The 110,670-nt window shown below is 72.8% G+C and carries 102 protein-coding genes, 1 tRNA gene and 4 pseudogenes (2 of these 107 cut by a window edge); 56 read left to right on the top strand and 51 right to left on the bottom strand.

The features are described 5' to 3' along the window. Positions 1 to 1,323 carry the 3' portion of an aminomethyl-transferring glycine dehydrogenase gene (gcvP, locus tag ACLJT4_RS30315; RefSeq protein WP_411127124.1) on the top strand. Its footprint begins 1,563 nt before the window's first position, so only the last 1,323 of its 2,886 coding nucleotides appear in the window; the start codon falls outside the window, past its left edge; the stop codon is at positions 1,321 to 1,323. A 90-nt stretch (positions 1,324 to 1,413) separates the two neighbouring features. On the opposite strand, the gene ACLJT4_RS30310 is transcribed toward gcvP, so the two are convergent. Beyond that, positions 1,414 to 1,602, bottom strand: a complete 189-nt coding sequence (locus tag ACLJT4_RS30310; RefSeq protein WP_016571414.1) for a DUF5999 family protein — start codon at positions 1,600 to 1,602, stop codon at positions 1,414 to 1,416. A 305-nt stretch (positions 1,603 to 1,907) separates the two neighbouring features. Next, the gene (locus ACLJT4_RS30305; protein WP_411127123.1) at positions 1,908 to 2,492 is read right to left on the bottom strand and encodes a hypothetical protein; all 585 of its coding nucleotides are present in this window, start codon (positions 2,490 to 2,492) and stop codon (positions 1,908 to 1,910) included. A gap of 560 nt (positions 2,493 to 3,052) precedes the next feature. Between ACLJT4_RS30305 and ACLJT4_RS30300 the strand changes: the two genes are divergently transcribed. After that, entirely contained in the window at positions 3,053 to 4,600 is a 1,548-nt protein-coding gene (locus tag ACLJT4_RS30300) for a glutamate-cysteine ligase family protein (RefSeq protein ID WP_411127121.1), read from the top strand. Between the two features lie 133 nt (positions 4,601 to 4,733). On the opposite strand, the gene ACLJT4_RS30295 is transcribed toward ACLJT4_RS30300, so the two are convergent. After that, a complete protein-coding gene (locus ACLJT4_RS30295; protein ID WP_411127119.1) occupies positions 4,734 to 6,524 on the bottom strand; it encodes a substrate-binding and VWA domain-containing protein in 1,791 nt (596 codons plus the stop codon). A gap of 254 nt (positions 6,525 to 6,778) precedes the next feature. Here ACLJT4_RS30295 and ACLJT4_RS30290 point away from each other — a divergent pair, with 254 nt between their 5' ends. After that, positions 6,779 to 7,555 (top strand): CPBP family intramembrane glutamic endopeptidase, encoded by a 777-nt coding sequence (locus tag ACLJT4_RS30290; RefSeq protein ID WP_411127145.1) that lies wholly within the window; start codon positions 6,779 to 6,781, stop codon positions 7,553 to 7,555. Positions 7,556 to 7,624: 69 nt separating this feature from the next. Here ACLJT4_RS30290 and ACLJT4_RS30285 read toward each other — a convergent pair whose 3' ends face one another. Continuing rightward, positions 7,625 to 8,446 carry a PhzF family phenazine biosynthesis protein gene (locus ACLJT4_RS30285; protein WP_411127117.1) on the bottom strand — a complete coding sequence of 274 codons (822 nt, stop codon included), beginning with the start codon at positions 8,444 to 8,446 and terminating at the stop codon, positions 7,625 to 7,627. Positions 8,447 to 8,636: 190 nt separating this feature from the next. Between ACLJT4_RS30285 and ACLJT4_RS30280 the strand changes: the two genes are divergently transcribed. Next, a complete protein-coding gene (locus ACLJT4_RS30280) occupies positions 8,637 to 9,263 on the top strand; it encodes a PadR family transcriptional regulator (protein ID WP_020929644.1) in 627 nt (208 codons plus the stop codon). Positions 9,264 to 9,312: 49 nt separating this feature from the next. On the opposite strand, the gene ACLJT4_RS30275 is transcribed toward ACLJT4_RS30280, so the two are convergent. Both ACLJT4_RS30275 and ACLJT4_RS30270 read right to left on the bottom strand, forming a co-directional pair. Then, entirely contained in the window at positions 9,313 to 9,741 is a 429-nt protein-coding gene (locus tag ACLJT4_RS30275) for an SRPBCC family protein (RefSeq protein WP_016576422.1), read from the bottom strand. Positions 9,742 to 9,840: 99 nt separating this feature from the next. Further along, on the bottom strand, positions 9,841 to 10,347 hold the full coding sequence (locus ACLJT4_RS30270; RefSeq protein WP_411127114.1) for an HAD domain-containing protein: 507 nt from the start codon (positions 10,345 to 10,347) through the stop codon (positions 9,841 to 9,843). A 371-nt stretch (positions 10,348 to 10,718) separates the two neighbouring features. Between ACLJT4_RS30270 and ACLJT4_RS30265 the strand changes: the two genes are divergently transcribed. The 3 genes from ACLJT4_RS30265 to ACLJT4_RS30255 all read left to right on the top strand — a co-directional run bounded on the left by ACLJT4_RS30265 (position 10,719) and on the right by ACLJT4_RS30255 (position 13,650). Next, the gene (locus ACLJT4_RS30265; RefSeq protein ID WP_411127112.1) at positions 10,719 to 11,252 is read left to right on the top strand and encodes a Clp protease N-terminal domain-containing protein; all 534 of its coding nucleotides are present in this window, start codon (positions 10,719 to 10,721) and stop codon (positions 11,250 to 11,252) included. Between the two features lie 99 nt (positions 11,253 to 11,351). Continuing rightward, on the top strand, positions 11,352 to 12,512 hold the full coding sequence (locus tag ACLJT4_RS30260; RefSeq protein ID WP_411127110.1) for an EamA family transporter: 1,161 nt from the start codon (positions 11,352 to 11,354) through the stop codon (positions 12,510 to 12,512). Between the two features lie 178 nt (positions 12,513 to 12,690). Then, positions 12,691 to 13,650 carry a DMT family transporter gene (locus ACLJT4_RS30255; RefSeq protein WP_411127108.1) on the top strand — a complete coding sequence of 320 codons (960 nt, stop codon included), beginning with the start codon at positions 12,691 to 12,693 and terminating at the stop codon, positions 13,648 to 13,650. Here ACLJT4_RS30255 and ACLJT4_RS30250 read toward each other — a convergent pair. After that, on the bottom strand, positions 13,647 to 14,444 hold the full coding sequence (locus ACLJT4_RS30250; RefSeq protein WP_411127106.1) for a hypothetical protein: 798 nt from the start codon (positions 14,442 to 14,444) through the stop codon (positions 13,647 to 13,649). The genes ACLJT4_RS30255 and ACLJT4_RS30250 overlap by 4 nt on opposite strands. A 165-nt stretch (positions 14,445 to 14,609) precedes the next feature. Here ACLJT4_RS30250 and ACLJT4_RS30245 point away from each other — a divergent pair, with 165 nt between their 5' ends. Beyond that, positions 14,610 to 15,245 carry a TetR/AcrR family transcriptional regulator gene (locus tag ACLJT4_RS30245; RefSeq protein ID WP_411127104.1) on the top strand — a complete coding sequence of 212 codons (636 nt, stop codon included), beginning with the start codon at positions 14,610 to 14,612 and terminating at the stop codon, positions 15,243 to 15,245. A 36-nt stretch (positions 15,246 to 15,281) separates the two neighbouring features. Here the strand turns inward: ACLJT4_RS30245 and ACLJT4_RS30240 are convergent, their stop codons facing one another. Beyond that, positions 15,282 to 15,896, bottom strand: coding sequence for a helix-turn-helix domain-containing protein (locus ACLJT4_RS30240; protein WP_411127102.1), 615 nt, complete (start codon positions 15,894 to 15,896; stop codon positions 15,282 to 15,284). Positions 15,897 to 15,979: 83 nt separating this feature from the next. Here ACLJT4_RS30240 and ACLJT4_RS30235 point away from each other — a divergent pair, with 83 nt between their 5' ends. Further along, entirely contained in the window at positions 15,980 to 16,996 is a 1,017-nt protein-coding gene (locus ACLJT4_RS30235; RefSeq protein WP_411127100.1) for an NAD(P)/FAD-dependent oxidoreductase, read from the top strand. A 201-nt stretch (positions 16,997 to 17,197) separates the two neighbouring features. On the opposite strand, the gene ACLJT4_RS30230 is transcribed toward ACLJT4_RS30235, so the two are convergent. Next, positions 17,198 to 17,878, bottom strand: coding sequence for an FMN-binding negative transcriptional regulator (locus tag ACLJT4_RS30230; protein WP_411127098.1), 681 nt, complete (start codon positions 17,876 to 17,878; stop codon positions 17,198 to 17,200). 9 nt (positions 17,879 to 17,887) lie between these two features. Continuing rightward, positions 17,888 to 18,556 carry a pyridoxamine 5'-phosphate oxidase family protein gene (locus tag ACLJT4_RS30225; protein WP_411127096.1) on the bottom strand — a complete coding sequence of 223 codons (669 nt, stop codon included), beginning with the start codon at positions 18,554 to 18,556 and terminating at the stop codon, positions 17,888 to 17,890. A 35-nt stretch (positions 18,557 to 18,591) separates the two neighbouring features. Between ACLJT4_RS30225 and ACLJT4_RS30220 the strand changes: the two genes are divergently transcribed. After that, on the top strand, positions 18,592 to 19,923 hold the full coding sequence (locus ACLJT4_RS30220; RefSeq protein WP_411127094.1) for an aminotransferase class I/II-fold pyridoxal phosphate-dependent enzyme: 1,332 nt from the start codon (positions 18,592 to 18,594) through the stop codon (positions 19,921 to 19,923). A gap of 104 nt (positions 19,924 to 20,027) precedes the next feature. On the opposite strand, the gene ACLJT4_RS30215 is transcribed toward ACLJT4_RS30220, so the two are convergent. After that, complete coding sequence (locus tag ACLJT4_RS30215) at positions 20,028 to 21,077, bottom strand: DMT family transporter (protein WP_411127092.1); 1,050 nt, start codon at positions 21,075 to 21,077, stop codon at positions 20,028 to 20,030. Positions 21,078 to 21,152: 75 nt separating this feature from the next. Here ACLJT4_RS30215 and ACLJT4_RS30210 point away from each other — a divergent pair, with 75 nt between their 5' ends. Then, positions 21,153 to 22,118, top strand: coding sequence for a LysR family transcriptional regulator (locus tag ACLJT4_RS30210; RefSeq protein ID WP_411127090.1), 966 nt, complete (start codon positions 21,153 to 21,155; stop codon positions 22,116 to 22,118). Positions 22,119 to 22,309: 191 nt separating this feature from the next. On the opposite strand, the gene ACLJT4_RS30205 is transcribed toward ACLJT4_RS30210, so the two are convergent. The 3 genes from ACLJT4_RS30205 to ACLJT4_RS30195 form a co-directional block, all read right to left on the bottom strand. Further along, entirely contained in the window at positions 22,310 to 23,728 is a 1,419-nt protein-coding gene (locus ACLJT4_RS30205; RefSeq protein WP_411127088.1) for a carboxyl transferase domain-containing protein, read from the bottom strand. Beyond that, positions 23,721 to 25,226 carry an acyl-CoA synthetase gene (locus ACLJT4_RS30200; RefSeq protein ID WP_411127086.1) on the bottom strand — a complete coding sequence of 502 codons (1,506 nt, stop codon included), beginning with the start codon at positions 25,224 to 25,226 and terminating at the stop codon, positions 23,721 to 23,723. Before ACLJT4_RS30200 ends, ACLJT4_RS30205 begins: the two co-directional genes overlap by 8 nt. A gap of 214 nt (positions 25,227 to 25,440) precedes the next feature. Continuing rightward, a complete protein-coding gene (locus tag ACLJT4_RS30195; RefSeq protein ID WP_411127084.1) occupies positions 25,441 to 25,959 on the bottom strand; it encodes a pyridoxamine 5'-phosphate oxidase family protein in 519 nt (172 codons plus the stop codon). A gap of 185 nt (positions 25,960 to 26,144) precedes the next feature. Here ACLJT4_RS30195 and ACLJT4_RS30190 point away from each other — a divergent pair, with 185 nt between their 5' ends. Beyond that, positions 26,145 to 26,789: a cysteine hydrolase gene (locus ACLJT4_RS30190; protein WP_411127082.1), complete on the top strand. Its 645-nt coding sequence runs from the start codon at positions 26,145 to 26,147 to the stop codon at positions 26,787 to 26,789. Between the two features lie 30 nt (positions 26,790 to 26,819). Here ACLJT4_RS30190 and ACLJT4_RS30185 read toward each other — a convergent pair whose 3' ends face one another. Next, positions 26,820 to 29,000 (bottom strand): alpha/beta fold hydrolase, encoded by a 2,181-nt coding sequence (locus tag ACLJT4_RS30185; protein ID WP_411127080.1) that lies wholly within the window; start codon positions 28,998 to 29,000, stop codon positions 26,820 to 26,822. Between the two features lie 424 nt (positions 29,001 to 29,424). Next, positions 29,425 to 29,898: a hypothetical protein gene (locus ACLJT4_RS30180; protein WP_411127143.1), complete on the bottom strand. Its 474-nt coding sequence runs from the start codon at positions 29,896 to 29,898 to the stop codon at positions 29,425 to 29,427. Positions 29,899 to 30,075: 177 nt separating this feature from the next. On the opposite strand from ACLJT4_RS30180, the gene ACLJT4_RS30175 reads away from it, so the two are divergent. From ACLJT4_RS30175 to ACLJT4_RS30165, 3 genes are all read left to right on the top strand, one after another. Then, complete coding sequence (locus ACLJT4_RS30175) at positions 30,076 to 31,320, top strand: histidine kinase (RefSeq protein WP_411127078.1); 1,245 nt, start codon at positions 30,076 to 30,078, stop codon at positions 31,318 to 31,320. Next, positions 31,317 to 31,955, top strand: coding sequence for a response regulator transcription factor (locus tag ACLJT4_RS30170; RefSeq protein ID WP_038517901.1), 639 nt, complete (start codon positions 31,317 to 31,319; stop codon positions 31,953 to 31,955). The genes ACLJT4_RS30175 and ACLJT4_RS30170 overlap by 4 nt, the downstream gene beginning before the upstream one ends. A gap of 122 nt (positions 31,956 to 32,077) precedes the next feature. Further along, positions 32,078 to 32,695, top strand: a complete 618-nt coding sequence (locus tag ACLJT4_RS30165; protein ID WP_411127076.1) for a DUF3887 domain-containing protein — start codon at positions 32,078 to 32,080, stop codon at positions 32,693 to 32,695. A 211-nt stretch (positions 32,696 to 32,906) separates the two neighbouring features. Here the strand turns inward: ACLJT4_RS30165 and ACLJT4_RS30160 are convergent, their stop codons facing one another. Both ACLJT4_RS30160 and ACLJT4_RS30155 read right to left on the bottom strand, forming a co-directional pair. Then, positions 32,907 to 33,563: a class I SAM-dependent methyltransferase gene (locus ACLJT4_RS30160; RefSeq protein WP_411127074.1), complete on the bottom strand. Its 657-nt coding sequence runs from the start codon at positions 33,561 to 33,563 to the stop codon at positions 32,907 to 32,909. Positions 33,564 to 33,675: 112 nt separating this feature from the next. Then, positions 33,676 to 34,290 (bottom strand): TetR/AcrR family transcriptional regulator, encoded by a 615-nt coding sequence (locus tag ACLJT4_RS30155; RefSeq protein ID WP_411127072.1) that lies wholly within the window; start codon positions 34,288 to 34,290, stop codon positions 33,676 to 33,678. A 107-nt stretch (positions 34,291 to 34,397) separates the two neighbouring features. On the opposite strand from ACLJT4_RS30155, the gene ACLJT4_RS30150 reads away from it, so the two are divergent. Further along, the gene (locus ACLJT4_RS30150) at positions 34,398 to 35,108 is read left to right on the top strand and encodes a nitroreductase (RefSeq protein WP_411127070.1); all 711 of its coding nucleotides are present in this window, start codon (positions 34,398 to 34,400) and stop codon (positions 35,106 to 35,108) included. Between the two features lie 350 nt (positions 35,109 to 35,458). Further along, positions 35,459 to 36,043, top strand: a complete 585-nt coding sequence (locus ACLJT4_RS30145; protein ID WP_016575088.1) for a TMEM165/GDT1 family protein — start codon at positions 35,459 to 35,461, stop codon at positions 36,041 to 36,043. Positions 36,044 to 36,148: 105 nt separating this feature from the next. Here the strand turns inward: ACLJT4_RS30145 and ACLJT4_RS30140 are convergent, their stop codons facing one another. Both ACLJT4_RS30140 and ACLJT4_RS30135 read right to left on the bottom strand, forming a co-directional pair. Continuing rightward, positions 36,149 to 36,805: a hypothetical protein gene (locus ACLJT4_RS30140; protein ID WP_411127067.1), complete on the bottom strand. Its 657-nt coding sequence runs from the start codon at positions 36,803 to 36,805 to the stop codon at positions 36,149 to 36,151. 234 nt (positions 36,806 to 37,039) lie between these two features. Continuing rightward, entirely contained in the window at positions 37,040 to 37,828 is a 789-nt protein-coding gene (locus tag ACLJT4_RS30135) for a GntR family transcriptional regulator (protein WP_411127065.1), read from the bottom strand. 343 nt (positions 37,829 to 38,171) lie between these two features. Between ACLJT4_RS30135 and ACLJT4_RS30130 the strand changes: the two genes are divergently transcribed. Both ACLJT4_RS30130 and ACLJT4_RS30125 read left to right on the top strand, forming a co-directional pair. Further along, a complete protein-coding gene (locus ACLJT4_RS30130; RefSeq protein ID WP_411127063.1) occupies positions 38,172 to 39,155 on the top strand; it encodes a nucleoside hydrolase in 984 nt (327 codons plus the stop codon). Continuing rightward, positions 39,152 to 40,588 (top strand): MFS transporter, encoded by a 1,437-nt coding sequence (locus ACLJT4_RS30125; RefSeq protein ID WP_411127061.1) that lies wholly within the window; start codon positions 39,152 to 39,154, stop codon positions 40,586 to 40,588. The genes ACLJT4_RS30130 and ACLJT4_RS30125 overlap by 4 nt, the downstream gene beginning before the upstream one ends. 69 nt (positions 40,589 to 40,657) lie before the next feature. Here ACLJT4_RS30125 and ACLJT4_RS30120 read toward each other — a convergent pair whose 3' ends face one another. Next, entirely contained in the window at positions 40,658 to 41,221 is a 564-nt protein-coding gene (locus tag ACLJT4_RS30120) for a hypothetical protein (protein ID WP_411127059.1), read from the bottom strand. A 392-nt stretch (positions 41,222 to 41,613) separates the two neighbouring features. Continuing rightward, positions 41,614 to 42,054 carry a nitroreductase family deazaflavin-dependent oxidoreductase gene (locus ACLJT4_RS30115; protein ID WP_411127057.1) on the bottom strand — a complete coding sequence of 147 codons (441 nt, stop codon included), beginning with the start codon at positions 42,052 to 42,054 and terminating at the stop codon, positions 41,614 to 41,616. Between the two features lie 226 nt (positions 42,055 to 42,280). Here ACLJT4_RS30115 and ACLJT4_RS30110 point away from each other — a divergent pair, with 226 nt between their 5' ends. After that, positions 42,281 to 43,099, top strand: coding sequence for a TetR/AcrR family transcriptional regulator (locus tag ACLJT4_RS30110; protein WP_411127055.1), 819 nt, complete (start codon positions 42,281 to 42,283; stop codon positions 43,097 to 43,099). Between the two features lie 357 nt (positions 43,100 to 43,456). On the opposite strand, the gene ACLJT4_RS30105 is transcribed toward ACLJT4_RS30110, so the two are convergent. After that, entirely contained in the window at positions 43,457 to 44,254 is a 798-nt protein-coding gene (locus ACLJT4_RS30105) for a TSUP family transporter (RefSeq protein WP_411127053.1), read from the bottom strand. A 93-nt stretch (positions 44,255 to 44,347) separates the two neighbouring features. Here ACLJT4_RS30105 and ACLJT4_RS30100 point away from each other — a divergent pair, with 93 nt between their 5' ends. Continuing rightward, positions 44,348 to 45,112, top strand: coding sequence for an AraC family transcriptional regulator (locus tag ACLJT4_RS30100; RefSeq protein WP_411127051.1), 765 nt, complete (start codon positions 44,348 to 44,350; stop codon positions 45,110 to 45,112). 21 nt (positions 45,113 to 45,133) lie between these two features. Here the strand turns inward: ACLJT4_RS30100 and ACLJT4_RS30095 are convergent, their stop codons facing one another. From ACLJT4_RS30095 to ACLJT4_RS30075, 5 genes and pseudogenes are all read right to left on the bottom strand, one after another. Continuing rightward, positions 45,134 to 45,520, bottom strand: a complete 387-nt coding sequence (locus tag ACLJT4_RS30095; RefSeq protein ID WP_411127049.1) for a hypothetical protein — start codon at positions 45,518 to 45,520, stop codon at positions 45,134 to 45,136. A 138-nt stretch (positions 45,521 to 45,658) separates the two neighbouring features. Further along, positions 45,659 to 45,898, bottom strand: coding sequence for a hypothetical protein (locus ACLJT4_RS30090; RefSeq protein ID WP_411127047.1), 240 nt, complete (start codon positions 45,896 to 45,898; stop codon positions 45,659 to 45,661). Positions 45,899 to 46,080: 182 nt separating this feature from the next. Then, a pseudogene (locus ACLJT4_RS30085) lies at positions 46,081 to 46,416 on the bottom strand (PH domain-containing protein); the annotation flags it as partial. Positions 46,417 to 46,553: 137 nt separating this feature from the next. Beyond that, positions 46,554 to 46,627: transfer RNA gene (locus tag ACLJT4_RS30080), tRNA-Met, on the bottom strand. Between the two features lie 187 nt (positions 46,628 to 46,814). Continuing rightward, positions 46,815 to 48,200, bottom strand: a complete 1,386-nt coding sequence (locus tag ACLJT4_RS30075) for an MFS transporter (RefSeq protein WP_411127045.1) — start codon at positions 48,198 to 48,200, stop codon at positions 46,815 to 46,817. A gap of 197 nt (positions 48,201 to 48,397) precedes the next feature. Here ACLJT4_RS30075 and ACLJT4_RS30070 point away from each other — a divergent pair, with 197 nt between their 5' ends. The 11 genes from ACLJT4_RS30070 to ACLJT4_RS30020 all read left to right on the top strand — a co-directional run bounded on the left by ACLJT4_RS30070 (position 48,398) and on the right by ACLJT4_RS30020 (position 58,450). Further along, positions 48,398 to 49,882, top strand: coding sequence for an aldehyde dehydrogenase family protein (locus tag ACLJT4_RS30070; protein ID WP_411127043.1), 1,485 nt, complete (start codon positions 48,398 to 48,400; stop codon positions 49,880 to 49,882). A 64-nt stretch (positions 49,883 to 49,946) separates the two neighbouring features. Next, a complete protein-coding gene (locus ACLJT4_RS30065) occupies positions 49,947 to 50,879 on the top strand; it encodes a VOC family protein (protein WP_411127041.1) in 933 nt (310 codons plus the stop codon). Beyond that, positions 50,876 to 51,685 (top strand): aspartate dehydrogenase domain-containing protein, encoded by an 810-nt coding sequence (locus ACLJT4_RS30060; RefSeq protein WP_411127039.1) that lies wholly within the window; start codon positions 50,876 to 50,878, stop codon positions 51,683 to 51,685. The genes ACLJT4_RS30065 and ACLJT4_RS30060 overlap by 4 nt, the downstream gene beginning before the upstream one ends. Next, positions 51,682 to 52,464 (top strand): alpha/beta fold hydrolase, encoded by a 783-nt coding sequence (locus ACLJT4_RS30055; RefSeq protein ID WP_411127037.1) that lies wholly within the window; start codon positions 51,682 to 51,684, stop codon positions 52,462 to 52,464. Before ACLJT4_RS30060 ends, ACLJT4_RS30055 begins: the two co-directional genes overlap by 4 nt. Before the next feature lie 9 nt (positions 52,465 to 52,473). Further along, complete coding sequence (locus ACLJT4_RS30050; protein ID WP_411127035.1) at positions 52,474 to 52,995, top strand: cupin domain-containing protein; 522 nt, start codon at positions 52,474 to 52,476, stop codon at positions 52,993 to 52,995. Further along, positions 52,988 to 53,752, top strand: a complete 765-nt coding sequence (locus tag ACLJT4_RS30045) for an SDR family oxidoreductase (protein WP_411127033.1) — start codon at positions 52,988 to 52,990, stop codon at positions 53,750 to 53,752. Before ACLJT4_RS30050 ends, ACLJT4_RS30045 begins: the two co-directional genes overlap by 8 nt. A 34-nt stretch (positions 53,753 to 53,786) precedes the next feature. Further along, positions 53,787 to 54,569 (top strand): SDR family oxidoreductase, encoded by a 783-nt coding sequence (locus ACLJT4_RS30040; protein WP_411127031.1) that lies wholly within the window; start codon positions 53,787 to 53,789, stop codon positions 54,567 to 54,569. Positions 54,570 to 54,579: 10 nt separating this feature from the next. Then, positions 54,580 to 56,214, top strand: a complete 1,635-nt coding sequence (locus ACLJT4_RS30035) for a thiamine pyrophosphate-binding protein (RefSeq protein WP_411127029.1) — start codon at positions 54,580 to 54,582, stop codon at positions 56,212 to 56,214. A 13-nt stretch (positions 56,215 to 56,227) separates the two neighbouring features. Next, a complete protein-coding gene (locus ACLJT4_RS30030) occupies positions 56,228 to 57,163 on the top strand; it encodes a PDR/VanB family oxidoreductase (RefSeq protein WP_411127027.1) in 936 nt (311 codons plus the stop codon). 34 nt (positions 57,164 to 57,197) lie between these two features. Further along, positions 57,198 to 57,425, top strand: coding sequence for a recombinase-like helix-turn-helix domain-containing protein (locus tag ACLJT4_RS30025; RefSeq protein WP_331246815.1), 228 nt, complete (start codon positions 57,198 to 57,200; stop codon positions 57,423 to 57,425). Positions 57,426 to 57,427: 2 nt separating this feature from the next. Next, positions 57,428 to 58,450, top strand: coding sequence for a Rieske 2Fe-2S domain-containing protein (locus ACLJT4_RS30020; RefSeq protein ID WP_411127025.1), 1,023 nt, complete (start codon positions 57,428 to 57,430; stop codon positions 58,448 to 58,450). Positions 58,451 to 58,465: 15 nt separating this feature from the next. Here ACLJT4_RS30020 and ACLJT4_RS30015 read toward each other — a convergent pair whose 3' ends face one another. Next, positions 58,466 to 58,996, bottom strand: a complete 531-nt coding sequence (locus tag ACLJT4_RS30015) for a MarR family winged helix-turn-helix transcriptional regulator (RefSeq protein ID WP_411127023.1) — start codon at positions 58,994 to 58,996, stop codon at positions 58,466 to 58,468. A 147-nt stretch (positions 58,997 to 59,143) separates the two neighbouring features. Here ACLJT4_RS30015 and ACLJT4_RS30010 point away from each other — a divergent pair, with 147 nt between their 5' ends. The 4 genes from ACLJT4_RS30010 (at position 59,144) to ACLJT4_RS29995 (ending at position 63,228) form a co-directional block, all read left to right on the top strand. Further along, complete coding sequence (locus ACLJT4_RS30010; protein WP_411127021.1) at positions 59,144 to 59,587, top strand: helix-turn-helix transcriptional regulator; 444 nt, start codon at positions 59,144 to 59,146, stop codon at positions 59,585 to 59,587. 10 nt (positions 59,588 to 59,597) lie between these two features. Continuing rightward, complete coding sequence (locus ACLJT4_RS30005) at positions 59,598 to 60,008, top strand: VOC family protein (RefSeq protein WP_411127019.1); 411 nt, start codon at positions 59,598 to 59,600, stop codon at positions 60,006 to 60,008. 148 nt (positions 60,009 to 60,156) lie between these two features. After that, a complete protein-coding gene (locus tag ACLJT4_RS30000) occupies positions 60,157 to 62,538 on the top strand; it encodes an ATP-binding cassette domain-containing protein (RefSeq protein WP_411127017.1) in 2,382 nt (793 codons plus the stop codon). 285 nt (positions 62,539 to 62,823) lie between these two features. Beyond that, complete coding sequence (locus tag ACLJT4_RS29995; RefSeq protein ID WP_411127015.1) at positions 62,824 to 63,228, top strand: VOC family protein; 405 nt, start codon at positions 62,824 to 62,826, stop codon at positions 63,226 to 63,228. A 230-nt stretch (positions 63,229 to 63,458) separates the two neighbouring features. On the opposite strand, the gene ACLJT4_RS29990 is transcribed toward ACLJT4_RS29995, so the two are convergent. From ACLJT4_RS29990 to ACLJT4_RS29980, 3 genes are all read right to left on the bottom strand, one after another. Next, entirely contained in the window at positions 63,459 to 64,130 is a 672-nt protein-coding gene (locus tag ACLJT4_RS29990; RefSeq protein WP_411127013.1) for a hypothetical protein, read from the bottom strand. Between the two features lie 356 nt (positions 64,131 to 64,486). Beyond that, positions 64,487 to 64,885 (bottom strand): DUF6114 domain-containing protein, encoded by a 399-nt coding sequence (locus ACLJT4_RS29985; protein WP_233659524.1) that lies wholly within the window; start codon positions 64,883 to 64,885, stop codon positions 64,487 to 64,489. A gap of 1 nt (position 64,886) precedes the next feature. Then, positions 64,887 to 65,504, bottom strand: coding sequence for a DUF6230 family protein (locus tag ACLJT4_RS29980; protein WP_411127011.1), 618 nt, complete (start codon positions 65,502 to 65,504; stop codon positions 64,887 to 64,889). 522 nt (positions 65,505 to 66,026) lie between these two features. Between ACLJT4_RS29980 and ACLJT4_RS29975 the strand changes: the two genes are divergently transcribed. Genes ACLJT4_RS29975 through ACLJT4_RS29965 form a run of 3 tightly spaced genes read left to right on the top strand, consistent with a single transcriptional unit; the run spans position 66,027 to position 68,479 of the window. Continuing rightward, complete coding sequence (locus ACLJT4_RS29975) at positions 66,027 to 66,977, top strand: hypothetical protein (protein ID WP_411127009.1); 951 nt, start codon at positions 66,027 to 66,029, stop codon at positions 66,975 to 66,977. Between the two features lie 19 nt (positions 66,978 to 66,996). Continuing rightward, positions 66,997 to 67,656 (top strand): hypothetical protein, encoded by a 660-nt coding sequence (locus ACLJT4_RS29970; RefSeq protein ID WP_411127007.1) that lies wholly within the window; start codon positions 66,997 to 66,999, stop codon positions 67,654 to 67,656. Continuing rightward, a complete protein-coding gene (locus ACLJT4_RS29965; protein ID WP_051661620.1) occupies positions 67,637 to 68,479 on the top strand; it encodes an inositol monophosphatase family protein in 843 nt (280 codons plus the stop codon). Before ACLJT4_RS29970 ends, ACLJT4_RS29965 begins: the two co-directional genes overlap by 20 nt. A gap of 21 nt (positions 68,480 to 68,500) precedes the next feature. Here ACLJT4_RS29965 and ACLJT4_RS29960 read toward each other — a convergent pair whose 3' ends face one another. Continuing rightward, positions 68,501 to 69,688, bottom strand: a complete 1,188-nt coding sequence (locus ACLJT4_RS29960; RefSeq protein ID WP_411127004.1) for an SLC13 family permease — start codon at positions 69,686 to 69,688, stop codon at positions 68,501 to 68,503. 131 nt (positions 69,689 to 69,819) lie between these two features. Here ACLJT4_RS29960 and ACLJT4_RS29955 point away from each other — a divergent pair, with 131 nt between their 5' ends. Next, positions 69,820 to 75,642: a TIR domain-containing protein gene (locus tag ACLJT4_RS29955; protein WP_411127002.1), complete on the top strand. Its 5,823-nt coding sequence runs from the start codon at positions 69,820 to 69,822 to the stop codon at positions 75,640 to 75,642. A 42-nt stretch (positions 75,643 to 75,684) separates the two neighbouring features. Here the strand turns inward: ACLJT4_RS29955 and ACLJT4_RS29950 are convergent, their stop codons facing one another. The 4 genes from ACLJT4_RS29950 to ACLJT4_RS29935 form a co-directional block, all read right to left on the bottom strand. Then, positions 75,685 to 77,121 (bottom strand): FAD-dependent monooxygenase, encoded by a 1,437-nt coding sequence (locus tag ACLJT4_RS29950; protein ID WP_411127000.1) that lies wholly within the window; start codon positions 77,119 to 77,121, stop codon positions 75,685 to 75,687. 627 nt (positions 77,122 to 77,748) lie between these two features. Then, complete coding sequence (locus ACLJT4_RS29945; protein ID WP_411126998.1) at positions 77,749 to 78,222, bottom strand: nuclear transport factor 2 family protein; 474 nt, start codon at positions 78,220 to 78,222, stop codon at positions 77,749 to 77,751. Between the two features lie 148 nt (positions 78,223 to 78,370). After that, on the bottom strand, positions 78,371 to 79,174 hold the full coding sequence (locus ACLJT4_RS29940) for a GNAT family N-acetyltransferase (protein WP_411126996.1): 804 nt from the start codon (positions 79,172 to 79,174) through the stop codon (positions 78,371 to 78,373). A 114-nt stretch (positions 79,175 to 79,288) separates the two neighbouring features. After that, positions 79,289 to 79,888 carry a tyrosine-protein phosphatase gene (locus ACLJT4_RS29935; RefSeq protein WP_411126994.1) on the bottom strand — a complete coding sequence of 200 codons (600 nt, stop codon included), beginning with the start codon at positions 79,886 to 79,888 and terminating at the stop codon, positions 79,289 to 79,291. Positions 79,889 to 79,914: 26 nt separating this feature from the next. On the opposite strand from ACLJT4_RS29935, the gene ACLJT4_RS29930 reads away from it, so the two are divergent. Together ACLJT4_RS29930 and ilvA are read left to right on the top strand one after the other, a co-directional pair. Further along, positions 79,915 to 80,391 carry a winged helix-turn-helix domain-containing protein gene (locus ACLJT4_RS29930; RefSeq protein ID WP_411126992.1) on the top strand — a complete coding sequence of 159 codons (477 nt, stop codon included), beginning with the start codon at positions 79,915 to 79,917 and terminating at the stop codon, positions 80,389 to 80,391. After that, positions 80,376 to 81,626, top strand: coding sequence for a threonine ammonia-lyase IlvA (ilvA, locus tag ACLJT4_RS29925; protein ID WP_037635910.1), 1,251 nt, complete (start codon positions 80,376 to 80,378; stop codon positions 81,624 to 81,626). Before ACLJT4_RS29930 ends, ilvA begins: the two co-directional genes overlap by 16 nt. A gap of 46 nt (positions 81,627 to 81,672) precedes the next feature. Here ilvA and ACLJT4_RS29920 read toward each other — a convergent pair whose 3' ends face one another. Beyond that, entirely contained in the window at positions 81,673 to 82,362 is a 690-nt protein-coding gene (locus ACLJT4_RS29920) for a FadR/GntR family transcriptional regulator (RefSeq protein WP_411126990.1), read from the bottom strand. 544 nt (positions 82,363 to 82,906) lie between these two features. On the opposite strand from ACLJT4_RS29920, the gene ACLJT4_RS29915 reads away from it, so the two are divergent. Beyond that, the gene (locus ACLJT4_RS29915) at positions 82,907 to 84,139 is read left to right on the top strand and encodes an MFS transporter (protein WP_411126988.1); all 1,233 of its coding nucleotides are present in this window, start codon (positions 82,907 to 82,909) and stop codon (positions 84,137 to 84,139) included. Between the two features lie 432 nt (positions 84,140 to 84,571). Here the strand turns inward: ACLJT4_RS29915 and ACLJT4_RS29910 are convergent, their stop codons facing one another. After that, positions 84,572 to 85,270, bottom strand: a complete 699-nt coding sequence (locus ACLJT4_RS29910; protein WP_411126986.1) for a hypothetical protein — start codon at positions 85,268 to 85,270, stop codon at positions 84,572 to 84,574. A gap of 729 nt (positions 85,271 to 85,999) precedes the next feature. Here ACLJT4_RS29910 and ACLJT4_RS29905 point away from each other — a divergent pair. Continuing rightward, the gene (locus ACLJT4_RS29905) at positions 86,000 to 86,431 is read left to right on the top strand and encodes a helix-turn-helix domain-containing protein (protein WP_411126984.1); all 432 of its coding nucleotides are present in this window, start codon (positions 86,000 to 86,002) and stop codon (positions 86,429 to 86,431) included. Positions 86,432 to 86,510: 79 nt separating this feature from the next. Here the strand turns inward: ACLJT4_RS29905 and ACLJT4_RS29900 are convergent, their stop codons facing one another. Together ACLJT4_RS29900 and ACLJT4_RS29895 are read right to left on the bottom strand one after the other, a co-directional pair. Beyond that, positions 86,511 to 87,113 (bottom strand): ClpP family protease, encoded by a 603-nt coding sequence (locus ACLJT4_RS29900; RefSeq protein ID WP_016570248.1) that lies wholly within the window; start codon positions 87,111 to 87,113, stop codon positions 86,511 to 86,513. Position 87,114: 1 nt separating this feature from the next. Further along, a complete protein-coding gene (locus ACLJT4_RS29895) occupies positions 87,115 to 87,753 on the bottom strand; it encodes an ATP-dependent Clp protease proteolytic subunit (RefSeq protein WP_411126982.1) in 639 nt (212 codons plus the stop codon). Between the two features lie 454 nt (positions 87,754 to 88,207). Between ACLJT4_RS29895 and ACLJT4_RS29890 the strand changes: the two genes are divergently transcribed. After that, complete coding sequence (locus ACLJT4_RS29890; protein WP_411126980.1) at positions 88,208 to 88,939, top strand: hypothetical protein; 732 nt, start codon at positions 88,208 to 88,210, stop codon at positions 88,937 to 88,939. Positions 88,940 to 89,026: 87 nt separating this feature from the next. Here the strand turns inward: ACLJT4_RS29890 and ACLJT4_RS29885 are convergent, their stop codons facing one another. From ACLJT4_RS29885 to ACLJT4_RS29865, 5 genes and pseudogenes are all read right to left on the bottom strand, one after another. After that, on the bottom strand, positions 89,027 to 89,866 hold the full coding sequence (locus tag ACLJT4_RS29885; RefSeq protein WP_411126978.1) for a carbohydrate-binding protein: 840 nt from the start codon (positions 89,864 to 89,866) through the stop codon (positions 89,027 to 89,029). A gap of 475 nt (positions 89,867 to 90,341) precedes the next feature. Next, a complete protein-coding gene (locus tag ACLJT4_RS29880) occupies positions 90,342 to 91,337 on the bottom strand; it encodes a LysR substrate-binding domain-containing protein (RefSeq protein WP_411126976.1) in 996 nt (331 codons plus the stop codon). 271 nt (positions 91,338 to 91,608) lie between these two features. Beyond that, a pseudogene (locus tag ACLJT4_RS29875) lies at positions 91,609 to 92,385 on the bottom strand (S1 family peptidase). 537 nt (positions 92,386 to 92,922) lie between these two features. Beyond that, complete coding sequence (locus tag ACLJT4_RS29870; RefSeq protein WP_411126974.1) at positions 92,923 to 93,456, bottom strand: GNAT family N-acetyltransferase; 534 nt, start codon at positions 93,454 to 93,456, stop codon at positions 92,923 to 92,925. 268 nt (positions 93,457 to 93,724) lie between these two features. Continuing rightward, positions 93,725 to 94,123 (bottom strand): winged helix-turn-helix transcriptional regulator, encoded by a 399-nt coding sequence (locus ACLJT4_RS29865; protein WP_411126972.1) that lies wholly within the window; start codon positions 94,121 to 94,123, stop codon positions 93,725 to 93,727. A gap of 181 nt (positions 94,124 to 94,304) precedes the next feature. Between ACLJT4_RS29865 and ACLJT4_RS29860 the strand changes: the two genes are divergently transcribed. Beyond that, complete coding sequence (locus ACLJT4_RS29860; protein ID WP_411126970.1) at positions 94,305 to 95,030, top strand: alpha/beta fold hydrolase; 726 nt, start codon at positions 94,305 to 94,307, stop codon at positions 95,028 to 95,030. 42 nt (positions 95,031 to 95,072) lie between these two features. Here the strand turns inward: ACLJT4_RS29860 and ACLJT4_RS29855 are convergent. Next, positions 95,073 to 96,210 (bottom strand): annotated as a pseudogene (locus tag ACLJT4_RS29855) (epoxide hydrolase). 82 nt (positions 96,211 to 96,292) lie between these two features. Here ACLJT4_RS29855 and ACLJT4_RS29850 point away from each other — a divergent pair. Next, positions 96,293 to 96,868 (top strand): CGNR zinc finger domain-containing protein, encoded by a 576-nt coding sequence (locus tag ACLJT4_RS29850; RefSeq protein WP_411126968.1) that lies wholly within the window; start codon positions 96,293 to 96,295, stop codon positions 96,866 to 96,868. Between the two features lie 157 nt (positions 96,869 to 97,025). Continuing rightward, the gene (locus ACLJT4_RS29845) at positions 97,026 to 97,793 is read left to right on the top strand and encodes a GNAT family N-acetyltransferase (RefSeq protein WP_411126966.1); all 768 of its coding nucleotides are present in this window, start codon (positions 97,026 to 97,028) and stop codon (positions 97,791 to 97,793) included. A gap of 112 nt (positions 97,794 to 97,905) precedes the next feature. Here ACLJT4_RS29845 and ACLJT4_RS29840 read toward each other — a convergent pair whose 3' ends face one another. Both ACLJT4_RS29840 and ACLJT4_RS29835 read right to left on the bottom strand, forming a co-directional pair. Next, positions 97,906 to 98,976, bottom strand: coding sequence for a serine hydrolase domain-containing protein (locus ACLJT4_RS29840; protein ID WP_411126964.1), 1,071 nt, complete (start codon positions 98,974 to 98,976; stop codon positions 97,906 to 97,908). A gap of 169 nt (positions 98,977 to 99,145) precedes the next feature. Beyond that, positions 99,146 to 99,433: a DUF4190 domain-containing protein gene (locus ACLJT4_RS29835; protein ID WP_411127141.1), complete on the bottom strand. Its 288-nt coding sequence runs from the start codon at positions 99,431 to 99,433 to the stop codon at positions 99,146 to 99,148. A 298-nt stretch (positions 99,434 to 99,731) separates the two neighbouring features. On the opposite strand from ACLJT4_RS29835, the gene ACLJT4_RS29830 reads away from it, so the two are divergent. Beyond that, positions 99,732 to 101,027 (top strand): histidine kinase, encoded by a 1,296-nt coding sequence (locus ACLJT4_RS29830; protein ID WP_411126962.1) that lies wholly within the window; start codon positions 99,732 to 99,734, stop codon positions 101,025 to 101,027. 11 nt (positions 101,028 to 101,038) lie between these two features. After that, on the top strand, positions 101,039 to 101,725 hold the full coding sequence (locus ACLJT4_RS29825; protein ID WP_411126960.1) for a response regulator: 687 nt from the start codon (positions 101,039 to 101,041) through the stop codon (positions 101,723 to 101,725). Positions 101,726 to 102,368: 643 nt separating this feature from the next. Here ACLJT4_RS29825 and ACLJT4_RS29820 read toward each other — a convergent pair. Next, positions 102,369 to 102,770 (bottom strand): annotated as a pseudogene (locus tag ACLJT4_RS29820) (SDR family NAD(P)-dependent oxidoreductase); the annotation flags it as partial. 691 nt (positions 102,771 to 103,461) lie between these two features. After that, the gene (locus ACLJT4_RS29815; protein WP_411126958.1) at positions 103,462 to 105,429 is read right to left on the bottom strand and encodes an ABC transporter ATP-binding protein; all 1,968 of its coding nucleotides are present in this window, start codon (positions 105,427 to 105,429) and stop codon (positions 103,462 to 103,464) included. A 727-nt stretch (positions 105,430 to 106,156) separates the two neighbouring features. Between ACLJT4_RS29815 and ACLJT4_RS29810 the strand changes: the two genes are divergently transcribed. From ACLJT4_RS29810 to ACLJT4_RS29785, 6 genes are all read left to right on the top strand, one after another. Next, positions 106,157 to 106,978, top strand: coding sequence for a HipA family kinase (locus tag ACLJT4_RS29810; RefSeq protein WP_411126956.1), 822 nt, complete (start codon positions 106,157 to 106,159; stop codon positions 106,976 to 106,978). After that, entirely contained in the window at positions 106,975 to 107,370 is a 396-nt protein-coding gene (locus ACLJT4_RS29805; RefSeq protein ID WP_344574570.1) for a DUF3037 domain-containing protein, read from the top strand. Before ACLJT4_RS29810 ends, ACLJT4_RS29805 begins: the two co-directional genes overlap by 4 nt. 225 nt (positions 107,371 to 107,595) lie before the next feature. Further along, positions 107,596 to 108,357 (top strand): 3-oxoacyl-ACP reductase FabG, encoded by a 762-nt coding sequence (gene fabG, locus ACLJT4_RS29800; RefSeq protein ID WP_411126954.1) that lies wholly within the window; start codon positions 107,596 to 107,598, stop codon positions 108,355 to 108,357. A 43-nt stretch (positions 108,358 to 108,400) separates the two neighbouring features. Beyond that, on the top strand, positions 108,401 to 109,171 hold the full coding sequence (locus ACLJT4_RS29795) for an SDR family oxidoreductase (protein WP_411126952.1): 771 nt from the start codon (positions 108,401 to 108,403) through the stop codon (positions 109,169 to 109,171). Between the two features lie 137 nt (positions 109,172 to 109,308). Continuing rightward, on the top strand, positions 109,309 to 110,271 hold the full coding sequence (locus ACLJT4_RS29790) for an aldo/keto reductase (protein WP_411126950.1): 963 nt from the start codon (positions 109,309 to 109,311) through the stop codon (positions 110,269 to 110,271). Positions 110,272 to 110,349: 78 nt separating this feature from the next. Next, a protein-coding gene (locus ACLJT4_RS29785) for a uracil-DNA glycosylase (protein WP_037682991.1) crosses the window boundary here: on the top strand, positions 110,350 to 110,670 show its start. It continues 393 nt past the right edge of the window; 321 of the gene's 714 nt are visible here — the first part of the coding sequence; its start codon is at positions 110,350 to 110,352; the stop codon falls past the right edge of the window.

Raw genomic sequence — 110,670 nt, 5'->3', positions numbered from 1 at the left:
GAGATGGAGCCGGTCACCTGGCCCGAGTTCGGTCAGCTGCACCCCTTCGCGCCGGCCGAGCAGGCCGCGGGCTACCGCACGCTCATCAGCGAGTTGGAGGAGCGGCTCGCCGCGGTCACCGGCTACGACAAGGTCTCCCTCCAGCCCAACGCCGGTTCCCAGGGCGAGCTGGCGGGTCTGCTGGCGGTCCGTGCGTACCACCGGGCCAACGGGGACGCACAGCGCACCGTCTGCCTGATCCCGTCCTCGGCGCACGGCACCAACGCCGCGAGCGCCGTGATGGCCGGCATGAAGGTCGTCGTCGTCAAGACCGGTGCGGACGGCGAGGTCGACACCGACGACCTGCACGCCAAGATCGAGAAGCACCGGGACGAACTGGCCGTCCTGATGGTCACCTACCCGTCCACGCACGGTGTGTTCGAGGAGCACATCACCCAGATCTGCGCGGCGGTGCACGAGGCCGGCGGTCAGGTCTACGTCGACGGCGCCAACCTCAACGCCCTGGTGGGCCTCGCCGAGCCGGGGAAGTTCGGCGGCGACGTCTCGCACCTGAACCTGCACAAGACGTTCTGCATCCCGCACGGTGGCGGTGGCCCCGGCGTCGGCCCGGTCGCCGTCCGCGCCCACCTGGCGCCCTACCTGCCCAACCACCCGCTGCAGCCCACCGCGGGCCCGGAGACCGGCGTCGGCCCGATCTCCGCCGCTCCCTGGGGCTCGGCCGGCATCCTGCCGATCTCGTGGGCCTACGTCCGCCTGATGGGCGGCGAGGGCCTCAAGCGCGCCACCCAGGTCGCGGTGCTCAGCGCCAACTACGTGGCCAAGCGACTGGAGCCGCACTACCCGGTGCTCTACACCGGCCCCGGCGGCCTGGTGGCCCACGAGTGCATCATCGACGTGCGGCCGCTGACCAAGGCGACCGGCGTGAGCATCGACGACGTCGCCAAGCGGCTCATCGACTACGGCTTCCACGCGCCGACGATGTCCTTCCCCGTGGCCGGCACGCTGATGATCGAGCCGACCGAGAGCGAGGACCTCGCCGAGCTGGACCGGTTCTGCGACGCGATGATCGCCATCCGCGCCGAGATCGACAAGGTCGGTTCGGGGGAGTGGGACAAGGACGACAACCCGCTGCGCAACGCCCCGCACACCGCGGCCGCGCTCGGTGGCGCGTGGTCCCACCCGTACGAGCGTGCGGAGGCCGTCTTCCCGGCCGGGGTCGTCGCCGCAGAGAAGTACTGGCCGCCGGTGCGTCGGATCGACGGCGCCTTCGGTGACCGCAACCTGGTCTGCTCGTGCCCGCCGCTGGACGAGTACGACGCCTGAGCACACCGGCCACCGGTGAGCGGTGGCAACATCAAGGGCCCTCGGCGGATGCGCCGGGGGCCCTGGTGTACGTGCCGGGTGGCTGCCGGATCAGGCGGCGGCGGTGACCCGGGTCGGAGCGATGACCTGCCCGTCCGGCAGCAGCTCACCGGTGTCCTCGAAGAGCAGGACGCCGTTGCACAGCAGGCTCCAGCCCTGCTCCGGGTGGTGCGCCACCAGGTGCGCGGCCTCCCGGTCGGTGGATTCGGCTGACGGGCATGGCGGTTGATGCTGGCACATGGAAGTCGTCTTTCGCTGCGGAGTGGTGAACGTCGTGCGGCTCGATGAGGTGGTCATGGCCGCTCCCCCGTTTCTGTCGGTCCCAGTCTTGCCCCACGGATGGGATTCCGCAGGGATTTCGCAGCAGCGGTACACACTCGATAGTGACGCGTCACCCGTGCGGGCGGTTGCTCCCAAGTGAGCCCGTGACCCCGGGGGTTGACGCGCCACCGGCGCACGGGGGCGGACGACGCGGCGCGCCCCGCGGCCGAGGAGGCCACGGGGCGCATCGGTGCAGCGCGGGTGCGCGGGCGGTCGCCCGCCCCTCAGGCGGGTTCCCGCAGCAGCGGCGCCGGGCCCAGGCGGAGGGTGAGGCGGGGCAGTAGGTCGGCGATCCGCTGCGGGAGGTGCGAGGCGATCCCGGGCGGGGCGGGGGCCAACGGCACCAGCAGGTCACCGGTGGCCGGGACCCCGTCGGCGCCGTCCGCGGCCAGGTCGTGGTGGAGCCACAGCGTCAGCATGTACAGCTCGGGCACGGACAGCAGGCGCGGCTGGTACGGGGCGGCGAGCGACTCGGCCTGCTGCAGGGCCCGTTCCGTGGCGGCCACGTAGGGGCCGTCGCAGAAGTGCGAGAACGCCCAGCCGTCCGCGGTCAGCCGGGCCTCCGCGGCGGCCACGGCCCGCTCTCCGCCGCGGACCAGGAAGCGCCAGCCGGCGAGGCGGGTGCGCGGCGGACCAGCCTGGCTGACGTCGTCCCAGACGTGCACCGGCAGCGGGTGATCGGGGCTCAGCGGCCCCTGGTGGGTGCGGAGCGCGGCCGCCGGTGACTCGCGGACCGCGGTGGGCGAGCCGAGGGCGGTGAGGACGCTGCGCAGGGCGGGCGCAGGGGCGGGAGGAACGTGCAGCGGCATGGCGGGTCGCCTCTCACTTAGGAGACACGGTGGAGCGTGGCAGTGCGGACGGCGCTGTCTGCGGGCGGGTCAGAGCCTGGCTGACCGAAGCCGCGGACCGGCGGGCCGGCCGCGGTGCCGGAACACCGTGGGGAGCACCGCCATGCCGGGCGCCAAATCTCTGCCTCGTCTGCGAAGTTTATACGACACGTGTTCTGGAAGTGTTTCGGCTACTCGCCTTGCGGATTTCCGACAAGGCGGAATCCGGACCGCTGTCCCGGGTGATTTTCGCCGCTTTGTGTGGGAACCGGGAAGGGCCACCTCGTATTTCTTCGACGGAGTGGTAGGCCGGAACCCGTCGGTGTTTTTTACGAGCGAATTGCGCACGGCGCTGGCCACCGAGATATGCCGATGGAAAATGCCCCGTGCCGCTCTCCACGAGAGTAACGGTACCGGCATGCCCCTGAGGCGTTATCGATCAGATTGCCGGGGCATCATCGACCGTAGCCCGTGCCCGGGGTGCCGGGGCGGCGCCGCACAGCCCGTGGTCGCGAGCCGTTCACTCTAGGAGGGACCCGCCGATGGGGGAGAAGGTCGCCGCGGACGGGATCGAGTTGGCGGACCGGGAGCATTACCGAAGAAAGCTGCACGACTGTCTGGACGGATTGCAGCGACTCCTGGCGGAGAAGCGCTTCGACCGACCCAAGAATCTCATGGGTCTGGAGATCGAACTCAATCTCGCGGGTGCCGACGGGCTTCCCCGCATGCTGAACTCGCAGGTCCTGGAAAGGATCGCCAGCGGTGATTTCCAGACCGAGCTGGCCCAGTGCAATCTTGAGGTCAACATCACCCCGCACCGGCTGTCCGGCCGTGTTCTGGACCAGCTCGCCGAAGAACTCCGCACCGGACTCGGCTACGCGGAGCGGAAAGCCCGCGAAGTCGCCGCCCGCATCGTCATGATCGGCATCCTGCCGACCCTGCACGCCGACGACCTCACCGTCGCCAGCCTCTCCGCCAACGACCGCTACGTCCTGCTCAACGACCAGATGCGGGCGGCCCGCGGTGAGGACTTCGCGATCGACATCCAGGGCGTCGAGCGGCTGGTCACCCGTTCCCCCTCGATCGCCCCCGAAGCCGCCTGCACCTCGGTCCAACTGCACCTCCAGGTGACGCCCGGGCGGTTCGCCGCGGTCTGGAACGCCGCCCAGGCGATCGCCGCCGTCCAGATAGCCGTCGGCGCCAACTCGCCGTTCCTGTTCGGGCGGGAGCTGTGGCGCGAGTCGAGGCCGCCGGTCTTCCAGCAGGCGACCGACACCCGCGCACCCGAGCTCCAGGCCCAGGGTGTGCGCCCGCGCACGTGGTTCGGCGAGCGGTGGGTGGACTCCGCCTACGACCTGTTCGAGGAGAACCTGCGGTTCTTCCCGCCGCTGCTCCTGCTCTGCGGGCCGCAGGAACCGCTGCGCGTCCTCGACGAGGGCGGGGTGCCCGACCTCGCCGAACTGGTGTTGCACAACGGCACGATCTACCGCTGGAACCGTCCCGTCTACGCGGTCGTCGACGGCGTCCCGCACCTGCGCGTCGAGAACCGGGTGCTCCCGGCCGGCCCCACCGTCGCCGACGTCATGGCCAACACCGCCTTCTACTACGGCCTGGTGCGCGCCCTGGCCGAGCAGTCGCGGCCCGTGTGGACCCGGCTCCCGTTCAGCGCCGCGGCCGCCAACTTCGACACCGCCTGCCGCCACGGCATCGACGCCACGCTGCGCTGGCCCCGGTCCGGTCGCGCCGGCGGCCTCGCCGAGGTCCCGGCCGTGCGCCTGGTCCAACAGGAACTGCTGCCGCTGGCGGCCGCTGGGCTGGACGCCTGGGGCGTCGAGCCCGCTGATCGAGACCACTACCTGGGCATCATCGAGGCCCGCTGCGCGCGGCGGACCAACGGGGCGTCCTGGCAGGCCGCGGCGTTCCGCCACGCCGTGCGGCAGGGGCTGCCGCGGGAGGCCGCGCTGGCGGCGATGACCCGGCGCTACGGCGAGTTGATGCACACCGGGGAGCCGGTGCACACCTGGCCGGTGGCCTGGCCGGTCGGCGGGACCGTGGTTCCGGCGCAGCGGCGGACGGGCAGCGTGTCGTAGCCGCCGCGCGGCCGGTCGGGCGGTCCGTCAGCTGATGCCGGCGCCGCAGTCGGTGCGGATCGGGGGCTCGCCGCCGGCGAGTCGGTGACGGTGGTGCCGGCGACCCGGTGGGCGTGCTGTGGTGGCGCGGTGTCTAACGGGGGCCGTTGCTGCCGGCCGCCATGATGGCCTTGAGGATCACCTCGTGGATCTGCGACGGGTCGCTGACCTGGTGCGCGGAGCCGCCGGTGGGGGCCACGACGCGGTTCAGCGCCGCCAGGTCGGCCTGCGGGCCGATCGCGACGGCGACCAGCGGCACCGGCCGTTTGGGGTCGGCGAGGCGCTTGAGGTCGGAGACCAGGGAGTCCAGGCCGATGCTGCCGATGTCGTCGTTGGCCCCGTCGGTGACGAGCACCACCGTGTTGAACTTCCCGCTCGTGTAGGTCGCGCGCGCCCGCTGGTAGGCGGCCAGGGTGGTGTCGTAGAGGCCGGTGGCGCTCCGCGGTACGGGGGCCAGCGAGTTGAAGGCGGTGGCGAGTTCGTCGCGGTGGGTGCCGCCGTTCGCGCCGCGGTCCCCGAGCCGTTCGGTCGGTGACAGTTCCACGTAGTCCCGGTCGCCGTCCAGGTGGGTGGCGAACTTCCACAGTCCGATCTCGTCCTCGGGCGTGAACGTGGACAGCGCCTGGAGCAGGGAGCTCTTCGCCAGGTCCATGCGGGACCGGCCGCCCTGTCCGGGGACCGCCTCGGCCATCGAGGGCGAGGCGTCCACGACGGTGGTGATCCGGGCGCTCTGCACGGTGATGGTCCACATGCCCAGCAGCGCCTGGAGGTCCTTGGCCGTCGGCAGGTCGGCGGGGGCTGCGGAGTACGGCTGGGGTGCGCGGCCGCCGGCCGTGCCGGTCAGCTTCGGGTCGGCGGTGCCGTTGTCCGGCCGGAAGCCGTGGTCGTGCAGGGTCCGCTGCCCCGGGGTGTCGTCGAGCAGGGTCATGAAGCGGTTGGCGGCGCGGCTCTGGTCGGCGGTCAGCGCGTCCTCGTCGACGAGGGTGTAGGGGTAGGTGAGCCGGGCGGTGCCGTCCGTCGGGTAGAAGAGGTCGAGCGGTGGGCCGCCGTCCGGGCTGGTGTTGTGCGCGTACGCGGCTTGTTCGGAGAGGAGCACCGCCTGGTTGCGGCGCGGATTGCCGAGTTCGGTGCCGGAGTCGTTGCGCGGGAGCGTGGCCAGCACCTGGTCGTCGCCGTCGGCGACCCGCTCGTAGAGGACCTTGGCCGCGGCGGCGGTGCGGGTGGCGGCGTCGTCGGCGCTGTCGGCCTCCTTGCGGTTGGCGGCGTTGATGCGGGCCAGGGCGAGCAGTCCGGTGGCGCTGCGGGCCGGGTCGGCGACGCCCAGGCGCAGGGTGCCGCCGCTGGTCGCGGTGCGGGTCAACGTCGTCCAGGAGTAGGTCTTGCCCGGCCAGCCGAGGGTCTTGGCGGCGCTGTGGATCGTGCCCAGGGCTATGGGGGAGGAGGCGAGGGTGCTGACGGACGTCAGTGCCGAGCCCCGTTCGTCGGTGACCCGGTCCACCCACAGGTCGGAGTCCGGCACCCACACCTGGAACTCCGCCTTGGCGGGGCGTCCGGCGAGCGAGTCGGCGACCTCGGACGAGGGCTGTGCGTTGATCTTGACGTCCAGGCACTTGCCGTCGGTGCGGATCGCGTCCTTGCGTGCCTGGTCCGCGACCGCCTCCAGCGCCGGGGCGATGTCGGGCGAGGCGACCACGGCCAGTTGCACGGCGTCGCCGCCGCACGATGCGCCGAAGGGGAGCAGTCCGTTGCTCACCGCCACGACGGAGCCGGCGGCGGCCGCGACGACGACGGTGGTGGCGAGGGCGATCGTCCGGCGTCGGGCGCGCGGGCGGGGGGACCCCGTTCTCGGCGGTGCGGAGTCGTCGGGCAAGCTGTGACGTCCCATGCGGTAGCGCCTCTCCTGATGCTCGGAGTTCCGGAGCCCCGGATCTCCATCGGGATCGATGCGGACGGGAACACCCCGTGCGGAGGGCGCCCGTTCCCGGCCTGTCGCGAGCGATCTTCGTACCTGCTTTCGAGACCCTAGCGGTGCGACGGCGGTGAAGAGGCGGTATTGAGGAAGTGGAGGAACCTTTGCAGTCGGATACAAGTCCCTTGGCGGACGGGGACGTTCCGGGCGCGGGGAACGGCGCCGGACCGTTGCCGGCGGCGGTGGGGGAACCCGCCCGGAGGGTGCTGCGCAACGAGACGCTGATCGTCCTGGCGCTCTCCCTGGGGGCCAGCGCGGTCTCCGCGCTGATCAGCTTCGTGGGTTCGCTGACCCGACCCGGCGGCCTCAAGCATCAGGCGGCGACGCTCAACGCCTCGCACGCCCCCGGACGGCCCTGGCTGGACCTCGCCTGGCAGCTGTTCGGGATCGCGACCGCCCTGGTGCCGGTGGTGTTGGTGGCACACCTGTTGCTGCGCGAACGGGCCGGCGGGCTGCGCGCGATCGGCTTCGACCGGCGACGGCCGGCCTTCGACCTGGGGGTGGGCACGGCCCTGGCGGCGCTCATCGGGGGCAGCGGCCTGCTGCTCTATCTGGGCGCGCGGGCGGCCGGCTTCAACCTGACGGTGGTGCCCGAGGCGCTGCCCGAAGTGTGGTGGAAGATCCCGGTACTGATCGCGTCCGCGGTGCAGAACGCCGTGCTGGAGGAGGTCATCGTCGTCGGCTACCTGCTGCGCAGACTGGGGCAGCTGGGGTGGGCCCCGTGGGCCGCGGTGGCGGCCAGTTCGGTGCTGCGCGGTTCGTACCACCTCTACCAGGGCGTCGGCGGGTTCTTCGGCAACATGGTGATGGGCGTGGTCTTCGCCCTGGTGTACCGGCGCTGGGGGCGAGTGGGCCCGTTGGTCGCCGCGCATGCCCTCATCGACATCGTCGCGTTCCTGGGCTACGCGCTGCTCGCCGGGCGGGTGTCGTGGTTGCCCACCGGGTGAGGCGCGGCGGGCGGCGATGCGGGGCGGGTGGCCTGGTGGCCCCCGCCCCGCACCGTTTCGGGAGCGACGTCAGGGGGCGGCGAGCAGTTCGCCGTCGATGACGGTCACCGCCGAGCCGGTCAGCAGGGTGCGGTCGCCGCGCAGCACGGTCCGCACGTCTCCGGTCCGGGCTCCGCCCTGGCGGCCGACCAGGGCGTCGCGGCCCAGGCGCGCCGACCAGAAGGGGGCGAGCGCGGTGTGCGCGCTGCCGGTCACCGGGTCCTCGTCGATGCCGACGGCGGGGAAGAAGCCGCGGGAGACGAAGTCGTAGCCGCCGGCGGGGTCTTCGGCGCGGGCGGTGGCGATCACGCCGCGACCGCCGTGCCCGGCGAGCAGGGCGAAGTCCGGTGTGAGGCCGTGGACGGCCTTCTCGTCGGCCAGCTCGACCAGGAGATCGCCGACGTGGGGGCCGGTGTCGTGGGCGGAGCGGATCTCGACGCCGAGCGCCCGGGCGACGGCGTCCGGCACGTCCGTCGGGGTCAGCGGGGCGGTGGGGAAGTCCATGGTGATCGAACCGTCGTCGTCCGCAGTGGTGATCAGCACGCCGCTGCGGGTGTGGAAGCGCACCGTCCCGGTGGCCGTGCCCGTGGTGTGCAGGACGTGCGCGGTGGCCAGGGTGGCGTGCCCGCACATGTCGACCTCGGTGGCGGGGGTGAGCCAGCGCAGCGCCCAGTCGGCGTCGCCGCCCGGGGGCAGCGGGTGGGCGAAGGCGGTTTCGGAGAGATTGACCTCGGCGGCCACGTGCTGGAGCCAGGAGTCCTCGGGGAACGCGGCGGAGTCGAGCAGGACGACCCCCGCGGGATTGCCGGCGAACGGGCGCTCGGAGAAGGCGTCGACGATGCGGATCCTCATGGCCGGAGCGTAGGTGGGGCGCAAAGCCGCAGGCCACGGCCAATCTTCGGGAATTGGCCCCGGAAAGCGCGAGGGGGCCCTTGTTCACCGATAGCTTCCGATATATCGTTGACGCATCGCGATCGGTCAACGATTGTGGACGATAGTACGTGCGTGAAGCACCCTCGATGAGGAAAGGGAGGACGTCACCATGCGTTCCCAGGGATACGAGTACGGCCCCGAGCACCGTCACGAGCACGGCGGCCCCGGCCGTCACGGCGGCCGCGGCGACTTCGGCGGCGGCTTCGAGCGGCGGCGGGCGGCCTTCGGGGGATTCGGCCCGCCGTTCGGGGGGCCGCCCTTCGGAGGCGGCCGGGGGCGTGGCGGGCCGCGGGGCCGGGCCCGGCGCGGCGACGTGCGCGCCTCGATACTGGCGCTGCTCAAGGACCGCCCGATGCACGGGTACGAGATGATCCAGGAGATCGCCGAGCGCAGCGGCGGGGCGTGGAAGCCCAGCCCGGGTTCGGTCTACCCCACCCTCCAACTGCTGGAGGACGAGGGGCTGATCGTCAGCTCCAGTGAGGGCGGCAAGAAGCTGTTCTCGCTGACCGAGGCCGGTCGCGCCGAGGCCGACGGCGGTTCCGACGCCCCCTGGGAGGACGCCGGCCGCGGCGTCGACTGGGAGGCCATGAACGAGATACGGAAGGCGGGCGGCGGCCTGGTCGAGGCGTTCCGCCAGGTGTGGGCCACCGGCAGCCCCGAGCAGCGGGAGAAGGCCATGGCGGTGGTCAACAAGGCTCGCAAGGAGCTGTACCTGATCCTCGCCGAAGAGGACTGAGGCGGTCGGTCGGGGCGGCGGTGCCGAGGGGTGCCGCCGCCCCGGGGCCTCAGGTCACCAGGCCGGCGAGCTTGCGCAGGGACTCCTCCAGCGCGGTGCTGGCCGAGTCCTTCAGCTTGGCCGCCATCAGGGAGACCGCCGCGCCGGTGAAGGTCCCGTCGATCCGGACCGTGGTGGCCCCGCCGTCGGGGGTCAACTGGTAGCGCATGGCGAGGTGGACGCCCATCGGGCCCTTGCCCTTGACGGCGAGCAGCCGGCCCGGTTCCAGTTCCTGGACGGTCCAGCTCACCTCCGCGGGGAAGCCCATGAGCTTCATGTTCTCCTCGTAGGTCGCGCCCGCTCGGAGGGGGTGCGGGCCGCCGTGCGGGAAGTTGGTGTGGGTGGCGTTCCACTGTCCGTAGGAGTCGAAGTCGGTGAGGCGGTCCCAGACCTTCTCGGCCGGTGCCTCGATCCGGGCCTGGGCGGTGACATCGGCCATGCGAGCACCCTTCGGTGACGGTGTCCTGGCTGGTGCGCGGAACGTAGCCGCAGGGCGGCGAAGGTTCAAGAGCGACGGCCCGACTTCACTGATGGATCGTCAGCTCCGGGTGGCGGCCGGCCGCGGCGGGCAGGCCAGCAGTCGGTTCACGTGGTGCCGGCGCAGCCCCCGTGCCGGATCCACCGGAAGCAACAGCCGGTCCGGCCGTCGACGACTGCACCGCACCAATCCGTCCGGCATCACGTCGTCGACCCAGGCGAACGGTCGCCGACCCGCGTGGCGCAGCAGTGGCGCCCACTTCCGCGCCAGCAGGCTCTGGGGCCCCTCGAAGCGCGGGTCGTCCGGGCGGCTCCGGTAGCGGCTGAACTCCACGACCGGCAGTGCGGGCAGGTCCAGCAGCGGGGCGATGTGGGTGTTCGCGCCGTGCTCCCAGGTCGTGGCCCAGACCAACTCGTAGCGGGCGGACAGTTCCCGCAGCCAGGCGGCGTGGTCCGCGGAGAGCAGTACGAGGTGGTCCATCAGGTCGTGCGCGGCGAAGCCCGGCCCGAGCAGCACCGGATTGAGGACGCCGTCGACGTCGAGGTAGAGCAACGGACGGACGGTCATCGGATTCCTTCGCCGCGGAGGGGCGGGCAACGGACGTACCGGGTGCGGAGCGGGGGTGGGGGGAGTCTGGCCGGGGGCGGGATGGACGGGATGGGTGGGGCGGACGGGCGGTCGGGCGGCTGTGGCGGTGGGTGGGTTCTCTGGGGAAGGGACGAGCGGACGCCGGTCGTCGGTTGCCGTCGCGGGCCCGCCGATGTCGGGCCGGGTGAACGGGGGTGCGACCGTTTGTGGTGGGATGCCCGGTCTTCATAATCTCTCCGCATATCCTCCGTAAGGATGAGATCGTGTGTCGGCTTCCCCAACCACGGTGGGATGTGCAAATGCTTCCCGCCGGGGATGCTCCGGCCTTACAGGACTGGTGGGGTGGGGCTGTGCAAAACCGTACTGCGTACAGCGGCGGGGAACGCTCCGCCCAGGAAGCCCCCGACAGTCAGCTCACCGTGGAGCTGGCGTCGGTCGTTTCCGCTGCCCGCAGGCGGGCCACCCGCGACGGCGACCGCCACGTCGACACCGCGCACCTGCTGCACGGGCTGCTGGAGTGGGACCCCGCGGTCCGCGAGGTCTTCGACGGCGGCCACCAGATCGCCCGACTGCTCGGCTACCTCGTCCAACGCAGCATCGGCTACGGCCTCCAGTGGCACGGCACCGTCGAGGACTCCGGGGCGGTCCCCGTGGTCGCCGAGGGCGGCGTCCCCGGCTGGTCGCCCGCCGCGGCCGCCGCGATGGACGGCGCCCTCGACCGCGCGCACGCCCGCTACGCCACCCGCGCCGACTGCCTCGACCTGCTCGCCGCGCTGGTCGACGACCCCGAATCCCGGGCCGTCGAGGTCCTGCGCCGCGCCTCCGTCGACACCACCCGGCTTGCCGCCCGACTCGACGGCGAGCAGCGCCCGGGCCCGGACTGACCGGGGCGTCGCGCACCACCCCGCCCCGACCGCGTTTCGCCTGGTGAGACAGGAGATTTGGGGGGTGACGCTGCTGACGCCGGCTGTCATGATGACCCGATGCACGCCTCATCGGGGAGCCCGGCGGCTCACACGACCGGCCCGGGCCCGGGAACGTCCGGGCCCAGCGGGACCCAGCAGTCCGTCACTCCCGGCCCGGCCGGCGGCCGGCGCACCGGACGCGGCGCCGGGCTCGGCCTCGCCCTGCTCTCCGCGCTGGCCTTCGGCGGCTCCGGAGTCGCGGCCAAGCCCCTGATAACCGCCGGCCTCGAACCGCTGCACGTGACCTGGCTGCGCGTCACCGGCGCCGCGCTGGTCATGCTCCCGGTCGCCTGGCGCCACCGGGACCTGCCACGCCGCCGGCCCGCACTGCTCGCCGGCTTCGGACTGTTGGCCGTCGCCGGCGTCCAGGCCTGCTACTTCGCCGCGCTCTCCCGCATCCCCGTGGGCGTCGCCCTGCTCATCGAGTACCTCGCCCCCGCCCTGGTCCTCGGCTGGGTGCGCTTCGTGCAGAAGCGCCCCGTCACCCGCGCCGCCGCCGTCGGCGTCGTGCTGGCCGTCGGCGGTCTGGCCTGCGTCGTCGAGGTGTGGAGCGGTCTCACCTTCGACGCGGTCGGGCTCGCCCTCGCGCTGGCCGCGGCCTGCTGCCAGGTCGGCTACTTCGTCCTGTCGGACCACGGTGGCGACGACGCCGACGGCACGGCGCCGGACCCCCTGGGCGTCATCGCCTACGGACTGTTGATCGGCGCGGTCGTCCTCACCGTCATCGCCCGCCCCTGGGACATGCACTGGGCGGTGCTGGGCGGCACCGCGGACATGAACGGCAGCCACGTGCCGGCCCTGCTGCTCCTGGCCTGGATCGTGCTGGTCGCCACCGTCACCGCCTACCTCACCGGCGTGGTGTCGATCCGACGACTCTCCCCGCAGGTCGCCGGGGTCGTCGCCTGCCTGGAAGCGGTGATCGCCACGGTGCTCGCCTGGGTCCTGCTCGGCGAACACCTCTCCGCGCCGCAGATCGCCGGCGGCGCGGTCGTCCTGATCGGCGCGTTCATCGCCCAGTCGGCCAAACCGCACAGCGAGCCGGGGAAGACCGGCACCCGCACCGTGGCCAGCGGCGGAACGCCCTCCAAGGACGCCGAGGAGACCCGCAGCGGGCCGCGGAACGACGACGCCGCGGCACCCGCCGGCGACGGCTTGTCGACCGGTTCCCCCGCCACATAGGCTGACGATCGTGCATTCGACCGTGCTGCCCCCTCCCGCCGCGTAAGGCGGGCGGCGGCCACCCAGGAAATCCCGGCCCGGGCAACGTCCCGAGCCGGTCGACGCTGCCCGCACACGGGACCACGCGACCACACCGCGGCGCACCGCGCCGTCCTGGATTTCCCGGAGCACACCTCCCATGCACAGCACACCCCACTCCGCCCTGCCCGTGGGCCGCGGACTCGCCTACGTCTCGCTCGCCGCCACCGCCTGGGGCACCGCCGGCGCGGCCGCCGCCCTCCTCTACCGCGGCAGCGGACTCGGCCCCCTCGCCCTCACCTTCTGGCGCACCTTCGGCGGCCTGCTGCTCCTGCTCGCCGTACGCGCGGTGCGCCGGAACCGCACCCGCACCGCCGACGCCGGCCGACTTCCGGCGGAACCGTTGCGTCGCCGCGCGGTGCGGGTCGCGGTCACCGGCATCGCCCTCGCCGTCTTCCAGGCCGCCTACTTCGCCGCCGTCGAAACCACCGGCCTGGCCGTCGGCACCGTCATCACCATGGGCGCCGGCCCCGTCCTCATCGCCGTCGGGGCGCGCCTCACCATGGGCGAACGGCTCGGCGCCGGCGGGGTGCTGGCCGTCGGCGGGGCGCTCGGCGGTCTGCTGATCCTCGTCCTCGGCGGTGCCGGCGCCGCCACCGTCCGCCCGCTCGGCGTCGGCTACGCCCTGCTCTCCGCGGCCGCCTGCGCGGTGATGACCCTCGCCACCCGCCGCTTCGGCCGGGGCGGCGGCAGTGACCCGTACGCCTCGACCCTCAGCGCGTTCGCGGTCGGGGCGCTGTGCCTGCTGCCGCTCGCCGCGGTCGAGGGCCTGTGGCCGCACCTGCACGACCTGGGCCGCAGCCTGGTCCTGCTCGGCTACATCGCCGCCGTCCCGACGGCCCTCGCCTACGGCCTGTACTTCGCCGGACTGGCCGTCGTCCGGGCCGCGACCGCCTCCGTGATCTCCCTGATCGAACCGGTGTCCGCGGCGGCTCTCGCGGTGCTGTTCCTCGGTGAGCGGCTCACCACGGCGACGGCGGTAGGCACGGCCGTGCTGCTCACGGCCGTCGCGGCGCTCGCCGTGACCGAGGCGCGCGGCCGCGGCCGCCGAGTCGGCTAGGGCGTGTCCGACGGGCCAGGGTCGGACGCGCCCTGGTCGCGGGGCGGCTGGTCCTGCGGGATCAGCCGCCAGAACTGCCGCTTGTCCTTGTCCCGGACGACGACGCCCAGCCGGGCGAGTTCGGCCCGCAGTTCGCGGGCGTCGTCGGCCGTGTCCGACTTGCCGAGGGCCCGCTCGCGCGCGGTGAACAGGGCATTCGCGCCGACCGGCAGATTCGGGGTGTCGGGGACCCAGCGCCGGAACTCGTCCTCGTGCGGATCGCCGTCCGCCCAGGCGTAGCCGTGCGCGCGAAAGGCCCCGGCCAGCCGCTCGGCGTCCAGGGTGCAGCCCTCCCGCGCGAGTTCGGCGGAGTCCGCACCGAGCAGGACCAACTCCTTGCGGTCCCGGAACGCCAGGTGGACCGTCGCGCGTCGGAGGGCGACCGGCTTCGCCCGCCGGGTGAGGACCACCTCGTCGTCGGCGACCGTGACGGCGAGTTCGTCGTGCTGTCCGAACAGCGCCACCGCCAGGCCGACCGCCGCGCCCACCGTCAGCAGGCCGATCGTCAGCCAGGGCTCCGGGATCGCGGTCAACAGCCTGGCCGGGCCCTGCCAGGGCGCGTGCTCCAGCGTCACCAGCCACTTCGCCAGCAGTCGCACGAGCCACCCGAGGCCGGCGCCGGCCGCCGCGAACGCCACGCAGACGGTGACCACGAGCGCGGGCGAGTCGGCGAGGACCGTGGGCGGGGTCGGCTGCCCGGCCTTCGGGCCGGGGCCCTCGGGGCGCCCGGTGGGCTGCGGCTTCTCGATGTCCATGAGCGGATCCCCCTGTGCGGAACGTGGACCGTGCCCCGCAATAATAAACCGAGTACGCGGTCTATTATTGCGACCGCGGCCGGTCCGGGCGCCCCGCGTGACGGCAACGGGCCACCGGGCGCAGCGATCCGGACACGCACGTCACGGGAGAGAGGCGACAGCGGCATGAGGAAGGTCGACCCGGTCAAGCACCGGGCCCGGCGTCAGTACATCCTGCACGCCGCGGCCCAACTCTTCGCCGCCAAGGGCTTCGAGCGCACCACCACGGCGGAGATCTGCAAGGCGGCCGGCATGAGTTCCGGCAACCTCTTCCACTACTTCCCCAACAAGCGCGCCCTCTTCCACGCCCTCTTCGAGGACGACGGTGCGGACGACGGTGAGAGCAAGGCCGAGCGGCTCGCCCGGGCCCAGGCGAGCGACGACCCCTGGGCGGCCCTCCTGGACGTCGTGGAACTCCTCACCGCCGATGCCATGAACCCCGTCGCCCCGGCACTGGTCATGGAAGCCGTCGTGCAGGCCCACCGCGACCCCGAACTCGACGCCCTGCTCGGCCGGGACAACGCCCAGGAGCACACCGCCGTCGCGACCCTGCTCGCCAGGGCCGCCGCCGCCGGCCAGATCGACCCCGCACTCGATCCGCACGACGCCGCCGCCTGGGTGCTCGCCCTGATCGCCTCGCTCTACACCAGCGCGGCCACCGATCCGGCGTTCCGCCCCGCCGAACAGCTCCCCGTCCTCCGCCTGATCCTCCAGCGCTTCCTCCAGGCCCCACCGCTCGACGCACACCCGCCACGGGCGTGACAGCGCCACCGCGGGACGGGGCCGGCGCCCGGCGGATCAGTGGTCGTCCGCGTCCGCCCCGCGCGACCGGGGCTTGGCCCGCACGTGCATCCGCTCCCCCTGCCGACCGAAGAGGCTGAGCACCTCCACCGGCCCCTCGCCCGTACTCCCGAACCAGTGCGGCAACCGGGTGTCGAACTCCGCCGCCTCGCCCGCCCCCATGACCAGATCACGGTCGGCCAACACCAGCCGCAGCCGCCCGGCCAGCACGTACAGCCACTCGTACCCCTCGTGCGTACAGGGATCGGGCGTGCTCCGGTGCGGCGGAATGACCATCTTGAACGTCTGCAGCGGACCCGGGTGACGGGTCAGCGGCAGCACCGTGGCGCCGTGCAGGTGCCGCGGTTTGAGCCGGACCCGCGGATCCCCCACCTCCGGGGCCCCGACCAACTCGTCCAACGGCACCTGGTGCGCCTGCGCGATCGGCAGCAACAACTCCAGACTCGGACGGCGCTGCCCGGACTCCAGACGGGACAAGGTGCTCTTGGAAATCCCGGTGGCCTCCGCCAACGCGGACAACGTGACGCCCTGCTCCGTCCGCAACCGCTTCAGACGCGGACCGACCTCGGCGAGGGCCTGGGAAATGGCAGCTGAGTTCTCCACACCGCCCATTGCACCGCGTCGTTCCCGGTTTCGGCAACAAGGATTGCTGTTCGTGCGACGCATCACGCACTCTGCGGGCGGAGGTGATCGCGATGAGCGAGACGAACAACGGCCCCGACGACGGGGCGCAGGACCGTGGGTACGGCGCCCCCGCGCAGCACGCCGACCATGAGGGCCGCGAGGGGGAATGGGACGTCGTGGTCGTCGGAGCCGGCGCGGCCGGACTGAACGCGGCCCTGGTCCTGGCCCGCGCCCGGCGCCGGGTGGCGGTGATCGACGGCGGCGCGCCCCGCAACGCACCGGCCGACCGGATGCACGGCTTCCTCTCCCGCGACGGCATGCCACCGACCGCCCTCCTGGAGGTCGGCCGCGCCGAACTCGCCACCTACGGAGCCGCACTGCTCACCGGCCGGGTCGACGAGATCACCCCGGCCCTCGGCGTACGCCTCACCGGCGGGCCCGAGCTCCGCGCCCGCCGCGTCCTGGTGGCCACCGGCCTGCGCGACGAACTCCCCGACATCCCCGGCCTACGGGAACGCTGGGGCCGGGACCTGCTGCACTGCCCCTACTGCCACGGCTACGAGGTCCGTGACCAGCCGCTCGGCGTGCTCGGCACCGGCCCCGGCGCGGTCCACCACGCACTCCTGCTGCGGCAGTGGTCGCCCGACGTCGTGCTGTTCCCGCACCACGGCGAACCGACCGACGACGAACGCGAGCGGCTCACGGCACGCGGCGTGCGGATCGTCGGGGGCACCGTCGCCCGCCTGCTGACCGAGGGCGACCGGCTGCGCGGCGTCGAACTGGCTAACGGGCGCGTCGTGCCGCGCACCGCGGTCTTCGTGCAGCCCCGGATGGTGCCGCACGACGCCCTGCTCACCGCACTGGGCTGCGCGCGCGACGAAGCCGGCTGGGTGATCACCGACGCCGCGGGCCGGACCGACGTACCCGGGGTGTGGGCCGCGGGCAACGTGGTCGATCCGCGGGCGCAGGTGGTGACGGCCGCCGGAATGGGCGCGGCCGCCGCCTTCGCCCTCAACCTCGACCTGGTGACGGAGGAGGTCGAGCGGGCGGTGGCGGAGCAGCGGGCACGGGCGGGGGCCGGTCGCTGAACCGTCGGCGCCGGCCGTCGGACGGCGTCCCCGGCCGTGGCCGGACGCGGCCGGCACGAACGCGCCGTGCGCCGGATGACGGGCCGAGCCGGAACCGCGCTCCGTCACCCGGTGCGCGGCCGTGGGGCACCGGAAATCCGGCTCGCGGTTCGCGGTTCGTGGGCCGTCGGTCATGGGCCGTCGGACGCGAGGGAAGGACTCCTACCCCTGGCCCGTCGTCCCCTGCCCGGCGGCCGACGGGGCTCCGCCGTTCGCCGCCAGCCGGCGTCGCTGGTGCCGGCGCGCCGCGGCGTCACCCGGCCCGCCCCGCTCGGCGAGCCGCTCCGCGGTGCGGTGCTGCACCGACCGGGACCGCTTGCCGCCGTACTTGAACTTGGCGCGCACCTCCCGCACTTCGAGACGCAGCCCGCGGATGCCGGACAACTGCCGCCCGTACGGTGCCGCGCCCGCCACGACCGGGGCCGAGCCGCCGTCGGGCTGGAAGTGCGTCGTCTGGCGCTGGAGCAACGCGGCCTTGGCCTCCGGATCGTCCACCACGTGTGCCGTGCAGACGAGTTGGACCGCGGCGTAGAAGCTGGTGGGCACGCCGTGCTCGGGCGGCTGCCCCTCGGCCGCCTGCCACGGGCCGGGGATGAAGGTGTAGTCGTCGACCACGCTCAGCAGCACCGTCGGGCGGTCCTCCAACGCCGACCACAGGGGATTGGGGCGGGCGAGGTGGGTGGCCGCCTCGCGACGCACGGGATCGTAGGCGAAGTGCAGCGGTTGCACCCACGGGGGCTCACCGGCGGCGCCGTTGACCGCGAGCTGCCCGAAGTCGTGGGCGGCGAGCCACTCCTGCCACTCGGCGTCGTCGGTGGGCGCGTCCCAAGGGTGGATGAGCATCGGCGTTCCTCAGCGGGCGGAGAGGTAGTCCGGCGCGGCGATGGTGGGGGCGAGGTCGTCGGCCGGTATCGGCGCGCCGTACGCGGCGGCCACGGGCAGGACGCCGCTCCAGTGGGGGAGTGCGAGGTCCTCGGGCTCGTCGTCGGGGCCGCCGGTCCGGACCTTGGCGGAGACCTCGCGCAGATCGAGGCGGAGCACGGCGGTGGCGGCCAGCTCCTTGGCGTTGGCGGGCCGGGAGTCAGCGGCGCGACCGGGCAGGACGTGATCGACGAGGGCGTCCAGGGCGGACTTCTTCTCGTCCTCGTCGGTGACCTGGTGGGCGGTGCCGTGGACGACGACGCTGCGGTAGTTGATGGAGTGGTGGAACGCGGACCTGGCGAGGACCAGGCCGTCGACGTGGGTCACCGTGACGCAGACCGCGAGGCCGGGGTCCGCGCTCCGCCCACCGGCCATCCGCAGCGGGCGGGAGCCGGTCGAGCCGTGCACGTAGAGGCGGTCGCCGACCCGGCCGTAGAGCGTCGGCAGCACGACCGGCGCGCCGTCGCGCACGAAGCCGAGGTGGCAGACGTAGCCCTCGTCGAGGATCGCGTGCACCGTCGCCTCGTCATAGCTGGCGCGCTCCCGGGCCCGGGTGGGGACGGTGCGCTCCGTCGCGGCGAACGACTTTCCCTCAGCCATTGCGAACTCCATTGCACTAGTACATAATCAACTTTGTGCTAGGAGAGTATCGGATCGAGGGGCGGCGCGCATCGGAGATTGCCGCAAGCGTGGAGCGAGCCATCGGTGCCGGCGACCTCCAACCAGGCGAAGTGCTGCCCCCGCTCAGGGAGTTGGCGGTCCAGCTGGAGGTGAACCCCAACACCGTCGCAGCCGCGTACCGCACGCTGCGCGACCGCGGAGTGATCGAAACGGCAGGGCGACGCGGCAGCCGAGTCCGCCCCCGGCCCGCCACCACCCCGCGCGAGGCACTGCGAGCAGTCGCACCGGCCGGCGTACGCAACGTCGCCGACGGCAACCCCGACCCCGCCCTGCTGCCCCCGTTGGAGCAGGCCCTGGTCGAGGCCGCCGCCCGCAACGCCCGACGCCCCGCCCTCTACGGCATGCCCGCCATCGACGACGACCTCGAAGCGCTCGCCGTCGCGGCCTTCACCCGCGACGGCGTACCGGAAGGCCCCCTCGCCGTCGCCAGCGGATCGCTCGACGCCATCGAGCGCGTCCTCGCCGCACACCTACGGCCCGGAGACTCCGTGGCGGTCGAGGACCCCGGCTGGGGCAGCCTGCTCGACCTCATCCCCGCCCTCGGACTGCGCCCCGTACCCGTCGGCGTGGACGACGACGGACCGGTCCCCGAACGCCTGGCAGCTGCGCTCGACGGCGGAGTGCGCGCCGTCGTCGTCACCGACCGCGCACAGAACCCCACCGGCGCCGCGATCAGCGCCCCCCGCGCCGCCGAACTCCGCGCCCTGCTGGCCCGGCACCCCGCGGTGCTCCTCATCGAGGACGACCACGGTCACGGCATAGTCGATCTGCCACTGCACCCGCTCTCCGGCGTCACCGACCACTGGGTGCTCATCCGCTCCACGGCCAAGGCCTACGGGCCCGACCTGCGCCTCGCGGCCCTCACCGGCGACTGCGTCACCATCGACCGCGTCCGCGGCCGGCAACGCCTCGGACCGGGCTGGGTCAGCCACCTGATCCAACACGCGGTCGTCCACCTCTGGCGAACGTCCGCGATCGACCCCAAGGCCGTCGCGGACGCGTACGGCGAGCGACGCGACGCCCTGATGAACGCCCTCGCGGAACGCGGAGTGCCGGCGCGCGGCCGCAGCGGGATGAACGTCTGGGTACCGGTCCCGGACGAGACCACCGCGGTGGCCCTGCTCGTGCACGCCGGCTGGGCCGTCGCCCCCGGCGCCCGCTTCCGCATGCAGTCCCCACAAGGCATCCGCATCACCGTCTCCGGCCTCACCGCCGCCGACATCAACTCCCTGGCCGACGCGGTCGCCGAGGCTACGGGGGTGAGGGAGGCGCGGAGGTATGAGTGAGGGGGAGGGCGGGGGTGAGGGGCGGTGGGCGGCTGCCGCTTCGCCGTCGGCTGGGGCCCTGGCGTGGGCTCGCGGTGGGGTCGGGGTCGGGGCGGTCGCGGGAACTATGGGGTGCGGGGCTTGCTCTGGGTGAGGGCGGCGCCGGCCAGGACGATGAGGGCGCCCAGAGGGGTGTTCCAGGTGAGGTGCTCGTTGAGGAGCGCCACGCCGGACGCGGTGGCGATGACGGGGATGAAGTAGGTGACCATCTGCGCGGTGGTCGGCCCGACCTCCGCGACCAGCCCGTACTGCAGGAGGAAGGCGACGCCGGTGCCCAGGGCACCCAGGGCGAAGACGGCGAGCAGGGGGACGAGCGGGAACGACGTCGGCATAGGCGTGAACAGTGCCGTGACCACCGCGAGTTGGGCCGTGGCGAGCAGCAGTTGCGTGCTGGACATGGCGAGGTGCGAGTGCTGGTCCCGGGCGAGGGTGCGGCGGACGTAGATCCAGCCGATGGGGTAGCTGAGCGAGGCGCCCAGCGCCATGGCGGTGCCCGTGAGGTCGGTGCCGGAGAAGCCCTGCCAGGCGCCGAGGACGGTGAGCACGCCGAGGAAGCCGATGCCGAGCCCGGCGACGCGGCGGCGGGTGGGCCGGTCCTCCGAGAGGGCCACGACCGACAGCGCCATGCCCCATAGCGGCGAGGTGGCGTTGCAGATGCTGGCCAGGGTCGAGGGGATCGTCAGCTCGGAGTAGGCGAAGAGCGAGAACGGAAGCGCGTTGAGGAGGAACGCGGCGACCGCGAGATGGCCCCAGGTCCGGGCCGAGCGAGGGAGTCGTTCCCGCTTGATCGCGAGGAACACCAGCAGCACCAGCGCGCCGAACGCCACTCGGCCCAGCGTGACCTGTAGCGGGGCGAACCCCTCGGTGCCCACCTTGATGAACAGGAAGCTGAAGCCCCAGACCAGGCAGAGGACGGCGAAGCGGACCCGCCAGGCGACCGTGCGGCGTGCGGGCCGGTCCTGGGGGGTGGCGACGGCCGGCGTTCTGGCGGTTGAGGTGGGTGCGGGTGCGGGTGCGGGTGTGGGTGCTGGCGCTGGTGTGGTGCCGGGGGCGAGGCCGGGAGCCGGTGCATCGGGGGAGGTGGGGGGCGCGGCGGGCGCGTCGGTGGTGCTCATGGCATCTAAGATGCCGGGATTCAAATTCTTAGCACAAGCGAGAATTAATGGCAGATACCACTTAGCATTGCTTATATGTTGAACCTTGATCGACTGCGGACGCTGTCCGCGATCGCCCGGCACGGTTCGGTCAGTGCGGCCGCCGAAGGGCTGCACGTGACAACCTCGGCGGTCTCCCAGCAGATCGCCAAGCTGGAACGCGAGACGGGGCAGCAACTGCTGGCGAAGAACGGCCGGGGGATCCGGCTGACCGATGCCGGACGCCTGCTGGCCGATCATGCGGCTCGGATCCTGTCCCAGGTGGAGCTGGCGCAGGCCGACCTGGAGGCGCATCGCGGTCAGCCGGTGGGGGAGTTGAGGATGGGGGCGTTTCCGACCGCGGCGCGCGGACTGTTCCCGTCGGCGCTCGCCGCGCTGCGTGCCGAACATCCGCAGCTCCGCCCACGATTGCGGGAAATCGAGCCGGACGATTCGGTGCGTGGCGTGGTGCGCGGTGACCTCGACGTGGCCGTCGTACTGGACTGGTACAACCGCCCGCTGTCGCTGCCCGACGGGTTGGCGAAGGCGCCGTTGCTCGACGATCCGTCCGATGTGGCCATGCCGTCGGACCACCCCTTGGCCGGGCGGCGGTTCGTGGAGTTGGAGGAGTTCGCGGACGACGAGTGGATCTCCTGGCCGCAGGCGGAGTTCTGCCACGACTGGTTGGTGTTCACCCTGCGCGGCAAGGGCGTGGAACCCCGCATCGCGCACATGGCGGAGGAGCACCACACACAACTCGCGCTGATCGCGGCGGGGTTGGGCGTCGCGGTAGCGCCACGGCTGGGGCGTGGGCCCGTTCCGGACGGGGTGAGTGTGGTGCCTGTGCGGCATCCCATGCGGCGGCACGTCTATGCCATCTGGCGGGCGGACGCCGACCGTAGGCCGTCGATCCGGGCGGCCGTGGTGGCGCTGCAGAAGGCGGGGGAGGCCGTGGAGGCGATGGACGCGGAGACGGGGACGGGGGGCGAGGGCGGTCGGCCTCGGGGTGGGGCTGATGGGTGAGGGGTGATGGGGGAGGGGGTGGACGTGGGGTTAGGGGTGAGGGGGAGGGGCGGTGCTCTGGCTTTTCCCTCTCCCTCTCCCTGCCCCTCCCCTCCCCTCCCCCCTCCCCGCGCCTTTCGCTGCCCTTTTTCCGCCTGTCCCCGCCCCGCCCGATCCCGCCTTGCCCTGACCCACTCGCCCCGCGACGTGCCTCACCCCTCTCCGGCGGGCTCCGGTTCGGTGATGTTTCGGATGATTCCCAGTTCCAGCAAGTCCTGTGGGCGGATGTGGAGTTGGTCGGCGGTGTGGCGGATGTCGTCCGGGCCGCGTTTGAGGATGGCGGCGGCCATCTCCGGGGCGATGACGGAGAAGTAGCTGTCGGGGGTGGCCCACAGGTGGTTCGGGGCGGCCAGGGCCAGGGCGCCGCCCGAGCCGCCCTCGCCGATGAGGAGCGAGGTGACGGGGACGTGGGCGGCGGCGAGCGCGGCGAACGTGTCGGCGATGGCCGCGCCGGCGCCGGCGCGCTCGGCCTCCGCGTCGTTGGCGGCGCCCGGTGTGTCCACGAGGGTGAGGACCGGGATGCCGAGTCGGTCCGCGAGTCGTATCAGTCTGGTCGCGGTGCGGAATCCGGCCGGGCGGGTGGCCGTTCCGCACTGGGCCGCGAAGGCGATGGTGCGGCCGTCGCGGTGGCCGAATCCGCAGCGCATGCCGGGGTCGCGTCCGCCGCACCGGTCGCCGTTGATCTCCTCCCAGTCGTCGAAGTACGCCTGGAGGTACGCCTCGGCGCGGGGGCGCCCGGCGTCGCGGGCCCGGCCGACCGCGTTCCAACCGGTTTCCGGGAGGTGGGTGGTGCCCAGGGCGAAGGGCACGGGGGCCGGGCGGGGTGGTGCGGTCGGTGGTGGGTCGGCGGTGTTGAGGAGGCGGAGCCAGCGTCGGAGGGTGGTGCGGAGGGCGTCGGCGGGGACGACGGCGTCGACCTGGCCGGCCGCGAACTGTCCCTCGGCGGAGTAGGCGTGCGGATCGGCGTCCGGCGGGCGCACCCGTGAACCGGCGAAGCCGACCTGGGCCTTGGGGAGCGCGAGGATCACATCGGCCCCGGCGCCCAGGGTCGCCCATCCGCCGCCTGTGGTCGGGTCGCGGACCACCGCGATCTGCGGTAGTCCGGCGGCGCGGTTCAGCGCCGACTGTCGCGCCACCCGCTGGAGTTGGGACAGCGCCCGCATCCCTTCCTGCATCCGGCTGCCGCCGGTGGCGATGAGGGAGACGAGGGGGAGGCGCCGCTCACGGGCCTTCGCGTAGGCGGCCTCCAGCCGGTCGCCGGTGCGCTCGCCGAGGGAACCGCCGAGGAAGCCGAACTCGAAGGCGAGCACCACCGCTTCGGTGCCGCCGAGGGTGGCGAGCGCGGTGACCACCGACTCGTCCTCGCCGGTCCGGTCGCGGGCGCGCTGCCGGGCGGCGTCGTAGCCGTGCCAGCCGAGCGGGCCGTCGGGCGGAGGGAGCTGGGCGGGCGGGGTGCCTGCGGTGCCGGGGGTGAGTTCAATGGCGGTGTCGGTGACGGCTGCGATGGCTTGGCGGGCCGTCAGGCGGAGGCTGGGCGGGGGAGCCGCGTCCCGCGGTGGCTGCTCATGCATCGCCGGCTCCTGCCGGGGGCGCCGCGGCGCGCAGGTCCCGCTTGAGGATCTTGCCCATGTCGTTGCGGGGGAGGGCGTGGAGGAAGTGGACGATGCGTGGCCGCTTGTGTGGGGCCAGTTGGCCGGCGACGTGGTCGGCCAACTCCTGGGCGGAGGGCGGCCGGCCGGTGTCGGCGCCGGACTCGGGCACGACCCAGGCGACGATCCGTTCGCCCAGGTCCTCGTCGGGCTCGCCGGTGACGGCTGCCTCGGCCACTCCCGGGTGGGCCAGCAGGGCGTTCTCGATCTCGCCGGCGCCGATCTTGTAGCCGCCGCTCTTGATGAGGTCGGTGGCCTTGCGGCCCACGATCCGGTAGTTGCCGGCGGGGTCCCGTACGGCCATGTCGCCGGTGCGGAACCAGCCGCCGTCGAACGCCGCGGCGGTGGCGTCGGGGCGGTTGAGGTACTCGGAGAAGAGGTTGGGGCCCCGCACCTGGATCTCGCCGACCGTTTCGCCGTCGCTCTGCTCGACGGCCTGGCCGGCGTCGTCGACGAGGCGCACGTAGACCCCGGGGAGGGGGACGCCGACCGTGCCGGTGGCGTCGGGGCCGTCCGCGCGGACGCTGGTGTTCATCAGCGTCTCGGTCATGCCGTAGCGCTCGATCACGCGGCGGCCGGTGGCGGCGGTGAGCCGCTGGTGGTCGGTGAGAGGGAGCGCGGCGGAACCGGAGACCAGGAGTCGGGCTCGGCCCAGGGCCTGGGCGAGGGTGGGGTTCTGCTCGGCGTCGAGGGCGAGTCGGTGGTACATCGTCGGGACGCCGAAGAGCATCGTGCCGTCCGCGGACAGTTCGCGGGCGACCGCCTCGGTGCTGAAGCGGCCCAGGTGGTGCACGCTGCCGCCGCGGCGCAGCGGGCCGAGGACGCCGAGGATCAGTCCGTGGACGTGGAACAGCGGCAGGGCGTGGACCAGTACGTCGTCGGCCGTCCACTGCCAGGCGTCCTCCAGCGCGTCGAGGGTCCGGGCAAGGGCGCGCCGGGGGAGGACGACGCCCTTGGGCGGGCCGGTCGTCCCGGAGGTGTAGACGATCAGGGCCGGGGCTTCGTCGCCCGGCTCCACGGGCAGCGGGCCGGGCACCGGCTCGTCGGCGGACGGGGTGGCTTCGACGTCGATGCGGGGCAGTGCGGCCAGGGGGTCCGGCAGGGTGGTGCCTGGCTCGGCCAGGACCAGTGCGGGAGCGCTGTCCGTCACGATGTGGGTGAGCTCGCGCTCGCCGATCTTCGGATTGATCGGTACCGCGGCCACGCCGGCGAGCAGTGCGGCGACCACTGCCACGGACGTCTCCAGCGTCGGCGTCGCCCAGACCGCCAGCCGGGGCGTGCCGCCGGGGGTGAGGCGGTCGATGCGCTCGGCGAGCGGGCCGGCCACCGCGGCCAGTTGGCCGTAGTCCAGGGCGCGGTCGCCGAAGCGCAGCGCGGGTGTGGGCGAGCCATCGCGCAGGGCGGGGAAGAGCACGTTCACCGGGTCTCCTTCGGTCGTGTCGGCTGCCGGCGCAGGTGGGCCGGAGCTGTCCCGATCCCGCACGCGCCGCCGCGCGGAACGGGCTGACGAAGACCACTTTCGCAGAGACCGCCGACGTGGTGATCGACGCGCGGTCCGCCTGTGGATAACTCGGCTCGCGCGGCGGGCCGGGGTGTTGCGTCCCGGCGGTCGCGCGAGGCGGGGTGCCGTGCGCTCAGCTAGGGATCTTGCGGAAGTCCCAGGACACCACCGACTCGGGCGTCAGGCGCAGCCAGGCGTGCCGCCCGTCGTGCGGCATCTGTGCGAGGCCGAAGTTCTTCTCCGCGAACGACCTTTCCGGAGCCTCCAGTTCCGGGCAGGGTTCGCCCGTGCGCGGTGCCTCGCCGACGCGTTCCGCGCGGCCGGTGAGTTCGACGCCGCGCAGTTCGCCGTACTCCTGCCCGTCGTCCACGACCACCGCGATCCGCGGGTCCTTGCGCAGCTGCGCCCACCGCTTGCTGCGGGTGATCGAGTACAGCCAGAGGGCCGTCCCGTCCCAGACGAACCACAGTGCGCCCACGTGCGGGGTCCCGTCCGGGCCGACGGTGGCGACCCGGCAGGTGCGTTGCGCGGCCAGGAAGGCGTCCAGCTCCGTCGGGGTCATCATGATCCGCCGGCCGCGGCGCTGGGGCGTGGCCTCCTGGGGTGGGTCGGCAGTCGTGAGCGTGTCGGCCGTGCGCGGTGCCTCGGTCATCCTCGCCGCCCTTCATCGTTTCTGATGGAGTGTCAGAAATGGGGTGTCAGAAATCATGGGGGCTCTTCCTGCCGAACGCAATGGTCGATACCCTCGCGCCTCCCGGCCCGCCGCCCCGGCGCGCGCCCGAAGCCGCGCACGCCGTGACGCCATCCGTAGCGGGTCTTCCGCAGAGGGGAACGCCGATGCCTTCGGACAGCCGGCTCGTCGAGCAACTGGACCCGGCCACGACGGTGCTGCTCACCGTCGAATGCCAGCGCGGTGTGGTCGGCCCCGACAGCGCCCTACCGGAACTCGCCGACGTCGCCCGCGCCTCGGGGGCGCTGCGGCGGATCGCCCACCTGGTGGCGGCGGCCCACGGCGCCGGCGTCCAGGTGCTGCACGCGATCGCCGAACGCCGCCCGGACGGCCGCGGCGCCAGCCGCAACGCCCGGCTCTTCCGCGCCGCCGAGCGGCTGCCGGTGCGGCAGACCACCGGGTCCACCGCGGTCCGCGTCGCCGACCCGATACCGGTGTCGCAAGCGGACCTGGTGGTGCGCAGGCTGCACGGCCTCTCCCCGCTCGCCGGCACCGACGTGGACGCCCTGCTGCGCAACCTCGGGTGCCGCACGCTGGTCGTCACCGGGGTCTCGGCGAACGTGGCGATCCCCAACGCCGTGTTCGACGCGGTCAACCTCGGCTACACCGCGGTCGTTCCGGCGGACGCGATCGCGGGGGTGCCCGCCGACTACACCCCCGCGATGGTCCGCAACACCCTGTCCCTGGTGGCCACGGTCACGACCACCGAGGACATCCTCGCCTGCTGGCGGCACCCCCGACGCGCCCGCTGACCACGCGCCGGGAGTGGCACGGATCAGCGCTCAGCCACCGCTCGCACCCTGTTCCGGGGCGGGCAGCGCCTCCTTGAGGAAGTCCCGTTGCGCGCGCAGCAGGTTGGCGTTGACGGCGTCGTCGGCGGGCAGGTGCGTGGCGCCCGGCAGCGGCAGTACGGTGTGCGGTCGCCCCGCCGCCAGCAGCTCCGCGGAGAACCGCAGGGTGTGCGCCACGGCGACGTTGTCGTCCGCCAGCCCGTGGACGAGCATCAGCGGGCGGCGCAGCAGGTGGCCCTTGCCCACCAGGGAGCAGCGCGCGTAGTTCTCCGGGACCTCCTCGGGATGGCCCAGGAAACGCTCCTTCCAGTGGGTGTCGTACAGCCGCATGTCGGTGGGCGGGGCGCCGGCGACCGCCGCGTGGAAGACGTCCGGATGGTGCAGCACGGCCGCCGCGGCCAGGAACCCGCCGAACGACCAGCCGCGGATCGCCACCCTCCCCAGGTCCAGGTCCGCGAAGCGCTCCCCGGCCGCCCGCAACGCGTCCACCTGGTCGGTCAACGCGGGCCCCAACTGGTCGCCGTGCACCGCCTTCTCCCACCGCGGCCCCCGCCCCGGAGTGCCCCGCCCGTCCGCCACCAGGACCGCGAACCCCTGCTCCGCGAACCACTGGGACACGCAACCGCTCCACCCCCGCGCCCGTACGGCGAGCTGCAACGCCGGCCCGCCGTACGGGTCGAGCAGCACCGGCAGCTTCCCGGTGCCCGGCCGGTGCCAGGACGGGAAGTACAGCACCGCCCGCAACTGGCGCTCGCCCAGGCGGAGGTGCGTCTGTCGGGGAACGACCAGAGGCTCCTCGGCGAGCGAGGCGATGGCCCCCGGGGGCCGCCGTACCGGTCCGTCGTCGTCCCCGAGGACGTGCACCGCGTGGCCCTGCTGCGTCAGCCCCGTCAGGACGGTCGTCCCCCCGCGTGACGTGCCGGTCCATACGCCGGGCTCCGCACTCAGCCGACGGCACCCGACACCGGGCTCGTGGCGCCAGACGTGCGTCTCCGTGGGGTCCTCGCTCGCGGTGAACAGGACCCGCTCGCCCTCGACCCCGAGGACCGCCCGCAGTTGCAGCCCCTCGGGCGTGACCCGCCGCCCGCCCACGGTCAGCCGGCGGGTGTCACCGTCGTCCTCGGGGAGCACCAGGGCACCGGAGGCCGTCCGGGCCGGAGTGCCGGGCACCAGCTCCACCCAGGCGGGATCGGTCCGCTCGTGCCGCACCTCGGTGGCGCCGCTCGCCGGATCGACGGCGAGCGTCCGCAGGACCCGCTGGTCCCGGCTCTGCACGGCCACGAACGGGCCGTGCGCGTCCCAACCCGCGTCGACGACGTACTCGTACGCCGCGCGGTCCCACGTCACTTCGGTGCGGCCGCCGTCCAGGGAGAGCAGGTGCAGCGTGACCTCCGCGTTGGCGGTGCCGGCCGACGGGTAGCGGATCACCTGCGGCGGCCGGCTCGGGTCCGCCGGATCGCTGAGGTAGCGCCGTGCCACGGGCGAGGTGTCGACCCGCGCCACCAGGAGGCCGCGGCCGTCAGGCGCCCACCAGTAGCCGCGCGAACGGTCCATCGACTCGGCGGCGACGTACTCGGCGAGCCCGTAGGACACCTCCGGGCCCTCCGGGCACGCCAGTTGCCGGTCGTCGCCGTCCAGCGCGACGACGTGCAGGGCGCGACCGCTCACGTAGGCGACGTGCCGCCCGTCCGGCGACGGCCGCGGATCGACCACCGGACCGGCCGCCGGCACGGCGAACGGCGCACCGCCGTCCGTCCGCACCGCCCACAGCGCACCGGACAGCGCGAACGCCACCAGCCCGACCGCGGCGTCGGTCGCGTACCCCACCACCCCGACGGAACGCTCGCGGGCCCGCTCGCGCCGCAGCCGCTCCTCCTCCGGGACGACCTCCGTACCCCCGCCCACCAGGAGCCTCGGATCGGCCAACAGCCGTTCCTCGCCGGCCTCGTACTGCCACAGCCGCCCTACGGGATCGCCGCCGGACCCGGTGCGCACGAACACCACCCGGCGTCCGTCCGGCGAGAGGGTGAACTGCCGCGGCACACCGAGGGAGAAGCGCCGGGTGTGCGCGAACTGCTCGGGGAAGCGGTCGGCGTCCCCGGTGCCGGTGCCGGTGTCGGGGCTGGTGTCGGCGCCGGGGGTGCGGGCGAGGTCGTCGGTTCGTCGTTTCACGGTGGTCGTCCTCCAAGGGGTGCGACGGGACGGTGGGCGCAGACCGGGACGGGAGCGCCGCTACGGGCCCGTTGACCGGGGCTGACTGTCTGGTGTGCTTGCTGCGTGCTCGTGGTGCGCCGGATCGCCCGACGCGCTCCGTGAGCCCGGTGTGCCTGAAGTGGCGGGTGCCTGGTGGTGTGCTCGACGTGCAGAGTGTGCACACGCCACGGGGCGGTTTCGCCAGGTGCGGGCACCAGGTGCCCGGCCACGGCACCGCGTTGCGGCGTCATGGGGACGCGGCGACCGGTGGATTCGTCGTCCTGCCGGGCGGCTGCGCGGCGACGACGGTGCCCTGCGGCGATCGCAGCGGCGACGGCGGAGAGGGCCAGCGGATCATAGCGGGTCGCGGCCGGGGCGCCGCCCGGCGGGTCGACAGACTCCCTCACCGGCCGCCGACGGGTCCCCGCGGCGGCCGGACGGCGAGCCGGGCGCACAGGGCGGCGAGGGGCAGTTCGGCCGCGACGGCCATGGCCACCGCGGCGGCCAACTCCGGTCCCGGCGCGGCGGTGGCGAGGTCGAGGCAGACGTCGGCGAGGAGGAGCACGGCTGCGGCCGCCGCGGGCGCACGGTGGCGGGGGTCGGCGCGCAGCAGGCGGGTGCCGGCGGTGAGCAGGGCGGCGGCCTCCAGCGCGTCGAGGGCGACCCAGGCGGCCGCCTCGGCGGGCGGCAGGGTGCCGGCCAGGTAGCCGAGCCACGGCAACAGGGCGAGGCCACAGGCGGCGAGTACCCGGCCCTGGCAGCGGCCCGCGCGGCCGTGCCGGGCCGATCGGCCGAGGCCGGTGCCGGCACCGGCCTCGGCGCCGGTCGTTGCGCAACGACCGTCGTCCGCACCGGGAGTGAAGGCGAGGAGGGCCATGGCCACGGAGGTCCCTTCGGGTCACGAACCCGGCTGTCGGGCTCATGATCAACACTCCGTCCTGCGCCTGATCCCGTCAGTAACACCGCTGTCCGACCTGGGGTGGCACTAGCTTCACCCCGGTTCCGGATGCAGGCGTGATAGCCGCTGCTGACCTGGGCGTTTACCGTCTTGCCCATGACCCGAACCGACGGGCGGCCGCGCCGCCCGGCCCGCGTACGAGCCCAGCTCGCCTTCCTGCACACCGGCGTGCTGCTGCACGGCGCCGCCTTCCTGCTGTGGGTGTGGTTCAGCGTCACCGTCGTCTACGCACCCGGCGGCTCCGTGGCCGCGCTGACCTTCGCCACCGTCGGTGTGTCGGCCGTGACCTGGCTCCAGCGCCGCCGGTTCGCGGCGTACGCGGCCACCGGCATCCCCCGTACCTCACCCGTCAAGGGGCGCAACGACCTCCAGCGCGCCTGGCGCCGGCTGTGCACCGGCGCGTACTGGCGCCAACTCGGCTACCACCAACTCGCCGGCCCGGTACTGGGCTTGGTGGAAGCCGCACTGCTCGCCCTGTGGCTGGGCAGCATCGCCAGCATCACCCTCTACGCGTGGTATTGGATGCTGCCCTCGGAGTGGCCGTTCTCCCAGTGGGTCGACACGGACGGCTGGATACCGGGGGTGGCCGGGCTGGCCGTGCTGCCGTTCCTCCCGGGCGCGACCGATGCGGTGATCCGCCTGGAGTCGGTGATCGCCCTGCGCCTGCTCGGGCCCAGTCGGGCCGAGGAACTGGCCCGTCGCGTCGAGGACCTGGCCGAGCGTCGGGCCGAGACGCTGGCCGCCGCGGACGCCGAACGCCGCCGCATCGAACGCGACCTGCACGACGGCGCCCAACAACGGCTGGTGTCCCTGGCGGTCAACCTGGGACTCGCCCGGGCCACGCTCACCGACCTGCCGCCCGAGGCCCGCGCCGTCATCGACGAGGCGCACCGCGAGGCGAAGGAAGCCCTGGAGGAGCTCAACCACCTGGTGCGCGGCCTGCATCCGCACGTTCTGGACGACCGCGGCCTGGACGCGGCGCTCTCCGGCATCGCCGCCCGCGCGCCCCTGCCGGTGCAGGTCACCGTCGACGTGGCCGAGCGGGCCGCGCCCGCCGTGGAGGCGGTGGCCTACTTCGTCGTCTCCGAGGCGCTGGCGAACGTCACCAAGCACGCCGGGGCGACCCGCGCCGAGGTCGTGGCCGTACGGGCCGGTGACGCACTGCGGGTGCAGGTCACCGATGATGGCCGGGGAGGGGCGGACCCCTCCGGGGGAACCGGACTGACCGGGCTCGCGCGACGCGTCGCCTCGGTGGACGGCACCCTCGCCCTCGACAGCCCCCCAGGGGGCCCGACCGTCATCACCGTGGAGCTGCCGTGCACGCTGTCAAGCGCGCTGTGATCGCCGAGGATTCCGTTCTGCTCAGGATCGGGGTGGTCCGGGTCCTGGAGACGGCCGGGTTCGAGGTAGTGGCCGAGGCCGGGGACGCGGAAGGGCTGCTGCGGGCCGTGGAGGAGCACCGCCCGGACATCGCCGTCGTCGACGTCCGGATGCCGCCCGGCTTCACCGACGAGGGGGTCCGGGCCGCGCTGGTCATCCGGCAACAGTGGCCGGACACCGCCGTGCTGATGCTGTCCCAGTACGTCGAGGAACGCTACGCCGCCGAACTGCTCGCGGCGAACACCAGCGGCGTCGGCTACCTCCTCAAGCAACGCGTGGCCGACGTCGAGGAGTTCATCGAGGCGCTGCGCCGGGTCGCGGCCGGCGGCACCGCCCTGGACCCCCAGGTGGTGGCGCAGTTGCTGGTGCGGCGGCCCAGCGACCCGTTGGAGCGGCTGACCGAGCGCGAGCGGGAGGTGCTGGCACTGATGGCCGAGGGCCGCTCCAACGCCGGGATCGCCGCCCAACTGGTGGTCAGCGAGAGCGCGGTGGCCAAGCACATCAACAGCATCCTGGCGAAGCTGGACCTGCCCAGGGCGGGCGGCGACCACCGGCGGGTCCTGGCCGTGCTGCGCTTCCTGGGGGTGGGCGGGTAGGGCGTCGGGCCGCCGCGCCGCGGAACGCCGCACGAGGCCGCCGGGAGCTCGTAAAGGAATCCTTGACGTCGATCGGGCTGTAAAGGCATCCTTTACGTGTGTTGGACGTGACGGAACCCTCGATGCCCCTCAACGCCCTCAGTGCCCTGCTGGCCGAACAGGGCACGGCCCTGGCCGCGGAGGTGGCGCGCAGCCCGTTGGCGCCGCCCGCCTACCTGGAACTGGTCCGGCGCTCGCGGGACGTCGACAAGCTGGCGGAACAGGTCCTCAAGCTGTGCGTGCAGCAGTGCCGGGACGCCGGCCACACCTGGCAGGAGATCGGCGACCTGCTCGGCGTCACCCGCCAAGCCGCCTTCCAACGGTTCGGCAAGCCCCTCGACCCCCGAACGGGAGAACCCATGGACAAGACCGTGCACCTGGCCGACGCCGCGGAACGCGCCGTCCAGATCGTCACCGATGTGCTGGAGGGCCGCATGGACGAGGCCCGGAAGACCTTCAACTCCCAGGTCCTGGAGGCGTTCACCGACGAGGTCAGGGGCGACGGGCTGGCCACGGTCGCCGGCATGGTCGGCGCGTTCGAGGGCTTCGGCGAGGGCGAGCCGTTCGTCCGGCGCATCGGCGACCACACGGTCGTCGACATCCCGCTGCACTACGAGGCCGGCGACATGAAGGCCCGGGTCGCCTTCGACGCGGACGAGAAGGTCGCCGGGCTCGTCATCATCCCGCCGGACGCCGCGTAGCCCACACCGCGCCGACGCCCGACCGGGCCTCCGCGACGGCAGACGACTGCAACTACGCGCCCGTCGCGCTCGTCGCGGTGCTCGCCGTGATGACGCTGTGGTGGTGGCGGGCCAAGCGCACCTACGCCGTGCCCGGCGGGCCCGCCGACCGTGATCCGGCCGGGCAGGAGAGCGGGGTCGGCTAGGAGGGCGGGTCGGGCCTGACGCGCGCTCAGTCGTTCCGCCACACCAGCGTGTACCGCCAGAACAGCCGTCGGCGCAGCCGGGCGCCGGGCAGGACGGCGCGGGCCGCGCGGACGACGTCGGGGAAGGACATCTCCGCCGGCCGGGTCCGGGCGGTCATCGAGACCGGTGCGGGCGCCGTGCGGCCGCCGTTCTTGAGCCAGCCGACGGCGGGGTTGAGCGGACTGGAGACGGCCGCGAGCAGGTGGTCGACGACAGTGGTGGGGCGGGACAGTCCGACCAGTACGAGGGTGCCGCCCGGCGCCACGTGCCGGCGGAACACCGTCAACGCCTCGACGAACGGCAGGTGGTGGATGACGGCGACGCAGGTGACGACGTCGTAGGTCCGGTCGGGGAGCCCGGTCAGGGCGTCCTCGGCGGCGAACGTCACGGGTGCTCCCGGCGGGGTCAGCCCGCGCGCCCGGGCGGTGATCGTCGGGTCGGCGTCCACGCCGTGCACCGCGTCGGCGCGGGTGGCCAGCAGCCGGGCCAGGTCGCCGCTGCCGGAGCCGACGTCCAGGGCCGCCGCGAAGCGCCGGGGGAGCCGTCGCAGGATCCAGCGGTGGTAGTGGGCGTTGTGGTCCCAGGGGTGGGCGGCGTTGAACCGTTCGAGGGCTTGAAGAGCGCGGTGCGGCAGCGGGGTCATGCCGCCACTTCACCAGATGCCCGATGTCGCCGGCACCACCGGTACCACCGGTACCACCGGCAGCGGTGGCTGCCGACAACGCCCCGGGCGACCGGGGTGGGCGAGCGGCCGTCTACCGTCCGGCCTGCCGCTCCCGCGCGACCCGGGCCAGCGCGTGTGCGAGGAGGGTCTCGGCGGCGGCGCGGGCGTGCCTGCCGTAGTCCGGCTCGTTCAACACCATGGCGCGGCTGGCCGCGCCGTCCGCGAGGGTGACCAACTGCTCTGCGAGCGCCTCGGGTTCGGGGCAGCCCAGTTCCGTCACGAGCGTGGTGACCAGTCGTACCATCAGCAGCTTCTGCTCGCGGGCGTAGGCGTGGATCGGGCTCTGCGGATCGGGGAACTCCGCCGCGGCGTCGATGAACGGGCAGCCGCGGACCGAAGGCGCCTCCGCATCGGGCTGATCGAAGAGCCGGAGGATCCGCTCCCGAGGGCTGAGTTCCTCCAGGGTCAGTACGCCCTCCAGGGTCTTCCCCGATGAGGCGAGCGTCTGCAGGTGGGCGATCACGAGGTCGCTCTTGGTGCGGAAGTGGGCGTAGAGCGTCCGCTTGGACACCGGTGCCTCCTCGGCGACCTGTTCCATCCCGGTCGCGGTGATGCCCTGTTGCGCGAACAGCCGGCCGGCGGCCACCAGGATGCGCTCCCGCGCGCCCCGCCCCCGCCGCTGTGTCGTTTCCTCGGTCGCACCCATGCGGCAAGTATACGTCTGCGTTTACTTTCGGTGCGGTGTGTGGGTAGGGTCGCTCCCGAGCAAGGTAAACGAATCCGTTTACTTAGTCCTTCGCCGAGGAGTGCGTCATGAAGCATGCGGGGTGCCTGAGGGATCCGGCCGGTCCTCCGGAGACGAGCGGTCACGTGGAGCGGCTGATCCGCGGCCGGCATGCGGTGCGTGCGTTCCGGCCCGACGCCGTGCCCGGGGAGACGATGCGCGCGATCTTCTCGCTCGCCGGCTCCGCACCGTCCAACTCCAACACCCAGCCGTGGCGGGTGGCGGTGGCCAGCGGCGCGGCGCGCGAGCGGCTGGCCGACTCCCTCCAGGCCGCCCACGCCGCGAACCACACCTCCGTGGACTTCCCGTACGACGAGGGCGCGTACGCACCGGCGCAACTGCGGCGGCGATCCGAGTTCGGCGCGCAGCTCTACGGCGCGCTGGGCATCGACCGCGACGACCACCCGGCGCGCGCCGCGTACGACGCCGAGAGCCTGCGGTTCTACGGCGCACCGCACGTCGCGTTCCTCTTCGTCGCCGACCGGGCCGACGCACGCCTGGCCGCGGACGTCGGCGCCTACCTCCAGACGTTGCTGCTGGCGATGGCCGGGTACGGCGTGGACAGCTGTCCGCAGGGGCTGCTGAGCTTCTACGCCGACACGGTGCGCGGCGAACTCGGCATCGAGGCGGGCAAGTTGCTGGTCGGCGTCTCGTTCGGCTACGCGGACGGCAGCGCACCGGTGAACCGCCTCAGCACCGGGCGGGCCGCGCTGGAGGCGACCACGACGTTCCACGGATAGCGCCGGCCACCGGGCCGGGCGTCGCGTTCCACCGGGCCGCCGGCCCGGTCCACGCGTGACGGGCGCCACCCGGCACCGGCCGCACCCCGCCTATACCCACCCTTTACACTGGGCGTGGCGAAGGGGAGTAGTCCCGAAACACCGCTGGTCGACACACTGGATGCCCCACGGGGCAACCCGGCCACCGGGCCGGCCGCGCAGGAGGGCCGGCGGACGAGACCTTCGGCCACGGCATGACCTGGCCTGCGCAAACGGCGCGGGCCACCAGCATGCCGGGCCGGAAGGGTTCTCCCGTCACCTCGCTGGGTGTCGTACGAGCCGGCGGCCCGGCCCCAGCAGAAAGCACCCGGATGACCCTCGACCCCCTGGCGATCGTCACCGCCTTCGGGCTGATCTTCCTCGCCGAACTCCCCGACAAGACCATGTTCGCCTCGCTGGCGATGGGCACCCGCATGCGCCCGCTGTATGTGTGGTTCGGCACCTCCACCGCGTTCCTCGTCCACGTCGCCCTCGCCGTCGGTGCCGGCAGCCTGATCGGTCTGCTGCCCACCATGGCGGTGAAGCTCGTCTCCGCCGCCCTGTTCGTGTTCGGGGCGTTCGTCCTGCTGCGCAACGGTGGCGACGACGACGAGGACGAAGCGGGAAGCAAGACCGTCACCGGGTTCTGGCCCGTCTACGGCACCGCCTTCATGGCCGTCTTCATCAGCGAGTGGGGCGACCTCACACAGATCACCACCGCCAACCTCGCCGCCACCAACGGTTGGTTGCCCACCGCCATAGGGTCGGCCGCGGCCCTGATGTCCGTCTCCGCGCTCGCGCTGGTCGTGGGCCGGTTCATCGCCAAGCGCGTCCCGCTGAAGACCGTGCAGCGCATCGGCGGCATCTGCATGGCCGTCCTGGCCGTCTGGACCCTGATCGAGGCCTTCACGGGCTGACGCGGCAGCCCCCCGTCAGGCAACGGGCCCGGCCTCCCGACGCGTCGGGAGGCCGGGCCCATTGCGGACGTCGCCGTTGACGTCCGCGGGGTGCGGCCGCTGCCGTCAGGTGCCGGTGCCGGTGCCGGTGCCGGTGCCGGTGCTAGTGCCCGGGCTGGTGCTAGTGCCGGGGCCCGTGCCTGTGCCCGTGCCGGGGCCTGTGCCTGTGCCTGTGCCGGGGCCTGTGCCTGTGCCTGTGCCGGGGCCTGTGCCTGTGCCTGTGCCTGTGCTGAGCGTGCCGACGAGGTGGGCGCCGTCCACCAACGTGCACGGCGCCGTTGGGGTTTGGGGGAGTTTGTTGAGGGAGAGCGTCGCCACCGCGTTGGTCACCGCGGCACACAGCGGAATGTGCAGGGCCCGCACGTTGTCGACGGTGTCCTCCACCACTGCCTGCGGCACGTCGACCCCGAACGGTGCGGTGCCGCCGCGTTGTTGGGGCGGGGGCGGGCCGGTCGGGAGCTGTGGCGGCTGCACGATCACGCAGTGCCCGGTGGGTTGCTCTCCCGGGTGCAGGGCCTGAGCGGTGACCTTGATGATGTTCGGGGGTTTGCTGGGGCTGGTGCAGAAGGCCACCTTGATCTGGGCGGCGTCCTGCAGGGAGCCCTTGAACAGCTCGACGTAGGGGATGGTGGGTGGGGTCGCGGCGGCGACCGGCGCGGAAGGCCAGGCCAGCAACGCCGCGGTCGCCGCGGGAACGGCGCAGAATGTGTGCGAAAGGCGCATGATGTCGTTCCTTTCCGACTATGAGCACTTTCATCGCATTGCCTGCCCCCGCCCGGCGTTGCGAACCGACGCACGGAGCGCCCCCACCCAAATGCAGGGCGATTTCGGGGCCGGAGCGGGCAGGCGAGGGAACCGCGCTTGCGGAAGCGTCTGCGGCGTGCTGCGGCGTGCTGCGGCGAGGGGCGTCCGCCGGTGTGGGCGCGCCTGGTGGCCGTGGCGCCGTGTCGCCCGGTCTCAGCGGCGGGACGCCAGGGACAGCAGCGGTGCGCCGGCCGGGAAGAGGTACTTGGCGGCCAGGACGGGGCGGCCGCCGGCCCACACGGTTTGGGTGAGCAGCAGGGCCGGCGTCTCCGGCGGGCGCGCGATGGCGTGGCCGCGTTCGGTGCCGAGCATGGTGGCGCCGAGCGTGCTGCGTGCGGTGAGCCCGTGGCCCTGCTCCGCGGCCAGGAAGGCGGCGAGCATGGTGCCCTCCGGGGCGTCGGCGGTCGCGGGCGGCCCGGCGGCGTCCGGCTCCGGCAGGGAGGCGCGGAGGGTGTCGGCGAGGTCGGCGCCGGTAGTGGTCCGCAGGACCTTGTCGTCCGCGGCCCACTCGTGCGCGAAGCACGCCGCCGTGCCGTCCACCTCGACCACGGTCTCCCAGAAGCAGGCGCGTTCGGTGGCGGCGAGGCGGAGGTGGTAGCCGGAGAAGTCGGTGGGTTCCTCCAACTCGGTGGCGAGCCGGCGGCACCGCACCGCACCGGGGCCGAGCAGGGACTCGACGGGCAGCAGGCGTTCCAGCCCGGGGGCCGGCGGCGGCTGGTTGACCGTGCTGCCGGCGCCCTGGCGACGGGTGATCACGCCGTCCTCCTGGAGCAGGATCAGCACCTCGCGCAGCCCGGAGCGGCTCACGCCCAACTGGCCGGCCAGTTGGGGCTCGGGTGGCAGCCGGGCGCCGGGTGGGAACGTGCCGTCGTCGATGGCGGCCACGATGCGCTGGTACAGCTCGACGCGCGAGGAGTGCCGGCGCGCTCCCTGACGAGGCATGAAAGCTCCCGAGGTTTTGTCGGACATTCTTCGGGGTCGCGGGGGCGGTGCACTCCGCGATCCACGTCCGGCCCTCCAGGTTAGCCGCCCGCTCCGCGCGGTCGTGCTGGTGGGGTGGGTCCGGGGAGGCGCCTGGCGTGCGGCGAGGTCGGTGGGGCGTCGGGGGGTGGGGGATTCCCCGTGGACGGACCCTTGTGTCGGCCGTGGACGCTGGCTAACCTCCCCTCCAATCGATTGTCCGACAATCTCGGGCATGGTGAGGTCGTGCGAGCCGTCCCCCGACCGTCCTCCCCACACCCCGCCCGTCCCGTCGGCAGCGCCCTTCGACCCGGAAGCACCACCCATGCCCGTCACCCCGCCCCGCCCGCTGCTCATGGACTGCGACACCGGCATCGACGATGCCGTGGCGCTCCTGTACCTGTGTCTGACCCCCGCCGTCGACGTGCGCGCGGTCACCACCGTCGCCGGCAACACCAGCGCCGAACGCGCCGCCCGCAACACCCTCCAAGTGCTGGAGGTCGCCGGGCGGCACGACGTCCCCGTCGCCGCGGGCGCCGGCACCACCCTGCGTGGGGAGACCCGCCCCGAGGCCGCGTTCGTGCACGGTGAGGGCGGACTCGGCGGGGTCGCGCTGCCCGCCCCCGCCGCCGCCATGGACCGGCGGCACGCCGTCGACCTCATCATCGACACCGCCCGCGAAGCCGGCGGCGAACTGGAGATCCTCGCCACCGCCCCGCTGACCAACCTGGCCCTCGCCCTGCGCAAGGAGCCCCGGCTGCCCCAGATGGTCCGCCGGGTCACGGTGATGGGCGGCGCCGTCCACCACCCCGGCAACATCAGCCCCGTCGCCGAGGCCAACATCGGCAACGACCCGGAGGCCGCGGCCCTGGTGCTGTCGGCGGGCTGGGACCTCACCCTCGTACCGCTCGACGTGACCATGCGCGAGAACCTCACCGAGGCGCACCGGCAGCGCCTCCTGGCCAGCGGCTCCCCGATCGGCCGGCTCGCGGGCGAGATCCTCGACTTCTACTTCACCTTCCACGAGGAGACCGCCCTGCCGTTCCGCGGCTCGGCGCTCCACGACCCCCTGGCCGCCGGGATCGCGGTCGGCGAGGTCGTCCCGAAGAGCGCGCCCCGCCTGGCCGTCACCGTCGACACGGCGGACGGCGCCGCCCGCGGCGCACTCGTCGCCGACACCCGGGGCATCCACCTCGGCTACCCGCAGCAGCCCGACGCCAACGCCACGGTGGTCCTGGAAACCGACGGCACCTTCCCCGAACTGCTCGTCGACCGACTGTCCCGGACGCCGGAAGGGGCCGCGAGATGACGGGGACCGTCGCCCCGGGGGCGGCCCCGACCGAGCGGAACGCGGTCGGCGTGGCGGCGATGATGACCGCGCTGCTGGCCGCCTGCGTGGCCTTCCAGCTCAACGCCAGCATGCTCAGCCCGGCCCTGGTGACCATGGCGCGGGAACTGCACACCGACGAGGCGGGCACCGGGCTCTCGCAGACCGCGTTCTTCACCGCGTGCGCGATGTTCTCGCTGTTCCTGCCCCGCTTCAGCGACATCGCCGGCCGCCGCCGGGTCCTGCTCGGCATGCTCGTGGTCCTGACCGCGGGCACGGTCCTGGCCGCGTTGTCCACGAACATCGTCGTGCTCGACGTCGCCCGGGTGGTGCAGGGCGTCTCCGGGCCGGTCGTCCAGATCTCCCTGCTGACCCTGCGCTCCCAGGTCACCGAACCCAAGCGGTTCGGCACCCTGATGGGAGTGGTCACGGCCGTCAACGGCGGCATCGCGGGGGTCGACGCCCTCGCGGGCGGGTGGCTGGCGAGCCACTACGGGTTCCGCAGCGTCTTCTGGGTGATCGCCGCCGTCGCGGTGCTCGCGGCCGTGGCCGTCGCGGTCGGCTGCCCCGAATCCCGCCCCTCGGCCGGCACTCCGATGGACTGGCCGGGCGTCGTACCGCTGGTGGTGGGCGCCGCCGCGCTGCTCCTCGCCGTCGACCAGGTGGAGAAGCTCGGTGCGGCCAACTGGCCTCTGGCGATTGCCCTGTTGCTCGTCGGCGCGTTCGCCTTCGCCGTGTTCTGGAGGATCGAGAAGCGCAGCCAGCATCCATTGGTGCGCATCGGTGACCTGCGTCAACGGGCCAGCTGGGCACCGTTGTTGACCACCCTGCTCACCCTGATCGGCGTCTTCGCGGTCGTCAACGGCGTCCTGATGTCCTTCGTCCAGAACGCCGAGGTGGGATTCGGGATGGGGGCGAGCCTGGCCTCGCTCGTCTTCCTCACCCCCTTCGCGCTGGTGGGCTGGCTCGTCGGGCCCTTCACCGGGCGCCTGGCGCCGGTCATCGGCTACGGACGCATGCTGCGCTGCGGCCTGTTGGGCAGCGCGCTGGTGCTCGGGGTGATGGCCCTGGTGGGCGTGCGGTCGTTGCCGGTCATGATCGGCTGCACGGTCCTGCTCGGCGCCGCCTACGCCGGCATCGCCAACATCGTCCTCAACCTGCTGGGCGTCGTCCTTGCGCCCAAGGACCACCCGGGCTTCCTGCCGGGTCTCGTCTCGGCGGCGTTCGGGCTCGGCGCGGGGCTCAGCTTCGCCCTGCTCTCCGCCGTCCAGGTCACCGGCAGCCCGCAGGGCGGTTCCTCGGCGAGCGGGTACGTGACCGCGATGCTCACCGGCGCCGTCGTGACGGCGGCGGCCTACGGCGCCTCGTTCCTGATCCCGCGCCCCCGGACGGCCGAGGTCACTGCCGGCGCCTGAAGCACCCGGGCCGGTGGTTCGTCGAAACGGCGCGTCACCGGCCCGGGCGCAGACTGCCGTGCGGCCCGTTCAGGAGAGCAAGTCGCCCACGAAGGCCGCCGCGGCCACCCAGAAGGACTGCCCGCCCGTGCCGAAGGCGGCCGCCAGCGCGTACCCGACCGCCGCGTCCTGCGGCAGGACCTCGGAGCCCGCCGGCCGGTCCTCCGGCCAAGTGGCCGACACCCGGCCGTCGCCGATGGAGGACAACTCGCCGATGGCGATGCCCTCCTTGAACAGCGTGCTCTCCTCCAGGCCGTCCGGCGTCAGCCGGTACCGGACCCCCGCGCACTCCACGTCCACCCGGTAGGAGCGGCGGAGGAACCGTCCCCGCGCGGGAGCGAGGTGCGCGGCCTCGCCGTCGACGGTCAGGGTGAGGGCCGCGGCGGAGCGGGTCCCGAGGGGAACGGCCTCGTCGACGTCCGTGCCCTCGGCGCGCACCAGCCTTACGGTGGGGAGCGCGTCCCCCGTCACCGTGAGGACGCCGCGGTCCGCTTCCAGCGCGACGTGGACATCGCCGAACAGCAGGTCATCAGCAGTGGACGCGGCTGTGCTCGGGTCGTCCTTCCGCAGACTGGGGAGGGGGCGCGGGTGCACGGACGGCTCCGGTGACGGCTCCGGTGACGGGTCCGAGGGCGTGGTGCCTGCGGTGGGCGGGAGTTGCCCCTGTCGGGTGCCGTGGGTGCCGTGATCGCCGTCGGTGCTTCGATCGCCGTCGACGCCTCGGGCGCCTTCGGAGGGCTGGGGTGGGTCCTGGGGGTCGGGGGGCGTCTGGTGAGGGGGGTGCGTGTTCAACGGGGTGCTGTGGCTTCCTGTCGCCGGCCGATACCCGTCCATGATCCACTAGCGCGGCCGGAGCGCCGGCACGAACGATGCGGAGCGCGCTGTTCGGCCCGCGACGGCGCCGCCGGCGACGGCACCACCCGGGGACGGCACCACCCGGGGGCGTCCCCCGTCGCGTCCGGCGGGCCTCGTCGCGCCCCGGGGTCTCACGCTTCGGCGATCCGGAAGACGGGGTGCCGGGGGGCCGCGGCGAGGAACTCCTCACGGGCGGACCCCGCCGTGAGGCCACCGAAGTACGACTTGACCTCCCACCCCCAGCGGTCGAGGTAGGTGCGCAGGAGCTCCGGGGTCTCGGCCGGCGGCAGTTCGACCGCGGTGAACGGGACCGCGCGGCGGCCGACGCGGAGCTGACCGCCGCCGGCCGCCCGCATGTTGCGCACCCACTCGGAGTCGCCGCGCGTCGAGACCAGGTAGCGGGCCCCCTGGTACGTCATGGGGTTGACCGGTACGCGGCGCCATTCGCCGCTCTTGCGGCCGCGCACGGCGAGGTCGGCGGAACCGGCGAGGCTGATACCGCGGCGGGCCAGCCAGCCGATGGTGCCGTTGAGTCGGGCGGTCAGCCGGCGCGGCTTCAGGTAGTGGGACATGGGGTTCTCCGTTTCGAGGTGGGGCGGGGTGGTGGGGTGCGGTGGGGTGGTGCCGGTGGTGCGGGCAGTGCGGGCGCGGCGACGTGGGCGGTGCACCGGTGGATCGATGCTCCATTGCGTGAGCGGTGCTCTCGCTTACGAGCAGTGTGCACGCGAAGGGTGCCCGTATGCAAGAGCACTGCTCTCGTTTTTGTTCGGCGCTCCGTCGGCTGTCACACTGCTCTCCATGACAGTCATCCGTGGAGCCAGGGAACGAGCCCGCAGCGAAATCACCGAGGCCATCAAGGACGAGGCGCGCAAGCAGCTCGCCGCCGAGGGAGCCGCCAAGCTCTCCCTCCGGGCCGTCGCGCGCGAGCTCGGCATGGCCTCGTCCGCGCTCTACCGCTACTTCCCCAGCCGCGACGACCTGCTCACCGCGCTGATCGTCGATGCGTACACCGCTCTCGGCGTGGCGGCGGAGCGCGCCCGCGACGCCCACACCGAGCCCCCCGGCGCACCCGGCACCACCACCTCCCGCCGTCCCGAGGGCGGTTCGACCGGCCGGTCCGAGAAGGCCGGACGCGGCGAGGCCCGCGCCAGGGCCGCCGAGAGTGCCCTCGCCCAGTGGTGCGCCATCTGCACGGCGGTGCGCGACTGGGCCCTGGCCCATCCGCACGAGTACGCGCTGATCTACGGCTCGCCGGTCCCCGGCTACCACGCGCCACACACCACCACGGAGTCGGCGGCCCGGGTCGGGCTCGCGCTCATCGGCGTCGCCCGGGACGCGCACGCCGCCGGTCTGCTGAAGGAGCCGGCCGAGCCGTTGCCCGATGCGGTGGTGGCCGATGCACTGGCCCTCGGCGCCGAACTGGACGTGGAACTGCCGCCCGCCGTACTGGCCCGTCTGATCGGCGTCTGGGCGCAGCTCTTCGGCCTGCTGAGCTTCGAACTCTTCGGCCAGTTCAACCGGGTCGTGGAGGCCCGCAGCGCCTTCTTCGAGCAGGCCGTGCGCCAACTCGCCGGCAGCGTCGGGCTCGTCGCCCCGGGGCCCCAGACCTCGACCTGAACCGGAGCCAAGCTGCTGCCTGGCACCCCGGCCCCGCCTCCGCCCGCGACCCGGCACGGCCTCCGCTCGCGGTCGGACGGTCGGACGGTCGGACGGTCGGATGGGCGGTCGGGCGGTCGGGCGGTCGGGTGGTGGGGCGGGCGGTGGTGCAAGCCGAATGCGTGCCGGGAGGCGCTCGATGCGCCTGCCGGCCCGTCGCCGGTGATCGGGGCATGCGTGACAGGAGCGGATCCTGAGGCGAAGTGGAGGCAGGCTTCCGCGCGTTCGAGGTGCCGGCGCCCGGCCGCAAGCGGACGGCACCGGCTCGTCGCCGTCGTCCGGGAGGGCGGCGGGCGCACGCGGCCCGGCGCGGACCGGTCAGGTGCCCGACAACACCATCGCCACCGCCACCAGGGCGAGCAGCCCGACGTAGGCCCGGGCGTAGAGGCGATCCGGGATCCGCGGCGGGCGGCGGCGCAGCACCGCGATCACCGGCAACGCCCCCACCAGCAGGGCCGCCGCGGCACCCAGGTCGACGAGACCCACCAGGTGCGGGTGCGCGCCACCGGCGGTCGGGAGCGCGGCGCCGGCGAGCGAGACCGCGGTGGCCGGCAGGGCGATGGCCAGCGTGAGGGGGTTGGCCAGCGCGGTCGCCACCCGCATCGGGTGCCCGGCCCGCCGGGCCGCGGGCACGGTCATGACGCTGCCGCCGACGCCGAGGAAGGCGGCGACCGCACCGATGGGCGCACCGAGCAGCGCCGGGAGCGGTCGCGGCGCCGCGGGAGCCGTCTCGGCCGGTGCGCGCGGACGCAGGAACCCGGGGCGTAGCAGCAGGTCGACGATGGTGAGCGCCACGTAGCCGACGAACGCCCAACGGACCAGGGGGGCCGGGGCGAGGCGGGTGGCCAGTGCCCCGACCGCGGCCCCGACCGCCATGAGCAGCAACAGCGCGCCGCTGCCGCGGAGCGCCCCGAGCACTCGCCGGGGCGTGACGGCCGTGGCGAAACCGGTGTTCACCACCATCACCAGGGCCGAGGTGGCCGTCGCCACCCGCATCGCGTCCGCGCCGAGCGCGGCGTCCGCCCACACGACCACCGGGACCGCGACGAAACCGCCGCCGAACCCGAACAACACGGTCGTCGCCCCGGTGAGGAGCCCGATCCCGATCAAAGCCATAACGTCCACGGGACCACCCCACCAGCTCCGCCGGCCTGCGCGCATCCGAAGGTCGGCACCAAACCTTCGCTTCTCGGCCAGTACCGTGACCGGGTGAAGAACGTCGCCCTGGACGCCGTCGACCACGTCGACCGGGCCGTCCTGCCCATCGGCACCGACTACCCGCCCGGTCATGTGCTGGACTGGCACGAGCACCGCCGCGCGCAGTTCCTCTACGGCGCCACCGGCGTCATGGTCGTCGACACCGCCGAGGGCACCTGGACCGTGCCGCCCGAGCGGGCCGTGCTGATCCCGGCCGCCACCCAGCACCGGGTCCGCATGCTGGGGGTGAGCACCCGCAGCCTGTACGTCGAGCCGGACGCCGTCCCCTGGTGGCCCGCCACCTGCACAGTGGTCGACGTGCCGCCGCTGCTGCGCGAACTCCTGCTGAGCGCCGTCGAGTTCGAGCCCGACTACAACCTGTCCGGCCGGGAGGGGTGCATCGCCACGCTCCTCCTCCACGAGATCGCCGCGCGCACCCCCCTCCCGTTCCACGTCGCGCTGCCCTCCTCCGCCGACCTGGCGGAGCTCTGCCGCGAGTACCTGGCCGCCCCGGACGTCGGCGTCACCAACGCCGCCTGGGCGGGCCGGACGGCCCTGAGCGAACGGGCCTTCACCCGGCGCTTCCGCTCGGAGACGGGCGAGAGCCCCGCGGTGTGGCGCGGCCGCGCCCGCCTGCTCGCGGCGGTTCCGCTGCTGCGCACCGCGGCGGTCAGCGACGTCGCCGGCCGCCTCGGCTACGCCTCGCCCGCCGCGTTCACCGCCGCCTTCACCCGCGCCTTCGGCCTGCCCCCGTCCCGGTTCACCGCGGCCCACTAGGACGGCCGTCCGCACAGTGCGTCACGTTCGGCGGGCGGATGGGGGCGGACGGGCCGGCCGGGCCCCGTCGATCTCCGCCAGTGGGAAGAGGACGAAGCCGTTCGCGGCCCGGAACGGGCTCAGGCCGGGGCCGTGTTGCAGGAAGAGCGTCCAGCACAGGAAGAACGCGTCGGACAGCAGACCGAGAACGATCTGAGCGGCCGGTCCTCCGGAGAACTGCCGGCGGTTGAACAGGGAGCGCGCCGCCAGCAGCAGTCCGAGGAACAGGTCGGCCTCGGCGAGGACGCTGCCCGGGACGGGCCCGGCGACGCCGCCGACCGACATGACGGTCCCGCACCGGCCGAACGCCTTGGTGCGGGTGCCGCCGTCGAAGGTGACGTGCGCGGCGGCGAGGACCTGCGGGACCATCGGCGCCGGGACGCTCGCCCACGTATCGGGCGAGCGTCCCGGCGACTTCGGCCCTCGTCCGCTCGCCATGGGGGAGGAAGCGGCAAGGGACGGGAACCGTTGTTGAAGTGGATTACTCGGGTGCCCAGTTGGTCAGGCTCAGTTGTCCGCGTCCGAGTAGGTCGAACCCGAGTAGAGGTCGCCGACGGCGTGCAGCGCCTTGCCGAAGGTTCCCACCACGGCGCAGCCTGCTGCGGCCGCGGGGGGACAGAGCTGCGGGTCCGCGATGTCTGCCACGACGGTTTTCGCTGCGGGGGCGGCGGTGGCTGCGGGTGCGATGAATGCCGTGGCGGAGACGGCGAGGGCGACGGCGGTAAGTACGGTGCGAGGCTTCGTCATGTGTTGAGCAACGACCGAATTAACGGTCGGTAACGTCACGCAACGGCAAACTCCCCCCAGGTCCAGGGTTCGGGAACCGGTATGTGGGCCGCCTGGCCGGCGCTTCGCCCTGGCCGTCTCCGCCGCTCGAAAGCGGAAACTGCTGGGCTGTCACGGCAACGTCGGGGGGGGCTTCGCGGGGTCAGTGCGCGGATCACGCGGGTCAGGTCCGCCGGGGCGGCCGCGAGGCGAACCGGCCTGCCCGCGTCGTCGAGTTCGGCGACGTGCCAGCTTCTGGGGATCCCGCCGTCGCCCCCGTCGCCCCCGTCGTCCGTCCCGACCGCCCCGGGTATACGGACCCGAGCGGCACGCCAGGCCAAGGCGAACAGGCCCAAGGTGCACAGCGAGCCGACGACCGCCCACGCGAGCGCGACGGGAGAGTCGAGCAGGGTCGTGGCGTGGAGATAGCAGAGCGGCAGGAGCCACAGGGCAGTGCCGGCGAGCGCGGGCGGGGCGGTGCCGCTTGTGGGGAAAGCGGAAGCCTTCTGGCGAACTACGTTGCCCAGGCGAAGGAATTCGCGCGGCGATCTGGCCGGGACACCGAAGGTTCGCCCTCCTCGATGGGGCCCGCGAGCAGTGAAGGCCCGGTGGAATCCACCGGGCCTTCACCGTTGAGTAGCGGGGACAGGATTTGAACCTGCGACCTCTGGGTTATGAGCCCAGCGAGCTACCGAGCTGCTCCACCCCGCGACGGCACCCTGAACCTTACGGCACCGACCTGGATCTGCCGAATCGGCTTCCGTCCCGACCCGACGGTGCCCCATCGGGGCACTGCTTCCGGCGCGGAGTCGACGCTCCTCGGTTAAGGGTCTCGGCCCCGTGGTACGACCGCGAGGGCCGCCCCGGCAGCCCCGTGGTGACCCAGGGCGCGAGGGTGTCAGGAGTTGAGCTCCTCCAGGGTCCTGCCCTTGGTCTCGACGGCGAACAGGGCGATCACCGCGCCGACCGCGGCCAGGCCGGCGAGTTGGGTGAAGAGCAACGTCAGGCCGCCGCCGGCCGCCAGGATCGCGCCGACGACGACCGGTCCGAGGATGACGCCGGCCCGGTTCCACAGTCCGCCGAACGCGGCGCCCTTGGCGCGGTTGCGGGTCGGGTACAGCTCGGGGGAGTAGAGGTAGAGCCCGGCGTTGAGCGCGAAGACGAAGAAGGTCGCGCCGGAGGCGAACAGGGCGACCCGGCCGCCGGAGACGGCTCCGGTCAGTGCGAGGGTGCCCAGCGCCAGTGCGGTGCCGCCGAACGCGGTGACCAGGGCCGGGCGGCGGCCGATCCGGTCGATCACGAGGGCGATCACCAACGTGCCCAGCAGGCCGGTGACGTTGCTGAGCAGCGTGTAGACCAGCGCGGTGGTCAGGTCCAGGCCGAACGTCTTGGTGTAGAGGGACGGCATCCAGGTGGCGATGCCGTAGTTGACGTAGTAGGCGGCGAACCACAGGGCGGAGACGACGACGGTGCGGCGCAGGTAGCGGCCCTGGAAGAGTTCGCGTAGGCGTCCCGGGGAGGAGTCGGCGGTGGCGGGGGGCGTGGCGGCGGGGGCGGGCTCCGGCAGGGGGGCGGCGGTGGTCCGGGCCACCTCCGCCTCGATCCGGGCGAGGACCCGTTCGGCCTCCGCCGTGCGTCCGCGGGCGGCCAACCAGCGCGGGGATTCGGCGACCTGGCGGGGGAGGGCGGCGGCCAGGAGCGCGGGCAGCGCGCCGATCACGAACATCGCGCGCCAGCCGAGGTGGGGCACGACCCAGACCGCGACCAGTGAGGCGGCGGCCAGGCCGGCCGGGAAGATCATCTCGTAGAGCAGGACGAAGCGGCCGCGCCGGTCCGAGCGGGCGATCTCGTTGATGTAGGTGGCGGCGACCGGGACGACGCCGCCGATGCCCAGGCCCTGGACGAGGCGGAACAGCGCGAACGTCTCGATGCCGCCGGAGAGGGCCACGGCGAGGCTGGCCAGCGCGGTGACGGCGACGCCCAGGGCGACGGTTCGCACCCGGCCGATCCGGTCGCCCAGTGAGCCCGCGGCCAGGGCGCCCAGGAGCATGCCGAGTGAGCCGGCGGTCACGGCGAAGGTGGCCTGACCGGTGGTCAGGTGCCACTCCCGCGTCAGGACGGGCAGCGCGGAGGCGGCCATCAGTTGGTCGAACGCCTCGAAGAAGGTCACGGCGCCGATCAGGAAGCGGACCTTGACGTGCCAGCGGGAGTGCGGCAGGCGTTCGAGCCGTGCGGCGATGGGTCCCGCGGGTTCCGCGGCGGGCCGGCCGGCCACTGTGGTCATGGAGGGGTTCCTTCCGCGAGCAGAGGAGTTGCGGAGACAGTAGGAACAGTTGTCTAAGTGGTCAATGGTTAATGGCAAAGATATTTTTCGCCGCCGGGGTCTTGTCCGGCAAATATTTAAGCCCTTAGATTCCTAGCGCTCGGAGTCAACGGGGCCCGCAGTGCGGCCCCTTCGTCGACCGGTCCGGGAGGTCCATCGTGTCGCATTTCTCCACCGACATCCTGATCGGCGGGCAGTGGCGCCCCGGCACGGGCGAACCGCTGACGACCGTCGACCCGGCCACCGGGCGGGTCCTCGCCGAGCTGCGGGCGGCCTCCGTCGACGAGGTGGACGAAGCCGCGCGGGCCGGTGCGCGCGCCGCCGCCGACCCTGCCTGGCGCGACCTCCTGCCCCACCGGCGCGCCCAACTCCTCCAACGCATAGCCGACTTGGTGGCGGAGGCGGCGGACGATCTGGCCGCGGTGCAGACCGCGGACACCGGCAAGACCCTCGCCGAGACCACGGCCCTCGCCCTCAGTGCCGCCGCGACCTTCCGCTACACCGCGGCCGCACTGGAGACCGCGCAGGAGGCGCTCACCCCGTCGCGCGGTGCCTACGTCACGATGAGTGTGCACGAGCCGATCGGTGTCGTCGCGGCCATCAACCCCTGGAACTCGCCGGTCGCCAGCGACGCGCAGAAGATCGCCCCCGCGCTCGCGGCCGGCAACGCGGTCCTGGTCAAGCCCGCGGCCTGGACGCCGTTGGTCTCCCTCGCGCTCGGTCGCCTGATCACCCGAGCGCTGGGTGAACTGGGCCTGCCCCCAGCGCTGTTGTCGGTATTGCCGGGCAGTGGTCGCGAGGTCGGTGCGGCGGTCGCCGCCCACCCGTTGGTCGGCCGGATCGGCTTCACGGGCGGGACCGGGACCGGTCGGACCATCGCCGCGGTCGCGGCCGGCAAGCTGATCCCCGCCTCGCTCGAACTGGGCGGCAAGTCCCCCACCATCGTGCGGGCCGACGCGGACCTCGAACAGGCCCTGGCCGGCGTGATGTTCGGGATCTTCTCGGCCAGCGGGCAGTCGTGCATCGCCGGCTCCCGCCTGTTCGTCGCGCGCCAGATCCACCGGGCGTTCGTCGACGAACTCGTAGCACGGGTAAGGGCGTTGCGGGTCGGGCCGGGCACCGACCCCGCCACCCAGGTGGGCCCGCTGGTCCACCACCGGCACCGGGAGGTCGTCGCCGGGTACGTGGACCTCGCCCGCGCCGAGGGCGGCCGGGTGCGGTGCGGCGGCGCCGCACCCGAGGGCGACGCGTACCGCGACGGCGCCTACTACCTGCCGACCGTCATCGACCGCCTCCCGAACTCCGCACGGGCGTGCCAGGAGGAGATCTTCGGCCCGGTGCTGATCGCCCTGCCCTACGACGACGAGGACGACCTGGTCCGGCAGGCCAACGACACCGTCTACGGACTGGCGTGCGGCATCTGGACGCGCGACCACCGGGCGGCCTGGCGCCTGGCGCGCCGCATCGACGCCGGCACCGTCTGGATCAACACCTACAAGCAGTTCAGCATCTCCACCCCCTTCAGCGGGATGAAGGACAGCGGCCCGGGCACCGAGAAGGGCCGCGACGCGATCCGCGCCTACCAGCGACAGAAGTCCCTGTACTGGGGCACTTCGGACGCGCCCCTGCCGTGGGCCGGGTAACCGCCGAAGAGCGCGAGCGACGCACCAACTCCACTGTCCCCCCACCCCGTTACCGGAGAAGGCCATGACCCGACCCCCCGTCGCCCGACTGCGCGCCCTGCGCGCGGTCGAACTGTTCACGCCCGCGCTCGGCGAAGCCGCCGACTTCTACGCCGAGGCGTGGGGCCTCGCCCCCGTCGAGTCCGAACGCGACGCCGTCTGGCTGCGCGGCACCGGCGAGGAGCACCACGCGCTGCACCTGACCCGCGCGGACCGCATCGGTCTGGGCCGGCTGTCGTTCGCGGTCGGCACCCCCGCCGAGGTGGACGACGCGGCCCGACGGCTGCTCGCCCGCGGGATCCCGCCGGTCGCCGGGCCCGGCCGCCTCGACCAGGTCGGGGGCGGCTACGGCCTGCGCTTCACCGACCACGAGGGGCGCCTGATCGAACTGTCCGCCGAGACCTGGGCCGTCCGGCCCGGCGGCCGGGACGCGGCGGTGCCGGTCGGGGTCACCCACGCCGTACTCAACACCGCCGACATCGACGCGTCCGTCGCCTTCTACTGCGACGTCCTGGGCCTGCGCGTCTCCGACTGGTCCGAGCACCAGATGGCGTTCCTGCGCTGCAACGCGGACCACCACTGCATCGCCTTCAACCAGGCCGAGTGGGTCTCGCTCAACCACGTCGCCTACGAGATGCGGTCGATCGACCACTTCATGCGGGGCCTGGGCCGCCTGCGCCACCACGGCATCACGCCCCACTGGGGGCCCGGCCGGCACGGCCCAGGCGACAACACCTTCTCCTACTTCACCGACCCGACCGGCCTGGTCTGCGAGTACACCTCCGAGGTCGCCCAGGTGGTGGAGGACCGCTGGATCGCCAAGGTCTGGCGGCGCACGCCCGAACTGTCCGACCTGTGGGGCACCGCCGGCCCGCCCTCCGCGGAAATCCGCCGCCACATGGCGGGCACCCCCGACCCCGGCCCGCTCGCCGCCCCCGCCGAGGAGACCACCGCATGACCCCCCGCACCCGCTTGCCCCGCAAGGTCGGCCTGGTCGGCTGGGGCGCCATCGGTCGGGTCGTCGGCGCCGCCCTGGCCGAACACCGCGTCCCCGGCGCCGCGTTGGAGTGTCTGGTCGACAACCGCCCCCTCGGCGAGGGCGCACCCGCCCCGCAAGTGACCTTCGAGGAGGCCCTCCAGCGCTGCGACCTGATCGTGGAAGCGGCCGGCCAGGGCGTCGTCCGCGCCTGGGGCGAAAAGATCCTCACCGCCGGCGCCGACCTGCTGATCGCCTCCACCGGTGCCCTGACCGACGAGGACCTGGCCGCGCGCCTGCTGGCGGCCGGGCCGGGCCGGGTGTACTTCACCGGCGGCGCCGTCGGCGGCCTCGACCTGCTCCAGGCGGTACGCGCCCTCGGCCCGTTGCACACGGTCGAGCTCACCACCACCAAACTGCCCGGCACCCTCGAACAGCCGTGGATGGACGAGGAGTTGCTCACCCGACTGCGGACCGCCACCGGCCCGGTCGAGGTCATGACGGGCACCGCCCGCGACGTTCCGACGCAGTTCCCCAGGTCGACCAACGTCGCTGCCTCCGTCGCCCTGGCCGTCGGCGACCTGGACGCCGTGCGGGTCCGGGTCGTCGCCGATCCCGACGCCCGCCATACCCGGCACGTCGTCGAGGCGTCCGGGCCGCACGGCACGTACCGGTTCGACGTCGCGCACCTGCCCGACCCCGGCAACCCGGCGACCAGCCGAGTCGTGCCGCACGCCGTGCTGCGCAGCCTCGCGGCCCTGGCCGGGCGGACGGGACAGATCCTGTGACCGCCGCCGTCCACCTCGACGAGGCCGGCGAAGACGGGCCGCTGCTGCTGTGCCTGCACGGCATCGGCTCCTCCTCCGCCGCCTTCGCCCCGCAACTCGCCGCACTGTCCCGACACGCCCGGGTCCTCGCCTGGGACGCCCCCGGATACGCCAAGTCCCCCGATCCGAAAGGCCCGTTGGCCCTCGACGACTACGTCGACGCGGCCGCCGACCTGATCCGTGCGCGCGGGGCGGACGCCCACGTCCTCGGCGTGTCCTGGGGCGGCGTGCTCGCGCTGCGACTCGCCGTCCGCCACCCCGAACTCGTCGCGTCGCTCGTCGTCGCCGACTCCAGTCCGGGCTCCGGCACCGACCCGGCGAAGGCCGCCGCCATGCGGGCCCGGGCCGACGAACTGGCCGAGGTCGGCCCCCGGGCCTTCGCCGAACGACGCGCCCCCCGGCTGCTCTCCGCCCGGGCCCCCGCCGCGCTGGTCCGCCAGGTGACCGACACCATGGCGGCCGCCGTCCGCCCGCCCGGATACGCGTCCGCCGCCGCGTCGATGGCCGCCGCCGACCTGCGCGGCGAACTCTCCCGGATCGCCGCGCCGACCCTCGTCCTCTGCGGCGACCAGGACCGCGTCACCGGCCCCGACGCCTCCCAGACGATCGCCGGCGCCGTCCACCCGTCCGCCTACGTGATCGTCAAGGACGCCGGTCACCTGGCCAACCAGGAGCAACCCGCGCGCTTCAACGCCTGGGTGCTCTCCCACCTCCGCATCACCGCCCGCATCCCCGCATAGGAGCCCACCATGCCGCTGACCACCACCGACTACGACAACGGCGGGGACCTCGCCGCGTACACCGACGCGCTCATCGCCACCCGGGACTCCCGCGAACCCGACTGGAACACCCTCGCCTTCCAGGCGAAGGCCGGCGACCAGTACCGCCGCGCACAGATCCGCTACGTCGGCTCCGGCGCCACCGGCAACCACGAGGGCGACAACCGGATCATCCCCTCCGGCGGGTTCACCTTCTCCAACATGCTGCTGCCGCCGGGCGCCGAGGGACCCGAGCACACCCACCACGACGTCGAAGAGGCGTTCTTCGTCCTGGAGGGCCGGGTGCGGGTCGGCATCCACCGCGGCGAGGACGAGGCGGAGTACCGCACCCTCGGCTACCGCGACATGATCGTCGTCCCGGCGGGAGTGGCCCGTTCGCTGAAGAACGAGGGCGACACCGACGCGCTGTTCTGCGTCGTCATCGGGACGCGGAAACCCCAGGTGCCGACCTACCCCGCGCACTCGCCGATGCGCGGCGTCACCCGTGACTGAGCAGCGCACGAGCGGGGACCGGACCGTCGTCGTCACCGGGGCGGGGCGCGGCCTGGGACTGGCCATGGCCCGCCGTGCCGGACGGGACGGCTACCGGGTCGTCCTCGCCGAGGTGGACGCGGACCGGGGGAGGGCGGCGCAGGCCCGACTGCGCGCGGCGGGCGGCGACGCCCACTTCACCCACTGCGACGTCGCGGACCCCGCATCGGTGCGGCAACTGGCCGACTTCTGCGCCTCGTTGGGACCGCTGTACGCCGTGGTGAACAACGCGGCGCTGGCCAACGGCGTGGGCGGCAAGGAGTTCTGGGACCTCGACGTCGCGGACTGGGACCGGCTGATGACGGTCAACGCGCGCGGCCCCTGGCTGGTCTCCAAGCTCCTGCTGCCGCAGCTCCTCGCCCACGGCGGGCCCGGCCGCATCGTCAACCTCGCCTCCGACGCCGCCCTGTACGGCTCCCCGCGACTGGCGCACTACATCGCCTCCAAGGGCGCCGTGATCGCCCTGACCCGGGCGATGGCCCGGGAGCTCGGCGACAAGAGCATCACCGTCAACGCGGTCGCGCCCGGCCTGACCGAGTGCGAGGCCACCGCGACCGTGCCCGCCGAACGGCACGACCTCTACCGCGCGGGCCGGGCCATCTCCCGCCCCCAGCAGCCCGACGACCTCACCGGCACGGTCGCCTTCCTCCTGGGCGAGGAGTCCCGCTACCTCACCGGACAGGTGATCGCCGTCAACGGCGGCTTCACCATGCACTGACCACGGTGCACCGAGCGAACAGGAGACACCTGACATGGATCTGGGCCTCGCCGACCGCACCATCGTGGTCACCGGCGGCAGCTCGGGCGTCGGCCTGGCCACGGTCCGCGCCCTCCTCGACGAGGGCGCGCGGGTGGCCACCTGCGGGCGCGACGCCGACCGGCTCGCCCGGGCGACGGCCGGACTCGACGGCGACCGCCTGCTGACGGCGGTCTGCGACGTCCGGGACCCGGACGCGGTGCGCGCGTTCACCGCGGACGCCGCCCGCGCGTTCGGCGGCATCGACGGACTCGTCAACAACGCCGGACAGTCCCGGATGAAGGGCCTCGACGCCTGCACCGCCGACGACTGGCGCGACGAACTGGAACTGAAGTTCTTCGGCGTCCTGAACCCGCTCCAGGCGGCCCGCCCGCACCTGACGGCGTCCCCCGCACCGAGCGTCGTCACCGTCAACGCCGTCCTCGCCAAGCAACCCGAACCCCGCCTGATCACCACCAGCGCCGCCCGGGCCGGCCTCCTCAACCTCACCAAATCGCTCTCCGTCGAGCTCGCCGCCGACGGCATCCGGGTCAACTCCGTGTGCCTGGGCCTGATCGACACCGGCCAGTGGACCCGCCGCCACGCCGCGGCGGACTCCGCACTGAGCCCTGCGGACTGGCAGGCGCGGCTCGCCGCCGACCGTGGCATCGCGCTGGGCCGGCTGGGCCGGCCCGAGGAGGTCGCCTACGCGATCGTCACGCTGCTCTCGCCGCGCGCCTCGTACATCACCGGCACCAGCATCGACGTGTGCGGCGGCGTCGGCCGCACCATCCTCTGAGGAGACCCCCATGCACTACGACAACGGAGGCGATCTCCTCGTCGCCGTCCTGCGGGAACTGGACATCGACACCGTCTTCGGCATCGTCAGCGTGCACAACCTGCCGCTGGTCGAAGCCGTCGACCGCGCCTTGCGGTTCGTCCCGGTGCGCCACGAGGCGACCGCGGTGAACGCCGCCGACGCCTACGGGCGGGCCCGCGGCGGCATCGGCTGCGCCCTCACCTCCACCGGCACCGGCGCCGGCAACGCCGCCGGATCGCTGATCGAGGCGCTCAGCGCGGGCACCGCCGTCCTGCACGTCACCGGACAGGTGGCACACCGCTACCTGGGCGGCGGCCGCGGCTACATCCACGAGACCAAGGACCAGTTGGGCATGCTCGCCGCGGTCTGCGCGCACGCGGCCACCGTGGACTCCGCCGCCGACGCCGGCCGGATCCTGCGCCACGCCGCACGGGCGGCCCGCACCGCACCCGGCGGCCCCGCGAGCGTCGAGTGGCCGATCGACCTCCAGTACGCGGCCCAGACCGATCCGCCGACGGAGCCGCCCGCACCGCCCGCACCGCCCGAGCCGACCCCCGAGCCCGACCAACTGTGCCCCGCCGCAGCCCTGTTGTCGTCCGCGCGCCGGCCACTGATCTGGGCGGGCGGCGGCGCCACCGGGGCCCGGACCGTCCTCGCGGAGCTGCTGGCCGCGACCGGCGCGGGCCTGCTCACCTCGAACTCCGGGCGCGGCACGGTGCCCGAGGACCACCCCCAGGTCATCGGCAACTTCGCCACCACCCCGCCGGCGCGCGCCCTGCTCGCCGACGCCGACCTGCTGCTGACCGTCGGCACCCACTTCCGCTCCAACGAGACCGCCGACTACGAACTCGAACTGCCCGCCGCCCACCTCCAGATCGACCTCGACGCCTCCGCACTGGGCCGGGTCTACCCGACCCGGCACCCGCTGCACGGCGACGCCACCGACGTCCTCGCCGCGCTGCTGCCGCACGCGGCACCGGCCGAGCCGGCCTGGACGGACCGGGTCGGCGCTGTCCGCGACCAGGTGCGGGCCGCCCTGCGCGAGGCCATCGGCCCGCACGCCGCGCTCTGCGACGCGCTGCGCGCCGTACTGCCCCGCACGGCCGTCGTGGCCCGCGACGTCACCATCGCGTCGAGCAGTTGGGGCAACCGCCTGCTGGAGCTCTACGATCCGCGCGACAACGTCTTCCCCCGCGGCGGTGGCATCGGGCAGGGTCTCGGCATGGGCATCGGAGCCGCCCTCGCCCGTCCACAGGACCCCACCGTCGTCATCGCCGGCGACGGTGGCCTCGCCGTCCACCTCGGCGAACTCCTCACCCTCGCCCAGGAACGCCCGTGCCTGACCCTGCTCGTCTTCAACGACGGCGGCTACGGCGTCCTGCGGAACATGCAGGACGCCCACCGCGCACGGCGTTCCGGCGTGGACCTGGCCACCCCCGACTTCGCGCGACTGGCCGCCGCGTGCGGGCTGCCGTACCGGCGCATCGCCGCCGCGGAGCACGCCGCGCCGGTACTCGCCGAGGCCGTCGGGTCGGCCGGGCCGGTGCTCGTCGAGGTCGACCTGGCGGCGCTGGGCCCGATGAGGCGCCCGTTCACCCCGCCCGTGAAGGTCCCCGGCCAGTGAGGAGCCAGCCGCGATGAGCGAGACGTCCCTGCACCTGATCGTGCGCCGGATGACCTGGGAGGCCGACGGGGTCCTCTCCGTCGAACTGGCCCGTCCCGACGGTGCGGCCCTGCCCGCCTGGACGCCCGGCGCCCACGTCGACGTCGACGTCGGCGGCCGGATCCGCCAGTACAGCCTGTGCGGCGACCCGCGCGCCGCCGCGACCTACCGGATCGGCGTGCTCAACGAACCCGCCTCGCACGGCGGTTCGCGCCACGTCCACACCCGGATGCGCCCCGGCGACACCGTCCCGGTCTCCCCGCCCCGCAACCACTTCGCCCTGGAGGACGCCCCCGGCTACCTGTTCGTCGCCGGCGGCATCGGCGTCACCCCGCTGCTCGCCATGGCCCGCGAGACCGCCCGCCGCGGCGCCGACTGGCGGATGGTGTACGGCGGTCGCAGCCGCGCCTCGATGGCCTTCACCGACGAACTGGCCGCACTGGGAGGGCGGGTGACCGTCGTCCCCCAGGACGAGCGCGGGCACCCCGACCTGGACGCCGCCCTCGCCGACCTGCCCGCCGGCACCCTGGTGTACTGCTGCGGCCCGGAGCCCCTGCTCGCCGCGCTCGCACGGAAGTGCCCCGCCGACCGCCTGCGCGTCGAGCGCTTCGCCGCGCCCGCGGTGGAACCCCGCGCCCACGACCGGGCGTTCGAGGTCGAGTGCCGGGCCTCCGGCCGCACCCTCACCGTCCGCACCGACACCTCGATCCTGGAGGCCGTGGAGGACGCCGGCATCCTCGTCGCCAGCTCCTGCCGGGACGGCATCTGCGGCTCCTGCGAGACCCGGGTGCTCGCCGGCACCCCCGACCACCGCGACCTCCTCCTCAGCGACGCCGAGCACACCGCGAACGCCACCATGATGATCTGCGTCTCGCGCTGCGCGTCCGACCGCCTCGTCCTCGACCTGTGACCCACCGTCCTGCGCCCCGCGCCTTGGAGGCCCGATGAGCACCGCCGACCGGCCGTACCTGGACCCGCACCAGTCCCGTACGCGCGAACCCACCCCCTACGAGTACAAGCTGGCCGCCACCCTCGAAGAGGTCTTCACCAAGGAGGGCCACGAACTCGCCGACGTCATCCGCGGACTGAACGACCGTCAGGTCAACGCGCCGGACGGCACCCCCTGGACCGAGGAGTCCTTCCGCGCCGAGATGCACCGCTTGGGAGCCTGACCATGACCCTGTCCTGCACCGACACCGCCGACCACATCTACGCCAACGGCCTGCGCAACCAGTGGCACCCCGTCGCCCCGTCCTCCGCCGTCGCCCCCGGCGCGATGCGCAAGGTCACCGCGCTGGGCGAACAGTGGCTGCTGTTCCGCCGCTCCGACGGCACCCCCGCCCTGCTCGCCGACCGCTGCCCGCACCGCGGCGCCCCGCTGTCCCTGGGCACGCACCTCGGGGACCGGGTGGCCTGCTGGTACCACGGCGTCGAGGTCACGCCGGACGGCACCGTCGCGTCCGTACCGGGCCTGCCCGGCTGCGCCCTCGAAGGCAGGAAGCTGGTCACCTCGCTGCCGGTCCGCGAGGTCGCCGGCGCGGTCCTCGCCTACTTCGGCGACGACCGGCACCCCGAACCGGCCGCGCTCACCCTCCCCGAGCCCCTCGACGACCCGGACGTCGAGGCGATCCTCTGCCACGCCGAGTGGGAGGTCCCCTGGCGCTACGCCATGGAGAACCTCCTCGACCCGATGCACGGCGCGTTCCTGCACCGCGCGTCGCACACCATGTACGACGGCGACACCACCGCCAAGTTCCGCATCCGGGAGACCGACCGCGGCTACTTCTTCGAGAAGACCAACCAGCGGGGCGTCAACTTCGACTGGGTCGAGCTGTGCCGCACCGGCGTGGACTGGGTGGACCTGTCCATCCCGTACCCGCCGTCCGCGGGCCCCGGCGGCGCCTTCGGGATCGTCGGCATGGTCTGCCCGGTGGACGCCGCACGCACCGGCGTCTTCTTCTGGCGCTACCGCCGCGTCCAGGGCTGGCAGCGCGACACCTGGCGGTTCCTCTACAAGACCCTCATCGAGGAACGGCACTGGGAGGTCCTGGAGCAGGACCGGGTGATGCTGGAGGCCCTGCCGGCCGACGCCGACCAGCGCGAGAACCTCTACCAGCACGACCTGGGCGTGGTCCGCCTGCGCCGCCTGCTCCGCGCCGAGGCCGAACGGCAGAGCACGGCCGCGACCACCGGGTGAGCCCGGGCCGCGGCCTCAGCCGGCCGGCTCCTCGTCCGACGCGAGGATCGAGTGCTCCAGCTCGTGCAGCAACCGGGCGAGCTGGCGGCACCCGGCAGGGGACATCCCCGCGAGCATCCGCCGCTCGTTCTCCAGGTGCTCGGCGAACACCTCGTCCACCATGGCCAGCCCCGCGTCGGTGAGCCGCGAATACACCACCCGCCGGTCCTCGGCGTCCCGCTCCCGCACGATCAGCCCGTCCTTCTCCAACCGGTCGATGCGCAGGGTGACCCCGGCGGACGACACCAGGCCCGAGTCGGCGAGCTGCCCCGCGGTCAGCCGGTACGGCCGGCCGGCCCGCCGCAGCGCGGTGAGCACGTCGAAACCGGCCACCGACAGGCCGTAGCGCTCGATGGACGCCGTCAGGCGGGCGCTGTACCGCAGGTACGAGCGGTGCAGCCGGGCCAGGACCGCCAACGGGGAGGTGTCCAGGTCGGGCCGCTCCCGGGCCCAGTCCTCGATGACCCGCGCCACCGCATCCGGCTCCGCCACCCTGCGCTCCGCCATCCCCGTCCCCTCACCCGACCCGCGGGACCACGCCCCCGCAGGTCATCCACGGCGTCCCGGCCCCTTAACACCCGAAAATCCTATCCCTGAGAGACCGCCCCCGAGCGCGGCCGGTGCGGGTCCGCACCCTGTGGCACGATTTTTCAGGTGACCGAAAGAAACCCTCCGGCGCAGCGCCTGCGGGACCTCGCGCTGCTGCGCCGGGTCCGCGACCGCATCGACCGGGAGTACGCGCGGCCGCTGGACGTCGAGGACCTCGCCCGTGGCGTGCACATGTCGGCCGGGCACCTCAGCCGCCAGTTCCGCCTCGCCTACGGCGAATCGCCGTACAGCTACCTCATGACGCGGCGCATCGAGCGCGCCATGGCCCTGCTGCGCCGCGGCGACCACAGCGTCACCGAGGTCTGCTTCGCGGTGGGCTGCGCGTCGCTGGGCACCTTCAGCACGCGCTTCACCGAACTGGTCGGCATGCCGCCCAGCGCCTACCGGCGGCAGGCGGCACGGTCGACGGTGGGCCTGCCGTCGTGCGTGGCGAAGCAGGTCACCCGACCGATCAGGAATCGAGAAGCGCCGCCCACGGGCCGCGGCTAGCGTGACGGCCATGGACATCACCCTTCACGTCAGCTCCCTCCCGCACGTCGACCCGGAAGCCTCCCTCGCCTTCTACCGCGACGTCCTCGGCTTCGAGGTCCGCAACGACGTCGGCCAGGGCACCATGCGCTGGATCACCGTGGGCCCCGCCGGTCAGCCCGACACCTCCCTCCTGCTGGCGCCGCCGGCCGCCGACCCCGGCATCACCGACGACGAGCGCCGCACCATCGCCGAGATGATGGCCAAGGGCACCTACGGCTGGATCCTGCTGGCCACCAAGGACCTCGACGCCACCTTCGAGCAGGTGCAGGCCAGCGACGCCGAGGTCGTCCAGGAGCCGACCGAGCAGCCCTACGGCGTGCGCGACTGCGCCTTCCGCGACCCCGCCGGCAACCTGATCCGGATCCAGGAACTGCGCTGACCCGCCCGACAGCCGCCGCCCGCGCCCCGCGGGCACCACCCCGGCCCACCCACCCGACCGCGGACCGGGTTCCCGCCCCGGCCGCCGCCGCGACGGCCCGGACACACCGCAGGCGGCCCCGCACCGCACACATGGAGACCCGAACAGCATGGCCAAGAGGACGGACCCGCAGGCGCCCGCACCGCACGCCGCCGACCGCCACGACCTGATCCGCGTGCACGGCGCGCGCGAGAACAACCTCAAGGACGTGGACGTCGAACTGCCCAAGCGCCGGCTGACGGTGTTCACCGGCGTCTCCGGCTCGGGCAAGAGCTCGCTGGTGTTCGACACCATCGCCGCGGAGTCGCAGCGGCTGATCAACGAGACCTACGGCGCCTTCGTACAGGGCTTCATGCCGACGCTGGCGCGTCCCGAGGTCGACGTCCTCGACGGGCTGACCACCGTGATCACCGTCGACCAGCAGCGGATGGGCGCCGACCCCCGCTCGACCGTCGGCACCGCCACCGACGCCAACGCGATGCTGCGGATCCTCTTCAGCCGGCTCGGCGCGCCGCACATCGGCCCGCCCAGCGCGTACGCCTTCAACGTCCCCTCGGTCCGGGCGTCCGGCGCGATCACCGTCGAGCGCGGCAACAAGAAGGCGGTCAAGGCGACCTTCAACCGCACCGGCGGGATGTGCCCGCGCTGCGAGGGCCGCGGCGCCGTCTCCGACATCGACCTCACCCAGCTCTACGACGACACCGCCTCCCTCGCCGAGGGCGCGCTCACCGTCCCCGGCTACACCGCCGGCGGCTGGAACTACCGCCTCTACGCCGAGTCCGGCCTCGTCGACCCCGACAAGCCGATCCGCAAGTACACCAAGAAGGAACTCCACGCCTTCCTCCACCACGAGCCGACCCGGATGAAGATCGCGGGCATCAACATGACCTACGAGGGTCTGCTCCCGCGGATCCAGAAGTCGATGCTCGCCAAGGACAAGGAGGCGATGCAGCCGCACATCCGGGCGTTCGTGGAGCGCGCGGTGACCTTCACGACGTGCCCCGACTGCGACGGCACCCGGCTCAGCGAGGGCGCCCGGGCCTCGAAGATCAAGCGGATCTCCATCGCGGACGCCTGCGCGATGGAGATCCGGGACCTGGCCGCCTGGGTCCGCGCCCTCAAGGAGCCGACGGTGGCACCGCTCCTCGCCAAGCTCCAGCACACCCTGGAGTCGTTCGTGGAGATCGGCCTCGGCTACCTCTCGCTCGACCGGCCCGCGGGTACCCTCTCCGGCGGCGAGGCCCAGCGCGTCAAGATGGTCCGCCACCTCGGCTCCCCGCTCACCGACACCACGTACGTCTTCGACGAGCCGACCACCGGCCTGCACCCGCACGACATCCAGCGCATGAACGACCTGCTGCTGCGGCTGCGGGACAAGGGCAACACGGTGCTGGTCGTGGAGCACAAGCCGGAGACGATCGCCATCGCCGACCACGTGGTCGACCTCGGCCCCGGCGCCGGTTCCGACGGCGGCAGCCTCTGCTTCGAGGGCACCGTCGAGGAACTGCGGGCCAGCGGCACCGTCACCGGCCGACACTTCGACGACCGCGCCGCCCTCAAGGAGACCGTGCGCGAGCCCACCGGCGTGCTGGAGGTCCGCGGCGCCACGGCGCACAACCTCAAGGACGTCGACGTCGACATCCCGCTCGGGGTGCTCACCGTCGTCACGGGCGTCGCCGGGTCCGGCAAGAGCTCACTCGTGCACGGTTCGATCCCGGCCGGCGAGGGCGTCGTCTCGGTCGACCAGAGCCCCATCCGCGGTTCGCGGCGCAGCAACCCGGCGACCTACACCGGTCTGCTCGACCCGATCCGCAAGGCGTTCGCCAAGGCCAACGGGGTCAAGCCGGCCCTGTTCAGCGCCAACTCCGAGGGCGCCTGCCCCACCTGCAACGGCGCCGGGGTCATCTACACCGACCTGGCGATGATGGCCGGCGTCGCCACCACCTGCGAGGACTGCGACGGCAAGCGGTTCGACGCGTCCGTCCTGGAGTACCACCTCGGCGGCCGGGACATCAGCGAGGTGCTCGCGATGTCGGTGGCCGAGGCCGAGGAGTTCTTCGGCGACGGCGCGGCGCGCACCCCGGCCGCGCACCGGATGCTCGGCCGGCTCGCCGACGTCGGCCTCGGCTACCTCAAGCTCGGACAGCCCCTCACCACGCTGTCGGGCGGTGAGCGGCAGCGCCTGAAGCTGGCCGTCCACATGGCCGAGAAGGGCGGCGTCTACGTCCTCGACGAGCCGACCGCCGGTCTGCACCTCGCCGACGTCGAGCAACTGCTCGGCCTGCTGGACCGGTTGGTGGACGCCGGCAAGTCGGTGATCGTCGTCGAGCACCACCAGGCGGTCATGGCGCACGCCGACTGGATCATCGACCTCGGCCCCGGCGCCGGCCACGACGGCGGCACCATCGTCTTCGAGGGCACCCCCGAGGAGTTGGTGGCGGCCTGCGCCACCCTGACCGGGGAGCACCTCGCGGCGTACGTGGGGGACTGAGCGGCCACCCGGCCGTCGGCGGGGGAGCGGCCTGGTCGGTCCGCCGCCCGCGGTCAACGACCGCAGTGCGGACCGCAGTTCGGCCGCCCGCCGAGGGAGGGCATCTATGCTGTGCCCCGCGGCCCCCCTGACCGCCCACGAACGGGCACCCCGCCCTCCCGGCGCGGCGGACAGGACGGGGCGCCGGGCGTGCGCGCGGCTCGACGGTCGGGGTGCCGGGCCGGTCGTTCCGGGCAGCGGGCGTTCCGCTGACGGTCCGCCCGGTGCGTGGATACGATCGCCCGTATGGACGCCCTGTACCCCCGGTTGCTCGTCGCGGACTTCGACACCGCGGTGCGTTTCTGGACCGAAGCGCTCCGCGACCTGCTGGGCATCGAACCCGTCAAGGTGATCGCCGCGGCCGGATACGCCAATTGGGACCTGGGCGGCGAAGCCGTCCTCGTGCTGTACGCACGCGGGACCATCGCCCGGACCATCGGCACCGAGGACCTGCCGTCGGCCGCGCCCGCCCAGGACGGCGCGATGCTCGTCCTGCGGGTCGACGACGTCGATTCCGCGGCGCGTTGCCTGGGCGGGCACGGCGCCGCGGTCCTCGCCGAACCCCAAGACCGTCCCGAGTGGGGCCCCGACCTGCGCACCGCGCACCTGAGGACGCCGGACGGCACGCTGGTGGAGCTCCAGTCCTACTAGCGCGCCGGCGCGGCGGAGCCCGGGGCGAGGGCGGCGTCCCCACCGCCCTGCGGTCCTCCGTCCCCGATGCCCTGCGCCCGACGGCCGCCCGACGGGCCTGGTTTCCAACCGGCTTACGGGGCAGGCGTGTTGGCTGGACGGCCGGGTCGGACCGGATCGCTTCGAGGAGTGCCGCCGCCGGCCGGGGAACGGCCGTCGGCGGCGCGGTGGGGCGGGGTGGTGTCCGACGGTCAGCCGGTGACGGTGATGGCGGACGTCGGGTCGGTGGTGTCGGTGACCTTGTAGGTGGCGTTGAACTTCGAGGTGGTCGCGGACGTCGGGCAGCCGAAGCCGCCCACCACCTTCACCGGCACCGACGCGTCGGTGAACTTCAGCGTGGACGGCGCGCCGTTGGTCCAGGTGCCGTTGACGGTCGCCGCCGCGGTCGGCGCGGCCGTCACCGTGCAGCTCGCCAGGCCGCTGGTCTTGAGGACGAAACCGGCCGTCGGCATGGTCAGCCCGGCCGTCACCGTCGGGCCGTTCTGCATGGCGACGGACCAGTTGCCGGTCGTGGTGACGGTGGCGCTGACGCCCGGCATGCTGGTGGTGCAGGAGCTGTAGGTGGGCGCGGAGACCGCGCTGCTGACCGGCCCGGCGGCGTTGGTGTTCGCGGGTGCGGCCGGGACCGTGCCGCTGGCGCCGGAGGTGGAACAGGTCACCGTCACCGAACCGGCGGAGAACGTCGCGGTGCCGGTGAGCGTCGCGCCGAAGGCGTGCCCGGCGGGCGTCACGGTGGTGGACGCCGCAGCCGTCCGGGCGCCGGGCGAGGCGGTCGCCGGACCGGTCACGGCCAGGGTGAGTCCGAGGGCCGCCGCGATGCCGGCCGACGCGGTGAGCACGGTACGGGGGAGGTGCTGTGCCATCACTGTCTCCTTCGTGCGGGGGTGCGCCCGGGGGCCCGGGCTGTATGAGGGGGGAGGTGCCGTGGTGGTGTCCGGCCGTGCGCGGTGGCGTAGGGGCGCCGGGGCGTGGGGAGGGGCGCGGGAAGGGGCGCGGTCGGCGCGCCGCGCGGCAAGCGGATCGGCCGGGCGGTGGCTGCGGTTGCCCGGCGGCCGGGCGGGGCGGCAGGGCGGTGAGGGCTGGGAGGGGCGCCGCGCGGGTGGGCCCCGCCCGGAGCGGTGTCGAAGGCACGGGAGTGCGCCGACCTCCGCACGGGCCGTTTGGGTGGCCGTCGGGGAGCCGTCCGGAGGGCTTCCCGACGGTCGCCGGCCCCGCCGGGCTAGGTGGACACGGCCGTGCCCGGGGCGGCGGGCGGTGGTCCGGCGTCCACCGGCTGCCAGGCGAAGATCAGCGCCCCGCCGAGGATGCCGAGGACGGTCCCGATCAGGAACCCGCCCAGGTTGGACATCACCAGGGCGGCCATGGCGCCCAGTACGGTCAGGACGCCCGCCAGGCCCCGGTAGTGCGGGGCGAACCACGCCGACAGGCCCATCAGGACCATCACCAGGCCCATCAGGACGGACGGGACGCCGGCGATGCCCTGCTGGAGCATGATCTTCAGCGGGGCCAGCGGCAGGGCGCAGATCTCCGCCCCGGCCAGCACCGCCGCCAGCCCGCCCCAGAAGGGGCGGCCCCGGCGCCAGCGCCGCCAGCCGGCCAGGGCTCGGGCGGCGCCCATCTCAGAAGCATTCCTTCGTGCCCTTGGAGACCTTCATGCTGAGGCCGGAGAGCCGGAACGTGCCGGCGTTGGTCGCCCAGGCGGTCTGCCGCAGGTGGTTGATGGAGACGTCGTCGGCCTGCTGAGCGAAGAGGTCCTGGAGGCCCTGGGCGTCGGCCGGCCCCTTGGTGAGCGTCGAGGCGTCCCGGCCGATCTCGATGTGGTGGAAGGACGCGTCGCCGGACAGCTGGGTGGCGTCCACGAAGAGGTCGGTGGCCCGCACGGGCGTGCCGTTGCCCGCCGTCAGCTTGAGCGAGATGTCGCCGAGGACCGGCAGGTGGGTGACGACCGACTGGCACAGGTGGTGCAGTTCGGCGGATTTGATGGCGGTGACGGCGACGGGCAGGAGCTCGCCGCGGGCGTTGGCGTCCACGCTGCCGTACTGGGCGAAGCCGTCGCCCGTGAGGCTGTCCGCGGACACCTTGAACTGCTGTCCGGAGACCGCGAACGAGGCCGCCAGGGCCCCGTTGGCCAGGGCGATGCCCAGGGCTGCGGTACCGGCGACGGCCGGGACGGTCAGCACGGCGAACCGCCGCCAGCTGATGCGTCCCGTGACGTGTCTGCCGTGTGCGTCCTTCACGTCGTGTCCCCTTCGAAGAGTCCGGTGGGCCGCGCTGTCGAACGTGTGGGGGGCGTAGCGGGCTCCGCGTGCAGGGCACGGCGCCGCCGCGCGTGGGGTGGGGCGGGGCCGTGCGGAGGTGCGGGGCCGCGGCGGCGAACCGTGCACGCCGGCTGGGCATCGGGTGCGTCGTACGCGGCGGGGCGGTGCGGGCACGCGGCGCCAGAGGGCGCCGCTGCGTCGTTGGTGCCGAACTACGGGTGTTACCCCGGGTGTTACCGGCGAGTTGAATGTAAATCCGCCGCTGTCCGCTGGCAAGGACGCGCGTGCGACGGTTTTCCGTCGACTGTGCGCACCGGTGGCGCGAAAGGGCCGGCCGCGGGGTGCTCGGCGGCCCCCGGCGCGCGACCCGGGAGGTCCGCGTGCGCCCCGGTCCGGCCCCGCAACTCCCGCACCCCGGAGGGATCTTCCGACCGTCGGGTAGCCCTGGCCAGAGCCCTCCCGTTCCTCCTACGATGCAGGGAACGGGGAGGGGGACTCAACGTGGAACAGCGTGTGGGGCGGGTGGAGTTCGTCGTCGCCTGGGCGATCAGGAACCTGGACGGACTCATCGCCGTGGGGCTCGGCGTGACCATCGGCCTGATGGACGTCCTCGGCGACGTCATCAGCGACAAGGTCTCGTCCGGTGCGACGCTGCTGGTGCTCGGCACGCTCGCGGTCGGCTCGATGACCGAACGGCTGCGCCGCAAGTCCGACATACAAGAGGCGTACGCGGACACCCGGCGCGCCCTGGAGGACCTCGCGATGGTCCGCTCCCTGTCGGGGGACCAGGTCGGCGACGCGCTGGAGCGGGCCCGCGCGCAGACCAACCTCTGGTACTTCAAGGGCGGCACCGGCACCTACCTGCGGGCCGTCACGCTGCCCCGGTGCGTCGAGGCCGCCACCCGTCAACGCGCCCAACTCAGCATCAAGATCGACATCATCAACCCGGCGGAGGAACAGACCTGCGCCGCCTACGCCCGCTTCCGCCAGACCTTCGCCCGCCGCCGCAACGAGGACGCGGCGCACGCCTGGACCGCCGACCGCACCCGCAAGGAGGCGTACGCCACGGTCCTGGCCGCCTGCTGGTTCCGCCAGCGGCTCGACACCCTGGAGATCAGCGTCCACCTCTCCTCGGGCGTCCCCACCCTCCGCTTCGACCTCTCCGAGACCTGCCTGATCATCACCCAGGACGACCCGAACCGCGTCAACCTCCTCGTCGCCCGCGACCAACCGCTCTACGACTACTACGTCACCGAGTTGCACCAGAGCCGCGAACAGGCCGTCCGCCTCGACCTGCGCGGCGTCGCCCCGCTGGGGGACGAACCGACCGTCGACGAGGTCCGCGCGGTCTTCGACGACGTCGACCTGCCCCTGCCCTCGGTGTTCAGCGACGCCGACGTCGCGGAGATCGTCGAGAAAGCCCTGCACGCTGAGGACCCCTACCGGAGGTGAGACGCCTCGGGCGCGGCTCATGGACTACGACACGCTCGACCGACTGCTCCGGCCCGGCACCCCGCGGGAGGCGCCCCGCGCCAGCGTCACCGGCGCCCTGGAGGACATCGCCCGCGGCAAGCGGGAGTTACGCGCGGTCCGCCACCCGCTCGGCTTCCTGTGCCTGCCGCTGGTCCGCGACGGCGCCCGCGGCGTCTGCGTCCACCTCTTCGGCACCGGAGCCCCCGCCGACCCCACCGCCTCCCCCATGCACGCCCACAGTTGGGAGCTGCGCAGCTACGTCCTCTACGGCCGGGTCGGCAACCTCCCGGTCGCCGTGACGGACGAGGCGCGCACCCCCACCCACCGGATCTTCGAGGTCTTCAGCGCCCCCTCGGGCGTCGACGAACTGCGGCCCACTCCCCGGCTGGTGCACTGCGAACCGGGCCCGGCCGCCTCCAGCGGCAGCGGCGAGACGTACAGCCTGCCGGCCGGGGAGTTCCACGCCACCGTCGTCACCCGCGGCCAGCCCGCCGCCACCTTGGTGCTCGGGCGGTCGCTGCCCGGCCACACCGACCTCTCCCTGGGGCCCCTGCACGGCCGCGGTCACCGTACGGTGCGCCGGCTGTGCGGGGCGGAGCACACCGAACGGACCGTCCGCACAGCACTCAGGAGGATCCATGCCGAGCAGCGCGAGTGACGTGGAGGCCGCCCCCTACGCGAGCGAGACGCGGGTGGCCGTCGCCGCGGCGGAGGAGGCGGGGGCCCTGCTGCGCGGCCGGTTCGGCGCGGCTCGCGCGGTGGGCGTCAAGGACGCCGAGGGCGACGTCGTCACCGACCTCGACCTGGCCGCCGAGAAGCTCATCCTCGCCCGCCTCCAGACGCACTTCCCGCACGACCGGATCCTGTCCGAGGAAGCCGGCCTCCTCGACGCCGTGAGCCGCCGCACCTGGCTGGTGGACCCGCTCGACGGCAGCAACAACGTCGCGATCGGCCTGACCGCCTACGCCGTCGGCATCGGGCTGTGCGTGGACGGCGCGCCGGTCGTCGGGGTGGTGCACGAACCGGTCACCGGCTCCACCTGGCGGGCCGTCCGCGGCCAGGGCGCCGCCTGCGGCCCCGACCCGCTGCTCGGGCCGCACGGTGCGGTGCCGCGCAGCGGTCCGGTGGTGGCCTGGACCCAGGGCCACGCGGTGCGCCGCACCGACCCGGTGGCCGCGGGGCTGCGGGGCCACCTGGAGCGCCGCACCCGGCGGGTGCTCCAGCTCTGGGCGCCGCTGCTGGGCTGGAGCATGCTGGCGCGCGGCGCGATCGACGGCTTCGTCGGCTACCGCGCCGAGGGCATCGACTTCCCCGCGGGCGCCCTGCTGGCCGTCGAGGCGGGCGTGGAGTTCCGCACCCTGACCGGCGGCCCCTTCACGGTGGGTTCCACCGGTCCGGACACCGACCGCAGCTTCGTCGCCGCCCGCGGCGACACCCTGACGTACCTGCTCGACGTGGTCGCCGGGGCGCGGGCGGCCTGAGCACGGTCGGCGCCCCGCCGCTCACCCCACCGCCAGTGCCGCCGTCGCCGCCAGCGTCGCCGTCACGGCCAGGACGAGCCCCGTCCCCATGAACCGCCGCAGCGGGATGACGGTGCCCTGGCCGCGGCACCGCTCGAACCACAGCAGCGTCGCCAGCGACGCCCACGGCGTGACCAGCGGGCCGACGTTGGTGCCGATGAGCAGCGCCAGCAGCTGGTGGTGGTTGCCGACCGGCACCGCCGCCTCGCCCGCCATGTAGACCGGCAGGTTGTTGAGGACGTTGGACAGGCCCGCGCCCACGCCCGCCGAGCGCAGCATGCCGGCGAGGCCGCCGTCCGGTCCGACCGCCGCCGTCAGCAGCGCGTGCAGCCCGTGCGCGTTCACCGTCTCGACGACCAGGAACATCCCCGGCACCAGCACCAGCAGCCGCCACGGCACCAGCGACCAGCGCAGTTCGGCGGGGCGCCGCACCGCGAACGCGACGACCACGATCAGCATCGTGGTCAGCGACGCCGACCACAGCGGCACGTCCGCGACGAGGATCGCCACCAGGAAGCCCACGCACGCCAGCGCACACACCCGGAACAGCACCGGATCGGCCGGCGCCCGCCGCTCGGGCGGCAGGTACCCGTCGGCGCCCCGCCGTCCGCGCCGCCAGTAGAACCCCCACAGGCACGCCATCGTCGCGGCGACGGCGGCCAGCTGGGGCAGGCCCATCGTGGAGGCCATCGCGGTGGGGGAGAGGCCGACCCGGTTCGACGCCAGCAGGTTCGTCAGGTTCGACACCGGCAGCAACAGGCTCGCGGTGTTGGCGAGCCAGACCGTCGTCATCGCCAGCGGCACCGGCGCGATGCCCACCCGCCCGGCCAGCGCCAGCATCACCGGCGTCAGCAGCACCGCCGTGGTGTCGAGGTTCAGCGCGATGGTGGTGACCGAAGCGAAGAGCACGCACAGCCCGAACAGCCGCGGATAACTGCCCTTCCCGGTCCGCGCCACCCAGGACGCCACCGCGTCGAACACCTCGGCCCGGCCGGTCAGCTCGGCCATCACGATGACCGTCGCCAAGAACACCAGCAGCGGCCCGACGCGCGCCATCGCCTCCCCGGCGGGCGCCGTCGGCAGCAGCCCCGTGGCCACGCACAGCAGGCCGCCGGCGAGCAGCCCGCCGGCGAGCCAGTCCAAGGGATGCAGACGCTTGAGGAATCGCACGCCCGACAGCGTCGCACACGCGAGCGGACGGGGACGGGGCGAGGGGGAGATCGCCGACCGGGGCCGGACGCCTCCGGCGTGATCCTTCCAACCGCCTGTCCCGCCACCTCCCGAACTCCTACGATGGGGACATGGCGACTGACGGGGAACTGCTCGGCCGGACACGTGACTTGGACTTCTTCATCAGCTACTCGCCCGCCGACGAACAATGGGCGTCCTGGATCGCATGGACCCTGGAGGAAGCCGGGTACCGCACCGTCATCCAGGCATGGGACTTCGTCGCCGGCACCAACTTCATCGACTTCATGGACCGCGGCGTCAGCGAATCCGTCGCCGTCATCGCCGTCCTCTCCGGCCACTACGGCCGCTCCACCTACGGCCGCATGGAATGGCAGGCCGCGCTCCGCGCCGAACCGGAGGAGCCCGAGCGCAAGCTGCTCACCGTCCGCGTGGAGGACATCCCCATCGAGGGACTCCTCGCCACCATCACCTACGTCGACCTCGTCGGCGTCGCCGACGCCGCGACCGCCCGCAGCATGCTGCTCACCCGCGTCGGCCAGGCCGTCGACGGCCACGCCCGGCCCGGCCGCCGCCCCGGCTACCCCGGCTCCGCCACCCTCGCCGAATCCGTCCACCTGCCCGGGCCCGCCACCCCCGCCGACGACCGGCAGCGTCCACTCGGCCGCACCGGCTGGTCCGGCCGCCGCCGCCCGGCCGGCGCGCCCCGCTACCCCCAGGCCCCCGGCGCGGCCCGCGACCAGGGCGCGCTGACCGTCCTGCACCTCGCCGGCCCCGACTTCGGTCGCGGCCGCGAACCGGACGCGCTGCGCCGGGAGATCCGCGGCGACCTCGTCGAACTGAAGGACGCCGGCGCCCCCGCGCCCGACCTCCTCGTCGTCACCGGCGACCTCACCGCCTCCGGCAGCCCCCGCGAGTGCGACCAGGCACTCAGCTTCCTCACCGGACTGCGCTCGCAGCTCGACCTGCCGCCGCAGCGCGTCGTGGTCGTCCCCGGGAACCAAGACGTCAGCCAGGCCGCCTGCCGCGGCTACTTCCACACCTGCGAGGCCGACGAGATCCCGCCGCAGCCCCCGTACTGGCCCAAGTGGCGCCACTACACCCGGCTCTTCCGCGGCCTCTACGAGGGCCTCGACACCGTCTTCGACAGCGACCAGCCCTGGACCCTCTTCCCGGTGCCCGAACTCCACACCGTCGTCGCCGGGTTCAACTCCTCCATCGCCGCCAGCCACCGCCCCGACGACCAGTACGGCTTCCTCGGCCGCGACCAGGCCGCCTGGTTCGCCGAGGCGCTGCGCGGCTACGAGGAGGAGGGCTGGTTGCGCATCGGCGCACTCCGCCACCCGCTCACCGGCCGCCGCCGCCCCCAGGACGCCCCCGGCGGCCCCGGGACGCTCCGCGACGTCGACACCTTCACCCGCCTCGCCGCGCCCCGCCTCCACTTCGTCGTGCACGGCCCCAGCGGCGGCCCCCGCACCACCGGTGGCGAGCCCTCCCACGACCACCTGCCGCTCCACGACGGCAGCCTCCCGCTGTACGGTCCGGCCGCCCCCGCCGGGTTCGAGCTGCTGCGCGTCGCGGCCGACGGCGTCACCCGCTGGACCGGCGACGGCGGCACCGAACCGGCCGTCTTCCCCGTCAGTTGGCACGGCGCCGGACGGATCTTCGGCACGCCCGACGAGCCCACCGCCCCGCCCGCCGCCGCGCCGCCCGCCGACAACCGGGCCGTCGACGAGCCCGCCGACTCCCTCGCCGAACGCGTCAAGGAGGTCTGCCGCGCCCGGCAGGAAGGCGTCCGCCTCCGAGACGTCCCCCGCAGCGCCCCCGACGACCTCACCCAGATCATGGTCACCTGGAGCGACGAGGGCGTCGTCCGCCAGCAGCGCGTCGCCGTCCACCCCGGCACCCCCACCGACGCCGAACTCGACCGGTTCCTCGCCCAGGCGCACGCCACCGACACCGGTTCCGAGGCCGAGCTGGTCCACGACGGCCCGCCGCCCGAACAGTCCCTGCGCGAACGCGCCGGGCGCCGCGGCGTCCGCGTCCGCAGCTTCCTGGAGTTCCAGGGCCTGCTCGACCTGCGCGGCTACGTCACCGCCCAGACCGCCCGGCTGAGCAACGACGACCGCTACGCCCCCGACCTCTACCTCCCGCAGCGCTACCGCGACGCCGAACGCCCCGACGCCGACGAGCGCGACCACCTCGTCGAGGCGATGCTCCAGCTCCTGGAGACCGACCACGGCCGCTTCCTGCTGCTCCTCGGCGACTTCGGACACGGCAAGACCTTCGCCCTGCGCGAGCTCGCCCGCCGCATCCCCGAACGCCTCCCGCACCTCACCCCACTCCTCATCCCGCTGCACACCCTCGACCGCGCGCACAGCCTCGAAGGGCTCGTCGCCGCCCACCTCGCCGGCCACGACGTCGACACCATCGACCTGCGCGCCCTGCGCTACATGCTCGGCCAGGGCCGCGTCGTGCTGCTCTTCGACGGCTTCGACGAACTCGTCAACCGCGTCAGCTACGACCGCGCCGCCGACCACCTCCAGGTCCTCCTCAACGCCGCCGTCGACAACGCCAAGATCGTGGTCAGCAGCCGCACCCAGCACTTCAAGTCGCAGGACCAGATCCTCACCGCCCTCGGCGAACGCGTCGGCCTGCTCCCGCAGCGCCGCATCCTCGCCGTCGAGGGCTTCGTCCCCGAACAGATCCGCGCCTACCTCGTCAACCGCTACGGTGACGAGGAGACCGCCGACCGCCGCTTCGCACTCCTCGGCAACATCCCCGACCTGCTCGCCCTGTGCGCCAACCCCCGGCTGCTCAGCTTCGTCGCCGACCTCGACCCCGACCAGCTGCGCGCCGTCGCCGGCGCCGGCCGCGCACTGAGCCCCGCCCGGCTCTACGAGGACGTCTTCACCGCCTGGCTCGCCCACGAGGAGCGCCGCGGGCAGGGCGGCCCAGGCGCCGCCCCCGGCCTCACCCTCGACCACCTGTGGGCCGCCGTCACCGCCCTCGCCCGCCGCCTGTGGGAGACCGGCCGCGGCGGTCTGCACCTCGACGAACTGACCGACACCGTCGCCACCGCCCTCGCCGGGCTCGCCGGCACCACCCTCACCACCCAGGAGAGCGCCCAGGCCGTCGGCGCCGGAAGCCTGCTGATCCGCACCGACGACGGCCTGTTCCAGTTCATCCACGGCTCGGTCGTCGAATGGCTCATCGCCCGCGCGGCCGCCGACCGCCTCGCCGACGGCGACAGCACCCTCCTCGCCGCCCGCCCGCTGAGCGCCCTCGCCGTCGAGTTCTTCTGCGACCTCGCCGACCACGACCTGAGCACCGCCTGGGTCCGCACCGTCCTCAACGCCCCCGGCCCCGGCGTCAGCGACGCGGCGCGCGCCAACGCCGTCCGCGTCATCGACCGGCTCCGCGTCCCCGCCGGCGCCGACCTGCGCGCCGCCCGGCTCTCCGGCGAGGACCTCTCCGGCCGCGACTTCTCCGGCGTCGACCTCACCGGCGCCGACCTCACCGACACCCGCCTCATCGGCGCCAACCTCTCCGACGCCGTACTGCGCGACGCCCACCTCAACGGCGCCCGCCTCGACCACGCCGACCTCTCCGGCGCCGACCTGTCCGGTGCCGACCTGCGCGGCGCCCGCCTCACCCGCGCCGACCTGCGCGGCGCCCGCCTGACCCGCAGCCGCTGGCACCGCGCCGCGCTCATCGACCCGCTCACCGACGCAACGGTCCGCGCCGCCCCCGAACTGCGCACCGCGGCCCTCGCCCCCGGCATGCCCGTCGAGGTCGGCTTCCGCCCCGCCGCCGTCGGCGTCCCCTACGGCTTCGACATGCGCACCAGCCGGCTGCCCGAACCCCTCTCGTACAGCCCCGAGGGCGAACTCCTCGCGGTGGGCAGCGAAGACGGCGGCGTGCTGGTCTGCGCCGCCGACACCGGCCGCGCGATGCGCACCCTGCACGGCCACGAAGGCCGCGTCTACGCCGTGAAGTTCCGCTCCCGGATCCTCGCCACCGGCGGCGCCGACGGCACCGTACGGCTGTGGGACCCGGTCTCCGGACGCCAACTGCACCGCCTGGACGTCCACCCCGGCGGCGTCTGGCCGGTCTCCCTCGACGACGCCGGGACCGTCGTCGCCACCGGCGACGCCGACGGCCTGGTCACCCTCTGGGACACCGCCACCGGCGAACCGCTGCACCAGCTCCCCGGCCACGCCGCCCCCGTCTACACCGCGGTGTTCAGCGCCGACGGGCGCACCCTCGTCACCGGCGACGCCGCCGCCAACCTCCGCATCTGGGACACCCGCACGGGCCAGTGCACCGGCCGCCTCGACGGCCACGAAGGAGCGGTGTTCCGCGCCCGGTTCAGCCCCGACGGCACCCTCCTGGCCACCGGCGACCACGGCGCCGACGGCCACGGCACGGTCCGCGTCTGGCACGTCGCCGAACGCCGCCTGCTGCACACCTTCACCGGCCACACCGGCCGGGTCTACACCCTCGACTTCCACCCCGAGGGCACCCTCCTCGTCAGCGGTGACACCGACGGCCAGGTCCGGTTGTGGGACCCCGTGGTCGGCGCGCCCGCCGGAGCGCTGGAGCGGTGCACCGGCGCGGTCTACCAGGTGATGTTCGGCAACGGCGGACGGCTCCTCGCCGCCTGCGACAGCGACGGCACCGTCCGCCTGTGGCGCGTCGCCCTCTCCGGCGGCCACCGCGCCATCAGCCTGCTGCGCCAGCAGCCCGTCGAGCACCGCGGTTCCGCCTGGGCCTGCCGTTTCCGCCCGCAGGGCAGCCAGCTCGTCACCGTCGGCAACGACGGCGGTGCCCAGATCTGGAACGCCGACACCGGCCAGGGCCAGCGCATCCTGCGCGGCCACGGCCGCCGGGTCAACACCGTCGCCTTCAGCGGCGACGGCTCCCGCCTCGCCACCAGCAGCAACGACGGACTCGTCCGCCTGTGGGACGCCCGCACCGGCCGCCGCACCGCCGAACTCACCGGCCGCGGCGACCGGTTGATCTCCGCGGTCTTCAGCCCCGCCGGCCCGATCCTCGGCACCGCCAGCAACGACGGCGACGTCTACCTGTGGAACGCCCTGACCGGCGAGTACCTCCGCGAGATCGACGTGGAGACCGACCACACCTGGGCCGAGGCGTTCAGCGCCGACGGCACCCTGCTCGCCACCGCCAACGACGACGACTCGGTCCGCCTGTGGTGGCGCGCCACCGGAGCGCACGTCGTCACCCTCTCCGACCACCGCGGCCGGGTGCGGTCCATCGCCTTCCGCGGCGACGGCACCGCCCTCGCCACCGGCTGCGACGACGGCCGGGTCCGCCTCTGGCACCAGGAGGGCGGCGGCCTGACGGCCGAACTCGACGGCCACAGCGACCGTGTCTACGCCGTCGCCTTCGGCTCCGACGACGACTGGCTGGTCAGCGCCTCCTGGGACAGCACCGCCATCGTCTGGCGCGACGGTGCGCCGCAGCACGTCCTGACCGGACACCGCGGACGGCTCTGGGCGGCCGTCGCCCACCCCCGGCTGCCGCTGCTCGCCACCGCCGGCGACGACCGCGTCATCTGCCTGTGGGACGCCCGCACCGGCCGCCGCACCGCCCGCCTCACCGGCCACACCGGACGGATCTTCTCCCTCGCCTTCAGCCCCGACGGCACCCGGCTGGCCAGCGGCGGCGAGGACGGCACGGTCCGCCTGTGGAACGTCCCCGCCCCGGACGGCCCGCCGCCCACCCCGCACGCCACGCTCATCGGCGTCCCCGGCGGCTGGGCGGCACTGACCCCCGAGGGCGGCTACAAGTACGAGGGCGAGGTGGCGGGCGAGTTCTGGCACGTCGTCGGCATGGCCCGGTTCACCCCCGGCGAACTCGACGAGTACCTCCCCGGCGTCCACCGCCTCCCGCTCGACGCGGAGTTGTGACGCCACGGGGGCAGCCGCCCTGGCTCCACCGGGCGGCACACGTCACTTCGGCGCGCCGAACCAGTGCCCGAGCGCCGCTTCCGGTCCGTCCGGGCCGCCGGCCCAGCACACGTACCCGTCCGGTCGTACGAGCATCGCCCGCGTGCCACCGATCCGGCTCACCCGGTCCACCCGGTCCGACCAGAGTTCGGCGACCTTGGCGAACCCGTCGGCCGGGTCGAGCAGGACCCCGCGCCCCGACCGCAACAGTTCGTGCAACGGGACCGGCCCGAGGCCCGGGTCCGAGGCGGGCAGACCGACCAGCGGCTCGTCCTCGGCGCCCGGCATCGCGTAGCGGATGCCCATGCCGGACAGCATGTCGTCCAGGTGGTACTGGACGTCCCGCAGGCGCGTCATGCCCGCGAACAGTTCCCTGGCGGCCCTCACGTCCGGGGTGCGGGTGCCCTCCGAGTCCATCAGCAGGCTCTGCGCCTGGACGTTGCGCAGCACGCCCGCCCCGACCGGGTGCCGTTCCCCGTGATAGGTGTCCAACAGCCCTTCCGGGGCCCAACCGCGCACGGTGGCGCCGAGTTTCCACCCGAGGTTGAGCGCGTCCTGGATCCCGGTGTTCATGCCCTGCGCGCCGATCGGAAGGTGCACGTGGGCGGCGTCGCCGGCCAGGAACACCCGCCCGTGCCGGTACCGGGCGACCTGGCGGGCCGCGTTGGTGATGCGGCGGGCGTAGCGCAGTTCGAGCAGTTCCACCCGGGACCCGAGGACGCTGCGCAGGCCGTCGCGGATCTCGTCCGCGGTGACCGGGACGTCCCTGGGCAGCGACCGGCCCGGCCCGCCCATGGCCAGCCGGCGCAGCGGCCTGCCCTGCGGATCGGTACCCAACGGGAACACGTGCACCCAGTGCCCGTCCGGACTCCAGGTGTGCGTCGGGACCTCGTCGCCGCCCAACCGCACGTCGGCGGCGACCGTGGTCGCCGTGCCCGGCCGGCCGGGGAACTCGGCCCGCAGCAGTGCCCGCACCGTGCTGTGGGCACCGTCGGCGGCCACCAGGTACCGGCAGCGGATCCGCGCACCGTCGGCGAAGGCCGCGGTGACCCCGTCCGCGTCCTGGACGAGGTCGGTCAGTTCGTGGTCGCGCCGGACGCGGCTGCCGCACGCGGCGAGGTGCTCTTCGAGGAACCCCTCGATCGCCACCTGCGGTATGGACCGCCAGGGCAGGCGGTGCCGACCACGGGTCAGCGGCAGCGGAATCCCGGCGAAGTGCGCGGTGCCGGCCGGGTAGTTGCCGGTGGCCAGCAACGGTTCCAGCAGTCCGCGCTGGTCGAACGCCTCCTGCGTGCGGGACTGCACGCCGCCGGCCTTCGACAACTCGCTGCGCCGCGCGAGCTTGTCGACCAGCACGGCCGACACCCCCGCCACGAGCAACTCGTTGGCCAGCGTCAGGCCGGTCGGACCCGCGCCGACGATGAGCACATCGGTGTCCATGACTTCCCCTCTGGACGTCTCGATCAAGGCGACTGCAACACTCCGCCCACCGAGCCCCCGGAGCCACCAACCGGCCGCCGCACGGCGCCATCCGACACCACCCCCCGCCCCCTCGGCAGAATCCGACCACGCCGACCACGCCGACCACGCCGACCACGCCGACCACGCCGGCCGCGCCAGCCGGCGCGGACCACGGCCCGGCTCAGCCCGACGTGGATCAGTGGTGGGGCGGCCCGCCACGGCTGTCGGGCCAACACCGCCAGCAACGTCGGGCCGTGCAGTCGTTCCAGCACCAGGTCGGTGTCGGTGACGTCGTACACCTCCGGCACGGGATACCCGTGAGCCGCCACGTGTGCCATCAGCCGCGCTTCCCGCGCCGTCGGCCCACCCCGCCGATAACGCCGCAACACCCTGGACCCGTCCAGGGCATACACCTCGGCGTCCCGCCCTGCACCAACAACTCCACGCCTCACGCTGCGTCTTGACGGGGCATCAGAGACCAGGACGCAAACCCGGGCCTGACGTGCCACCTCCGGGTTGGCGTTCCCGGAACAGCGGGAAGGCGTCGACGCGGACGGGGCCACCGGTTCGCGTCCGCCGCGCGGAGCCCTGCGGCCGCCGGAGGCCCTAACGCGGTGCGGCCGCCTGGCGCAGGTGGTGGCGCACCTCGCCGACCAGGTTGATGCGGACCCTCCGCTCGACGAAGCGCCACCGGCCCTCGGCGCGCTCGAAGCGGTCGTGGTACCGGCCGGCGGCGATGGGCTGCAAGGGCAGGTCGGGCAGGGCCTGCAACACGGTGACGTAGGAGCGCGCTTCCGCCGTGTGGGCCTGTTCGTCGACCTCGATGGCCACGTTGGTGACGACGTGCTGGGTCCGCGGCGTGCCGTCGTCGTAGACGATCAGCGTGTCCCGGAACGTCTTCTCGATCGCGTCGCGCCCGTGCACCGGCCCGCCGCTGCCGACGAAGGTGGCGTCGGCGAGGAGGACGCCGAGCCCGGCGAAGTCACCGTCGTCCACGAGCTCGGCGTAGCGGGCGATCAGGTTCTCGATGGCGCGACAGCTCGCCGTCGGCTCGGCCGCCGTGCGGTGGGACGTGGACATGGTTTCCCCCAAACGAGACGGTGGCCCGCACCGTGCTGGCCGCAGCGCACCCGAGGTGGCCGGGTGATGGGTCATGACGCGTAGCTTGCCATGGTGGTGGGCCCGGGGAGGCCCGCGGCGGTCGGGGGCCGGGTGCGATCGGGAACCGCTAGCGGGGCGGCCGGCTGGCCCCGTCCCCGCCCCGGACCGACCCCGCCCGATCGGCTGCGGTGTGCCAGTCCGTGTCCTGCCGGGCCATCTCGACGCTCAACTGGTGGCCCAGTTCCTCGAAGCCCAAGGAGGCCGCCACCCGGCGCGATGCGGGCCGCCGGGCCCGCCACTGCGGCAGCAGTCCGGCAGCGAGGGCGTGTGCCACCGCGGCGGAACCCGTCACACGCGCCAGACCCCGCCCCCGCGCCGCCGGCGCGGTCAGCACACAGAGGTGAGCGGTCCGGTGCGGCCAGGCACCGTAGCCGGCGGCCGCAACCACCTGGCCCTGCTCCCGGACCACGAAGGCCGGCGACGTGATCTCGTCCAGTGCGGCCTCGCCGGCGTCCGCGTCACCAGCCCGCCGCTCCAGACGCCGCAACTCCCGGTGATCTGAGGGAAGTTGCGAGACCGGCAGCGCGCCGGATGTCAGCGGACGGAAACCCCGCGGGGACACGTACGACAGCGCCGCCGGCCCGAGCGTCCTGGAGACGGGCAGCACCTCCCGCACCGACGTCCCCTCCACGACGGCCGCCACCGGCAGCCGCGCCAGGGCCGCACGCACGATCCCTGCGGTGCTCTCGGTCGGTGCGGTCACGAGCGCCGATCCGCCCAGGGCCACCACCCCGACCCAGCCGGCCGGGCACATCCCCGACGCCGGCGAGACCACCACGTTCACCTGGCCCGACGGCGGGAACGACGCCGGCACCCGGGCCAGTTCCTCCCACAGTCCACGGGCTCCGAGCAGCAACGCATCCGTCGTCATGACGGCGATCCTGCCAGCCGAAACCTCATCATGCTGCCCCTCCCTGGGCCCGGGGACCCGGGCGTCGTTGTGTCCGTGTGCGCAGCCCTGCCCGGGCGGCCTGCCGTGCCTGGTTCAGTTCGGGACGCCCGACTGGCGACGGAACTCCTTCGGCGTGGTGCCGTACGCGTTCCGGAAGGCGCGACTGAAGTCGGCCGCGCGGCCTTCAGGCGCCGGGTGCGCATCCAGGCGCCGACGGTGGCCTCCTCCTGCTGGAAGAGGCGGTGCAGGTAGCTGGTGGAGATGTGGTGCGGCGGCGACGTCCGCCGGGGTGAGGTCGGCGTCGCCGCCGAAGACGGCGCCGTAGAGGTAGACGGCGGTCAGGTCCACGGTGACCGCTTTGACGGCGAGCATGGCGCCCATCACCAGCGTCGCCCACAGCAGCACGGATCGACTGAGCCCCGTGTGGGCGGCCCACCTGCCGGCGAGGTAGGCGTTCAGCCCAGAGCAGAGGGTGGTCAGGAGGGTGGTCGTGCCGACCAGTCGGGCGTCGGCCCAGTCCGCCGCGGTGCGTTCGTCCGGGCCGCGCAGGTCGACGACGCAGCGCAGTCCGGGAGCGGCGGTGGCCAGTTCGGCGGTGGTCAGTCCGGTCGGGCGGGCGGAGCGGTAGAGGAGGCCGGGGCGCAGCCGCGGACCGGCGTTGTCCGCGACGTCGCGGAAGTTCACGAGAGGCATGGAGTCATCTACATGACTTTCCGGTCGTGGGGCGTCAGCCCAGAGAAGCCCGCTACCGCGCGATCGCCCGCGAGCTGGCCCAGCGCATCGAATCCGGCGACCTGCCGCCCGGCTCGCGGCTGCCCACCGAGGAGGCGCTCGCCGACCAGTACGCCGTGCACCGACTGACGGGCCGTCAAGCCATGGTGGAGCTGCGCACCACCGGCCTGGTGGAGACCCGGCACGGCAGCGGCAGTTACGTGCGCGCGGTGCAGCGCCGGTTCGAGGTGGCGATCGCCCCGGAGACCCGACTGCATCGCCCCGGTGTGGCCGACGCCGTCGCCGCCCGCTTCACCGACGGTGAGGAGCTGCGCGCGGCGGGGCTGCGGGAGGACCCGGCCGGCGCCAGGGCCCTGGGGCTCGCCGCCTTGACGGGCCGCGCTGCGCGGTATGTCCGCATCGTGGTCGACGCGGAGGGCCCGCTGCGGGCCCGCGTTACGATCCGGAGATGTCAGGCACGTTGAACGCAGACGGTATCGAACAGGCGGCGCGACGGCTTGAGCCGGTGGTGCGGCGGACGGCGTTGGAGGAGAACCAGCGGCTCTCGGAGCTGCTCGGAAGCCGGATCCTGCTGAAGCGGGAAGACAGTCAGGTCTGCCGTTCGTACAAGGTCCGTGGCGCCTTCAACCTGGTCTCGTCGCTCACCGACGAGGAGCAGCGGCGCGGCGTCGTCTGCGCCAGTGCCGGCAACCACGGCCAGGGCGTCGCCTTCGCCTGCCGTCGGCTCGGCATCCGCGGCCGGGTGTTCGTGCCGTCCAACACGCCGCGGCAGAAGCGCGAGCGCATCGCGGCGTTCGGCGGCGACATGGTCGAACTCGTCGTGGTCGGCAGCACCTACGACGAGGCCAGCGCCGCGGCGCACTGGGACAGCGAGCGCACCGGTGCGGTGTACGTCCACCCCTTCGACGACGTGCGGACGATGGCGGGGCAGGGCACCGTCGCCCGCGAGATCACCCAGCAGTGCGACACCGCCGTCGACACGGTGGTGGTGCCGGTCGGCGGTGGCGGCCTGATCAGCGGAATCGCCGTCTGGTTGCGCGCGCACTCGCCGCACACCCGCATCGTCGGCGCCGAGCCCGCCGGTGCCGCCAGCATGCGGGCGGCGCTGGAGCACGGCGGGCCCGTGGCACTGCCCGAACTCGACTCGTTCGTCGACGGGGCAGCCGTGGGCAAGGTCGGCGAGCGGGCCTTCCCGCTGGTCAAGGAGTTGGTGGACGAGGTCGTCGCGGTCGACGAGGGCGCCGTGTGCACCGAGATGCTCGACCTCTACCAGACCGACGGGATCATCGCCGAACCGGCCGGTGCGCTGGCGAGCGCGGCGGCCCGGCAGGTGGTGTCCGGCACGGGACCGGGCACCGTGGTCTGCGTGGTGTCCGGTGGCAACAACGACGTGAGCCGCTACGCCGACGTGGTGGAACGCTCGCTGGTGCACGTGGGCCTGCGCCACTACTTCCTGGTGACGTTCCCCCAACAGCCGGGCGCACTGCGGCACTTCCTCGACGAGGTGCTCGACAAGGGCGAGGACATCGTGGCCTTCGAGTACGTCAAGAAGAACAACCGGGAGACCGGCCCGGCCCTCGTGGGCATCGAGTTGGAGCGTCCCCAGGACCTCGACAGCCTGTTGCGGCGCATGGGGGACAGTCCCCTGTCGATCGAACGGATCGCCCCGGGCTCCCCGTGGTTCTCCTTCCTGCTGTGAGCCGCGCGGAGCGCCGCGTCCTCCCGGGCACCCCGCCCGCCGCGCCTCAGAGGCGGTACAGGCGGGCGAGGGTCCCCTCCAACTCGGCCTGCAACGTACTGCTGGCGGTGTCGGCGTCGCCGCGTTCGACGGCTCGCACCAGAGCCTCGTGGGCCGTGTCGCCGTGTTGGGGCTCGTGGGTCCGCAGGTCGAGGATGTCCAGCAGGTCGATCAGCCCCGTGCGCAGCGCGGGGACGAATTCGACGAAGAGGTCGTTCAGCACGGGGTTGTGGGCGGCGGTGACGACCGCGGTGTGCAGGGCGATGTCGGCGTCGACGAAGCCCGCGTCATCGCCGGCCGCCGCGGCCCGGCGGGCCTCCAGCGCGGCCCGCATGGCGGCGATGTCGGCCTTGGTGCGGCGCTGTGCCGCCAGGCGCGCGGCCTGCACCTCGACGAGCATCCGGACTTCGTAGACGTCGGTGACCGCGGCGCGCCGTAGCCGGGTGGGCCAGTCCTCCTCGGGTTCGGTGGCGATCACGAAGACGCCGGCGCCCTGGCGGGCCTGGACCAGGCCGGCCCCGGCCAGGGCGCGCAGCGCCTCGCGCACCGTGGAGCGGCCCACGCCGAGCGTCTTGGCGAGGGCGGTCTCGGCCGGGAGTTTGGTCCCCACCGGCCACTGTCCACCGGTGATCTGGTCGCGCAGGTGCTGGGTGGCCTGTTCGACCAGCGGACTGGGACGGAGGGCGCCGAGCGGCATTCCGCCATCACCTCTCAGGTTGTCTGATGATTCGGGTGGTGAGTCTACTCGCGGTGGCGCTGCTGTCGGGCGCCGGCGGAGGCGGCCGGGTGGCGCGCGTCGCGGTGGGTCGCGGGGGAGGGGACGCAGTCCGGTCCGGCGATCTCCGGTCATTCCGCGGTCTGGTCGCACCCCACGCCCGTCGCTCCTCCCGCACACCCGACCCTGGTTCCACGCCAAGCACGCGTCACACCAAGGACGTTGACCGGAGGCGTCCGCCCCGATCCACCGTCACTCACCAGCGCATCAGGTTGTCTGAGGAGTTGGAAGCGACTACTGTGCTCGCCATGCCGCTGATCGAAATCCTCCTGCTCGGTTGCCGCTGCGGGGCCTGACGCGACCAGCGCCCCGCAGCGGGGTGGTGGGACGTTCGACCGGCTGGCCGTCATGAGGTTCGGTCGCCACCCGGCTCCCCTGTCGTCGCTCGTTCGTCGAAACTCCTCTGAGGACCCGAGGAGTACGGGTGTTGGGCTTCCCCGCAAAGAAAGAGAGTGGTGTCCCCACCATGAAAAAAGGGCAACTCGGTTTCCTGGCCGGCACGCACGTGGTCAACGACCTCTCTCAAGGGGCGATCCCCGCGATGCTGCCGTTCTTGGTGTCCCAACGTCACTACAGCTACGCGGCGGTCTCCGGCCTGGCCTTCGCGGCGAGCGGCCTGTCCAGTCTGCTCCAACCGGTGTTCGGCGCGCTGTCCGACCGCACACCACGGCCCTGGTTGGTGCCCGCGGGATTCGGCACCGCGGCCGTGGGCGTGGCGGCCGCGGGGCTGTCCGGGAGCTACTGGGTCACCTGGTTGTGCGTCGCGCTCGCCGGCATCGGCATTGCGGCCTACCACCCGCCCGCGACCAGCCAGGCACGCGCCGCCGGTGGTTCGTCGCAGAAGGCCATGAGCGTCTTCTCCGTCGGCGGAACCATCGGCGGGGCCCTCGCGCCGACCCTGGTCACCCTCGTCATCGGGGGAGCGGGATTCGGCGGCAGTTATCTGCTGGCGGTCCCCGCGCTGGTCATGGTGGCCCTGTGGCTCCTCAAGGGCCCCTGGATGCGCGCACGGGGCCACGTGCCGGCCGCGCCGCTGGCCACCGGCGCGGCGGCTAAGGCGGGGGCGGGTGGCGCGGAACGGGCGGATGACTGGCGTGCCTTCGCGCGGCTGGTGGCCGTCATCATCGGATGGTCCGTTCCCTACGTCACGGTCACGTCGATGGTGGCGCTGCACGCGCAGCGGGATCTGGGGGAGTCCACGGCGGCGGGTGCCGCCGTGCTCAGCACGTACACCGCGGCCGGGGCGGTCGGCACGTTGCTCGGTGGTTGGCTGGGGGACCGGTACGGCCGGATGACGTCGCTGCGGGTCGGCTACTTCGTCGCGTTCCCCGCACTGTTGGGCATTGCCTGGGCCCCCGTGTTCCCGGTCCTGGTGCTGAGTGCGGCGGTGTTCGGCGTGGCGATGTTCCTGCCGTTCGCCGCCCAGGTCACCTTGGGCCAGGACTATTTGCCCCATCGCCCGGGCACCGCCAGCGGGCTCACCCTGGGACTGGCGATGGCGGCCGGCGGACTGTGCTCGCCCGCGTTCGGATGGCTCGCCGACGCGCAAGGTCTGCCCGCCGTCTTCTACGCGCTCCTCGCGGTCTTCGTCCTGCCCGTCGTCATGGCCACCCGGCTGCCGGACCGGACCCTGACGGCGCCCGACCCGCAAGCTCCCTCACCGGCCGAAACCGCACACACCGCTCAACAGTCGCAGTAGGGGACTCCGTCGCCAGCAGCAAGGCAGTTCACGCGCGCCGGGTCCGCATGCCGAATCCGCATGCCGAGTCCGCACGTCGGATCCGCATGCACGCACCGTTCCTGTGGCGCACCCCGGATCTTCGTTTGCCTGGTAGGTCACCGCGAAGGACCTGCCGGCCGAGGTCGCAGCGGAGGTCGTGCGAGTGGCCTGGTGGCCGTCAGGAGGACGGCGGCGGGCGTGCCCGTCAGGCGACGGCCCCCGGGCTGCCGTACCCGACCGGATACGGCAGCCCGTCGTGCCTGGACCGGAAGCGAGCGGAAACTCGGTCCGGACGCTCCGCGGCGCACCTCGCCGAGCCCTCTCCACCCCTGGGGCGGTGTTGGAGCTGGCCAGGGCGGGTAGCTCAGCCGGTTCCCGCTGCTGGCCCGTGCTCATCGGCGCTGGCTGGTGTCACTGGTCCGTGCCGTCACCGGGGACGGTGCCGTCGGGGCTGGTGTGCCAGTTGGTGACGATCGGCTTGTCGATCTTGACGGGGCCGGTGGTGACGTTTGCGGGGTTGGGGTCGGAGGTGCCGATGCCCGCGATGAGGAAGGTGAACTCGACGCTGTTGTCGTCCTTGGTGGTCTTGGGGTTGATTCCGGCGTAGGCGGTCTTGGAGCCGCCGAGCTCGATCGCCGGGCCGACGGACTGTTCGGCGGGCTGGGCTTCGATGCCGCCGGAACCGAAGGAGATCGAGGGCAGACCGCTGGGGATGGTGCAGGTGATGCCGGACTTGGCGCGGGCCGCGAGCAGGATGTAGCCGCCCGCCTGGGACTTGGAACTCGCGCTGAACGTCAGGTCGTTGGCCCCGCAGGTCTGCCCGTAGCCCTTCTTGCCGTCCGACGGCGCCGATCCGGTGCCCGCGGAGGAGTCGCCCTCCTTCGCCGTCTTGCCGTTCTCGCTGCCGCTGGCCTTGTCGGAGGTGTCCTTGCCGGCAGTGTCCTTGCCGGTGTCGCTCGACGCGGCGTTGGTGGCCTTGCCGGAGGCGGCGGAGTCGCCGGAACCGCTGCCGTCGGCCGGGCCGCAGGCGGTGACGGTCACCGCGAGTGCCGCACCGGCGGCCACGGTGAGGGCCACGTGTCGGACTCGGGCGGTGTAGGTGCGGTTCACGGTTGTTCCTCGTTTCGTTCGGGCATGCACAAGGGACGGGCCACAACAGTGCCGTTGCCCCGTTCATCGGATGACTTCATCTTCTCCCACGCCGCTATCAACTCGCTAACGCGTCACTGACGCTCCTTCAGGCAGCTGTGAGAAAAGACTTGTTCGACGTCGAGTGCACGATCCCCATTAGGGGGTTTCTTTCGAATCATCTGAGCATTGGTCCGATGTGTCGTCACTCCATGCCCAACGGGACTGTTTCAAGCGGCAGTTGTCGACTCGGACTCCGAAGTGAGGCGGGTGGTGGCGTGATCGCCATCACCCTCGCGATCACCGCCAACCGGTCGGCAAGACAATCCGAAGGAAACGGTCTGGGGCCTCCATCACGCGCATGATGCATTTGATTCACCATGCGTGCGCCTTTCGCGCGGCTCGGGCATGCGGTCGCTTTCCCGTAAAGCGGTCCGCTTTCGCGGTGGTCGCATTCGTTGAGGCGCAGCGCAGTCGGCACGAGTTCCCGTCCAGGTCGTCCGGGGTCAACTGGCCGTCGGCATCTGGGTGCTCGCCGCCGGCCGTTGAGAGCGCGGCATCCGGTCGGTCGGGACACGGTGCGCTCGGTGGCGGCTCGTCCGCCCCGAGCCGCCCACCAGCGACCGCGCCGGGCGTTCGCGTGGCGACGGCTTCACCCAGGGCAGAACGCCGGTCCCTTCCCCCGGAGTCCAGGATCCCTAGGCTGAGGGGGTGACCACTCATGCGCCGAACGAAGCCCGCGTCATTCCCCTGCGCACGCAGCCCGCGCCGCCCGCTTCGGGTGGGGTGGACCGTGCCCCGCACCGGCCGGCGGAAGCCCCGCGGACACCCGCACCGAGGGAACCGCTGTGGCGCGACCTCGTCGGCGACGTGCTGCGGCGCGAGCGGCTCGCCCAGGAACGCACGCTCAAGGACGTCGCGGAGGCGGCCCGGATCTCGATGCCGTACCTGTCGGAACTGGAGCGCGGCCGCAAGGAAGCCTCCTCCGAGGTGCTCGCGGCCGCCGCCCAGGCACTGGGGCTCGGCCTCGCCGACCTGCTCCAGCGCACCCAGGACCACCTTGCCCGCCACGCCCGGAGCCGGGTGGCCCGGGGCCGTACGTCCCCCACCGCGCAGTACGACGGCCTCTGCCTCGCCGCCTGATCGAGCCGACGGCCGGTACGTCGGGGCGCACCACCGTCGTACCGGCCGGCTCGCCGGCCCCGGCCACGGCCGCGCGTGGTCAGACGAACGCGAGTCGCCGGCTCAACACCTCGTCGGCCAGCCCGTAGGCGACGGCCTCTTCGGCGGTGAGCACCTTGTCCCGGTCCATGTCCGCACGGAGCGTCGCCACGTCGTGGTGCGTGTGGCGGGACACGACCTCCTCCACCTGCGAGCGGATGCGGACCATCTCCTTGGCCGCGAGGCTGAGGTCGGAGACCGTGCCCTGCCGGCCGCCGCTGGCCGGCTGGCCGAGCAGCACCCGGGCGTGCTGGAGCACGAAGCGCCGTCCGGGATCTCCGCCGGCCAGCAGCACCGCGGCCGTCGACGCCGCCTGGCCGACGCAGAACGTGGAGATCGGCGACTGCACGAACGTCATCGTGTCGTAGATCGCCATCAGCGAAGTGAACGAGCCGCCGGGCGAGTTGAGGTAGATCGAGATCTCCCGCTCCGGGTTCGCCGACTCCAGGTGCAGGAGTTGCGCGATGACCACGTTGGCGACGCCGTCGTCGATCTCGGTGCCGAGGAAGATGATCCGCTCGTTCAGCAGTCGGCTGAAGACGTCGTAGGACCGCTCGCCCTGTGCGGTCCGCTCGATCACGTAGGGAACCGTGTACGACCCCATGTCACAACCCCATCCGTCGGCGCGACGCGGCCGGGCGGATGTCGGCGAGCGACTCCACCACCCGGTCCACGATCCCGTACTCCTTGGCCTGTTCGGCCGTGAACCAGCGGTCCCGGTCGCCGTCCCGCCTGATCGTCTCCTGGCTCTGACCGGTGTGCTCGGCAGTGATCCGTTCGATGGCCTGCTTGGTGAATTCGAGGTTCTCCGCCTGGATCTCGATGTCCGCGGCGCTGCCGCCGATGCCCGCCGAGGGCTGGTGCATCATGATCCGTGCGTTCGGCAGCGCGAACCGTTTGCCGGGCGTCCCCACGGCGAGCAGGAACTGGCCCATGCTGGCGGCGAACCCCATTGCCAGCGTCGAGACGTCGTTGGGGATGAGCCGCAGCGTGTCGTAGATGGCCAGGCCCGCGGTGACCGAACCGCCGGGGCTGTTGATGTACAGGCTGATGTCGGTGCGCGGGTCCTCCGCCGAGAGCAGCAGCAGCTGCGCGCAGACCCGGTTGGCCGACACGTCGTCGACCTGCGTGCCGAGGAGGACGATCCGTTGGGCGAGCAGCTGGGCCGCGAGGTGGTCGTCGAAGCGGCTGGGCGGTGTGTCGCCCTCCTCCGCGCGCAGCGGCAACGTGGCGAGTGGATGCATCGGGTCTCCTTGTCGAGGCGGGCATGCCGTCGACTCCACTCTTGACCTCGGGAGACCCCCGGATGCGGTTTCTCTGCCCGCAGCAGATTCGCCACCGGCAGAGGCCGGGGCCGGCGGCGGGTTCGACGCCGAGGCCGCCGCGAGGTACGAGCCTGGTGGGGCCTCGGACCGGCCCGGCGTCCGGCGGTTGTGAGGCGTCGACGCCACCGACAGTGCGTCACCCCGACGGGACCCCTCCCGCCGACGGGCCTGCACGGGCCCGCACGGACCTCAACGGTCTCCTGCTCGCGTCGGTGGTGCCTTGCGTTGGGCTGACTAACCGTCAAGCACTCCGCCGTACGAGCGCGCGAGGTTAGCCGGGTGTTAGCGGAGCGGCAGTCTCGCGATAGCGGTCCCGACCAGAGTGGGTGTCGTAGCGAAGAGACCTCGTCACCGACTTCCCCCGGGGGCCCCAATGAATTCCAAGACCGTTGTCCGTAGCGCCCGTCGTCGCCGTACCCTGCGCGTTGCCGCGGCGACCCTGACCGCCGCCGCTGCCCTGTCCTTGACCGCGTGCTCGGGTTCGGACGCCGGTGGCGGCAAGGCCGCGGGGCAGGCGGCCACCGCCGGGTCCAACGGCGCGGGCTCCTCCGCCGCGGCACCGGCCGACTCCCAGGCGGACTCCGGCGCGAAGGGTGACACCAAGGGCGGCGGCACGGGCGAGGCGAAGTCGAGCGCTGCGGGCACGCAGTCGGGCGGTTCGCGCGCCGGCAAGGGCACGTCACCATCCCCGATCCGCACCGTGAAGTTGGTGGACGGCAGCAAGGCGGAGGTCTACGACCTCGGGAAGCAGCGCTACCGCGCCAAGATCATCAGCAAGGGCTCGGTGCTGGCCACCATCGAGACCACCGGGCAGGAGATCGACGCCGGGCTGGACGCCAACGACATGTTCGTGGTGCTCACGATGGGCGGCGAGGTCCACTCCTGGATGGGTGGTGGGCAGCAGGGGCCCGGCACGTTCCACCTTGCCGGTGGTTGGACCGCCAAGGTGACGAAGATCGGCGAACTGCGGTACCGCGCGCAGATCATCGGCCACGACGGCTCGGTGGACGCCACGTTGGAGACCAAGGGCCACGACGTCGGCCTCGACGCCAACGGCGTCTACATCGTGCTCAGCACCGGCGGCATCATCAGCGCCCACGAGTGAACCTCGGGACCGCCCCCGGGCGCTGCCTCCCCGTCGCGCGGGCGGGCCTGACGGCCGGGTGGCCGGAGCCCGACGCGGGACCGGCGGTCACTCGCGGTGCCACAGCGCCGACACGTTGGGCGGCTCCCAGCCCACCATCGACGTGTGGGCCTGCACACAGCGGTACGTGCCGCCCTGGTAGGTGACCCGGTCGCCCGGGGCGTAGGCGCGGCCGGGCGTCCAGGCACCGCTCGGCGGATCGGCGGGCGGTTCGGTGGGGTCGCCGGGCCCCGGTGTCCCGTCGACGTCCAACACGAAGTCGAACGTGCCCTCCTTGCCGGTGCCGGCCCCGCGGACGTTCATCAGCAGCGCGGCGTCGAAGAGGGCGTCGGTGGCGTTCCGCGGCTCGCCGGGGAAGTACAACTGGCTGGTCAGCACGGACTCTCCGGGGGCCTGCGCCTTGACGTGGAGGTGCCGCGTGCGGCCCGGGTACAGGCCCGGCACGATCGTGGTGAGCGCGAACGCTCCGCGCGCATCCGTGAACTGGTGGCCGCGCAGCGTGTAGCCGGCCATGTCGTAGCTGCCGGCGTCGTCGGCCTGCCAGAAGTCGAGCAGCACGCCGGAGAGGGGGGCGCAGTGCCGGCCGAAGACGTATCCGCTGACGGTGAGCGGGGTGCCCGGCATCCCGGCGTCCACCAGGTTCGTCCGCAGCGGCGAGTTGGGCTTGAAGTAGGGGCCCTCGATCTGGTCGTGGGTGGGGCCGTCGCCGTCGTCGCAGGCGGGCGTCACGGAGAGCGGGCGTCCCTGGCCGGCGGAGTCGCGGGCGAGCGCCATCGTGCCCGACGACAGCAGCGGGACCGTGGCACCGGCGGCGACGGCCGCCTTCAGCAGGCTCTTGCGGCTGATCGGCCGGCCGGATCTGGTGTCGCGGTGCGGAGGGGGTGTCATGGCGATTCCTCGGTCTCCTGAGTAGGGAAGGAAGAGGGTCGGGGCGTGCCTGACGGGTGACCGGCGGTGTGCGGACGTGCGGACGTGAGCACGACGGCCGGCCCACGCCGAGGGCACCGCCGCGCAGACCGCGCCATGCCGTTCGGAGGGCCGCCCTGGGCGCGATCACCACCGACGACGGTAGGGGCAGCGGCGGTGGTTCAGCGAGATACCGCCCGATCCCCCTGGGCGGCGTTATGGAGCGGAATGAGCCTGCGGTGGCTCCCGCCTGCCCGAGGTTCACGCCGGGGTGCGGCAGGCAACGCTCGCGCCGGGGCGCCTCACATGCACCAGAACTGCCCCGTGATACTCAACTACCTTGCCAAATAGTCGACTTGACTGAGCAGGGGCAACCGGGGAAGGGCTTGTCGAGCCCCGGTGTGCGGGTTGCTCCGCTGACCGGAGCGTGGTGCGGCGCCGCGACTCGCCGCGGACGTCAGACGGCGTCCTCCTCCAAGGCCACGGCGCAGCAGGCCGCCGGCCGGATCCCGTGGCCCGCCCGGGCCCGCCAGTCCGTGTACGTGTCGCAGCGCGCCGCCGTGCGCGCGTGTGCCCGCAGTGCCTGCGCCAGCATCGTCGCCGCGACGTCCGGCCGCTGGTTCGCCGGGTGCCAGCCCAGCAGATGCCGCCAGTGCAGCGGCGTACCGGCGAGGGGGCGGGTCGTCAGGCCGGGGGTCGGCGGGAACGTGGCCCGGCACAAGCCCACCGCGCGCCCCACCTGCACCAGGTGCGCGCAGGAGGCGGTGTCCGTCTCGTACATGCGGCGGGGGCTGAAACCGGCCCGGGCGCAGGCCACGGTGAAACAGTCCCCGAAACAGCCGTCGCCCGGCACGCACGCCCACGTCTCCTCGGCCAGGGCGGCCAGGTCGACCTCCCGTTGGTGGGCGAGCGGATGACTGTCGGCGAGCATGACGAAGACGGGATCGACGGCGATATCGCGCCAGACGAGATGAGGGGCGCCGGGTGGCGGCGCCGACCCGCAGGCCCCGGCCAGCGCGAAGTCCATGCGCCCGTCGGCCAGCAACTCGGCCAGCTCGCGCTCGGACCACGAGACGTGGGTGGTCACCGTGGTGTCCGGGGCGGCGTCGGCGAGCCGGTCCACCAGTGCGCCCAGCAGCGGGCCGTGCGTCGCGCCCAGCCGCAGCCGCGCGGTCCCCGGCCTGGTGAGCGCGAACCGGGCGGCTTCCCGCTGGAGTTCGCTCACCGCCGGCAGTACGACCCGGGTCCGCTCCAGCACGAGTTCCCCGAGCGCCGTGGCCCGCACGCCGTACCGCCCGCGTTCGAAGAGCGCGCCGCCGAAGGCGCGCTCGATCCGTCTGAGCTGTGCGCTGAGCGCGGGCTGGGCGAGCCCGAGCGCCGTCGCCGCTCTGGTCAGACTTCCCGCGTCGGCGATCGCGCGGAGGATCCTCAGATGTCTCAACTCCAGTTCCATGAAGGGAGCTTGCGCAATACACGGACAGCGGACAAGTAGTTGTTGAAAGTTCAGGCGTCGGGGTCGCGCGCGCCGCTCTCCAGCGCTTACGGCCTGCACCTGGCCGAATTCGTGCGTCGTTGGACCACCGGGAAAGGCGTGCCGACGCCCGCCCCCGCGTCCCGCACCGGACTTTCCGTCGATCCAGGGGAGGGGCGTCTCCAGGTGACGGCGACGGCCCTCGCCGCATCGCGACGAGGGCCCCGGATCCCGCCGGGCGGGCGGCGCGGGCTCAGACTCCCGCGATCGACTTGATCCAGGAACGGTACGCGGTCACGTTGCTGTACGCCGTGCTCGTCTGCCGGTCGCTGGTGGAGGCGACGCCGACCTGCACGCCGTTCGCCGTCATCGGTCCGCCGGAGTCGCCACCGGCGGTGATGCCGTCACCCCAGGAGGCGCAGATCGCGGAGCCCCCGTAGGCGTCCGTGCCACCTCGTAAGGGGTGTCTGAACGGAGGAGCCCACCCAGCAGCCAGTTGGGCACTACCTCCAAGCCCGGTCCTTCAGGGCCGGGTCAAGTTGACGTACTGGGACTGGCAGTTGATCTCCGAACCGCACTGGGAGGTGGCGCCCCAGCCGTACACCTGCACGTTCTGCCCGACGCGCACCGAGCCGGGCTGTCCGAGGGTGGCATAGGCCGTGGACACGGAACGGTCGAGACGGACCAGCGCCAGGTCCGCTCCGTGGGTGTAGGTCTGCACGCCGTTGGCCGTGGTGCCGCCGCTGTACTGGTCCAAGCTCCCGATGCGGAACGACAGGGCGCCGCCGGCGACGCAGTGCTTGGCGGTGAGGATCCACGTCGGGGCGATGATGGTGGCCGAACAGGTCTCCTGGCCGTTCGAGTACAGCCGGGCGGCCCAGGGGCCGCTGTTGGCGTATTGCCCACCGATGATGGGCTGCGGCCCCTTGGTGCCTGGGGGAACCGGCGCCGCGCCGGCGGTGGGGGCGACGAGTGCGAGGACGGCGACCGCTGCGGCGGCGAGAGCGGGCACGAGCTTCGATATGCGCAAGGTTCCTCGATCCGGAAGGCACGCCACGTGAGACGTGCGTGTGCGGGGTCGATGGCCCGATGGGCCGCGCTCACGGCGAACGCCCGGGGCGAAGGGGCCGTTCGCCATGAACACGACCATGCTCCCGTAGGGATTCGTGAACGGAGTACTAACGCTTGTCCATAACACGGAAGTTATGGCGCGCCGACTCGGCAGTCGGGGGTGGGGTCCCGTGGGCTGGCTGCCCGGCTGCCCGGCTGCCTGGCTGTCTGCTTGGCTGGTGGTGGCCGGCGCGGGGACCTGTGCCGGCCGAACGCGGTGAAGGTGCGGGCGGCGGCGAACTCGACAGGCATGTCTGCGGCCCGGTGGCGGCGGCTCAACCGCTACATCGCACGAGAGCCCTCGGGCACCGACACTGTGCGCACCCCCATGCAGGCGCAGGTCTCGGTGGGGCAGCAGGAGCCGTCGTCTGTGCGCCCTACCCCGCGGCGGCCGATGCGGTCGAGGGCGCCTGGACACCAGTCGCCTGTCGCCCGATGATCAGGGGCCCCGGCTGGCTCACGCCTGGTACTCCGTGAGGTCGATGCTGTGAACGCGCAGCGGATGGCCGTGCACCGGGTGGGTCGTCTCGCGCTCCAGCACCATGCCCAGCTTGCGGATGACGTTCTCGGAGGCCGCATCGCCGGCCCGGCTGATGCTGATGACGTGGTCGAGGCCGCGGTCCTGGAGTGCGAACTCCAGCGTGGCCTGGGCGGCTTCGGACGCGTATCCCTGGCCCCAGAACTGTTGGCCGAGCCGCCAGCCGATCGCCACGGCGGGCCCCACCTCCGGCAGGAAATCAGGCACGTACAGCCCGGTGAACCCGGCCAGTTCCCCCGAGGCGAGCAGTTCGACGGCGAAGAGCCCGAAGCCCTCCTCGTCCCACTCCTCCTCCCATCGCTCGATGGCCTCCGCCGTGTGGTCCAGGTCGTGCACCGCGCCGTCGTCGACCCAGTGCATGACCCGAGGGTCCGCGTTGATGTCGGCCATGGGCACGAGGTCGTCGTCGTCCCAGCGACGGAGCAGGAGGCGGGGGGTGCGGATCTCAGTCATGGCCCCCATCCTGCCGAAGACAGGGGACCCGTTGGTAATCGGGACTCGCCGCGCCGCCGCCCAGGCTCCCACGGCACCTTGCGTCTGATCGACGGATCAGGGCAGCGCCCGGGTGAGTGCGCCTGGGTACCGGCGACGCCTGGGTCAGACGGCTCGGGCTTCGGCGATCGAGGACAGAGCGCGGGTGCGGCAGCCGGATCATCAACGCGAACATGGCAGGCGGTGTCTTCACAGGGGGACAGTCAGGTGACCATCGGCCCGTCGTTCGCTACGAGGCCGGTGTGGGATCCGTGCGGGCGTCGTAGGCGGCGCGGGCGTCGTCGATCCGGACGAGGTGCGCGATGCTCCATTCGAGCAGGGGCGCGGTGGCCTCGCGCAGGGTGATGCCCATCTCGGTGAGTTCGTAGCTGACATGCGGCGGCATCACTTCGTAGACGGTCCGGGTCAGGATTCCGTCACGTTCCAGGCTGCGCAGGGTCACGGTGAGCATGCGCTGGCTGATTCCGTCGATGGCCTTCTTGAGTTCGGTGAAGCGGCGCGGTCCGTCCCTGAGGTTGCGCACGACCAGCAGCGACCACTTGTCTCCGACGATGTCGAGTACCACCCGGGTCCGGCACGCATCACTGGGCCGCGCCACCGGTTTCGGCTCGTCTCGCGCCGCGTTCATGGTTACCTCCAGAGAACCGGGGCACCGGAAAGTGCCTTATTGCCTGCGGCGCGTTGCGTGCGCCAGCATGCTCGTGGTGCTCAAACCATACCGAGGCACTAAAGGTAACCATCAGCCGCGAACCGTCGGCATGCGCGTGGTCCGCGCTCTTCTGCTGCTACGAAGGAAGGTTGATTCACGCATGTCCATATTTCTGCTGGTACACGGCGCTTGGCACAGCGGACGCTGCTGGGAGCGGGTGGTGCCGCTGCTGGAGGCCGCCGGGCGCCAGGTGTTCGCGCCGTCCCTGACCGGCTACGGCGACAAGGCGCACCTGCTCGGGCCGGAGGTGGGGCTCGACACGCACGTCGACGACGTGGTCGGGCTGGTCGCCGAGGAGAACCTCGGCGACGTCGTACTCGTCGGCCACAGCTACGCGGGGCTGGTGATCTCCTCCGCCGCAAACCGGATTCCGGAACGCATCGCGCACCTGGTCTACCTCGACGCGATGGTCCCTCAAGACGGCGAGTCCGCAGTCGACGTCCAACCCGTGACACGGCAACTCATCGAGCTCGCCGAGAAGTCCGAGAGCGGCTGGCGGGTGCCGCCGATGCCCGAGCAGCCCGCTCCCTTCGGCCTGTTCGGCGTCACGGACCCGGTGGACGTTGCCTGGCTGCGCGGGATGCTCTCGGACCAGCCGGTGCGTTGCCTGCAGCAGCCGGTGCGACTGGACAACCCGGCGGTGAACGCGATCCCGCGCACGCACATCCACAATGTCGGTGCCGTCCCGGCGGGTGTCACCCGCCGTCCCGTCCCCCCGATCCAACCCAACGGAACCGCCGCGCGGGTCTGGGAGTTGCCGACCGGCCACGACAGCATGATCACCATGCCGGGCGAACTCGGCGAACTGCTTCTCAAGCTCCCCTAGCGCCACATCAGGCGGTGATCGGGTGCCGGCACCCAGCCGCGTTCACCGCTTGGCGGCCAGCACCGCCGCGAGGCCCTCTCGCAGGTCTTTGACGAAATACTCGGGGACCTCCAGCGAAGGGAAATGTCCCCCGCTTTCTGGCTCCGTCCACCGGACGATCTGCCGGTACCGCTCCTGCGCCCAGGGGCGCGGACTCTTCTCGATATCGCGGGGATACATGGTGATCGCCGACGGGACGTCGACCCGAAGTTCGGGATCGAGGGAGTTGTGGCTTTCGTAGTAAATGCGCGCCGATGATGCGCCGGTCCGCGTCAGCCAGTACAGCGTGACGTCGTCAAGAATCCTGTCTCTGGAAATCGTCTCGAACGGGCTGTCGTCGGTGTCCGACCACTCGGCGAACTTGTCGAGGATCCAGGCGAGAAGCCCGACCGGTGAGTCGACGAGCGAGTAGCCGATGGTCTGCGGCCGGGTCGCCTGCTGCTTCGCGTACGCCGCGCGGTGGCGCCAGAAATCGCGGGTCTCCTCGGTCCACCTGCGCTCGACCGCCGTGAGCCCGTCCGCCGTCAAGCCGGGCGGCGCCTCCGCGAACAGGGTGTGGATGCCGAGAACGTGCGCCGGGAACCTGCCGCCGAGAACCGTGGTGATGTTGCCTCCCCAGTCGCCGCCGTGGGCCACGAACCTGTGGTAGCCGAGCCTTCCCATCAGTTCCACCCACGCGGCCGCGATCTTTTCGGTTCCCCATCCGGTGGTGGTCGGCTTGTCGCTGTAACCGAAACCCGGTAGCGACGGGACCACGACGTGAAACGACGGCGTGTCCGCATCCTTCGGATCCGCCAGTTCGTCCACCACGTCGACGAACTCGGCAATGCTGCCCGGCCAGCCGTGCGTCAAGAGCAGAGGAGTGGCATCCGGGCGGGCGGATCGGCGGTGCAGGAAATGGATTCCCAGATCATCAATGGTCGTGCGGAACTGGCCGATCCGGTTGAGGCGCTCTTCGAACGACCGCCAGTTGTACCCGGTGCGCCAGTAGTTCACGACATCGACGACGGCCGGGCGCGGCGCGGTGGACCGTCTCGGCCTCCGGTAGCCGCGCCGCGGCCAGTCGCGCGCGCAGATCGTCGAGGTCGGCGTCAGTTGCGTGGGCTTCAAATGCTTGCACGTCGCTGGTGGGATGGGGCATGAGACCTCCTGGCCATCGCGGAACCGGCTAAGACGGTTCTAGCAGTCGCCCGAGCCGCGCCGCAACCGGCTAAGGTGGTTCCATGCATGCTGGGTTTCCTGACTTCCGTCTCGGCAAGGTGCTGGCCACCAGCTTCACGGGGACCCTGTCGGAGCGTCATGGTGACGCCGTGGAGCGCATTCCCACGCCGCACCGACTCATGGACTGGCTGGCGGTGAACGGCCTCGCCGTGGACTCCTGCACCACTGCCCAGCTCGACCTCGCTCGCGAACTGCGGGAGTCGATTCACGCCGCCGCGACAGCGGCCGCGACCCAGGACGCTCTCCCCGCGTCCGCCGTCCACGTCATCAACGACTGCAGTGCTCAGGGCCGGGCCGCGGCCGTCCTGACGCCCGAGGGTGAGCGGCGATGGCGGCTCAGCTCGGCTTCCTGCGTGGAAGACGCCCTCGGCGTGATCGCCGCCGACGCGATCAGCATCATCGCCGGCGAACGAGACGGGAAATTGGCCTTGTGCGCATCGCCAACCTGCCGAGCCGCCTTCTTCGACACCAGTCAAAGTCGCACCCGCAGATGGTGCGACATGAACACCTGCGGGAATCGTCAGAAGAAAGCGCGCTTCAACGCCAACCAGCGCAAAAACCCCAGATCGGCGGAGTGATCGTTACCCCGGTACATTCTTGCCGTCGTCGCCCCAAGTCCGCGCAGGCCGAGGGCGGCTACCGGGAGGCCGTGGCCTGGGCCCGTTTCGGGTAGGGGCCGGCACGGTCCGGTCTTTTTCCGTTGCCTCGTATGCCTGGTGATGCTGGAGTGAGCGGATGGATCAGGACACAGTGCTGGCGCTCTTCGACCGCGAGATGCGACGCGGCATCCAGGCCGATGGGCCCGGAGCCCGGGTGGAGCGGGTGGGCGGCGTCGTACGCCATGTCGGCGCGGACGCCGACGGCTGGAACGGAATCGTCTGGTCGGACCTGGACGAAGCCACCGCGGACGCCGCGGTCGCGGAACAGATGGAGTACTTCACCTCACTGGGGCGCGGGTTCGAGTGGAAGCTGTACGGCCACGACCGGCCGGCCGACCTACCGGGACGGCTGCGGGCAGCGGGGTTCGTACCCGAGCCCGAGGAGACGCTGATGGTCGCCGAAATCGACGACCTGCCCACGCGCGTCGAACTGCCCGAGGGTGTGCGCCTGCTGCCGGTGACCGATGCTGCGGGGGTCGAGCTCGCGGTGGCCGCGCAGGAGCGGGCGTTCGGCGAGGCGCGGCCGTACCACCGGCAGCTGTTGCTGGGCCAGCTGGCCGCCGGCCTGCCTCCCGCGGTCGTCGCCATGGCCGGTGACGTGCCGGTGAGCGCGGCGCGGATGGAGTTGCACCCGGGTACGTCCTTCGCGAGCCTGTGGGGCGGGGGCACCGTGCCGGAGTGGCGCGGCCGGGGCGTCTACCGGGCCTTGGTCGCCTTCCGTACCCGCATCGCGGCCGAACACGGCTACCGCTACCTTCAGGTCGACGCGTCCGACCAGAGCCGTCCGATCCTGCGACGCCTGGGGTTCGTACCGCTGGCCACCACCACCCCGTACGTACGCTGACCTCACCCGAAACGCGGCATCGACCGACGGGGCGTCGTGCGACGTCACCGCGGGACCACGCCGCTGGAGCAGACCGGCCCTCCGCTCCAGCGGCCCTTGTGAGAGGCGTGGTTCAGCGGCAGAGGGCCGTGTCCACGACGCTTTCGAGATGCTTCGTGGCCGCCTCGTCGGTCGGGATGCTGGTCACTGCGATGTTGGCGGCGCGGCCGTCGTCGGTGGCTCCGCCCCGGGTCTCGTATCCCGGGATGTCACCGCCGTGGCCCCAGTAGACACCGCCGCACGACAGTGGCCTGCTGATGAGCCCCAGTCCGTAGCCGGCGCCGGTGTTCCCGATGGGGACGGTGGTGCGCATCTGGGCGAGCTGGGCAGCTGGGAGGAGGCGGCCGGCGAGGAGCGCGGTGAAGAACGTGTTGAGGTCGGAGTTGGTGGAGGTCATCTGGCCTGCGGCCCAGCCCGCGGAGGGGTCCAGTTCCGTGATGTCGCGTAGAGGTCCGCCCGCTGGACCCCTTTGGTAGCCCTTGGGATGGGGTTCCCGGATGGTCCTGTCACCAGGGGCGGGGAAGTAGGTGTGGCGCAGCCCGACGCGTTGGACGATGCGCCGGTCTATCTCCTCGGCGAGGGGCCGGCCGGTGACCTTCTGGACGACCAGGCCGGCCAGCACGTAGTTCGTGCTGCTGTACTCGAATTTCGCCCCGGGGGTGAAGTGGGCCTTGTGCTGGAAGGCGATGTCCAGGAGGTCGTGGGGATCGAAGTACCGGTGCCGCATGGTGGCGTCCTCGATGGAGTCCTCGTAATCGGGAAGGCCGCTGGTGTGCTGGAGGAGCTGACGGACGGTGATGCGGCGTCCGTCGATCCCCTCCCCGCGTACGAGACCCGGCAGATAGGTGTCGACCGGTTCGTCGAGGCGGATCCTCCCTTCACCGACCAGTTGCAGCACGACCAGCGCGGTGAACGTCTTGGTGTTGCTGCCGATCCGCACCTGGCTGTCCCTGGGCACCTTCGAGCCGGTGGCCAGGTCGCCGACCCCCGCGGTGTAGGTACCGGCGCGGCCCTCACGATTCGTGACGCTCGCCAGCGCGGCAGGCAGGCCGTCGGAGCGCACCAACGCGTTCAGGCCCTGCTGGACGGTGCCCGGCCTGACGGCAGCAGACGCGGCGGGCGGCGCCAGGGCACCCATCGTCATGATGCCGATGGCCACGGCGGCCGTGGCCGGCACGGCTCGTCGCCGACCACCCTGCTGCCGCCTGGAAGAACGAACCCTCTGCCATGCCTGCTCATCCATGAGTCAACTCCTGTGGAATCTCGGGGGAAACGGCGGTAGGTGCCGAGCCATCGGCGGGGCCGGCCGCCCGTCAGTCACTGGTGAGCTGCTGGTGGACGCATTGCTGGTACTGCCGGAAGCTGTCGGGCCGGTAGCACTGCTGCGTCTGGTTGGCGTACCACGTCATGAAGAGGGCGACGAGGACGGACACCACGATCGCGATGAAGGACGTCACCACGCCGGTGAGGGACTCGCCCCGGCCGATGCCGGTCCGTTTGACCGTCCTCAGGGCGACGATGCCCGTGATCAGGCCGATGACGCCGAGCAGGCCGCCGATGACGATGATCGAGGTGAGCAAACCGGTGAGGCCCAGCACCATGGCGGCCACCGCCAGGCCGTTCCTGCCGGCCGGAGGCGGTGCCGTTCGCCTCGATGCCGTCCGACTCGGTGCGGTCCGAGTCGGCGTCGATGTCCGCCGACCTGACACGGCCTCAGTTGGCGCCGTGTGATGCGGTGGCATCGCTCTCCCTTGGGTGTGCATCAGCCGTCCTCTCGTCAACCGGGCTGAACACGATCATGGGTTCCGGTGACGCGGGTGCGCATCGCGGGAAGGTGGGAGAAAAGGCTCCCTCGATCGAGGGAGACCACCGCTGAGCTGCCCGGTCATACTGGCAATCGTGATCAAGGGAATCCGGCCGTTGCTGCGCGGCTCCACGTATGCGGGTGTGCTCTTCGCCTATGGCGGCGCGTTGGCGAGCCTGCCACTGCTGCCGTTCGCCATGCTGCCGGCGCTGGTGTGGCGATCTGCTGCCTATGGAGTGCAGGTCGTTGTGACCTTGCTGGTCTGGGCAGCACTGATCGGCGCGGTCGGGCTGGCCCGCACCACGCGGCGGGCGTTGATCGCGTCCGCCCGTCGCATGCTGGGGGTGCCGTTGCCGGATCCGGTGGCCGGTCGTCGGTTGGCGAGCTCACCAGGTACGGTGCCGACCCCTACGACGCCGGCCCCCGCGGTGCCATCCGGCGCCGACCGCCTGCGGACGCCGCTCTGGCTGCTGCTGCACGTGGCCCTGGGGTGGACGGGGGCGCTGGTGAGCGGTGTGCTGCTCCTCGCGGGCCTGTCGCTGCCGGGGGGCTGGCTCGGCGCCGAGGCGCGGCTGAGTCTGTTCGGCTGGTCGGTGCGGGTGGCGGGCGGCTGGTGGAGCTGGGTGGTGGCGGTCGGCTGCGTGTTGCTGGCGGCGCTCGGGTGCGTGGCGGTGACGGGCGCTCTGCGGTGGTTGGCGCCAAGGCTGTTGGGGCTGTCATCGGCCGAGCGGCTCGCGCTGGCGGCCGAGCGGGAGCTGCTGCTTGCCGAACGCAACCGATTGGCCCACGAGTTGCACGACTCGATCGGGCACACGCTGACGGCGGCCACGATTCAGGCGGCGGTGGCGGGGGAGGTGCTCTCCGCCGACCCGTTGGCGGCGCGGGCCGCCCTGCGCAGCATCGAGGAGTCGACCCGGGCCGCGCTGGAGGACCTCGACTACGTGCTGGGCGTGCTGCGCGACGAGGACGCGGGGACGGCGCCGACCCGGACCTTGGCCGACCTGCCTGAACTGCTGGACCGGTTGCGGCATGCCGGCGCGGTGGTGGAGCCCGAGCTGTCGGGCGAGTTGGCGCAGGTGCAGGGGACGCTCTCCCGGGCGGCATACCGGATCCTGCAAGAGGGGTTGACGAACGCGTTGCGGCATGGGGCGGGCGGTCCGATCGAAATCCGGGTCGTGGCGGCACCCGACGCACTGGAGCTCCGTGTGGTCAACCGCATCGAGGTGCGCACGGGCATCGGCACGGGCACGGGTGCCTTCCCGACGTCCGGGCACGGCCTGCCCGGGCTGGCCGAGCGCGTGCGGCTGCTCCACGGTGAGATCGAGGCCGGCCCGGACGGGCCGCAGCGCTGGCGGCTGGCGGTCCGGCTGCCGGTACGGGTGTCGGCGTGATCCACTCCGACGTGAGCGAAGCCGCCACCAGCGCCACCAACACCCCCGTCACCCTCCTGATCGCGGACGACGACGAGGTGACGCGCAGCGGTCTGCGTACGCTGCTCGCGGCCCAGCCGGGGATCGCGGTGGTCGGCGAGGCCGCCGACGGTGTCGAGGCGGTCGAGCAGGCCCGGCGGCTGCGGCCGGACGTGGTTCTGATGGATGTGCGGATGCCGCGGCGCAACGGGATCGAGGCCACCCGGCAACTGCTGGCCGAGCCGGCCGAACCGCCGAAGGTCGTGATGATCACCACCTTCGAGAACGACGGCTACGTCACCGCCGCGCTCAGCGCGGGAGCCAGCGGGTTTGTGCTCAAGCGGCGTCCGGTCCGGCAGATCGCGGAGGCGGTACGGGTGGTGGCGGCCGGGGAGACGATCCTCTTCCCGGCGGCCCTGCGCCGGATGGTCGCGGCCCGCCCGCTGGGCTCCGCCGAGGCGTTGCCGAGGGCGGCGCTGACGGGGCGGGAGGAGGAGGTGCTGCGGCTGATGGCCACCGGCCTGTCCAACCCGGAGATCGCCCAGGCGCTCACGGTGACTCTGGAGACGGTGAAGACGCACGTCGGGAACGTGCTGACCAAGCTCGGCGCGCAGAACCGGACGCACGCGGTGGTGATCGCGTACGAGTCCGGTCTGGTGGTGCCGGGGCTCGCCGGCTGACTCGGTCTCGTCCCCGTTGCGCATCCCGCCCGCCAGGCCACCGACTCCCTTCCCCCCGTTCCCACGCCGTCCTGACGTGTGGGGCGAATCCGAGGCGGTGCCCCGCCGAGAGCGGGATTCGGAACCAGGGTGTGGCGGTTGCGGTGCGGTAGAACTCGGCTGCGGTGACGGTGGCGGGGACGCCGAGCTCGGCGGAGACCGCGGTGATCGCGCTGTCGCCGACGGCGAGGTCGGCGTGGCCGTCGGTGGTGAAGTACGGTGCGATGAACCTGGCGTAGTGGGCCCGGACTTCCTCCTCCGTCTGCCCGCCGAGGAACGTCCGCATGTGCCGCACGGTGGTGTCGGGATCGTTGTGGATCACCTGCAGGGCGCGCCGGTCGGCTCGGACGACGGCCTGGACCGCGGGGTCGTCCGGCGAGATGTAGCTGGGGTCGACGGCCACCCCCACCGTGGGGATCTGGAAGTGGTCGCCGACCCAGGCCGGCACCTGCCAGCCGTGCTCGGCGGCGACCGCCTCGGGTGCCATGGTGCTGCCCACATAGGCGGCGTCGATGCTGCCGTTGCGAAGATGGCGCAGGTCCATGCCGTAGTCGCCGGGGGAGCGGACGGCGGTGTGGACGTCGCGGTCCGGGCGTCCCCAGCCCTGTCCGCGCATGGCGGGCAAGACGGCCTTGGCCACCGCGAACGCCGCATGCATCTCGGCGTCGATCTTGCCGCCCAGTTCTTCCCACGTCATGTCCTGGAACGACTTGACCGCATACGGGATGAGCGCGTTGTGCACGAGTACGTCGATGCCACCCCAGGCCGCCTGGACCTGCTCGACCATGCGCTCGATCGCCGCCGGCTCCCGCACGTCGGCCTGCACTGCCATGGCCTGGCCGCCGGCCGCCTCGATGGCGGCCACGACCTCTTCGGCCGCCGTGGTGTTGCGGAGGTAGTTGACCACCACGCGCATCCCTCGCCCGGCCAGAAGACGTGCGGTGGCCGCGCCGATTCCGCTGCTGGCCCCTGTCACCAACGCCACTCTGCCGATTGCCCCGGTCATGGCCCCACCTCCTGTTCGTCGTCGCGTACCGTCGGAACGACCGCCCGGAGGGCTGCTGTCGGCACCGGCTGAGCTGCCGAGTGAGGTCACCCGCGGGGCGTTGGAGCGGCTGCGCGACTCGCAGTTGCCGCACGAACTCGCCTGGATCGCGGCCGACCTGCTGCGGACGAGCGTCGACACCGTGCTCCACCGGGCACTCCGCTCAGCAGATCCCGGCGCTGACGGCGGTGCCGGCGCCCGTCCCGGAACAACTCGTCGAGCCTCCGGTGGACCACCGCACCCACACGCTGCTCCACATACCGGCGCAGCATCGCCCCGTCACGAGCTGAGCTGCGCCGATGCGCCCCAACCACTGCCACCAGCGTGCGCTCTACCGCCGCGAACTGCCGGTCAGCACTTGAGAAACTGGTTGGGTTTCGATGGTTCTCATGGTGGCTCCCCGTCCCTGCACTGTGCAAGGCGCACCTTCTGGGCAGGAGGTAGGGCTCTCACGGAGAGCCACAGACGCCGTCTGCCAGTCACCCTCCGTAGGACGATCGTTGACGACACACGGCAGCTCATCCATACCGCCCCATACCGCCCCGTGTCGCCCTGTACCGCCTTCAGGGCCCACATCATCCACATTCGACGGTTTGATTGCGAGGGAACCGCCGCGCTCGTGTCCCGTACGCCGTGTGGCTCGCCTTGGTGCTCAGCTGGGTGGTGTGGGGCGGGGGAGAGTGGTCTGAGGCGTTTGGCTGTACTGCGCGGCCTGCATCTCGTAGAGCGCGCGGTAGTGCCCGCCGTCCAACTCCATGAGGTCCGTGTGGCTGCCTTGTTCCACGACGCGGCCGTGGTCGAGCACGTAGATCAGGTCGGCGCTCGCGGTGGCTGCCAGGCGATGGGTGATCAGCACTACCGTCGTGGTGTCATCGGTCAGCGACCGCAGTGCCTGGAACGCCTCGATCTCCGCTCGTGGATCCAGGGCCGAGGTCGGCTCATCGACGATCACCAGGGGCGCTCGTCGATACCGCGCCCGAGCGCTCCCCATGCGCTGCCATTGTCCGCCGGAGAGTTGGGTGCTGCGCTCGAAGCCGCTGACGATGATGCTGTTCCACTGCTCGGGTAGCGATTCCACCACGTCCAGCGCATCGGCCTCGTGGGCGGCCTGTTCGATCCGGGCCTGGTCCAGGTCGATTTCGGGGCGGCCGATGTGGACGTTGGCACGAGCGGTCATCGGCCATCGAGGGAAGTCCTGACAGAGGAGGGCCACCTTGTCGAAGACGGCGTCGCGGTCCGCTTCACGAAGGTTGACGCCGTTGACGAGCAGTTGGCCCTTCGACGGGAGGTAGAGGCCGGCGAGGAGTTTGGACAGTGTCGTCTTGCCGGAGCCGTTCTCCCCGACCAGTGCGACCACCTTCCCCGCAGGGATCGTCAGCGACACCTCCGACAGGGCGGCCTTGTCGGCGTCCGGGTAGCTGAACGAGACGTTGTCGCACCGCACTTCGACGGGTCCCGAAGGAAGCGGCTGACCGCCGGCGGGGATCGCGTCGGCCTCCGCCACCTCGTACGCCTTCTCCAGGTCGGACAGGTACATCGACTCCTCGTAGAGCCGATTCATCGTCTGCACCAAGCTGCCGAGGTTCTGGCTGGAGGTGCGCACCGCGACCACCGCGGTACCGGCAGCCGCCAGTGGGATGTCGCCGTACCACAGCAGGGCCCACAGGGCTCCGTAGGAGACCAGTGCGGCCATCCCGGACAGCACCGCGGCCATCAGGTCCGTGCGGGCCTCGGCGTAGGCCAGGCGCTGCTTCTCCTGGGCGGATGTGGCGGCCATGTCCTCGTAGGCGCCCGCCAGCAGTTCGCCGGCCCGGTGGGCTTTGACCTCTGGACCAGCGGTCGGTCGGGACAACTGGTAGGTGACCATGTCGGTGGCCCGTACGTGGTCGAGCCACGCTCTGCGTGAGGCGTAGGCGCGGCGTACGACCGCGACCGCACCCCAGGCTTTGGGGGTGGCGATCAACAGCAGGGTCAGTACGAGGAGCGGATGCAGCAGGGCCAGAACGCTGGCTGCCGCGACCAGTCCGACGAGGGTGTTGATGACCTGGATCGTCGAGCCCAGCATCGAGCGAATGGAGCGGATCCCGTACCGGCCCGCGTCCAGCGCGCGTTGCGCCTCCTTGTTCTCCAACGTGGCCAGTTCGACCCGGGCCAGCCCGCGGTAGTAGCGGGCCGTGCACGCCCGCTCGATCTTCGGCTCCAATCGGCCGGAGGCCGCCACGCTCACGGCCGACAGCAGGGAGGACATCGCGGTCACTGTGGCGGCCGCGAACAGCGCTGGAGCAGCATCCAGCAAACGCCGAGTGGTGGGTCCGCCGGAGAAGACGGCCACGAGCACCTGGTTGGTGGCCACGAGCGTGAAGGCGCGCATCACCCCGATCCCCAACTCCGCCGCGAGCAAGGTCAGCAGGGCGCGTAAGTCCTCTCGCCACGCGGCCCTCGCGACGATGGCCATCATCGCCGGGAACTGGCGGGCCATCTTCCAGAACGACAGCCGCAGCAAGGGATCCTCGTACTGCGCCCACGCCTTGTCGTGTCGGAGGACACCGCTGAACAACAGCTTCTCGCTCTTCGAGAGCGCCGGTTGCCGCGTCGGCTTGCGCCAGAGGGAGGCGATCATGCCCACCCACCCGCATCCGAACATGCTGAGTCGATCATGTCCGCGTCGCGGCGGACGTGCGCGGCTGTCACGGGCGGGATGCCGGGGGAGGCGGTCCGGACGGGGGCGGCAGGTTGAGGGGTGGGAGCGGTGCGGGCGGGGAGCGGGCACATGACGGTCTCCAGACGGTGAGAGGTCGGGATGTCGTCGCGTTCAACGAGAGCGACCGGCCTTTCGAACTCCTGTGTTTCGGACGCGATGAGAGTCCCGCCGGAGAGCGAGAGAACGTTCGTTCCGGGTGCCTGCCCCTTGTCCGAAGCGGGATGTCCTCCGGACGGTCATGGCCGAAACGCCGGGCTTGAGGCACCTGGGTTCAAAGGAACTTCCGAGCACTGTGTGGCAGTCCGCAGTCCGCAGTCGGCGCCGAAGGACGGGTTCCACGTGCTGTGGCGCGCCTACGCCTCCCTGTTGTCGGGGGGGCCGGGGAGTCCCCGGCGGCCGTCGCGCGGTGGTTCGGTCACTCACCCCCGGCCATCACGCTCGGTTACTATGCTCACTTCATGCCGGAGGCCGGAAGTGAAGGTCGCACCGCCCTCGACGGGCCGCTCGGGCGAGTGGGGCGAGCCGTGTGCCGGCCGATTCTCCCCAGGTTCTCCCCGGGGCTGATCGGGGGCGGTTCCGGGGCGTGTACCACTGTGAAGCCGACCGTTGACTCTAAGGAAAATGACCCGTGGGGCCTAGGAAAGCGTTGAGGGAGGTCGTTGCGACCCGCTATGTCACGCCCTTGCGTGAGGGTGGGTCGCTCCCCGGGATCGTCGAGGGGGACGACCTCGGTACCTACATCATGAAGTTCACCGGCGCCGGGCAGGGGCGCAAGACGCTGGTCGCGGAGGTGATCTGCGGGGAGTTGGGGCGGCGGCTCGGGTTGCGGGTGCCGGAGTTGGTGCAGATGGAGCTCGACCCGGTGATCGGGTTGAGCGAGCCGGACCAGGAGGTCCAGGCGCTGCTGAAGGGCAGCGGGGGGTTGAACCTGGGCATGGACTACCTCCCGGGATCGCTGGGCTTCGACCCGCTCGCCTTCGAGGTGGGCGCGCGCGAGGCGGGTCGGGTCGTGTGGTTCGACGCGCTGATCAACAACGTGGACCGGTCCTGGCGCAATCCCAACCTGTTGGTGTGGCACGGTGAGCTGTGGCTGATCGACCACGGTGCGGCGATGATCTGGCACCACAACTGGCCGACGGCGGAGCGGGCCTCGGCCCGGCCGTACGACGCCTCCGACCACGCGCTGGCCACGTTCGGGCCGGACGTCGCGGCGGCGGCCGAGGAACTCGCGCCGTTGATCACCGAGGAACTGCTGACCGAGATCGCCGCGGAGGTACCGGACGTGTGGCTGGACGGCGAGCCGGGTTTCGACGCCCCGGACGAGCTGCGGCAGGCGTACGTGCGCACGCTGCTGGCGCGGGCGCGGACGATCAGCGAGCACATCACCATCGGGGAGCCGACGAAGGACAGGCCGTCGCAGGCACCTCAGTGGCTGACCGGCAAGGCGCCGCGGAGGGCCGTGAAGTGAGTGGACTGCACAACGGGCGCGACGTCTTCGAGTACGCGCTGCTGAAGGTCGTCCCGCGGGTCGAGCGCGGGGAGATGATCAACGCGGGGGTGGTGGTGTACTGCCGGGCACGGCGGTTCGTCGAGGCCCGCACCCACCTGGACGAGGCCCGGCTGCTGGCGCTGGACCCCACGGTGGACGTGGCCGGCGTGCGGGCCGCGCTGTGCGCCGTGGAGGGCATCTGCGAAGGGGGCGCGCGGGCCGGCCAGGCGTCGGGCGAGGACCCGGGGCAGCGCTTCCGCTGGCTGATCGCGCCGCGCAGCACCATCGTCCAACCGGGCCCGGTGCACACCGGGCTGACCGCCGACCCCGCCGTGGAGGCGGAGCGGCTGCTGGAGCTGCTGGTGCGCTGAGCGCGCCTGGGCGCGCGGTGCGTGGGGCGGGCCTCCCTTTTGGGGCCCGCCCCACGCGTCGTTCGCGGCGGGTGTGCGGTGGTGGGGCGTTGACAGGGGGTGGTCGGGCTTCTAGCGTCAGCCCTGCTGAGGCTACTAAGCGGTTGCTCACCCGGATCGGATCGGGGCCGACCGCCGGTCCAGGTGTTCGAGGTTTTTCGACGATCGAGGGTGAGGAGAACCCGCATGTCCACCACCGAGCAGCGCGTTGCCATCGTGACGGGCGCGGCCCGCGGCATCGGCGCGGCCACCGCCGTCCGCCTGGCCGCCGAAGGCCGCGCCGTCGCCGTACTCGACCTCGACGAGGCGGCCTGCAAGGACACCGTCGAGAAGATCACCGCGGCCGGCGGCAAGGCCCTCGCGGTCGGCTGTGACGTCTCGGACAGCGACCAGGTCGCGGCCGCCGTCGAGCGCGTCGCGGCGGAGCTGGGCGCGCCCACCGTCCTCGTCAACAACGCCGGTGTGCTCCGCGACAACCTGCTGTTCAAGATGACCGACACCGACTGGGACACGGTCATGAACGTGCACCTGCGCGGTGCGTTCCTGATGTCGCGGGCCTGTCAGAAGCACATGGTGGACGCGAAGTTCGGGCGGATCGTCAACCTCTCCTCCAGCTCGGCGCTCGGCAACCGCGGCCAGGTCAACTACTCGGCGGCCAAGGCCGGTCTGCAGGGCTTCACCAAGACCCTCGCCATCGAGCTCGGCAAGTTCGGCGTCACCGCGAACGCCGTCGCCCCCGGCTTCATCGCCACCGACATGACCGCCGCCACCGCCGAGCGGGTCGGCATGGACTTCGAGGACTTCAAGACCGCGGCCGCCACCCAGATCCCGGTGCAGCGCGTCGGCAACCCCGACGACATCGCCAACGCGGTCGCCTTCTTCACCGCCGAGGCCGCCGGCTTCGTCTCCGGCCAGGTCCTGTACGTCGCCGGCGGCCCGCTCTGCTGACCGCCCGACCGACCGCAGGAGCACAGGAGCAGGAGGACTCGACATGACAGCGCAGGACAGCGGGCTCCCCGAGCCCTCCGGCAAGGTCGCCCTGATCACCGGGGCCAGCCGTGGCATCGGGTACGGCATCGCCGAGGCCCTGATCGCCCGCGGGGACCGGGTCGTCATCACCGGTCGCAACGAGGACGCCCTGAAGGAGGCGGCCGGGAAGCTGGGTGCCGACCGGGTACTCACCGTCGCCGGCAAGGCGCACGACGAGGCGCACCAAGCCACCGTCGTCGAACGGGCCATGGAGACCTTCGGCCGGGTCGACTACCTCGTCAACAACGCCGGAACGAACCCAGTGTTCGGCCCGATCGCCGACCTCGACCTCAACGTGGCGCGCAAGGTCTTCGAGACCAACGTCGTCTCGGCGCTGGGCTTCGCCCAACGCACCTGGCACGCCTGGCAGAAGGACAACGGCGGCGCGATCGTCAACATCGCCTCGATCGCCGGCCTCGCCCCCTCGCCGTTCATCGGCGCCTACGGGATCAGCAAGGCGGCGATGGTGAACCTCACCCTCCAGCTGGCCCATGAGTTCGCACCGGTGGTGCGGGTCAACTCCATCGCCCCCGCGGTGATCAAGACCAAGTTCGCCGCGGCGCTCTACGAGAACCGCGAGGAGGAGGCGGCGGCCGGCTACCCGATGGGGCGGCTGGGCGTCCCGGAGGACATCGGCGGGGCCGCGGCCTTCCTGTTGTCCGAGGCGGCCGGCTGGATCACCGGGCAGTCGCTCGTCGTCGACGGCGGACTGTTCCTGAACGCCGGGGTGTGACGACCCGGGGGCGCCGGCGCGGGCGGCCCCGACCGGGCTTGCCTTCGTGTGCACTCCAAGCGGCAGAGTCCGTGGTGCCGGTCCCGACGAGGGGGCCGGCACCACTCGTGTCCAGGGACCTGTCAGGGAGAGACGCCATGCACCACCGCACGCTCGGCGGCGACGGACCGCGGATCAGCGCCCTCTGCCTGGGGGCGATGCCGTTCGGCACCACCGTGGACGAGCGGACCGCGTTCGCCCTCCTGGACCGCTTCGCCGACGCCGGCGGGACGTTCGTCGACACCGCCAACAACTACGCCTGCTGGGTGCCCGGCGCGACCGGCGACGAGAGCGAGACGGTCCTCGGACGGTGGTTGCGCAGCCGCCGCGCGCGCGAGCGCACGGTGCTCGCCACCAAGGCCGGCGCCCGGCCCGACCCGGCCCGCGGCCCCCACTGGCCGGCCAACGCCGAGGGGCTCGGCGCCCGCGCCCTGCGCACCGCCCTCGACGGCAGCCTGCGCCGCCTGGGCACCGAGCGGGTCGACCTCTTCTACGCGCACGTCGAGGACCGCACCGTCCCGCTCGCCGAGACCGTCGAGGCGCTGGCCGGATGCGTCCAGGACGGCCGGGTCGGCGCGCTGGGGGCCAGCAACCACGCGACCTGGCGGCTCGCCGAGGCCCGACAGCACGCCGCCGCCCGCCGACTGCCCGGTTTCCGCGCCGTGCAGCAGCGGCACACCTACCTCCGGCCGCGCCCGGAGCCGGCGGCCGGCCTCCAACGGGAGACCGACGAGGAACTCCTCGACTACGCCGCCGCGCACCCCGACCTGACCCTGCTGGGCTACTCGCCCCTGATGGAGGGCGCCTACACCCGCCCCGACAAACCGCTCCCCGAGCGCTACGACCACCCGGGGACGGTGGTTCGCAGCCGGGTGCTCGCCGAGGTGGCGGCCGAGTGCGGGGCCACCGCGAACCAGGTGGTGCTGGCGTGGCTGATGGGCGGCCCGGTGCCGGTGGTGCCGGTGCTCGGGGTCAGCTCGGTGGCCCAGCTGGACGAGTGCCTGGCCGCGCTGGACCTTGCCCTGGACCCGTACCAGCGGGCCCGGCTGGACACCGCCTGAGGAGTTGGGGAGGCTGTCGTGCGGGTCGGCGGACGGCCCGTTTCGGGGACTGTCAGTGGTCGCCGGTAGGTTCTCCCGATGAGAACGGAACGCACACCGGAGGTTGTTGACGTGGTCACCGACATGCTGCCCGAGTCCTGGCGCGGGGTCCTGGGCGAGGAGTTGGAGAAGCCCTACTTCAAGGAGCTGATCGACTTCGTCGAGCAGGAGCGGGCCGCGGGGCCGGTCTACCCGCCCCGCGAGCAGGTCTTCGCGGCGCTGGAGGCCACGCCCTACGACCAGGTGAAGGTGCTCGTCCTCGGCCAGGACCCGTACCACGGCCCCGGCCAGGGGCACGGCCTGTGCTTCTCCGTACAGCCCGGGGTCAAGACGCCCCCGTCGCTGCGGAACATCTACAAG

It is taken from the genome of Streptomyces sp. x-19, assembly GCF_046549115.1.
In the GTDB taxonomy this organism is placed as follows: Bacteria; Actinomycetota; Actinomycetes; order Streptomycetales; family Streptomycetaceae; genus Streptomyces; species Streptomyces albulus_C.
This window is presented reverse-complemented; position numbering and strand designations above follow the sequence as displayed.

Bases quoted from the DNA above. Each gene is read 5' to 3' on its own strand.
- ilvA (WP_037635910.1), top strand. From the start codon at position 80,376: ATGTCAGGCACGTTGAACGCAGACGGTATCGAACAGGCGGCGCGACGG.
- ACLJT4_RS30035 (WP_411127029.1), top strand. From the start codon at position 54,580: ATGCACTACGACAACGGAGGCGATCTCCTCGTCGCCGTCCTGCGGGAA.
- ACLJT4_RS30050 (WP_411127035.1), top strand. From the start codon at position 52,474: ATGCCGCTGACCACCACCGACTACGACAACGGCGGGGACCTCGCCGCG.
- ACLJT4_RS29995 (WP_411127015.1), top strand. From the start codon at position 62,824: ATGGACGCCCTGTACCCCCGGTTGCTCGTCGCGGACTTCGACACCGCG.
- ACLJT4_RS30060 (WP_411127039.1), top strand. From the start codon at position 50,876: ATGACCCCCCGCACCCGCTTGCCCCGCAAGGTCGGCCTGGTCGGCTGG.
- ACLJT4_RS30130 (WP_411127063.1), top strand. From the start codon at position 38,172: ATGCCCGTCACCCCGCCCCGCCCGCTGCTCATGGACTGCGACACCGGC.
- ACLJT4_RS30260 (WP_411127110.1), top strand. From the start codon at position 11,352: ATGCACGCCTCATCGGGGAGCCCGGCGGCTCACACGACCGGCCCGGGC.
- ACLJT4_RS30025 (WP_331246815.1), top strand. From the start codon at position 57,198: ATGAGCACCGCCGACCGGCCGTACCTGGACCCGCACCAGTCCCGTACG.
- ACLJT4_RS30275 (WP_016576422.1), bottom strand. From the start codon at position 9,741: ATGGCCGATGTCACCGCCCAGGCCCGGATCGAGGCACCGGCCGAGAAG.
- ACLJT4_RS30300 (WP_411127121.1), top strand. From the start codon at position 3,053: ATGGGGGAGAAGGTCGCCGCGGACGGGATCGAGTTGGCGGACCGGGAG.
- ACLJT4_RS29870 (WP_411126974.1), bottom strand. From the start codon at position 93,456: ATGACTGAGATCCGCACCCCCCGCCTCCTGCTCCGTCGCTGGGACGAC.
- ACLJT4_RS30150 (WP_411127070.1), top strand. From the start codon at position 34,398: ATGAAGCATGCGGGGTGCCTGAGGGATCCGGCCGGTCCTCCGGAGACG.
- ACLJT4_RS29955 (WP_411127002.1), top strand. From the start codon at position 69,820: ATGGCGACTGACGGGGAACTGCTCGGCCGGACACGTGACTTGGACTTC.
- ACLJT4_RS29920 (WP_411126990.1), bottom strand. From the start codon at position 82,362: ATGCCGCTCGGCGCCCTCCGTCCCAGTCCGCTGGTCGAACAGGCCACC.
- ACLJT4_RS30135 (WP_411127065.1), bottom strand. From the start codon at position 37,828: ATGCCTCGTCAGGGAGCGCGCCGGCACTCCTCGCGCGTCGAGCTGTAC.
- ACLJT4_RS29865 (WP_411126972.1), bottom strand. From the start codon at position 94,123: ATGAACGCGGCGCGAGACGAGCCGAAACCGGTGGCGCGGCCCAGTGAT.
- ACLJT4_RS29845 (WP_411126966.1), top strand. From the start codon at position 97,026: ATGGATCAGGACACAGTGCTGGCGCTCTTCGACCGCGAGATGCGACGC.
- ACLJT4_RS29795 (WP_411126952.1), top strand. From the start codon at position 108,401: ATGACAGCGCAGGACAGCGGGCTCCCCGAGCCCTCCGGCAAGGTCGCC.
- ACLJT4_RS30225 (WP_411127096.1), bottom strand. From the start codon at position 18,556: ATGGCTGAGGGAAAGTCGTTCGCCGCGACGGAGCGCACCGTCCCCACC.
- ACLJT4_RS29895 (WP_411126982.1), bottom strand. From the start codon at position 87,753: ATGCATCCACTCGCCACGTTGCCGCTGCGCGCGGAGGAGGGCGACACA.
- ACLJT4_RS29945 (WP_411126998.1), bottom strand. From the start codon at position 78,222: ATGTCCACGTCCCACCGCACGGCGGCCGAGCCGACGGCGAGCTGTCGC.
- ACLJT4_RS30240 (WP_411127102.1), bottom strand. From the start codon at position 15,896: ATGGGCGGTGTGGAGAACTCAGCTGCCATTTCCCAGGCCCTCGCCGAG.
- ACLJT4_RS30090 (WP_411127047.1), bottom strand. From the start codon at position 45,898: ATGACGAAGCCTCGCACCGTACTTACCGCCGTCGCCCTCGCCGTCTCC.
- ACLJT4_RS30095 (WP_411127049.1), bottom strand. From the start codon at position 45,520: ATGGTCCCGCAGGTCCTCGCCGCCGCGCACGTCACCTTCGACGGCGGC.
- ACLJT4_RS29790 (WP_411126950.1), top strand. From the start codon at position 109,309: ATGCACCACCGCACGCTCGGCGGCGACGGACCGCGGATCAGCGCCCTC.
- ACLJT4_RS30140 (WP_411127067.1), bottom strand. From the start codon at position 36,805: ATGCGCCTTTCGCACACATTCTGCGCCGTTCCCGCGGCGACCGCGGCG.
- ACLJT4_RS30155 (WP_411127072.1), bottom strand. From the start codon at position 34,290: ATGGGTGCGACCGAGGAAACGACACAGCGGCGGGGGCGGGGCGCGCGG.
- ACLJT4_RS29890 (WP_411126980.1), top strand. From the start codon at position 88,208: ATGAATTCCAAGACCGTTGTCCGTAGCGCCCGTCGTCGCCGTACCCTG.
- ACLJT4_RS30295 (WP_411127119.1), bottom strand. From the start codon at position 6,524: ATGGGACGTCACAGCTTGCCCGACGACTCCGCACCGCCGAGAACGGGG.
- ACLJT4_RS30235 (WP_411127100.1), top strand. From the start codon at position 15,980: ATGAGCGAGACGAACAACGGCCCCGACGACGGGGCGCAGGACCGTGGG.
- ACLJT4_RS30110 (WP_411127055.1), top strand. From the start codon at position 42,281: ATGACAGTCATCCGTGGAGCCAGGGAACGAGCCCGCAGCGAAATCACC.
- ACLJT4_RS30040 (WP_411127031.1), top strand. From the start codon at position 53,787: ATGGATCTGGGCCTCGCCGACCGCACCATCGTGGTCACCGGCGGCAGC.
- ACLJT4_RS30210 (WP_411127090.1), top strand. From the start codon at position 21,153: ATGTTGAACCTTGATCGACTGCGGACGCTGTCCGCGATCGCCCGGCAC.
- ACLJT4_RS29970 (WP_411127007.1), top strand. From the start codon at position 66,997: ATGGACTACGACACGCTCGACCGACTGCTCCGGCCCGGCACCCCGCGG.
- ACLJT4_RS29840 (WP_411126964.1), bottom strand. From the start codon at position 98,976: ATGACGATGGGTGCCCTGGCGCCGCCCGCCGCGTCTGCTGCCGTCAGG.
- ACLJT4_RS30105 (WP_411127053.1), bottom strand. From the start codon at position 44,254: ATGGCTTTGATCGGGATCGGGCTCCTCACCGGGGCGACGACCGTGTTG.
- ACLJT4_RS30310 (WP_016571414.1), bottom strand. From the start codon at position 1,602: ATGTGCCAGCATCAACCGCCATGCCCGTCAGCCGAATCCACCGACCGG.
- ACLJT4_RS30255 (WP_411127108.1), top strand. From the start codon at position 12,691: ATGCACAGCACACCCCACTCCGCCCTGCCCGTGGGCCGCGGACTCGCC.
- ACLJT4_RS29935 (WP_411126994.1), bottom strand. From the start codon at position 79,888: ATGCCTCTCGTGAACTTCCGCGACGTCGCGGACAACGCCGGTCCGCGG.
- ACLJT4_RS30075 (WP_411127045.1), bottom strand. From the start codon at position 48,200: ATGACCACAGTGGCCGGCCGGCCCGCCGCGGAACCCGCGGGACCCATC.
- ACLJT4_RS30125 (WP_411127061.1), top strand. From the start codon at position 39,152: ATGACGGGGACCGTCGCCCCGGGGGCGGCCCCGACCGAGCGGAACGCG.
- ACLJT4_RS30280 (WP_020929644.1), top strand. From the start codon at position 8,637: ATGCGTTCCCAGGGATACGAGTACGGCCCCGAGCACCGTCACGAGCAC.
- ACLJT4_RS30165 (WP_411127076.1), top strand. From the start codon at position 32,078: ATGCCCCTCAACGCCCTCAGTGCCCTGCTGGCCGAACAGGGCACGGCC.
- ACLJT4_RS30015 (WP_411127023.1), bottom strand. From the start codon at position 58,996: ATGGCGGAGCGCAGGGTGGCGGAGCCGGATGCGGTGGCGCGGGTCATC.
- ACLJT4_RS30030 (WP_411127027.1), top strand. From the start codon at position 56,228: ATGAGCGAGACGTCCCTGCACCTGATCGTGCGCCGGATGACCTGGGAG.
- ACLJT4_RS29915 (WP_411126988.1), top strand. From the start codon at position 82,907: ATGAAAAAAGGGCAACTCGGTTTCCTGGCCGGCACGCACGTGGTCAAC.
- ACLJT4_RS29940 (WP_411126996.1), bottom strand. From the start codon at position 79,174: ATGACGACGGATGCGTTGCTGCTCGGAGCCCGTGGACTGTGGGAGGAA.
- ACLJT4_RS29885 (WP_411126978.1), bottom strand. From the start codon at position 89,866: ATGACACCCCCTCCGCACCGCGACACCAGATCCGGCCGGCCGATCAGC.
- ACLJT4_RS30205 (WP_411127088.1), bottom strand. From the start codon at position 23,728: ATGCATGAGCAGCCACCGCGGGACGCGGCTCCCCCGCCCAGCCTCCGC.
- ACLJT4_RS29880 (WP_411126976.1), bottom strand. From the start codon at position 91,337: ATGGAACTGGAGTTGAGACATCTGAGGATCCTCCGCGCGATCGCCGAC.
- ACLJT4_RS30145 (WP_016575088.1), top strand. From the start codon at position 35,459: ATGACCCTCGACCCCCTGGCGATCGTCACCGCCTTCGGGCTGATCTTC.
- ACLJT4_RS29850 (WP_411126968.1), top strand. From the start codon at position 96,293: ATGCATGCTGGGTTTCCTGACTTCCGTCTCGGCAAGGTGCTGGCCACC.
- ACLJT4_RS30005 (WP_411127019.1), top strand. From the start codon at position 59,598: ATGGACATCACCCTTCACGTCAGCTCCCTCCCGCACGTCGACCCGGAA.
- ACLJT4_RS30230 (WP_411127098.1), bottom strand. From the start codon at position 17,878: ATGCTCATCCACCCTTGGGACGCGCCCACCGACGACGCCGAGTGGCAG.
- ACLJT4_RS30190 (WP_411127082.1), top strand. From the start codon at position 26,145: ATGCCTTCGGACAGCCGGCTCGTCGAGCAACTGGACCCGGCCACGACG.
- ACLJT4_RS30195 (WP_411127084.1), bottom strand. From the start codon at position 25,959: ATGACCGAGGCACCGCGCACGGCCGACACGCTCACGACTGCCGACCCA.
- ACLJT4_RS29985 (WP_233659524.1), bottom strand. From the start codon at position 64,885: ATGGGCGCCGCCCGAGCCCTGGCCGGCTGGCGGCGCTGGCGCCGGGGC.
- ACLJT4_RS30250 (WP_411127106.1), bottom strand. From the start codon at position 14,444: ATGGACATCGAGAAGCCGCAGCCCACCGGGCGCCCCGAGGGCCCCGGC.
- ACLJT4_RS29835 (WP_411127141.1), bottom strand. From the start codon at position 99,433: ATGGTGCTGGGCCTCACCGGTTTGCTCACCTCGATCATCGTCATCGGC.
- ACLJT4_RS29990 (WP_411127013.1), bottom strand. From the start codon at position 64,130: ATGGCACAGCACCTCCCCCGTACCGTGCTCACCGCGTCGGCCGGCATC.
- ACLJT4_RS30020 (WP_411127025.1), top strand. From the start codon at position 57,428: ATGACCCTGTCCTGCACCGACACCGCCGACCACATCTACGCCAACGGC.
- ACLJT4_RS30065 (WP_411127041.1), top strand. From the start codon at position 49,947: ATGACCCGACCCCCCGTCGCCCGACTGCGCGCCCTGCGCGCGGTCGAA.
- ACLJT4_RS30175 (WP_411127078.1), top strand. From the start codon at position 30,076: ATGACCCGAACCGACGGGCGGCCGCGCCGCCCGGCCCGCGTACGAGCC.
- ACLJT4_RS29965 (WP_051661620.1), top strand. From the start codon at position 67,637: ATGCCGAGCAGCGCGAGTGACGTGGAGGCCGCCCCCTACGCGAGCGAG.
- ACLJT4_RS30180 (WP_411127143.1), bottom strand. From the start codon at position 29,898: ATGGCCCTCCTCGCCTTCACTCCCGGTGCGGACGACGGTCGTTGCGCA.
- ACLJT4_RS30215 (WP_411127092.1), bottom strand. From the start codon at position 21,077: ATGAGCACCACCGACGCGCCCGCCGCGCCCCCCACCTCCCCCGATGCA.
- ACLJT4_RS30160 (WP_411127074.1), bottom strand. From the start codon at position 33,563: ATGACCCCGCTGCCGCACCGCGCTCTTCAAGCCCTCGAACGGTTCAAC.
- ACLJT4_RS29950 (WP_411127000.1), bottom strand. From the start codon at position 77,121: ATGGACACCGATGTGCTCATCGTCGGCGCGGGTCCGACCGGCCTGACG.
- ACLJT4_RS29815 (WP_411126958.1), bottom strand. From the start codon at position 105,429: ATGATCGCCTCCCTCTGGCGCAAGCCGACGCGGCAACCGGCGCTCTCG.
- ACLJT4_RS30285 (WP_411127117.1), bottom strand. From the start codon at position 8,446: ATGAGGATCCGCATCGTCGACGCCTTCTCCGAGCGCCCGTTCGCCGGC.
- ACLJT4_RS30270 (WP_411127114.1), bottom strand. From the start codon at position 10,347: ATGACCGTCCGTCCGTTGCTCTACCTCGACGTCGACGGCGTCCTCAAT.
- ACLJT4_RS30115 (WP_411127057.1), bottom strand. From the start codon at position 42,054: ATGTCCCACTACCTGAAGCCGCGCCGGCTGACCGCCCGACTCAACGGC.
- ACLJT4_RS29860 (WP_411126970.1), top strand. From the start codon at position 94,305: ATGTCCATATTTCTGCTGGTACACGGCGCTTGGCACAGCGGACGCTGC.
- ACLJT4_RS30245 (WP_411127104.1), top strand. From the start codon at position 14,610: ATGAGGAAGGTCGACCCGGTCAAGCACCGGGCCCGGCGTCAGTACATC.
- ACLJT4_RS30000 (WP_411127017.1), top strand. From the start codon at position 60,157: ATGGCCAAGAGGACGGACCCGCAGGCGCCCGCACCGCACGCCGCCGAC.
- fabG (WP_411126954.1), top strand. From the start codon at position 107,596: ATGTCCACCACCGAGCAGCGCGTTGCCATCGTGACGGGCGCGGCCCGC.
- ACLJT4_RS30305 (WP_411127123.1), bottom strand. From the start codon at position 2,492: ATGCCGCTGCACGTTCCTCCCGCCCCTGCGCCCGCCCTGCGCAGCGTC.
- ACLJT4_RS29900 (WP_016570248.1), bottom strand. From the start codon at position 87,113: ATGGGGTCGTACACGGTTCCCTACGTGATCGAGCGGACCGCACAGGGC.